This is a genomic window from Rhizobium sp. BK602, from assembly GCF_014195095.1.
Lineage (GTDB): Bacteria > Pseudomonadota > Alphaproteobacteria > Rhizobiales > Rhizobiaceae > Rhizobium.
This window is the reverse complement of the sequence record NZ_JACIBC010000008.1, coordinates 1-111,125: the sequence shown is the minus strand read 5'-3', so window position 1 is coordinate 111,125 and position 111,125 is coordinate 1. Positions and strand designations below refer to the sequence as shown.

116 protein-coding genes and 1 tRNA gene (1 of these 117 running past the window's edge) are annotated in these 111,125 nt (G+C 62.6%); 55 read left to right on the top strand and 62 right to left on the bottom strand.

Features of this window, described 5'->3' with window-relative positions; all coding sequences use genetic code 11:
• Positions 1-30: the 5' end (the start) of a hypothetical protein gene (locus FHX11_RS23955; RefSeq protein WP_184361926.1), read on the bottom strand. The gene continues 669 nt to the left of window position 1, outside the view; the window shows 30 of its 699 coding nt (coding positions 1-30); it begins with the start codon at positions 28-30; the stop codon falls past the left edge of the window.
• 128 nt (positions 31-158) lie between these two features.
• Between FHX11_RS23955 and FHX11_RS23950 the strand changes: the two genes are divergently transcribed.
• Together FHX11_RS23950 and FHX11_RS23945 are read left to right on the top strand one after the other, a co-directional pair.
• Positions 159-1,013 (top strand): SDR family NAD(P)-dependent oxidoreductase, encoded by an 855-nt coding sequence (locus FHX11_RS23950; protein ID WP_184361923.1) that lies wholly within the window; start codon positions 159-161, stop codon positions 1,011-1,013.
• Positions 1,014-1,075: 62 nt separating this feature from the next.
• Positions 1,076-1,717: a LysE family translocator gene (locus FHX11_RS23945; protein ID WP_184361920.1), complete on the top strand. Its 642-nt coding sequence runs from the start codon at positions 1,076-1,078 to the stop codon at positions 1,715-1,717.
• On the opposite strand, the gene FHX11_RS23940 is transcribed toward FHX11_RS23945, so the two are convergent.
• The 5 genes from FHX11_RS23940 to FHX11_RS23920 all read right to left on the bottom strand — a co-directional run bounded on the left by FHX11_RS23940 (position 1,701) and on the right by FHX11_RS23920 (position 5,285).
• Entirely contained in the window at positions 1,701-2,123 is a 423-nt protein-coding gene (locus FHX11_RS23940; RefSeq protein ID WP_184361917.1) for a hypothetical protein, read from the bottom strand. The two genes, FHX11_RS23945 and FHX11_RS23940, sit on opposite strands and share 17 nt — an antisense overlap.
• Positions 2,124-2,128: 5 nt before the next feature.
• Positions 2,129-3,364 carry a 23S rRNA (adenine(2503)-C(2))-methyltransferase RlmN gene (rlmN, locus tag FHX11_RS23935; RefSeq protein WP_184361915.1) on the bottom strand — a complete coding sequence of 412 codons (1,236 nt, stop codon included), beginning with the start codon at positions 3,362-3,364 and terminating at the stop codon, positions 2,129-2,131.
• A 264-nt stretch (positions 3,365-3,628) separates the two neighbouring features.
• A complete protein-coding gene (locus FHX11_RS23930) occupies positions 3,629-4,189 on the bottom strand; it encodes an invasion associated locus B family protein (RefSeq protein WP_184361912.1) in 561 nt (186 codons plus the stop codon).
• 335 nt (positions 4,190-4,524) lie between these two features.
• Positions 4,525-4,914 (bottom strand): YkvA family protein, encoded by a 390-nt coding sequence (locus FHX11_RS23925; RefSeq protein WP_184361909.1) that lies wholly within the window; start codon positions 4,912-4,914, stop codon positions 4,525-4,527.
• A gap of 65 nt (positions 4,915-4,979) precedes the next feature.
• Entirely contained in the window at positions 4,980-5,285 is a 306-nt protein-coding gene (locus FHX11_RS23920) for a 4a-hydroxytetrahydrobiopterin dehydratase (RefSeq protein WP_184361906.1), read from the bottom strand.
• Between the two features lie 35 nt (positions 5,286-5,320).
• On the opposite strand from FHX11_RS23920, the gene FHX11_RS23915 reads away from it, so the two are divergent.
• Positions 5,321-5,803 (top strand): low molecular weight protein-tyrosine-phosphatase, encoded by a 483-nt coding sequence (locus tag FHX11_RS23915; RefSeq protein WP_184361902.1) that lies wholly within the window; start codon positions 5,321-5,323, stop codon positions 5,801-5,803.
• On the opposite strand, the gene thpR is transcribed toward FHX11_RS23915, so the two are convergent.
• Positions 5,734-6,330, bottom strand: coding sequence for an RNA 2',3'-cyclic phosphodiesterase (thpR, locus tag FHX11_RS23910; protein WP_184361899.1), 597 nt, complete (start codon positions 6,328-6,330; stop codon positions 5,734-5,736). The two genes, FHX11_RS23915 and thpR, sit on opposite strands and share 70 nt — an antisense overlap.
• A 68-nt stretch (positions 6,331-6,398) precedes the next feature.
• Positions 6,399-7,049: an arylesterase gene (locus tag FHX11_RS23905; RefSeq protein ID WP_184361896.1), complete on the bottom strand. Its 651-nt coding sequence runs from the start codon at positions 7,047-7,049 to the stop codon at positions 6,399-6,401.
• 73 nt (positions 7,050-7,122) lie between these two features.
• Between FHX11_RS23905 and FHX11_RS23900 the strand changes: the two genes are divergently transcribed.
• The 5 genes from FHX11_RS23900 to FHX11_RS23880 all read left to right on the top strand — a co-directional run bounded on the left by FHX11_RS23900 (position 7,123) and on the right by FHX11_RS23880 (position 12,859).
• Positions 7,123-7,833 (top strand): ABC transporter ATP-binding protein, encoded by a 711-nt coding sequence (locus tag FHX11_RS23900; RefSeq protein WP_184361893.1) that lies wholly within the window; start codon positions 7,123-7,125, stop codon positions 7,831-7,833.
• Positions 7,830-10,376 carry an ABC transporter permease gene (locus tag FHX11_RS23895; RefSeq protein WP_184361889.1) on the top strand — a complete coding sequence of 849 codons (2,547 nt, stop codon included), beginning with the start codon at positions 7,830-7,832 and terminating at the stop codon, positions 10,374-10,376. Before FHX11_RS23900 ends, FHX11_RS23895 begins: the two co-directional genes overlap by 4 nt.
• A gap of 194 nt (positions 10,377-10,570) precedes the next feature.
• A complete protein-coding gene (locus FHX11_RS23890; protein ID WP_184361886.1) occupies positions 10,571-11,314 on the top strand; it encodes a Bax inhibitor-1/YccA family protein in 744 nt (247 codons plus the stop codon).
• Positions 11,315-11,449: 135 nt separating this feature from the next.
• The gene (locus tag FHX11_RS23885) at positions 11,450-12,007 is read left to right on the top strand and encodes a GNAT family N-acetyltransferase (RefSeq protein ID WP_184361883.1); all 558 of its coding nucleotides are present in this window, start codon (positions 11,450-11,452) and stop codon (positions 12,005-12,007) included.
• Positions 12,008-12,247: 240 nt separating this feature from the next.
• Complete coding sequence (locus FHX11_RS23880) at positions 12,248-12,859, top strand: outer membrane protein (protein ID WP_184361880.1); 612 nt, start codon at positions 12,248-12,250, stop codon at positions 12,857-12,859.
• A 183-nt stretch (positions 12,860-13,042) separates the two neighbouring features.
• Here FHX11_RS23880 and FHX11_RS23875 read toward each other — a convergent pair whose 3' ends face one another.
• From FHX11_RS23875 to acnA, 3 genes are all read right to left on the bottom strand, one after another.
• Positions 13,043-13,444: a DUF2794 domain-containing protein gene (locus tag FHX11_RS23875; RefSeq protein ID WP_184361878.1), complete on the bottom strand. Its 402-nt coding sequence runs from the start codon at positions 13,442-13,444 to the stop codon at positions 13,043-13,045.
• A 357-nt stretch (positions 13,445-13,801) separates the two neighbouring features.
• Entirely contained in the window at positions 13,802-14,545 is a 744-nt protein-coding gene (locus FHX11_RS23870) for a thioredoxin family protein (RefSeq protein ID WP_184361875.1), read from the bottom strand.
• A 262-nt stretch (positions 14,546-14,807) separates the two neighbouring features.
• A complete protein-coding gene (acnA, locus tag FHX11_RS23865; RefSeq protein WP_184361872.1) occupies positions 14,808-17,498 on the bottom strand; it encodes an aconitate hydratase AcnA in 2,691 nt (896 codons plus the stop codon).
• A 262-nt stretch (positions 17,499-17,760) separates the two neighbouring features.
• Here acnA and ccmA point away from each other — a divergent pair, with 262 nt between their 5' ends.
• Genes ccmA through FHX11_RS23840 form a run of 5 tightly spaced genes read left to right on the top strand, consistent with a single transcriptional unit; the run spans position 17,761 to position 20,681 of the window.
• Positions 17,761-18,408 carry a heme ABC exporter ATP-binding protein CcmA gene (ccmA, locus tag FHX11_RS23860; protein ID WP_184361869.1) on the top strand — a complete coding sequence of 216 codons (648 nt, stop codon included), beginning with the start codon at positions 17,761-17,763 and terminating at the stop codon, positions 18,406-18,408.
• Positions 18,409-18,413: 5 nt separating this feature from the next.
• Complete coding sequence (ccmB, locus tag FHX11_RS23855) at positions 18,414-19,079, top strand: heme exporter protein CcmB (protein WP_184361866.1); 666 nt, start codon at positions 18,414-18,416, stop codon at positions 19,077-19,079.
• A 57-nt stretch (positions 19,080-19,136) separates the two neighbouring features.
• The gene (locus FHX11_RS23850) at positions 19,137-19,898 is read left to right on the top strand and encodes a heme ABC transporter permease (protein ID WP_184361863.1); all 762 of its coding nucleotides are present in this window, start codon (positions 19,137-19,139) and stop codon (positions 19,896-19,898) included.
• A 1-nt stretch (position 19,899) separates the two neighbouring features.
• Positions 19,900-20,073, top strand: a complete 174-nt coding sequence (ccmD, locus tag FHX11_RS23845; RefSeq protein WP_184361860.1) for a heme exporter protein CcmD — start codon at positions 19,900-19,902, stop codon at positions 20,071-20,073.
• Positions 20,070-20,681 carry a DsbE family thiol:disulfide interchange protein gene (locus FHX11_RS23840; RefSeq protein ID WP_184361857.1) on the top strand — a complete coding sequence of 204 codons (612 nt, stop codon included), beginning with the start codon at positions 20,070-20,072 and terminating at the stop codon, positions 20,679-20,681. Before ccmD ends, FHX11_RS23840 begins: the two co-directional genes overlap by 4 nt.
• A 35-nt stretch (positions 20,682-20,716) precedes the next feature.
• On the opposite strand, the gene FHX11_RS23835 is transcribed toward FHX11_RS23840, so the two are convergent.
• The 6 genes from FHX11_RS23835 to dapF all read right to left on the bottom strand — a co-directional run bounded on the left by FHX11_RS23835 (position 20,717) and on the right by dapF (position 26,234).
• Positions 20,717-21,112: a hypothetical protein gene (locus FHX11_RS23835; RefSeq protein WP_184361854.1), complete on the bottom strand. Its 396-nt coding sequence runs from the start codon at positions 21,110-21,112 to the stop codon at positions 20,717-20,719.
• A gap of 124 nt (positions 21,113-21,236) precedes the next feature.
• On the bottom strand, positions 21,237-21,827 hold the full coding sequence (locus FHX11_RS23830) for a DUF2585 domain-containing protein (RefSeq protein WP_184361851.1): 591 nt from the start codon (positions 21,825-21,827) through the stop codon (positions 21,237-21,239).
• Complete coding sequence (locus tag FHX11_RS23825; protein ID WP_184361848.1) at positions 21,827-22,543, bottom strand: septation protein A; 717 nt, start codon at positions 22,541-22,543, stop codon at positions 21,827-21,829. Before FHX11_RS23825 ends, FHX11_RS23830 begins: the two co-directional genes overlap by 1 nt.
• Positions 22,540-24,042, bottom strand: coding sequence for a signal recognition particle-docking protein FtsY (ftsY, locus tag FHX11_RS23820; RefSeq protein ID WP_184361845.1), 1,503 nt, complete (start codon positions 24,040-24,042; stop codon positions 22,540-22,542). Before ftsY ends, FHX11_RS23825 begins: the two co-directional genes overlap by 4 nt.
• A 15-nt stretch (positions 24,043-24,057) precedes the next feature.
• The gene (gene mtaB / locus FHX11_RS23815) at positions 24,058-25,332 is read right to left on the bottom strand and encodes a tRNA (N(6)-L-threonylcarbamoyladenosine(37)-C(2))-methylthiotransferase MtaB (protein ID WP_184361843.1); all 1,275 of its coding nucleotides are present in this window, start codon (positions 25,330-25,332) and stop codon (positions 24,058-24,060) included.
• Positions 25,329-26,234: a diaminopimelate epimerase gene (gene dapF, locus FHX11_RS23810; protein ID WP_184361841.1), complete on the bottom strand. Its 906-nt coding sequence runs from the start codon at positions 26,232-26,234 to the stop codon at positions 25,329-25,331. The genes mtaB and dapF overlap by 4 nt, the downstream gene beginning before the upstream one ends.
• A gap of 462 nt (positions 26,235-26,696) precedes the next feature.
• Here dapF and FHX11_RS23805 point away from each other — a divergent pair, with 462 nt between their 5' ends.
• Positions 26,697-27,140, top strand: coding sequence for an SRPBCC family protein (locus FHX11_RS23805; RefSeq protein WP_184361839.1), 444 nt, complete (start codon positions 26,697-26,699; stop codon positions 27,138-27,140).
• Positions 27,141-27,212: 72 nt separating this feature from the next.
• On the opposite strand, the gene FHX11_RS23800 is transcribed toward FHX11_RS23805, so the two are convergent.
• A complete protein-coding gene (locus tag FHX11_RS23800; RefSeq protein WP_184361837.1) occupies positions 27,213-28,241 on the bottom strand; it encodes an MBL fold metallo-hydrolase in 1,029 nt (342 codons plus the stop codon).
• Positions 28,238-29,227 (bottom strand): hypothetical protein, encoded by a 990-nt coding sequence (locus FHX11_RS23795; protein ID WP_184361835.1) that lies wholly within the window; start codon positions 29,225-29,227, stop codon positions 28,238-28,240. The genes FHX11_RS23800 and FHX11_RS23795 overlap by 4 nt, the downstream gene beginning before the upstream one ends.
• Positions 29,228-29,606: 379 nt before the next feature.
• Here FHX11_RS23795 and ffh point away from each other — a divergent pair, with 379 nt between their 5' ends.
• The 5 genes from ffh to trmD all read left to right on the top strand — a co-directional run bounded on the left by ffh (position 29,607) and on the right by trmD (position 33,408).
• On the top strand, positions 29,607-31,175 hold the full coding sequence (ffh, locus tag FHX11_RS23790) for a signal recognition particle protein (RefSeq protein WP_184361833.1): 1,569 nt from the start codon (positions 29,607-29,609) through the stop codon (positions 31,173-31,175).
• Between the two features lie 18 nt (positions 31,176-31,193).
• Positions 31,194-31,496: a chorismate mutase gene (locus FHX11_RS23785; protein WP_184361831.1), complete on the top strand. Its 303-nt coding sequence runs from the start codon at positions 31,194-31,196 to the stop codon at positions 31,494-31,496.
• Positions 31,497-31,622: 126 nt separating this feature from the next.
• Positions 31,623-31,982 carry a 30S ribosomal protein S16 gene (gene rpsP / locus FHX11_RS23780; protein WP_015341477.1) on the top strand — a complete coding sequence of 120 codons (360 nt, stop codon included), beginning with the start codon at positions 31,623-31,625 and terminating at the stop codon, positions 31,980-31,982.
• Positions 31,983-32,109: 127 nt separating this feature from the next.
• The gene (gene rimM, locus FHX11_RS23775) at positions 32,110-32,691 is read left to right on the top strand and encodes a ribosome maturation factor RimM (RefSeq protein ID WP_184361829.1); all 582 of its coding nucleotides are present in this window, start codon (positions 32,110-32,112) and stop codon (positions 32,689-32,691) included.
• Positions 32,692-32,715: 24 nt separating this feature from the next.
• Entirely contained in the window at positions 32,716-33,408 is a 693-nt protein-coding gene (gene trmD, locus FHX11_RS23770) for a tRNA (guanosine(37)-N1)-methyltransferase TrmD (RefSeq protein ID WP_184361826.1), read from the top strand.
• A gap of 260 nt (positions 33,409-33,668) precedes the next feature.
• Here trmD and FHX11_RS23765 read toward each other — a convergent pair whose 3' ends face one another.
• On the bottom strand, positions 33,669-34,259 hold the full coding sequence (locus FHX11_RS23765) for a sugar O-acetyltransferase (RefSeq protein ID WP_184361823.1): 591 nt from the start codon (positions 34,257-34,259) through the stop codon (positions 33,669-33,671).
• Positions 34,260-34,397: 138 nt separating this feature from the next.
• Between FHX11_RS23765 and FHX11_RS23760 the strand changes: the two genes are divergently transcribed.
• The 6 genes from FHX11_RS23760 (at position 34,398) to leuC (ending at position 39,687) form a co-directional block, all read left to right on the top strand.
• Entirely contained in the window at positions 34,398-35,270 is an 873-nt protein-coding gene (locus FHX11_RS23760; RefSeq protein WP_184361820.1) for an ornithine carbamoyltransferase, read from the top strand.
• A 280-nt stretch (positions 35,271-35,550) separates the two neighbouring features.
• Positions 35,551-36,093: a 50S ribosomal protein L19 gene (gene rplS / locus FHX11_RS23755; protein WP_184361816.1), complete on the top strand. Its 543-nt coding sequence runs from the start codon at positions 35,551-35,553 to the stop codon at positions 36,091-36,093.
• A 213-nt stretch (positions 36,094-36,306) separates the two neighbouring features.
• Positions 36,307-37,104, top strand: coding sequence for a basic amino acid ABC transporter substrate-binding protein (locus FHX11_RS23750; RefSeq protein WP_184361813.1), 798 nt, complete (start codon positions 36,307-36,309; stop codon positions 37,102-37,104).
• Between the two features lie 34 nt (positions 37,105-37,138).
• Positions 37,139-38,014 carry an amino acid ABC transporter permease gene (locus FHX11_RS23745; RefSeq protein WP_184361810.1) on the top strand — a complete coding sequence of 292 codons (876 nt, stop codon included), beginning with the start codon at positions 37,139-37,141 and terminating at the stop codon, positions 38,012-38,014.
• A gap of 63 nt (positions 38,015-38,077) precedes the next feature.
• Positions 38,078-38,206, top strand: a complete 129-nt coding sequence (locus FHX11_RS30085) for a hypothetical protein (RefSeq protein WP_281411635.1) — start codon at positions 38,078-38,080, stop codon at positions 38,204-38,206.
• Between the two features lie 71 nt (positions 38,207-38,277).
• Positions 38,278-39,687 carry a 3-isopropylmalate dehydratase large subunit gene (leuC, locus tag FHX11_RS23740; protein ID WP_184361806.1) on the top strand — a complete coding sequence of 470 codons (1,410 nt, stop codon included), beginning with the start codon at positions 38,278-38,280 and terminating at the stop codon, positions 39,685-39,687.
• 262 nt (positions 39,688-39,949) lie between these two features.
• Here leuC and FHX11_RS23735 read toward each other — a convergent pair whose 3' ends face one another.
• Positions 39,950-40,849, bottom strand: a complete 900-nt coding sequence (locus FHX11_RS23735; RefSeq protein WP_184361803.1) for an EamA family transporter — start codon at positions 40,847-40,849, stop codon at positions 39,950-39,952.
• 82 nt (positions 40,850-40,931) lie between these two features.
• On the opposite strand from FHX11_RS23735, the gene FHX11_RS23730 reads away from it, so the two are divergent.
• Positions 40,932-41,459, top strand: coding sequence for a MarR family transcriptional regulator (locus FHX11_RS23730; RefSeq protein WP_184361800.1), 528 nt, complete (start codon positions 40,932-40,934; stop codon positions 41,457-41,459).
• Here the strand turns inward: FHX11_RS23730 and FHX11_RS23725 are convergent.
• The 3 genes from FHX11_RS23725 to FHX11_RS23715 form a co-directional block, all read right to left on the bottom strand.
• Positions 41,433-42,641, bottom strand: coding sequence for an acyltransferase (locus FHX11_RS23725; RefSeq protein WP_184361797.1), 1,209 nt, complete (start codon positions 42,639-42,641; stop codon positions 41,433-41,435). The genes FHX11_RS23730 and FHX11_RS23725 overlap by 27 nt on opposite strands.
• Before the next feature lie 200 nt (positions 42,642-42,841).
• Positions 42,842-43,672: an aldo/keto reductase gene (locus FHX11_RS23720; protein ID WP_184361794.1), complete on the bottom strand. Its 831-nt coding sequence runs from the start codon at positions 43,670-43,672 to the stop codon at positions 42,842-42,844.
• A 149-nt stretch (positions 43,673-43,821) separates the two neighbouring features.
• Positions 43,822-44,370 carry a L,D-transpeptidase family protein gene (locus FHX11_RS23715; protein ID WP_184361792.1) on the bottom strand — a complete coding sequence of 183 codons (549 nt, stop codon included), beginning with the start codon at positions 44,368-44,370 and terminating at the stop codon, positions 43,822-43,824.
• 148 nt (positions 44,371-44,518) lie between these two features.
• Here FHX11_RS23715 and FHX11_RS23710 point away from each other — a divergent pair, with 148 nt between their 5' ends.
• Positions 44,519-45,202 carry a response regulator transcription factor gene (locus tag FHX11_RS23710; protein WP_184361790.1) on the top strand — a complete coding sequence of 228 codons (684 nt, stop codon included), beginning with the start codon at positions 44,519-44,521 and terminating at the stop codon, positions 45,200-45,202.
• Positions 45,203-45,211: 9 nt separating this feature from the next.
• On the top strand, positions 45,212-45,667 hold the full coding sequence (locus FHX11_RS23705) for a cyclic nucleotide-binding domain-containing protein (RefSeq protein ID WP_184361788.1): 456 nt from the start codon (positions 45,212-45,214) through the stop codon (positions 45,665-45,667).
• Positions 45,668-45,745: 78 nt separating this feature from the next.
• Here the strand turns inward: FHX11_RS23705 and FHX11_RS23700 are convergent, their stop codons facing one another.
• From FHX11_RS23700 to tesB, 6 genes are all read right to left on the bottom strand, one after another.
• Complete coding sequence (locus FHX11_RS23700) at positions 45,746-46,549, bottom strand: exodeoxyribonuclease III (RefSeq protein ID WP_184361786.1); 804 nt, start codon at positions 46,547-46,549, stop codon at positions 45,746-45,748.
• 105 nt (positions 46,550-46,654) lie between these two features.
• Complete coding sequence (locus FHX11_RS23695; RefSeq protein ID WP_184361784.1) at positions 46,655-47,323, bottom strand: outer membrane lipoprotein carrier protein LolA; 669 nt, start codon at positions 47,321-47,323, stop codon at positions 46,655-46,657.
• Between the two features lie 137 nt (positions 47,324-47,460).
• Positions 47,461-50,139 carry a DNA translocase FtsK gene (locus FHX11_RS23690; protein WP_184361782.1) on the bottom strand — a complete coding sequence of 893 codons (2,679 nt, stop codon included), beginning with the start codon at positions 50,137-50,139 and terminating at the stop codon, positions 47,461-47,463.
• Positions 50,140-50,417: 278 nt separating this feature from the next.
• Entirely contained in the window at positions 50,418-51,767 is a 1,350-nt protein-coding gene (locus FHX11_RS23685; protein ID WP_184361780.1) for an ammonium transporter, read from the bottom strand.
• Between the two features lie 28 nt (positions 51,768-51,795).
• Positions 51,796-52,146 (bottom strand): P-II family nitrogen regulator, encoded by a 351-nt coding sequence (locus FHX11_RS23680; protein WP_184361778.1) that lies wholly within the window; start codon positions 52,144-52,146, stop codon positions 51,796-51,798.
• 214 nt (positions 52,147-52,360) lie between these two features.
• Positions 52,361-53,245, bottom strand: coding sequence for an acyl-CoA thioesterase II (gene tesB, locus FHX11_RS23675; RefSeq protein WP_184361769.1), 885 nt, complete (start codon positions 53,243-53,245; stop codon positions 52,361-52,363).
• An 83-nt stretch (positions 53,246-53,328) separates the two neighbouring features.
• Between tesB and FHX11_RS23670 the strand changes: the two genes are divergently transcribed.
• Complete coding sequence (locus FHX11_RS23670; protein WP_184361766.1) at positions 53,329-54,543, top strand: ubiquinone biosynthesis hydroxylase; 1,215 nt, start codon at positions 53,329-53,331, stop codon at positions 54,541-54,543.
• A gap of 27 nt (positions 54,544-54,570) precedes the next feature.
• Here FHX11_RS23670 and FHX11_RS23665 read toward each other — a convergent pair whose 3' ends face one another.
• The 4 genes from FHX11_RS23665 to FHX11_RS23650 form a co-directional block, all read right to left on the bottom strand.
• Positions 54,571-54,759, bottom strand: coding sequence for a Trm112 family protein (locus tag FHX11_RS23665; protein WP_113468027.1), 189 nt, complete (start codon positions 54,757-54,759; stop codon positions 54,571-54,573).
• Positions 54,760-54,769: 10 nt separating this feature from the next.
• Positions 54,770-55,429 carry an LON peptidase substrate-binding domain-containing protein gene (locus FHX11_RS23660; RefSeq protein WP_184361762.1) on the bottom strand — a complete coding sequence of 220 codons (660 nt, stop codon included), beginning with the start codon at positions 55,427-55,429 and terminating at the stop codon, positions 54,770-54,772.
• 330 nt (positions 55,430-55,759) lie between these two features.
• Positions 55,760-56,737 carry a thioredoxin gene (gene trxA, locus FHX11_RS23655; protein WP_184361759.1) on the bottom strand — a complete coding sequence of 326 codons (978 nt, stop codon included), beginning with the start codon at positions 56,735-56,737 and terminating at the stop codon, positions 55,760-55,762.
• Between the two features lie 157 nt (positions 56,738-56,894).
• On the bottom strand, positions 56,895-57,404 hold the full coding sequence (locus tag FHX11_RS23650) for a prolyl-tRNA synthetase associated domain-containing protein (protein ID WP_184361756.1): 510 nt from the start codon (positions 57,402-57,404) through the stop codon (positions 56,895-56,897).
• A 243-nt stretch (positions 57,405-57,647) separates the two neighbouring features.
• Between FHX11_RS23650 and FHX11_RS23645 the strand changes: the two genes are divergently transcribed.
• A tRNA-Gly gene (locus tag FHX11_RS23645) sits at positions 57,648-57,722 on the top strand.
• Between the two features lie 211 nt (positions 57,723-57,933).
• On the opposite strand, the gene FHX11_RS23640 is transcribed toward FHX11_RS23645, so the two are convergent.
• Positions 57,934-58,443, bottom strand: coding sequence for a hypothetical protein (locus FHX11_RS23640; protein ID WP_246781132.1), 510 nt, complete (start codon positions 58,441-58,443; stop codon positions 57,934-57,936).
• Positions 58,444-58,664: 221 nt separating this feature from the next.
• On the opposite strand from FHX11_RS23640, the gene FHX11_RS23635 reads away from it, so the two are divergent.
• Genes FHX11_RS23635 through FHX11_RS23620 form a run of 4 tightly spaced genes read left to right on the top strand, consistent with a single transcriptional unit; the run spans position 58,665 to position 62,232 of the window.
• Complete coding sequence (locus tag FHX11_RS23635; protein WP_184361753.1) at positions 58,665-59,579, top strand: metal ABC transporter substrate-binding protein; 915 nt, start codon at positions 58,665-58,667, stop codon at positions 59,577-59,579.
• A 58-nt stretch (positions 59,580-59,637) separates the two neighbouring features.
• On the top strand, positions 59,638-60,549 hold the full coding sequence (locus FHX11_RS23630; RefSeq protein ID WP_184361750.1) for a manganese/iron ABC transporter ATP-binding protein: 912 nt from the start codon (positions 59,638-59,640) through the stop codon (positions 60,547-60,549).
• A complete protein-coding gene (locus FHX11_RS23625; RefSeq protein ID WP_184361747.1) occupies positions 60,533-61,390 on the top strand; it encodes a metal ABC transporter permease in 858 nt (285 codons plus the stop codon). The genes FHX11_RS23630 and FHX11_RS23625 overlap by 17 nt, the downstream gene beginning before the upstream one ends.
• Positions 61,387-62,232, top strand: a complete 846-nt coding sequence (locus tag FHX11_RS23620; protein WP_184361744.1) for a metal ABC transporter permease — start codon at positions 61,387-61,389, stop codon at positions 62,230-62,232. Before FHX11_RS23625 ends, FHX11_RS23620 begins: the two co-directional genes overlap by 4 nt.
• Before the next feature lie 141 nt (positions 62,233-62,373).
• Here the strand turns inward: FHX11_RS23620 and FHX11_RS23615 are convergent, their stop codons facing one another.
• From FHX11_RS23615 to FHX11_RS23600, 4 genes are all read right to left on the bottom strand, one after another.
• Entirely contained in the window at positions 62,374-62,817 is a 444-nt protein-coding gene (locus FHX11_RS23615) for a Fur family transcriptional regulator (RefSeq protein WP_184361741.1), read from the bottom strand.
• A 160-nt stretch (positions 62,818-62,977) separates the two neighbouring features.
• Positions 62,978-63,577, bottom strand: a complete 600-nt coding sequence (locus FHX11_RS23610; RefSeq protein ID WP_184362369.1) for a HupE/UreJ family protein — start codon at positions 63,575-63,577, stop codon at positions 62,978-62,980.
• Positions 63,578-63,699: 122 nt separating this feature from the next.
• On the bottom strand, positions 63,700-64,803 hold the full coding sequence (locus FHX11_RS23605; RefSeq protein WP_184361738.1) for an alpha/beta fold hydrolase: 1,104 nt from the start codon (positions 64,801-64,803) through the stop codon (positions 63,700-63,702).
• A 245-nt stretch (positions 64,804-65,048) separates the two neighbouring features.
• Complete coding sequence (locus FHX11_RS23600) at positions 65,049-66,476, bottom strand: aldehyde dehydrogenase family protein (RefSeq protein ID WP_184361734.1); 1,428 nt, start codon at positions 66,474-66,476, stop codon at positions 65,049-65,051.
• A 265-nt stretch (positions 66,477-66,741) separates the two neighbouring features.
• Here FHX11_RS23600 and FHX11_RS23595 point away from each other — a divergent pair, with 265 nt between their 5' ends.
• On the top strand, positions 66,742-67,380 hold the full coding sequence (locus FHX11_RS23595; protein ID WP_184361731.1) for a DUF1007 family protein: 639 nt from the start codon (positions 66,742-66,744) through the stop codon (positions 67,378-67,380).
• 149 nt (positions 67,381-67,529) lie between these two features.
• A complete protein-coding gene (locus FHX11_RS23590; protein WP_348649730.1) occupies positions 67,530-68,378 on the top strand; it encodes a MipA/OmpV family protein in 849 nt (282 codons plus the stop codon).
• Here the strand turns inward: FHX11_RS23590 and FHX11_RS23585 are convergent.
• The 15 genes from FHX11_RS23585 to FHX11_RS23515 form a co-directional block, all read right to left on the bottom strand.
• Positions 68,319-69,653, bottom strand: coding sequence for a cyclopropane-fatty-acyl-phospholipid synthase family protein (locus tag FHX11_RS23585; protein ID WP_184362366.1), 1,335 nt, complete (start codon positions 69,651-69,653; stop codon positions 68,319-68,321). The two genes, FHX11_RS23590 and FHX11_RS23585, sit on opposite strands and share 60 nt — an antisense overlap.
• A complete protein-coding gene (locus tag FHX11_RS23580) occupies positions 69,653-70,081 on the bottom strand; it encodes an EamA family transporter (protein ID WP_184361727.1) in 429 nt (142 codons plus the stop codon). The genes FHX11_RS23585 and FHX11_RS23580 overlap by 1 nt, the downstream gene beginning before the upstream one ends.
• Positions 70,078-71,238, bottom strand: coding sequence for a peptidogalycan biosysnthesis protein (locus FHX11_RS23575; protein ID WP_184361724.1), 1,161 nt, complete (start codon positions 71,236-71,238; stop codon positions 70,078-70,080). The genes FHX11_RS23580 and FHX11_RS23575 overlap by 4 nt, the downstream gene beginning before the upstream one ends.
• A complete protein-coding gene (locus FHX11_RS23570; protein WP_184361722.1) occupies positions 71,219-72,034 on the bottom strand; it encodes an alpha/beta fold hydrolase in 816 nt (271 codons plus the stop codon). The genes FHX11_RS23575 and FHX11_RS23570 overlap by 20 nt, the downstream gene beginning before the upstream one ends.
• Positions 72,024-72,911, bottom strand: coding sequence for a fatty acid desaturase (locus FHX11_RS23565; protein ID WP_184361719.1), 888 nt, complete (start codon positions 72,909-72,911; stop codon positions 72,024-72,026). The genes FHX11_RS23570 and FHX11_RS23565 overlap by 11 nt, the downstream gene beginning before the upstream one ends.
• On the bottom strand, positions 72,908-73,261 hold the full coding sequence (locus FHX11_RS23560; protein WP_184361716.1) for an EamA family transporter: 354 nt from the start codon (positions 73,259-73,261) through the stop codon (positions 72,908-72,910). Before FHX11_RS23560 ends, FHX11_RS23565 begins: the two co-directional genes overlap by 4 nt.
• On the bottom strand, positions 73,258-74,211 hold the full coding sequence (locus tag FHX11_RS23555; protein ID WP_184361713.1) for an arginase family protein: 954 nt from the start codon (positions 74,209-74,211) through the stop codon (positions 73,258-73,260). Before FHX11_RS23555 ends, FHX11_RS23560 begins: the two co-directional genes overlap by 4 nt.
• Before the next feature lie 4 nt (positions 74,212-74,215).
• Entirely contained in the window at positions 74,216-75,637 is a 1,422-nt protein-coding gene (locus tag FHX11_RS23550) for an aminotransferase class III-fold pyridoxal phosphate-dependent enzyme (protein WP_184361710.1), read from the bottom strand.
• Between the two features lie 15 nt (positions 75,638-75,652).
• Positions 75,653-76,336, bottom strand: a complete 684-nt coding sequence (locus FHX11_RS23545) for an MtnX-like HAD-IB family phosphatase (protein WP_184361707.1) — start codon at positions 76,334-76,336, stop codon at positions 75,653-75,655.
• Between the two features lie 100 nt (positions 76,337-76,436).
• The gene (locus tag FHX11_RS23540) at positions 76,437-77,816 is read right to left on the bottom strand and encodes a HAMP domain-containing sensor histidine kinase (protein ID WP_184361702.1); all 1,380 of its coding nucleotides are present in this window, start codon (positions 77,814-77,816) and stop codon (positions 76,437-76,439) included.
• Positions 77,813-78,469: a response regulator transcription factor gene (locus FHX11_RS23535; RefSeq protein WP_184361700.1), complete on the bottom strand. Its 657-nt coding sequence runs from the start codon at positions 78,467-78,469 to the stop codon at positions 77,813-77,815. Before FHX11_RS23535 ends, FHX11_RS23540 begins: the two co-directional genes overlap by 4 nt.
• Positions 78,470-78,559: 90 nt before the next feature.
• Positions 78,560-79,366 carry an amidohydrolase family protein gene (locus tag FHX11_RS23530; RefSeq protein WP_246781131.1) on the bottom strand — a complete coding sequence of 269 codons (807 nt, stop codon included), beginning with the start codon at positions 79,364-79,366 and terminating at the stop codon, positions 78,560-78,562.
• A gap of 122 nt (positions 79,367-79,488) precedes the next feature.
• Positions 79,489-80,736, bottom strand: coding sequence for an MFS transporter (locus tag FHX11_RS23525; protein ID WP_184361694.1), 1,248 nt, complete (start codon positions 80,734-80,736; stop codon positions 79,489-79,491).
• A gap of 59 nt (positions 80,737-80,795) precedes the next feature.
• Entirely contained in the window at positions 80,796-81,521 is a 726-nt protein-coding gene (locus tag FHX11_RS23520) for a GntR family transcriptional regulator (RefSeq protein WP_184361691.1), read from the bottom strand.
• A 138-nt stretch (positions 81,522-81,659) separates the two neighbouring features.
• Complete coding sequence (locus FHX11_RS23515; protein ID WP_210292570.1) at positions 81,660-83,081, bottom strand: PLP-dependent aminotransferase family protein; 1,422 nt, start codon at positions 83,079-83,081, stop codon at positions 81,660-81,662.
• A 107-nt stretch (positions 83,082-83,188) separates the two neighbouring features.
• On the opposite strand from FHX11_RS23515, the gene FHX11_RS23510 reads away from it, so the two are divergent.
• The 4 genes from FHX11_RS23510 (at position 83,189) to FHX11_RS23495 (ending at position 86,640) form a co-directional block, all read left to right on the top strand.
• Entirely contained in the window at positions 83,189-84,052 is an 864-nt protein-coding gene (locus FHX11_RS23510; RefSeq protein ID WP_184361685.1) for a DMT family transporter, read from the top strand.
• 90 nt (positions 84,053-84,142) lie between these two features.
• Complete coding sequence (locus FHX11_RS23505; RefSeq protein WP_184361681.1) at positions 84,143-84,607, top strand: nuclear transport factor 2 family protein; 465 nt, start codon at positions 84,143-84,145, stop codon at positions 84,605-84,607.
• Positions 84,608-84,615: 8 nt separating this feature from the next.
• A complete protein-coding gene (locus FHX11_RS23500) occupies positions 84,616-85,185 on the top strand; it encodes a TetR/AcrR family transcriptional regulator (protein WP_184361678.1) in 570 nt (189 codons plus the stop codon).
• Between the two features lie 129 nt (positions 85,186-85,314).
• On the top strand, positions 85,315-86,640 hold the full coding sequence (locus FHX11_RS23495; RefSeq protein WP_184361675.1) for a glucoamylase family protein: 1,326 nt from the start codon (positions 85,315-85,317) through the stop codon (positions 86,638-86,640).
• Positions 86,641-86,667: 27 nt separating this feature from the next.
• On the opposite strand, the gene FHX11_RS23490 is transcribed toward FHX11_RS23495, so the two are convergent.
• Positions 86,668-88,203: an aldehyde dehydrogenase family protein gene (locus FHX11_RS23490; RefSeq protein WP_184361672.1), complete on the bottom strand. Its 1,536-nt coding sequence runs from the start codon at positions 88,201-88,203 to the stop codon at positions 86,668-86,670.
• A gap of 36 nt (positions 88,204-88,239) precedes the next feature.
• Positions 88,240-89,523, bottom strand: a complete 1,284-nt coding sequence (locus tag FHX11_RS23485) for an FAD-binding oxidoreductase (RefSeq protein ID WP_184361669.1) — start codon at positions 89,521-89,523, stop codon at positions 88,240-88,242.
• A gap of 178 nt (positions 89,524-89,701) precedes the next feature.
• Between FHX11_RS23485 and FHX11_RS23480 the strand changes: the two genes are divergently transcribed.
• Complete coding sequence (locus FHX11_RS23480) at positions 89,702-89,938, top strand: Lrp/AsnC ligand binding domain-containing protein (protein ID WP_034522129.1); 237 nt, start codon at positions 89,702-89,704, stop codon at positions 89,936-89,938.
• 318 nt (positions 89,939-90,256) lie between these two features.
• Positions 90,257-91,459: a glycosyltransferase family 4 protein gene (locus FHX11_RS23475; RefSeq protein WP_184361665.1), complete on the top strand. Its 1,203-nt coding sequence runs from the start codon at positions 90,257-90,259 to the stop codon at positions 91,457-91,459.
• Here the strand turns inward: FHX11_RS23475 and FHX11_RS23470 are convergent.
• Positions 91,426-92,280 (bottom strand): glycosyltransferase, encoded by an 855-nt coding sequence (locus FHX11_RS23470; RefSeq protein ID WP_184361662.1) that lies wholly within the window; start codon positions 92,278-92,280, stop codon positions 91,426-91,428. The two genes, FHX11_RS23475 and FHX11_RS23470, sit on opposite strands and share 34 nt — an antisense overlap.
• A 189-nt stretch (positions 92,281-92,469) precedes the next feature.
• Between FHX11_RS23470 and FHX11_RS23465 the strand changes: the two genes are divergently transcribed.
• The 4 genes from FHX11_RS23465 to FHX11_RS23450 all read left to right on the top strand — a co-directional run bounded on the left by FHX11_RS23465 (position 92,470) and on the right by FHX11_RS23450 (position 97,951).
• On the top strand, positions 92,470-93,990 hold the full coding sequence (locus FHX11_RS23465) for a polysaccharide biosynthesis C-terminal domain-containing protein (protein WP_246781130.1): 1,521 nt from the start codon (positions 92,470-92,472) through the stop codon (positions 93,988-93,990).
• An 11-nt stretch (positions 93,991-94,001) separates the two neighbouring features.
• The gene (locus FHX11_RS23460) at positions 94,002-95,792 is read left to right on the top strand and encodes an alpha/beta fold hydrolase (protein WP_184361659.1); all 1,791 of its coding nucleotides are present in this window, start codon (positions 94,002-94,004) and stop codon (positions 95,790-95,792) included.
• Positions 95,793-95,877: 85 nt separating this feature from the next.
• Positions 95,878-96,546 carry a response regulator gene (locus tag FHX11_RS23455; RefSeq protein WP_184361656.1) on the top strand — a complete coding sequence of 223 codons (669 nt, stop codon included), beginning with the start codon at positions 95,878-95,880 and terminating at the stop codon, positions 96,544-96,546.
• Positions 96,536-97,951, top strand: a complete 1,416-nt coding sequence (locus FHX11_RS23450) for a sensor histidine kinase (protein ID WP_184361654.1) — start codon at positions 96,536-96,538, stop codon at positions 97,949-97,951. Before FHX11_RS23455 ends, FHX11_RS23450 begins: the two co-directional genes overlap by 11 nt.
• A 39-nt stretch (positions 97,952-97,990) precedes the next feature.
• Here FHX11_RS23450 and FHX11_RS23445 read toward each other — a convergent pair whose 3' ends face one another.
• The 4 genes from FHX11_RS23445 to FHX11_RS23430 form a co-directional block, all read right to left on the bottom strand.
• Positions 97,991-98,704, bottom strand: coding sequence for a DNA helicase (locus tag FHX11_RS23445; RefSeq protein WP_184361651.1), 714 nt, complete (start codon positions 98,702-98,704; stop codon positions 97,991-97,993).
• A gap of 292 nt (positions 98,705-98,996) precedes the next feature.
• A complete protein-coding gene (locus FHX11_RS23440) occupies positions 98,997-99,878 on the bottom strand; it encodes an ABC transporter permease (RefSeq protein ID WP_184361648.1) in 882 nt (293 codons plus the stop codon).
• Between the two features lie 13 nt (positions 99,879-99,891).
• On the bottom strand, positions 99,892-100,710 hold the full coding sequence (locus tag FHX11_RS23435; protein ID WP_184361645.1) for an ABC transporter ATP-binding protein: 819 nt from the start codon (positions 100,708-100,710) through the stop codon (positions 99,892-99,894).
• Positions 100,711-100,819: 109 nt separating this feature from the next.
• Entirely contained in the window at positions 100,820-101,833 is a 1,014-nt protein-coding gene (locus FHX11_RS23430; protein WP_184361642.1) for an ABC transporter substrate-binding protein, read from the bottom strand.
• A gap of 267 nt (positions 101,834-102,100) precedes the next feature.
• Between FHX11_RS23430 and FHX11_RS23425 the strand changes: the two genes are divergently transcribed.
• From FHX11_RS23425 to FHX11_RS23395, 7 genes are all read left to right on the top strand, one after another.
• Positions 102,101-102,406, top strand: coding sequence for a hypothetical protein (locus FHX11_RS23425; RefSeq protein ID WP_184361639.1), 306 nt, complete (start codon positions 102,101-102,103; stop codon positions 102,404-102,406).
• Positions 102,407-102,602: 196 nt separating this feature from the next.
• Positions 102,603-103,061 carry a helix-turn-helix transcriptional regulator gene (locus FHX11_RS23420; RefSeq protein WP_184361636.1) on the top strand — a complete coding sequence of 153 codons (459 nt, stop codon included), beginning with the start codon at positions 102,603-102,605 and terminating at the stop codon, positions 103,059-103,061.
• Between the two features lie 351 nt (positions 103,062-103,412).
• A complete protein-coding gene (locus tag FHX11_RS23415; RefSeq protein ID WP_184361634.1) occupies positions 103,413-105,362 on the top strand; it encodes a DNA-binding protein in 1,950 nt (649 codons plus the stop codon).
• A gap of 29 nt (positions 105,363-105,391) precedes the next feature.
• Positions 105,392-105,664, top strand: coding sequence for a hypothetical protein (locus FHX11_RS23410; protein WP_184361631.1), 273 nt, complete (start codon positions 105,392-105,394; stop codon positions 105,662-105,664).
• 85 nt (positions 105,665-105,749) lie between these two features.
• The gene (locus FHX11_RS23405) at positions 105,750-106,937 is read left to right on the top strand and encodes a YcaO-like family protein (RefSeq protein WP_184361628.1); all 1,188 of its coding nucleotides are present in this window, start codon (positions 105,750-105,752) and stop codon (positions 106,935-106,937) included.
• Positions 106,934-107,659: a TfuA-like protein gene (locus tag FHX11_RS23400; RefSeq protein ID WP_184361623.1), complete on the top strand. Its 726-nt coding sequence runs from the start codon at positions 106,934-106,936 to the stop codon at positions 107,657-107,659. The genes FHX11_RS23405 and FHX11_RS23400 overlap by 4 nt, the downstream gene beginning before the upstream one ends.
• 132 nt (positions 107,660-107,791) lie before the next feature.
• Entirely contained in the window at positions 107,792-108,034 is a 243-nt protein-coding gene (locus FHX11_RS23395; RefSeq protein WP_184361620.1) for a hypothetical protein, read from the top strand.
• A gap of 136 nt (positions 108,035-108,170) precedes the next feature.
• Here the strand turns inward: FHX11_RS23395 and FHX11_RS23390 are convergent, their stop codons facing one another.
• A complete protein-coding gene (locus tag FHX11_RS23390) occupies positions 108,171-108,860 on the bottom strand; it encodes a TetR/AcrR family transcriptional regulator (RefSeq protein WP_184361616.1) in 690 nt (229 codons plus the stop codon).
• Between the two features lie 104 nt (positions 108,861-108,964).
• Here FHX11_RS23390 and FHX11_RS23385 point away from each other — a divergent pair, with 104 nt between their 5' ends.
• Both FHX11_RS23385 and FHX11_RS23380 read left to right on the top strand, forming a co-directional pair.
• Positions 108,965-110,257 (top strand): efflux RND transporter periplasmic adaptor subunit, encoded by a 1,293-nt coding sequence (locus FHX11_RS23385; protein WP_348649732.1) that lies wholly within the window; start codon positions 108,965-108,967, stop codon positions 110,255-110,257.
• A gap of 8 nt (positions 110,258-110,265) precedes the next feature.
• The coding region (locus FHX11_RS23380) for an efflux RND transporter permease subunit (RefSeq protein WP_184361613.1) at positions 110,266-111,125 on the top strand (860 nt) is incomplete at its 3' end.

The following is a 111,125-nucleotide window of genomic DNA, read 5'->3' as shown; positions in this document are numbered from 1 at the left end:
CACATCAGTATAGATGCCGTCAGTAGGCAATGAAAGCTGTCGATATGCGTGTCATTGGTGTTGCAATCAGCTGTCATGAGATGGATTTCGATTTGACACATCAAATTGAGCGATCATATCTGCCAATATCCGAACAATGCCCGGGGAGGACCCTGCTCGTGACCGATATTCAAGCCATTTTCAAGACATCCAATGTTGCCGTCATCACCGGCGGTGCCTCCGGCATCGGCCTTGCCGCGGCCAAATATTTCGCCTCGCTCGGCATGAGCGTCGCCATTGCCGATCTCGGTGGCGAGCGCCTGGCCGATGCGCGTGCCGAACTCGAGGCGATCGCCGGGGAGGCCCATGTCATGGCCGTCGAAACCGACGTCGCGCAGAAGGAGGCGCTCGAAGCGCTGGAGCGCGCCGTCCTGCAGCGTTTCGGCCGGGTGCACGTCTTGATGAACAATGCCGGCATCGGCCCGGAAACCTCGATCTTCAGCCCGCAGGCCGGTTGGGACGCCATTCTCGGCGTCAATCTCCTGGGCGTCATCAACGGCACCCGGGTCTTCGGACCGGCAATGCTGGCACATGGCGAGCCGGGCCTGATCATCAATACCGGCTCGAAGCAGGGCATCACCACGCCGCCCGGCAACCCGGCCTACAATGTCTCCAAGGCCGGCGTGAAGGTCTTTACCGAAGCCTTGCAGCATGAGCTGCGCAACACCGAGGGCGCGAAGATCTCCGCGCATCTGCTCATCCCCGGCTTCGTCTTCACGGGGCTCACCAAGGGCGACCGCCGGGAAAAGCCGGCCGGCGCCTGGACGGCGGAGCAGACGGTCGAGTTCATGGTGGAAAGCCTGACGCGCGGCGATTTCTACATTCTCTGCCCGGACAACGACGTGGCCCGGCCGACCGACGAGCGCCGCATGCTCTGGGCCGCCGGCGACATCGTCGAAAACCGCCCGCCGCTATCGCGCTGGCATCCGGACTATGCCGACAAGTTCAAGGCCTTCCTCGAACGGAAGGACTGATTTGCAAACAGCCGAAAGCCGGATAGAAGACGCTGATCTCCCATCCGGCTTTCGGTGCTTCAATGGACTTCATACCCAGCCTGTCGACCCTCCTCGCCTTTTCCGCCGCGACCCTGCTTCTCGCGATGACCCCCGGCCCGGACATGACGCTTTCGATCAGCCGCGCCCTGGCGCAGGGAAAAAGGGCGGCGCTCTTCGTGGTCCTCGGCACCACCCTCGGCGTCGTCGTCCACACCTGCCTGGTGGCCTTCGGCATCTCGGCGCTGATCACGGCCTCGCCCGTCGCCTTCACCATCCTGAAGACCGGCGGCGCGGCCTATCTGCTGTGGCTGGCGATCCAGGCGATCCGCTTCGGTTCCAGCCTGTCGGTCAAGAAAATGGATGAGGTCAAGGGAACGCCGCTTGCCAACATCTCCAACGGCTTCTGGGTCAATCTGCTGAACCCGAAGGTCATCATCTTCTTCATGACCTTCCTGCCGCAGTTCGTCACGGCGGGCGACCCGGCCGTCACACACAAGCTGCTGTTCCTGGGATTCTTCTTCATCCTTGTCGGCATGCCGGTGAATATGCTCGTCGTGCTTGCCGCCGACGGCCTGTCGTCCTGGCTGCAAAACAATCGCCGCGTCCTTCGCGGCCTCGACTATACCTTCGCCGGCGTGTTTTCGATCTTCGCGGCGAAGATTTTCCTCACCCAGGCTCGTTGAGCGCGCCTCCGGCAAAGCGGCCGGCGATCCACCAGTAGACCGTGGCGCTGGCGGCGCCAAGGAAGGCAAAACAGACGAAAATGGTGATCAGGTTGAGGGTCTGCGGTCGCTCCACGCCGCCCGAGATCAACACGGACGCCACTGCCGACAGCAGGGCACCGTAGATCGCATAGCCGTACCAACGGCGCATGCCGCGCCACTCGAAAATCGCAATGACGGCGAGCGACGGCAGGACGCTGACGATCATCGCAAGCTTGGTCAGGGCGATGGTGAGCGCGAACAGCTCCGGAGCGGCGGTTCCCGGCATCGTCCAGGCGGCGACGCAGGCAAGAACGAAACCCATCGCCACGCAAGCGCCGACATAGCCCCACAGGAGCCTGAGCGGCCTGCGTAAACCAAGCAGCATCAATCTCAATCCTCGCCGTGATTGGCGATCATCATGGCCTCGAAGGCCAGCCGCTCGGTCTTGCGCATGCGCTCGGATTCCGACTTCAGCTGACCGCAGGCGGCGAGAATGTCGCGGCCACGCGGCGTGCGGATCGGCGAGGCATAGCCGGCCGAATTGATGAAATCGGCGAATTTCTCGATCTGCTCCCAGTCCGAACACTGATAGTTCGTGCCGGGCCAGGGATTGAAGGGGATGAGGTTGATCTTGGCCGGAACGCCCTTCAGGAGCTGGATCAGGCCCTTGGCGTCCTCCAGACTGTCGTTGACGCCCTTCAGCATCACATATTCGAAGGTGATGCGCCGGGCGTTCGACAGGCCGGGATAGGCGCGGCAGGCGTCCATCAGTTCCTTCAGCGGATATTTCTTGTTGATCGGCACCAGCATGTCGCGCAGGTCGTCGCGCACCGCATGCAGCGAGATCGCCAGCATGACGCCGATCTCGTCACCGGTGCGGTAGATTTCCGGCACGACGCCGGAAGTTGAAAGGGTGATACGCCGCTTGGAAAGCGACAAGCCGTCGCCGTCGGAGGCGATCAGCAACGCCGTCTTGACGCTGTCGAAATTATAGAGCGGCTCGCCCATGCCCATCATGACGATATTGCTGACCTTGCGTCCCTCAGCCGGCATGATCGTGCCCTGCGGCGCTTCGCGATCCGGAAAATCGCCGAGCCGATCGCGCGCCAGGAGCAGCTGCGACAGGATCTCCTCCGCCGTCAGATTGCGCACCAGGCGCTGCGTGCCGGTGTGACAGAAGGAACAGGTGAGCGAACAGCCGACCTGGCTGGAAATGCAGAGCGTGCCGCGGCCCTCTTCTGGAATATAGACGGCCTCGATCTCGACGGGCCGGCCGGCGCCGCGCGGCGGAAAGCGCAGCAGCCACTTGCGCGTGCCGTCGTTGGAGACCTGCTCCTCGACGATCTCCGGACGCGCGATGGTGAAATGCGTCTTCAGCATTTCGCGCATGTCCTTGGAGACATTCGCCATGGCGTCGAAATCGGAGACGCCGCGCACATAGATCCAGTTCCAGAGCTGGCTGACGCGCATCTTGATCTGCTTGTCGGCCACACCCTTTTCCTTGAGCGCCGCGCCCATCTCCTCGCGCGTCAAGCCGATCAGCGACGGTTTCGGCGAAAACTCCACAGGCTGCGACACGGGCATCGGCTTCAGCTTGGACGGGGTCATGACATCGATGGCGGACATAGGATCATTCCAACGGTTGATATCAGCGATGCCGCAAAAGCTAACAAAGCTGCGGATGCGGGCAAGGCGCGAAAATCAGAAGGTTCATCTAGGTGCGGGCAAGAAACTTGCAAAACACACCGCTTGTTGGCGCGGCCTTTAGCATTAATTTCAGTCCGCGTCATCCCTCTTGAAACGGCAAAGGCCAGCCACCCGGGCCGGCCTTGGCATTTCGGTTTCGATGGAACCCGCAATCACTTTGGCGTGATCGCGATATCATCGATCTTATTTGCAGTTTTCGATCTGCTTCAGGGCGGCGGTGACGCCCTTCAGGGAGTAGGTATAGGTCGTGCCGGTGCCCCGCTTCGAGGTCGCCGTGACCTTCAGCGAATGGCCGGACTTGAGCGCTGCGACCAGCGCCGGTTCCTGCGCGGCGTTCTCGACCCAGGCGGCCTTGTCCTTGGTAAACAATACGAAGGTCTTGTTGTCGATGACGACGTCGACCTTGGAATTCTCCTTGAGCGGATAGCCCATCATCGCCTGCGGCTCGTAGGAGATATTCTGGCCCGGGCGCTGCGAAACGATGAAGAAGTTGTCGCCGTGGTCAATGCCCGAAGCCGGCAGCTTGGTCGTCGGCACGGAAAGAACATAGCAAACCTTGCCCGCGCCGGACTGATAGGAGTAGGCGCCCCATGCGTCGAATTGCTGGATGCGCGTCGGAGCTCCGGGGGCTGCCGCCTGCGCCTGTGGCTGTGCGGGCGCCTGCTTCTTGTTGGTTTGCGCGGATGCAATGCCGGTGCCGGCCAGAACGAGCGAGAGGGCGATTGCGAAGCTTTTTACAAACATGGTTTCCTGCCGATTTCTTGCGGTCCAGAGCTCGAGGCGATTTGAGAACGCACGCCTGCCTATGCTCATGAGCTGCCCTATTTTGACTTTATTCAGGTTACCAAACCGTCAACGGGGTCATGACAACCCCCGGTCTGTGCCATTTCAATCCGAGTGCCGTGCCCGGCCTGAAATGCATCAGGAGGAATTGGAAAACCCAGATGGCGGAATACCATCCTACGGATCGATTTAAGACAGAAAGATTCAGGCAAGAATTTGACCTCTCTAAAATCAGAGAGGCCTCATAAGGGCCTGGAAAGCCGGCAGGATTCCCGGCACCGCCGGGCGGGCACCCATCAGGCGGTCTTGACCGCCTCGGGCTCGTTGGCCAGAGCCCGGTCGGCGGCATCGTAATGCTCCTGGCGGATATGGCCCTTGATCATGCTGAAGGCGAGCGTCAGGACGGCAACGTCATCCGAAAAGCCGATGACCGCGAAAAAATCGGGGATAATGTCGACCGGCATGACGAAATAGCCGAGCGCGGCCAAAAGTACACCGCGAACGCGGGTCGGCGTCTGCGGATCGAGCGCGCAGTAGAAGGCCGCGACGACATCGCGGGAAAACGGAATATGGCGGGCAGCCTTGCGCAGGGTCGGCCAGAACTTGCTGCGTACCGACTTCTCCTGCCGCTCTTGGGTCTCTTCGTCACCAGGCATCAGGATTTCCCCATACTTGATGTCATCCATTCCATTCATCCTATCGAGGTCCTTTTCGCGGACCGGGTAAACATATGGTGATCGCTCCCGCCGATTCAATCGGCCCGCCGCGCCGCGGCCTTCTCCATCGCCTTGGCGAGCTTGATGTCATGATCCGTCAGGCCGCCGGCGTCATGCGTCGTCAGCTTCACATCCACCCGCGAATAGACATTGAACCATTCGGGATGATGATTGAACTTCTCCGCCGCCAAAGCCGCTTCTGTCATGAACCCGAAGGCCTCGACGAAGTTGCGGAATTTGAAGCTCTTCGAAATCGACAGATGATCGGCCGACAGCGTCCAGCCGCCGAGGCCGGCCAGGGTTTCCTCGATTGCCGCCGGTTCCAGCTTTTCGTATTTCATGGCAAGATCACTCCTCTCAATCGCTGAAAGATATCATGAACCATCTCAGGATTCTTTTCGTTTGCGCTGGCAATATCTGCCGCTCCCCGCTTGCCGAGGGTATTTTCAGACATTTGGTCAATGAAGCCGGCCGCGGCCCCGAATTCCAGATCGATTCGGCCGGCACCGGCGGCTGGCACCAGGGCGAAAGGCCGGACCGCCGCTCGATCGCCACGGCGGCTGGCCACGGCGTCGACATTTCCGGGCAGCGCGCGCGCCGTATCGAACCCGCCGACTTCGACCGCTTCGATCTGATCCTGGCAATGGATCAAGACAATTTGAAGAATTTGCGCAAGGCGGCGCCCGACGAAGCGCTCGGCAGGCTACACCTCTTCAATACCTTTGCGCTGGACCGGGGCACGGATATCCCCGACCCCTATTATGGCGGCCACGAGGATTTCGAAGCCGTCTACACCATGCTCTTGACCGGCTGCAACGCGCTGCTGCCAAGGCTGGGAAGAGAACTGCGAGCCTCGTGAAGCGGGAAGACCTCTTCGGTGAGGTAAGGGCCGCCACCGACCGATTCGCGTGACGACAGCAGCACGAAGCGGCCGACCGTGAACGGCGCGGTATAGAAGTTGCCGCGGCCCGAGAGATAATGCACGACATCGTCGACGCGCGAGGATTTCAGCCGGGCAAGCGTCACATGCGGCGTGAATTTGCGGGGATCGGGCGGCAGGCCGATACGCTGGCAGATACGTTCGATCTCGCCTTGCAGCGCGTACATATCGGGCGTCTGCGTGACGCCAGCCCAGACCGAATGCGGCTTCTTGGAGCCGAAGGAGCCGATGCCTTCCAGCCGGAGCTGGAATTCCGGCCTGTCGATCCGGTCCAGGCGGTCGACGATCTCATCGGCGGTGCGGCCATCGACATCGCCGATGAAGCGCAGCGTGATGTGATAATTTTCGACGTCGATCCACCTGGCTCCGGGAAGACCACCGCGTAACAACGAAAGGCTCATGGCCGCGTTGCGCGGAATTTCGAGGGCGGTAAAAAGTCTCGGCATAACGAGCACTCCCCGAATCTCTTGCAGGTATGAGCAGGGAATCACGCAATTGCAGTCGGTGCAAGCATCTATTTCGCAGCTGCGGCAATCATCCCAATGAAACTGGCGGCTGCCGGCTCGAAATTCCGCACCATGACATCGACGCCCGTGGAGTTCGGATGCATGCCGTCGGCCAGCTGCAGATCGGCATGGGTCGCCACCCCATCGAGAAAAAACGGATAGAGCTGGAGCTGGTATTTGCCGGCCAGCCGCTGGTAGATCGGATTGAACTTGGCCGCATAATCCGCCCCCATGTTCGGCGGCGCGATCATGCCGGCGAGCAGGACCGGAATCTTGCGCTCCTTCAGCCTGACGATGATGGCCTCCAGGTTCTTTTCCGTCTCTTCCGGCGGAATGCCGCGCAAGGCGTCGTTGGCGCCGAGTTCGAGGATGACGCCATCGGTCCCATCCGGCACCGACCAGTCGATCCGGGCCAGTCCGCCGGAGGTGGTGTCGCCGGACACCCCGGCATCGGCGATGGCAATATCCAGTCCCTTCGCCTTCAGCGCCGCCTGCAGCTTGGCCGGAAATCCGTCGCCGGGCGGCAGCTGGTAGCCCGCCATCAGGCTGTCGCCCAGACCGACCAGCTGGATGGTCCGCGCCTCGGCGGCGCTCGCCGCGCCCAACAAAAGACCGAAAGCAATGACAGCGAAGTGAAACGCGGCAGCTTTAAAACGCATGATCTATTCCCTAAATTCGCTCAGCGGGCCAAATCGCGCCCGCTATGATCTCAGATATATAGGGCGTCCCGCATTGGCAAAAACCATCATCGAGCTGAAGAAGGCGGATTTGACGCTCGGCAACGCCGCCGCCTCGGTCCATGTGCTGAAGGGCATCGATCTCACGATCGCCGAAGGCGAGTCCGTCGGCATCGTCGGCCCTTCCGGCTCCGGCAAGTCGACGCTGCTGATGGTGCTGGCCGGCCTTGAAAAACTCGATAGCGGCGAACTTCTGATCCGCGATACGCCGCTCCATAGCCTGAGCGAAGACCGCGTCGCCGATTTCCGCGGCCGCAATATCGGCATCGTCTTCCAGTCCTTTCATCTCATCGCCAACATGACCGCACTGGAAAACGTTGCCGTGCCGCTGGAACTTGCCAATGTCCGCGACGCCTTCGACATCGCCCGGCGGGAGCTGCAGGCCGTCGGCCTCGGCGAGCGGCTCAACCATTATCCCGGCCAGCTTTCGGGCGGCGAGCAGCAGCGCGTCGCGATCGCCCGCGCGCTCGCCCCATCGCCGGCCCTGCTGATCGCCGACGAACCCACGGGCAATCTCGACACCGACACCGGTCGGCAGATCGCCGATCTCCTGTTCGCCCAGCAGGCCGAGCGCGGCACGACCATGCTGCTCGTCACCCATGACCCGGCACTGGCCACCCGCTGCTCCCGCCAGATCCATGTCCGCTCCGGCGAGATCGAGGGCGACAGCGCCCGGGCGCGGATCAATCAGGCGGCCATGGCATGACGGCGGCGGGCGCGCGCCTCAGGCTCGCCTTCCGCCTGGCGCTACGCGAATTGCGCGGCGGCCTTGGCGGTTTCTATATTTTCCTCGCCTGCATCGCGCTCGGCACCGGCGCGATCGCCGCCGTCAATTCCGTCTCGCGCTCGATCACGGATGCGATCTCGACCCAGGGCCAGTCACTGCTGGCCGCCGATGTCCGCTTCGAACTCAACAATCGCGAGGCGACGCCACAGGAGCTGGCCTATCTCGAAAGCCTCGGCCAGCTCTCCCGATCCACCGGCCTGCGCTCCATGTCGCGCCTGCCCGACGGCTCCGACCAGGCGCTGGTGCAGGTCAAGGCGGTCGACGGCGCCTATCCGCTCTACGGCACCTTCGAGGCCGAGCCCGACCAGCCGCTCTCGACACTGCTCGCCGAGCGCAACGGCGCCTATGGCGCCGTGGTTGCACCGCTGCTGCTCGACCGGCTGAACCTCAAGATCGGCAGCGAACTGCTGCTCGGCAATACGAAACTCCGGATCACCGGCACGGTGAAGACCGAGCCGGACGCGGTCTCGGAAGGATTCGGCTTTGCCCCCCGCCTGCTCACCAGCCGCGACGCGCTGATCGCCTCGGGGCTGATCACCACCGGCAGCCTGGTCGAGCATGCCTACAAGATCCGCATGGCCGACCCCGCAAGCGGTCTTCGCGACATCGCCGCCCGCGCCAATGCCGCCTTCCCGCAGGCCGGCTGGTCGGTGCAGACCAGCAACCGCGCCGCACCGGCGCTCGCCGACAACATCACCCGCTTCTCGCAATTCCTGACCCTGGTTGGCCTCACCGCCCTCATCGTCGGCGGCGTCGGCGTCGCCAATGCCGTGCGCGCCTTCCTCGACGCCAAGCGCACCACCATCGCTACCTTCAAATGCCTCGGCGCGCCGGCTTCCGTCGTGGTGATGATCTATCTGATCCAGATCGGCCTGATCGCGCTTGCCGGCGTCGCCATCGGCCTGGTGCTCGGCGCCATAGCGCCCTTGATCGCCTCCCAGTTCATGGCCGAGTTCCTGCCGATCTCGACCGCCCCCCGGCTCTATCCCGGCCCTCTGATGCTGGCGGCCCTGTTTGGCCTGCTGACGACGCTCGCCTTCGCCATCCCGCCGCTCGGCCATGCCCGCGAGGTGCCGGCGACAGCGCTGTTCCGCGAGCAGGGTTTCGAGGCGCGCCGCCTGCCGGCCTGGCCCTATCTGCTTGCCGCCGGCCTGCTGATGGCGGCGCTCGCCGCACTTGCCATCGTCACTGCCTATGACCGCCGCATCGCCATCGTCTTCATCGTCTCGATCGCCGGCGCCTTCATCGTGCTGCGCGCTGTCGCCGCTTTGCTGTCATGGCTTGCCCGCCGCAGTCCGCGCGTCAATTCGCCGGCGCTACGGCTGGCGATCGGCAACATCCACCGGCCGGGCGCATTGACCGCCTCCGTCGTCCTGTCGCTCGGCCTCGGCCTGGCGCTTCTGGTGACGCTGACGCTGATCGACAGCAACATGCGCCGGGAACTGACGGGACGCATGAGCGAACAGGCGCCGAACTTCTTCTTCATCGATATTCAGGGCTCGGAACTCGACGGCTTCCGCAAGCTCGTGCAAAGCCAGACCCCCGAGGGCAAGCTTGTCGAGGTGCCGATGCTGCGCGGCCGTATCACCGCCTTGAACGGCGAGGACGTCGCCAAGATCAAGGTGCCTCCGGCCGGCCAATGGGTGCTGCGCGGCGACCGCGGCATCACCTATGCCGAGACGCTGCCGGAAAACGCGGCGCTGACGGAGGGACAATGGTGGGACAAGGACTATAGCGGCCAGCCTCTGGTCTCCTTCTCCGACGAGGAAGGCAAGGAACTCGGCCTGAAACTCGGCGATAGCGTCACCGTCAACGTGCTCGGACACAACATCACCGCCAAGATCGCCAGCTTCCGCAAGGTGCAATGGCAGTCGCTGTCGATCAATTTCGTGATGATCTTCTCTCCTAACACCTTCAAGGGCGCGCCGCATGCCTGGCTCGCGACCCTGACCGAGCCTTCCGCCACATCGGCACAGGAAGCCGCGATCCTCAGAGCCGTGACCAATACCTATCCGACGATCACCAGCATCCGCGTCAAGGATGCCCTCGACATGGTCAATACGCTCGTGGGGCAGCTTGCCACCGCCATCCGCGCGGCCGCCTCGGTCGCGCTCATCGCCTCCGTGCTCGTGCTCGCCGGCGCGCTGGCGGCGGGCAACCGCGCCCGCACGCATGACGCGGTGGTGCTGAAGACGCTCGGGGCGACGCGGGCCATGCTGATCCGCGCCTTCAGCTACGAATATCTGATGCTGGGCGCGGCCACGGCCGTCTTCGCGCTGATCGCCGGCTCGGTGGCCGCCTGGTACGTCGTCAGCCGCATCATGCGCCTGCCATCGAGCTTCATGCCGGATGTCGCCGTTTCGACGCTTGTCATCGCCCTGCTGCTGACGGTCGGCATCGGACTGATCGGCACTTGGCGCATCCTCGGGCAGAAGGCCGCACCCGTTCTGCGCGAGCTTTGACGCTGGCTCGCGCAGATCATTCGCCGCCAAAACAGCCCGATATTACACCGATTTAACCCCGCCACGAGCCCTAGGCCCTTGTGTGCGGGCCTTGAAAGCCTCATATTCTGCACAGGCATGCTGGAGCTCCGCAGCGGCGCCTGGGACCGGAAGGCCCGACACCGTATACATATCGGAGCTTGAAAGAGGAAAACATGGCTGACTTTCGCAATTACCAAAACCGGACGCCGCAAGCAGGCGCGCAGACCGGTGCGATGATAGACGAGGGCCTTCGAGCCTACATGCTCAAGGTCTACAACCTGATGGCGCTGGGTCTGGCGATCACGGGTGTTGCCGCCTATCTCTCCTTCTCGCTCGCTTTCGCGAACGGACAGATCACGGCCTTCGGCCAGGCGATCTATCTGAGCCCGCTGAAGTGGGTGGTCATCTTCGCCCCGCTGGCGATGGTGTTCTTCCTGAGCTTCAGGATCAACCGCATGAGCGTGGCCGCCGCGACGACGACCTTCTGGGTCTACGCCGCGCTGGTGGGCCTGTCGCTGTCGTCGATCTTCATCATCTACACCGGCCAGAGCGTCGTGCAGACCTTCTTCGTGACCGCCGCCTCCTTCGGCGCGCTGTCGCTCTACGGCTACACGACCAAGCGTGACCTGTCGGCGATGGGCTCGTTCCTGATGATGGGTCTCTTCGGCCTGATCATCGCGGCGCTCGTGAACATCTTCCTGGCGTCGTCCGCCCTGCAGTTCGCCATCTCGGTGATCGGCGTGCTGGTCTTCGCGGGCCTGACCGCCTGGGATACGCAGCGGATCAAGGACATGTACTATGAAGCCGACGATGTGGCCGTAGCCGGCCGCAAGGCCATCATGGGCGCCCTGTCGCTCTACCTGGACTTCATCAACCTGTTCATGTTCCTGCTGCAATTCATGGGCAATCGCCGATAATCGCAGCCGGACGAGCCAAGCTTTGGAAAGGCGGCTTCGGCCGCCTTTTCTATTTGCCTGACGGCGCGGCGTGGGATTTTATACCGCCGCTCCACACTTTTCCTGGAATTACCCTAGATCAGGCAACAGAGATCAATGCCCTTCCACCTTCGCAAGACCGTCCCGGCCGATCTTCCCCGCATCACCGCCATCTATCGCGACGCCGTCTTGCACAGCACGGCAAGCTACGAGATCACCCCGCCGGGCGAAGAGGAGATGGCAAGCCGCTTCCAGGCGATCCGCGACAGGAACTATCCCTACATCACCGCCGAGGATGAGAACGGCACGCTGCTCGGCTACGCCTATGCTTCCGCCTTCCGCCCACGGCCGGCCTATCGCTGGATGGTCGAGGATTCGATCTATCTCGCCGAGGAGGCGCGCGGACGCGGCCTCGGCCGGCTGCTGCTGTCCAATCTCGTGCAGGAATGCGAGGCGCTCGGCTTCCGCCAGATGATCGCCGTCATCGGCGGCGCGACGCCCGCCTCCATCGCCCTGCACCGGTCCATAGGTTTTGCGGAGATCGGCCTGCTGAAAGGCGCCGGCTACAAGCATGGGCGCTGGCTGGACACGATGCTGATGCAAAAGACCCTCGGCGACGGCACGGACACCGACCCGGATCTGGCTGCCTATCCGGGAAGCCTGTTCAGCGCCTGACACGGCCTCGATATTCCGCCTGGAAAAGCTGAAAAGACCGGCGGAAACCTCGCCCGCCCGCGCCCGCAACATTTCTGAACATTAAAACAGCCATCGCAACATTCGATGCGCTAGTTTGCGGCGACAACCTCCACGCAACCACCTGTTTCCATCCGCGTATCGGCGTTCATTCACCTCGCATCGAGACCCGCGCACGCCTGGGCTTCGGGCGAGCGTCCATGGATTACAAAGGAAATTTATATGAGACATTTGCTCATTCCCGCCTTGCTTGCCCTGACCTCGACCTCCGCCCTTGCCGCCGATCTGACCGAGGCACCGGCCGCCGCTCCGACCTTCACCTGGTCCGGTCCCTATTTCGGCATTCACGGCGGCGGCTCGATCACCAGCGGCGACTTCAAATTCAGCCGCGGCAGCCAATCCGAGGACTTCAAGGGCGGGCTGCTCGGCAATTTCTTCGGCTACAATTATCAACTCGACAATGTCGTCGTCGGCGTGGACGGCAATGTCGACTATAATTGGAATGACAAAGCCGTCGCCAATGCCTCGAGCGTCGGCACCGACTGGTCCGGTGCGGTTCGCGCCAGGGTCGGCTATGCCTTCGACAATCTGCTGATCTACGGCGCGGGCGGATGGGCCGCGGCGCGCGGCTTCGCCGAAGTGCCCGGCTCCGGCGACGGCAAGGTGATCTTCAACGGTTGGACGGCCGGCGCCGGCGCCGACTATGCGCTCACCAGCAGCATCTTCGCCCGCGCGGAATACCGCTACAGCGACTATGGCAGCAAGGAACTGCAGGGCGTGAAGAGCGACCTCACCGAGCAGACGATCAATCTGGGCGTCGGCCTGAAATTCTAGAGCAATTCCAGGAAAAGTGCGTAGCGGTTTTCCGTCCGGAATTGCGTAAAAACAAAAGGATAGAGCGTTTTCGCGATTCGAAGAAAAGCGGAAATGCTCTAGGTTCGGATCAGGAAGCGACCATATCCCATCGAAGCCCCGCTCGTCGGCGGGGCTTTTCATTGGCGCAGACTGCGAGAGAAATCAGGTCTCGACCAGCTTCAATTGCTTGTCGAAGACCTTCAGCACCTGGCTCAGCTCATGACCGCGCTTCAGGATCATGCCGTTGGTGTTGACCACGGAGAAGGCCCCCTGCTTGGCGGCAAGCTTCGGGTTCTTCTCGATACGGAACAGCGGCATTTCACCGGAACGCTTGAAGACGGAGAAGACGGCCTTGTCCTTGAGATGGTCGATGGCATAGTCGCGCCACTCGCCCTCCCCGACCATGCGGCCATAGATCCACAGGATCGCATCCAGCTCCCTTCGATGGAAGGTCACCGGCAGCGGGTCCTTGCTTTGTTTGTATTCCCTGAGATCGACGACGACGGAAGAAGTGGTGTCGACGGAGCGGCTTTCGCCGTGTCGCAAATCCGGCTGATCAGTCATCAATCCCCCAGGGGCTGTACCATGACAAGTAGGTGACAGTTTGCCTCAGACGCGCCAAATTGCAAGACGGGCCGTCGCTCACAATTTTTTGCAGGGGAGCAAGCATCTCGGCACTGCCGCATTTCAGTCAAAACGACGCCCCATTTGGCGGAACTATAGGCTGCGGTTTGGCGCCGCCGCGCCAAACGGCCCGGCCGGGGCGCATCGACCGAACCCCAGCCCCGAATGCGTCCTTGCCGGGCACTCCCCCTTTTTGGCACCAGCCAAAATAGGGACCTTTTTTCGCAGCAAAAATAGAGATTCGGCGCCAGCCAAAATAGAGAGCTTTCCGTCCACCCGTCAGTGAGAAAAGGCCGATCAGCCGTCCGAGCCGATCGTCAGTACCGTCGCACCGATGATGGCGGCGGGATCTCCCGAGGGCGTGGAGGATTGCAGCAGAACCGCCAGGCCACGCCGGCCGGCCTTGTCCAGGACATTCGCCGGCAGCACGACATTCATTTCCTTGCCGTCCCACATGCCGACGGTCTCGACATCGGAAACCGCATGCAGATAGGCGATCTGCTGGCCGTTGTTTTCGCCGCCCTTCGGGGAGACGAGCTGTTCCTTGTCGAAATAGGCGACGACCACATTGGCCTTCCCCTGGCCGGAGCCGATCTTGATCTCCAGCTCGTCGCCCTTCATCGCCGCGTTTACCGCGACCGTCAGTCCCTTGCCCTGATGCTGGAAGTCATCGAGCTTGACGTTGATGCCATTGAGGTCCGCGCCGCTGATATGGTCCCGGCCGTTGATGATCGCCTGCGGCGTGTAGACCCCGCTGCGGCCCATCGTCCGCGCATAGGCATATTGGCGGGCCGTATTGTCCTTGGACGCCATCGTGTCGTTCCAGCCGAGATAGTTCCAGTAGTCGACATGATAGGCGAGCGCGACGACATCGCCCTGGCCGATCAGCTTGCGGAACGCGGCGTCGGCCGGCGGACAGGACGCGCATCCTTGAGAGGTGAAGAGCTCGACGACGCCCTTGATCTTGGCAAGCTCCTGCGCATGCAGCGAACTCGTGAGCGCGATGCCTGCCAGAAGTGGAACCAAAAATCGAAGGCGCATTCCCTATACCTCTTTCTCACGCGCTGGAGGCCAAAGCCGACGCATGACCCTGAAATCGCCTGCCGCTTTCCAGGGTATCCGTAAAGCTCTCATCAAGCCTGATAAATCTGAAACAAGAGATAATAGCTAAGCGCGATGACTAAAAGTCACGAAGGGGTGAGAGGAGGCGCTGAGGCGGCCGCACCGAACACATCAGCGTGAAAAACAAGACGCCGCCGGAAAGGTTTTCCCCGGCGGCGTGCAAGAATGGCTTTAATGCCTATTAGGCGGCGAGATCGCGCAGAACGGTCTGCAGGATGCCGCCATTGTTGACGTAGACGACCTCATCCAGCGTATCGATGCGGCAGATGATCGGAATGTCGCGGACCGTGCCGTCGCCGTAGGTGACCTTGGCGATCTTGCGCTCGCGCGGCTTGATGTCAGCCAGGCCTTCGATGGTGACGAGCTCATCACCCTTCAGGCCGAGGCTGGCCCAGGTGGTGCCATCCTCGAAGACGAAGGGGATGACGCCCATGCCGACCAGGTTCGAGCGGTGGATGCGCTCGAAGGACTGGGCGATCACGGCGCGCACGCCGAGCAGGTTCGTGCCCTTGGCAGCCCAGTCGCGAGATGAACCGTTGCCGTATTCGACGCCGGCGAAGATGACGAGCGGAACGCCCTCGGCCTTGTACTGCATGGCCGCATCGTAGATCGAGGTCTCTTCCTTGGACGGGTAATGGATGGTGTAGCCACCTTCCTTGCCGTTCGGGCCGAGCATGTGATTGCGGATGCGGATGTTGGCGAAGGTGCCGCGCATCATAACTTCATGGTTGCCGCGGCGCGTGCCGTACTGGTTGAAGTCGGCAACGCCGACGCCATGGCCGATGAGGTAGGAACCGGCCGGCGAGGCAGCCTTGATCGAACCGGCCGGAGAAATGTGGTCGGTGGTGATCTTGTCGCCGAAGAGGCCGAGAACGCGGGCACCCTTGATGTCGGAGATGCCGGCGCCGGTCTTGCCCATGCCAACGAAATAGGGCGGGTTCTGCACATAGGTCGAGTTGTCGTCCCAGGCATAGGTCTGGCCGGGGGGAACCTGCACGGCCTGCCAGTTGGCGTCGCCCTTGAAGACGTCGGCATACTTGCTCTCATAGAGCTCGCGGGTGACGTACTTCTGGATGAACTCCTGCACTTCGTGCGAGGTCGGCCAGATGTCCTTCAGATAGACCGGCTTGCCGTTCTGGTCTTCGCCGATCGGCTCCTTCGTCAGATCGAGCTGTACGGAGCCGGCGAGCGCATAGGCGACGACGAGCGGCGGCGAAGCCAGGTAGTTCGCCTGGACGTCCGGCGAGATACGGCCTTCGAAGTTACGGTTGCCGGAGAGGACGCCCGATACGATCAGGCCCTTGTCGTTGATCGTCTTCGAGATCGGCGCCGGCAGCGGGCCGGAATTGCCGATGCAGGTGGTGCAGCCGAAACCGACCAGATTGAAGCCGAGCTTGTCGAGATCGGTCTGCAGGCCGGACTTGGCGAGATATTCGCCGACGACCTGAGATCCCGGTGCCAGCGAGGTCTTGACCCAGGGCTTGGTCTTCAGGCCCTTGGCAACGGCATTGCGGGCGAGAAGGCCGGCCGCGATCAGCACCGACGGGTTCGAGGTGTTGGTGCAGGAGGTGATGGCGGCGATCGCCACGTCACCATGGCCAAGATCGAAATCCGTGCCTTCGACGGCGTAGCGGTTCGAAAGCTGGCCGGGCTTCTTGTATTCGGTTTCGAGCGAGGTGGCGAAACCGGAGGCGATGTTTTCCAGCGCGATGCGGCCTTCCGGACGCTTCGGACCGGCCATCGACGGCACGACGTCGCCGAGATCGAGTTCCAGCGTGTCGGTGAAGACGAGGTCGGAGCCGTCGCCTTCGCGCCACATGCCCTGAGCCTTGGAATAGGCTTCGACCAGCGCGATGCGGTCCTTGGTGCGGCCGGACATGTTGAGGTAGTTCAGCGTTTCCTTGTCGACCGGGAAGAAGCCGCAGGTCGCGCCGTATTCCGGACCCATGTTGCCGATGGTGGCGCGGTCGGCGAGCGGCAGCGCGTCGAGGCCAGGGCCGAAGAATTCGACGAACTTGGAGACGACGCCCTTCTTACGCAGCATCTGAACGACGGTCAAAACGAGGTCGGTCGCGGTAACGCCTTCCTTGAGCTTGCCGGTGAGCTTGAAGCCGATGACCTCAGGCAGCAGCATGGAGACCGGCTGGCCGAGCATGGCGGCTTCAGCTTCGATACCGCCGACGCCCCAGCCGAGAACGCCGAGACCGTTGATCATGGTCGTATGCGAATCGGTGCCGACGCAGGTGTCGGGATAGGCGATCGTCTCGCCGTCCTCTTCCTTCGTCCAGACGGTCTGGCCGAGATATTCGAGGTTCACCTGATGACAGATGCCGGTGCCGGGGGGAACGACGCGGAAGTTCTTAAAGGCCTGCTGGCCCCATTTCAGGAAGCGGTAACGCTCGCCGTTGCGCTCATATTCCAGCTCGACGTTCTTGGCGAAAGCCTGCGGCGTGCCGAATTCGTCGACGATGACCGAGTGGTCGATAACGAGGTCGACGGGAACGAGCGGATTGATCTTTTCCGGATCGCCGCCGAGCGACACCATCGCGTCGCGCATGGCGGCAAGGTCGACAACGGCGGGAACGCCGGTGAAGTCCTGCATCAGCACGCGCGCCGGGCGATAGGCGATCTCATTCTCGACGGTGCCCTTGTTGACGAGCCATTCGGCGACGGCAAGGATGTGTTCCTTGGTGACCGACTGACCGTCTTCGAAGCGCAGCAGGTTTTCCAGAAGCACCTTCATCGAATAGGGCAGCTTGGAAACGCCGGGCAGACCATTGGCCTCGGCCTTCGGTAGGCTGAAATAGACATAGTCTTTTCCGCCGACGTTCAGCGTGGAACGACAATTGAAACTGTCAAGAGATTTAGACACGAGAAACCCCGTTTCTGATAGCCAACACAGTCGTGCGAACGCCTATGCACTTTATGCACATCAGGATGCGGGTACGGCCATTTCCGCTGTCCGCACGTAAGGCAAAACACCTTATGTTCGGCGCAAGGATGAAATTCACGCCGACCGCTGGCGTGGTTGCCGGTCTTATAGATAATTTCGTAAAGACTTGCCAGAGTGGCCAAGCGCAAAATTCGAGATTTTTTTCGCAGTGCGACAACGAAAACGGGGAAAGCCTGAGCCGATGCATCTAAGCGCTGAAAACCTGGCCGCCAGGCGGGGCGAGGACCTGATTTTCGCAAATGTTTCCTTTGACTTGGCAGACGGCGGCGCACTGATCCTGACTGGCCGCAACGGCTCCGGAAAATCAACGCTTCTGCGCGTCGTCGCCGGCCTGCTGCGGCCCGAAAAAGGCCGCCTCGTCCTCATCGATTCGAAGGGAGATCCGGATCGCCTGCCGGGGGAAGCCAGCCACTATCTTGGCCATCGCAACGCCATGAAATCCGAACTGACGGTTGCGGAGAACCTGACCTTCTGGAAGAGCTTCCTCGGCGACATCGAGGGCGGTGCCGGTCTTGCGATCGAGGAGGCGGTGGAGGCCGTCGGCCTTGCCGGCATCGCCCACCTCCCCTTCGGCTATCTCTCCGCCGGCCAGCAGCGCCGCATGGCCTTCGCCAAGCTCCTGGTCGCCCATCGCCCGATCTGGATTCTCGACGAACCCACCGCGGCGCTGGATGCGGCGGCGGACCGGCTGCTTGCGGATCTCATCACGGCCCATCAGAAGAGTAGCGGCATCGTGCTTGCGGCCACGCACCAGCCGCTGGGGTTGGAGAATGCGCAGGAAATGCGGATGACGGGGTTTGCCGGGGTGAGTGAGGGAGTTTGGGGATGATGGGAATGGCGTTTGGCACCCTCTTTCTCCGCGACCTGAAACTTTCGGTGCGCGCCGGCGGCGGCGCGATGATCGGCATTCTCTTCTTTCTGACCGTCGTCGCCGTCATTCCCTTCGGCGTCGGCCCCGACCTGAAGCTCCTGTCGCGCATCGGTCCGGCCATCGTCTGGATCGGCGCGCTGCTGGCCTCGCTGCTCGGTCTCGACCGGCTGTTCCAGGCCGAACGCGACGATGGCTCCCTCGACCTGCTGACCATGCAGGAAACGCCGCTGGTGCTGACGGTGCTGACCAAATGTGCCGCGCATTGGGTGGCGACCGGCCTGCCTCTCGTCATCGCCTCGCCGCTGCTCGGTCTTTTCATGAACATGAACGAGACGGCGATCGGCGCGACGGCGCTGACCCTCCTCGTCGGCACGCCGGCGATCACCTTCATCGGCGCGGTGGGCGCCGCCGCTGCCGTCGCCTTGCCGCGCGGCGGCTTGCTGGTGTCGATCCTGGTGCTGCCGCTCACCATCCCGGTGCTGATCTTCGGCGTCAGCGCTACCTATGCCGCCGTCGAGGGACCGCAGCCCTTCCTGCCGCCCTTCCTGATCCTGACGGCACTCACTTTGTTCTTCGCCGTGCTCGGTCCGGCAGCAGCCGCACTTGCCCTGCGCCACACGACGGATTGATCGCATGAGACACGACGCTCGATTGCCGGAACTATCATATCGGGTTAAACAGACCGCATGAGCGATATCAGCCCTGCCATCAGCCGATTTTCCGACCTCGCCAACCCCACCCGGTTCCTGGCGCTGGCGGCGTGTCTCATCCCCTGGCTCGCGGCAATCACCGCCCTCCTCTTCGCGATCGGCCTCTATCTGTCGTTTTCGACGGAGGGCGACTACCAGCAGGGCGATACCGTCCGCATCATGTATATCCATGTGCCGGCCGCCTGGCTGTCGATGATGTGCTACACGATCATGAGCCTATCGGCGATCGGTACGCTGGTCTGGCGCCATCCGCTGGCCGATGTCTCGGCCAAGGCCGCAGCCCCTCTCGGCGCCGCCTTCACCCTGATCGCGCTGGTCACCGGCTCGCTCTGGGGCAAGCCGATGTGGGGCACCTATTGGGTGTGGGACGCCCGGCTGACCTCGGTCTTCATCCTGTTCCTGATGTATCTCGGCCTGATCGCGCTCAACCGCGCCATGGATGATCCGTCCAGGGCTGCCCGCGTCAGCGCGGTGCTGATCCTCGTCGGCTTCATCAATATCCCGATCATCAAATTCTCGGTGGACTGGTGGAACACGCTGCATCAGCCGGCGAGCGTGATGCGCATGGGCGGCCCGGCCATCGATGCGGAATTCCTCTGGCCGCTCTTCATCATGGCGCTCGCCTTCACGCTGCTGTTCTTCACATTGCATCTGATGGCGATCCGCAACGAAATCTGGCGCCGGCGCATTGCCGCGCAGCGCCGCCTCGCCGCGCGCATGGCCGCCCGGGAGGAATGAGATGACACATCCCTTCTACGTCTTCGGCTCCTACGGCTTTGCCGCCGCCATCATCCTCGGCGCCGTCGCCTGGACATGGATCGACGGCCATCTGCGCCGCCGGGAAATGGCAGCGCTCGAAGCCGCCGGCATCCGCCGCCGGTCGCATCGTACCCCGGAAGGCAGCAAGCCGTGAGCATCGACACCGGCAAGAACGGCGGGCCGAAATCGGGCGGCACCGCGCGCTATCTGCTGGCGCTGATCCCGCTGATCGTCTTCGCCTGCATCGCGCTTGCCGTCGGCAAGGTCATGTACGACCAGGAAGTCCACGGCACCGACATCTCCGCCATTCCCTCAGCCCTGATCGGCACCAAGGCGCCGGCACTGGCGCTGGCGCCGCTCGAAGGCTCCAATCTGCCGGCCCTGACCGACGCCGCCATCAAAGGCAAGCTGACGCTCGTCAACGTCTTCGCCTCCTGGTGCATCCCCTGCCGGGACGAGCATCCCGTCCTCAAGCAACTGGCCGAGGACGGCCGACTGAACATCGTTGCCATCAATTACAAGGACAAGAGCGAAAACGCCCTGCGCTTCCTCGGCGAGCTCGGCAATCCCTACAAGGCCATCGGCATCGACCCCGACGGCTCGTCCGCCATCGACTGGGGCGTCTACGGCATTCCCGAATCCTACCTCGTCGCCCCCGACGGCACGATCCTTTACAAGCAGGTCGGCCCGTTCACACCAACGAGCCTGAAAGAAGGGCTCTATCCGGCCATCGCGAAGGCGCAGGGAAAGCCGGCGTCCTAGACCCAGCTTCTTTCGGCATCCACGTGACGAAAACGCTATTTGGGCTCACACGGGAAATTCAATCCGGCAAATGTGCTCATGGCTTCCTCCGCCGGAACATCCTTGAGTGTCGGGTTGCGACCGAGAAAGCCACAGAGCATGTCGCTAATCCTTGCGGCATCGATAGAAGCCGGGATACACATATCGACACCGACGGACTCGCCAAAATACGCCCAGTTCGTCATAGCTCTGGCGTTGGGAATCGACTCGGCAATCCCGCGACGGGCAACGAGATCATCACGATTCCATTTATCGAGCCAGCCGGTAACGTAACCGGAGACAAATTGCCGGGAGCCGGCGCAATCGGCCAGCAATCGGCCGGTATCGGAAAAACCTGTCGGCGATTTGGATGCGATCACGGCTAGAAGAGTTACAACTGCGATACTCGACATCTGCCCCCGCAAAATCTCAGCGTCACAGCGACCTGCCGTGGCTCAATATCCGCGAGTGTAGATGCAATTTTATGGCGATTTTTGGCAGCGAAGCAGAGTGGGTGCCGTCAAATTCTGAGATCCGTTAAATCCCACCCTGCCAGGTCTTGATCGCCTCGACCGGCCAGACCAGCATGATGACGTTCAGCGTGAGATTATCGCGGATCAAGTAGCCGGTGAGCAGCTCGAAGAAGATGGCGATGGCCACCGTCACCAGCACCGGCGCCCGCCAGGCGAACAGGAAGCCGACGACCATGAACACCGCGTCCATCGCCGAATTCAGGATGCTGTCGCCGACATAGTCGAGCGAGATCGTCGCCGAACGATAGCGGTCGATGATGATGGGAGAATTCTCCAGGAGCTCCCAGCCGGATTCGATCAGCATGGCAACGAAGAGACGCATGGAGAGCGGCTTGCGGCGCATGATCAGATGCGTCAGCCCGAAGAACAGGAAGCCATGGATGATATGCGACGGCGTGTACCAGTCGGCGATATGCTGCGAGTTGCCGCTGGAATTCACCACCGGCTCGAAGAGCTTGACATAGCCGCAGGTGCAGATCGGCACCCGGCCCATCATATATTCGGCAATGATCTGGACGAGCAGAACCACGGCGCAGGCGATGAACCAGAAGCTCTGCCGCTGGTAACGGTTTTCAGTGTCGGAAAGAGTGGCCATTATTCGGTTTCCGCCGGCGGTTCGATCGTGTGCTTCATGATCAGCGGCATCTGCGACAGGGTGAAAAGGATGGTGATCGGCATCGTCCCCCAGACCTTGAAGTTGACCCAGAGATTATCGGCGGCCTTGACGTCGGGCAGGTAGTACCAGTTCGCACCGCGCCAGACGACTTCGTTGAGCACGGCAAGAACGAAGAAGAACAGCCCCCAGCGCAGCGTCAGCTTGCGCCAGCCCTCGGCATCAAGCTGAAAGGCGGCATTGAAAACATAGCCCAGCAAGGATTTTCCAAAGAACAACCCACCGAGCAGGACAAAACCGAACAGCGCGTTGACGATGGTCGGCTTCATCTTGATGAAGGTTTCGTTCTGCAGGTAGATGCCGAGCGCGCCGAAGACCAACACGACGATGCCGGAGACGAAGGGCATCAGCGGCAGATGACCGAGCATGACCTTGGAGACGACGAGCGAGATCACCGTCGCCGCCATAAACAGGCCGGTGGCGACGAACAGCGGACCGCCGAGTTCGGACAGCGCCGGAAAATGCTGCACCAGCCATTCGCCGCGCAGATTGCCGAAGAAGAACACCAGCAAGGGGCCTAGTTCCAGCACCAGCTTCAAAAGCGGATGATGCTTGTCGGCGGCGCTGGGGGTGAGATCGCTGTCGCTGGTCGTCATCGCGGCACTTTCACTATCGTCGAATTTTCGTCTGTCGTTCATTGGCTGTTTCCGGGGCTGATCCCGGCGATGGCCTCGGCGAAATCCTCGGCCTCGAACGGCTCCAGATCGTCTACACCTTCGCCGACGCCGATGAAATAGACCGGCAGCTTATGCTTGGCCGAGATGGCAACGAGGATGCCGCCGCGCGCGGTCCCGTCGAGCTTGGTCATGATCAGGCCGTTGACGCCGGCGACATTGCGGAAGATTTCCACCTGGTTCAAGGCGTTCTGGCCGGTCGTCGCATCGAGCGTCTGCAGCACGGTATGCGGCGCATCCGGATCGAGCTTGCCGAGCACGCGCACGATCTTTTCCAGCTCCGCCATCAGCTCCGCCTTGTTCTGTAACCGGCCGGCGGTGTCGATGATCAGCACGTCGCTCTTGCTGGCCTTGGCCTGCTGGAAGGCATCATAGGCAAGACCGGCCGCATCGGCGCCGAGCTTGGTGCCGATGAATTCCGACTTGGTCCGGTCGGCCCAGATTTTCAGCTGCTCGATGGCGGCGGCGCGGAACGTATCGCCGGCGGCGACCATGACCTTCAGCCCAGCACCCGACAGCTTCGCCGCCAGCTTGCCGATGGTCGTCGTCTTGCCGGTGCCGTTGACGCCGACCACGAGGATGACATGCGGCTTGTGGCTGAGATCGAGCTGCAGCGGCTTGGCGACCGGCTTCAAGACCTTGGCGATTTCCTGCGCCATGATGCGGCTGACATCCTCGCCCGTCACATCCTTGCCGTAGCGCTCCGAAGCGAGCGTATCCGTGACGCGCATCGCCGTCTCGACGCCAAGGTCGGCCTGGATCAGCAGATCCTCCAGATCCTGCAGCGTCTGGTCGTCGAGCTTGCGCTTGGTGAAGAGCGCGGTGATCTGGCCGGTGAGCTGCGACGAGGTGCGCGCCAGGCCGGCGCGCAGGCGCTGGAACCAGGAGAGCTTCTGCTTGGGAGCTTCGGGAGCGGGCGCTGGTGCGGAGGTGGAGAAGCCCTTGGGGAGGATGGGAGCTTCGGCGCTTTCCGACGAGAGTTCCGAGTCTGTCGGAGTTTCGATGATTTCCGACGAGAATTCCGAGCGAGTCGAGGCTTCGTCACCCCCCTCTGTCCTGTCGGACATCTCCCCCACAAGGGGGGAGATCGGTTCGATCGTGGTCTCTTCCGGGGTTACATCAATTTCAGTGCTCGCAGCTTGCTGCTGCTCAGCAATCTCGCTCTCGCCAGCATCGTCTAAGACAACAGGCTCATTCGAAGCGGCTGTGTCTACCGACTCGTCAGCCTTTTGCTCTTGCTCAGGCGGTGCGGCACTCTCCCACAGATCTTCCCCCTTGGGGGGGAGATGTCCCGAAGGGACAGAGGAGGGCTCGATAGGTTCGGCAACCTCAGACGTCGCCGGAAGATCCACCACAGCCTCTTCAGACGCCGAAACGACATCCACAACCTCTTCCGGCGCTTTCTCTTCCGCCGGCTTTTCACGGCCGAAGGTGAAGACTTTTTTGATGAAACTGAGCGCCATAAGAATTCCGTGGGGTCAGGCCGCGTCGGCGGCCGTAAGTTGCATGTCGAGATGCTTGCCATTGTGGCCGGTGATCGCCACCTGCACAAGGTCGCGCGGGCGAAGGCCGGGGGCGGCGACAAGCGTGAAGTTTTCCGTATGCGCCAGGCCGTTGTTCTCGACAAGCAGCCATTGCCGCGTGCCGACCATCCTGTCCAGATGGGACCGGTGCAGCCTTTGTCCAGCCTCGCGCAGGCGGGCGGCGCGGTCCTTGATCAGGGCGCGGTCGAGCTGCGGCATCCGGGCGGCCGGCGTGCCGGGGCGCGGACTGTAAGGAAAAACGTGCAGATGCGCGATGCCGGCGTCTTCCGCCAGGCCGACGGCATTGGCGAACATCTCTTCCGTCTCAGTCGGGAAGCCGGCGATCATATCGGCGCCGAAACTCGTCTCAGGGCGCAGGCGGCGCACATCCTCGATGAAGCGCATGGCGTCGGCGCGCGAATGCCGCCGCTTCATCCGCTTGAGGATCATGTCGTCGCCATGCTGCAAAGAGAGATGCAGATGCGGCATGAAGCGCGGCTCGTCGACGATGAGGTCCATCAAATGCTGATCCGCTTCGATGCTATCAATCGAGGACAGCCGCAGCCGGCGGATTTCGGGAATCTGCTTCAGGAGCGTCTTGGCGAGCAGGCCGAGCGTCGGTGCCCCCGGCAGATCGGCGCCATAGCTCGTGGCATCGACGCCGGTCAGCACGATTTCGCGATAGCCGCTTTCGACCAAGTTACGGGCCTGATCGACGACGGCGCCCATCGGCACCGAGCGCGAATTGCCGCGGCCATAGGGAATGATGCAGAAGGTGCAGCGATGATCGCAGCCGTTCTGCACCTGGATGAAGGCGCGCACATGGCCGTCGATATGCTTGATCATCTGCGGCGCCGTCGCCCGCACGCTCATAATGTCGTTGACGCGCAGCTTCTCTTCCGCCGAAACGCCGAAATCCGGCAGTGAACGATAGGACGCGCTGGTCAACTTCTCCTCGTTGCCAAGCACGGCATCGACTTCGGCCATTTCGGCAAAGGTCTGCTTCTCGGTCTGCGCCGCGCAGCCGGTGACGATGATGCGAGCATGCGGATTGTCGCGCCGCGCCCGACGGATCGCCTGTCGCGCCTGACGCACGGCCTCGCCGGTGACAGCGCAGGTATTGACCAGTATGGCGTTGTTGAGCCCGGCCTTCTCCGCCTCGGCCCTCATCACTTCGGATTCATAGGTATTGAGACGACAGCCGAAGGTAATGACCTCGACCCCGCTCACCGCGCCTGAGCCCCCTGCTCCGGATCACGCGAGAAGCTGCCCGTCACCGGATCGACCGTGCCGGACCATTCCCATTCCGCCGGCCCGGTCATGACGACATGGTCATCACCCTCCCGCCATTCGATGGTGAGCCTGCCAGGAGCGGGCGCCGAGGCGACGTCGATCGTCACCTTGCGGCCGGTGCGGCCAGTGCGGGCGGCGCTGACGGCGGCCGAGCAGGCGGCCGAACCGCAGGCAAGCGTCAGGCCAGCACCGCGCTCCCAGGTGCGGGTGCGCAGCGAGGTCGGCGACAACACCTGCGCCAGCGTGATGTTGGCACGCTCGGGAAACATCGGGTGGTTTTCGAGCAGCGGGCCGAAACGATCGAGGTCGAAGGACATCGGGTCCTTGTCCACCCAGAAAATCGCATGCGGATTGCCCATCGACATGGCCGAAGGCGAATGCAGAACGGGATTGTCGATCGGTCCGATCTGCAGCTCGATGCGGCTGGTATCGGCAAACTCCTCGGCAAGCGGGATCTTGTCCCAGTCAAAGACGGGCGTGCCCATATCGACGGAAATCGTGCCGTCTTCATGCTCTCTGGCGTTCAGGATACCGGCAACGGTCTGGAAAATGAACACCTTCCTGCCGGTTTCGGCCGCCAGTGCCTGCACGACGCAGCGTGTACCATTACCGCAGGCCTGCGCCTTCGTGCCGTCGCAGTTCAGGATATCGATCCAGGCATCGGTGCCCTGAGCCTTCGGATCATGAATCGCCATGATCTGGTCGAACTGCGTTTCCGGATCGGCATTGAGCGCGATCGCGGCAGCAGCCGTCACCACATCCTTGCGGCCGCGCATGTCGACAACCAGGATCTTGTTGCCAAGCCCGTTCATCCGCGCAAATTCGACCGTGTTGCTCATGATGCCATGTCCGTCCGTGTTTTCGAGCTGTATATGGCGGAAATGCGGGGGAATTACCAGTGGGACATGAAGGACGGTATCTTCACAGGTTGGCGCCGTTCATCCGGGCCGCCTCGATCCTTCGAGGCTGCGCTCTTCGCGCTCCTCACCTCAGGACGAGGCGGAGTTACCTCACGCCGCGCCCATAATGTCTAAAGCAAAAGTAAATTTTAGAAATGCGAGGCAGCCCGAAAGATCAACTTTCACGTGGAGAAGGCCTAAAAGATCAGGCCTCATGGTGAGGAGGCCTGCAAGGCCGTCTCGAACCACGAGGGCGGGTGGCCCGTTCTCATAACCACAGCTCAAATCCCGCCGAGAAGCCTTGACGGAACTTACTCTGAAAAAAATCATTCCCAATGTCGGATTATCAAAAGCTGCGACGTCCTAGGCTCGTCCATTCCATCAACCATAGGGATCACGACCATGCCGAATACCATACGCCTGCACCGCGTCCTGGCGACCAGCCCGGAAAAGATCTATCGCGCATTCATCGAGGCGGACGCGCTCGCCAAGTGGCTGCCGCCGAACGGCTTTACCTGCACCGTGCATCATCTCGAGCCGGCAGTCGGCGGCACGTTCAAGATGTCCTTCCGCAACTTCACCACCAGCCAAAGCCATTCCTTCGGCGGTGAATTCCGCGAGCTTATCCCCGGCGAGCTGGTGCGCTACACCGACAAGTTCGACGACCCGAACCTGCCGGGCGAAATGGAAGTGACCGTGACCTTGAAGAAGGTGCTGGTCGGAACCGAGGTGAACATCACGCAGGCGGGCGTCCCCGACGTCATCCCGCCGGAAGCCTGCTATCTCGGCTGGCAGGAATCGCTGCGCAATCTGGCAAAGCTCGTCGAGCCTGAGATCAAGGAGTAAGGCGCGGCACGCAGCGAGGCTTCGGGACACTCCTTCTCCCCCGCGAGGAGAAGGAGTATTGGGCGCAAACGCTCAGGCAATCGGCACGACCGGTACGTCGAAGACTTCCCCTGCCCTGAGCGGCCGGAACCGGTCCGGCTCAACGCCTTGCGCCTTCAAGGCCGCGTCCAGCGCCCGGACCGGCGCGTCGATCCCCTCGTCGGTGAGCTGGAACGTCGCGAAATGATGGCCGGCGACATAGGCGGCATTGCAGAGCGTCATGCCCCGCACCGCCTCTTGCGGATTCTGATGCTGCCCTTTCATGAACCAGCGCGGCTCGTAGGCACCGAAAGGCAGGATGGCCAGGCGGAAGCCGCCATGCTTTTCGCGGGCCGCCTCGTAATTGACGCCGCCATGGAAGCCGGTATCGCCGACATGGTAGATCTTGCCCGCCGGCGTGGCAATGACGAAGGCGGCCCAGAGCGCCATGCTGCGGTCGCCCATGCCCCGCGCCGACCAATGATGACAGGGTTCGGCATCGATGCGCACCTTGGCATTGACGGCGAGATGGTCGCCCCAATCCATGGTGGAGATCGTCGCGCGGGGTATGACGCGCCTGATGATGGCGTCGTTGCCGAGCGGCGTGACGATATGGGGCGCATGCGCCTCCTGCAGCCGCTTCAGGGTAGCGAGATCGAGATGGTCGTAATGATTGTGCGAGACCAGCACGAGGTCGATTGGCGGCAGATCTTCGAAGCGAATACCGGGCGGCACGACGCGTTTCGGCCCGGCGAAGGTGAAAGGACTGGCGCGCTCCGACCAGACGGGATCGGTCAAGATGTTCAGCCCCTCTATCTGGATCAGCATCGAGGCATGGCCGACCATGGTTACCCGCAGCCGGTCACCGAAGACATGCCTGTCGGGCTTGGCCGGCGGGAAGGCGCTGACGACCGGATCGGGCCAGCGCACCCGCCCGCCGCCGAACAGCCATCTCAGCAGGTCGAGCAGGCCACCGGGCTCGACACCCTCCGGGTTGAAAAACCGCAACCCGTCGAAATGATCGGAAACGGGACCTTGATAATAGGGATTCCGCCTTCTGCCGGAGCCGGATGCCTCTGTCATTGCCTGCCGGCTCCCTGCGCCACCGTATCCCCAATGAACGGAAAACCGGCCTTTACCAGCCATTCGCCACTCTCCTGCGCCGCCAATTCGCCTTCGATCGCGACATTGGCCGGCATGGCGAAGAGCTGCGGCGTGAAGAAGCTGGTGTCCCAGAGCGGCGCGCCGGCGAGTGGCGGCGAGAGAAAGACGACCTGCGTGCCATCGATACGCTCGATATCGTCCACCGAAGCTTCGCCGGAGATTGCCGCCTGAATGCCGGGCTTCCCTGTCGGCGTGCCATAGGACCACCAGGCCTCGTCCGTCCCCTCCTCGACCAGCGTCACGCAGCGCGCCATGTCGACGATGAACCGGTTGGGTTCACGCCCGCCCGGCAGGCTCTCGCCAAAGGCGGCCTGGATGAGCGTGAACAGATGGAAGCCGTTGACGATATTCTCATAGCGCAGCCGGAAGCCCCGTCCGCTCGGCAGATGCAGGACAACCAGCCCGCCGCTGCGGCTGAGAAGCATCTGGCGCACCCAGGCGGCCGCCGGCGTATGATCCTGCAGGTCGAGAAGCTGCGCCATCAAGCCCGCATTCTCCCGCGCCAGCGTTCGCTCTTCCGGCATCATGGCGAGATGCGAGACGACCGACTGACCCAGCAGCTGGAAAGCCTCCAGCAATTGCTGCTGCCGCGGGCTGAGGGACTTTTTGCCGGAAAAGCCGCGATGGATCTGCGGCAGCCAAGCAAGAAAAAGCTCCCACACCGCCGGACCGCTGCGTTCGACCGCACCGCCCTTTTCGACGACGGTGCCGAGCATGTTGGCAAGGATCGCCGCCCCCGGCGGCGGCAGGCTGCGCAATTCGCGCGCCGCCCGCGATACGATCTTCGGCTGCGCCTTGGCGCCGGCATAGAAGGCTTGCGCTGCCTCGTTGAAGCGCGCATCGACACGGCCGCCGCCATAGACTCGGCAGGCGATCAGGAGATTGGTCAGGGCTGCATCATTCATTCGGGTCTGTCTCGAGGGAATCATGGGGTCACGGCGGGTATCGCAACAATAGCCGACTGCGCCGACGGCGACATCATATTCGCCGCCAGGATCGATCGCGGCGGCCGGCTGTGGCATTTCTGCCCTTTCGCTTGACTTTCCCGGCCATTTCCTGTTTATCCCGGCTCATCTGCGACGAGCACAAGCCTCCGAGCCACCGACCGGGACCCGTTTTGGTATAAAGAGATCCCGGAGGTCAACACCCGACAGCGCGATGCGCCCTCGGGTGCTTTTTGGCTTTGCGTCTTGTTTTCGTCATGGAAAAGCACGACGTTTTCGGGCGAGGAACCGCGCTGGCTGCGCAGAACCAAATCTCCGAGCGATCGATAAGGAAGAAGCGATGTTTGAAAACCTCCAGGACCGTCTTGGTTCCATTCTGAATGGACTGACAGGCCGCGGCGCGCTTTCGGAAGCCGATGTTTCCGCAGCGCTGCGCGAGGTTCGCCGTGCGCTTCTGGAAGCCGACGTAGCGCTGGATGTCGTGCGCGCCTTTACCGATCGCGTCCGCGAAAAGGCTGTCGGCGCCGAGATCCTGAAGTCGATCAAGCCCGGCCAGATGGTCGTCAAGATCGTCCATGACGAGCTGATCGAGATGCTCGGCGGCGAAGGCGTCGGCATCGACCTCAACGCGCCGGCCCCGGTCGTCGTTATGATGGTCGGTCTGCAGGGCTCCGGCAAGACGACCACGACCGCCAAGATCGCCAGCCGCTTGACGAGCCGCGACCGCAAGAAGGTCCTGATGGCCTCGCTCGACACGCGCCGTCCGGCAGCACAGGAGCAGTTGCGCCAACTCGGCGTACAGACCGGTGTCGACACGCTTCCCGTCATCGCCGGCCAGTCGCCGACCGATATCGCCGCCCGCGCCGTGCAGGCCGCCAAGCTCGGCGGCCATGACGTCGTCATCCTCGACACCGCCGGCCGCACGCATATCGACGAGCCGCTCATGGTCGAGATGGCGGATATCAAGAAGAAATCGAATCCGCATGAAATCCTGCTGGTCGCCGATAGCTTGACCGGTCAGGACGCCGTCAATCTCGCCCGCAATTTCGACGAGCGCGTCGGGATCACCGGCCTGGTGCTGACCCGCATGGACGGCGACGGCCGCGGCGGTGCCGCCCTTTCGATGCGCGCCGTCACCGGCAAGCCGATCAAGCTGATCGGCGTCGGCGAAAAGATGGGCGAGCTGGAGGAGTTTCATCCCCGCCGTATCGCCGACCGCATCCTCGGCATGGGCGACATCGTCTCGCTGGTCGAAAAGGCAGCCGAGAATATCGACGCCGAGAAGGCGGCCGCCATGGCCGCCAAGATGGCCAAGGGCAAGTTCGATCTGAACGACCTCGCCGATCAGCTCGGCCAGATGCAGAAGATGGGCGGCATGGGCGGCATCATGGGCCTGATGCCCGGCATGGCCGGCATGAAGGACAAGATGGCGGCCGCCGGCCTCGACGACCGCCTGTTCAAGCGTCAGCTCGCCATCATCTCCTCGATGACCAAGGCCGAGCGTGCCAATCCCGACCTCCTGAAGCATTCCCGCAAGAAGCGCATCGCCGCCGGCTCCGGCACCGACGCCGCCGACATCAACAAGCTTCTGAAGATGCACCGCCAGATGGCGGACATGATGAAGATGATGGGCGGCAAGGGCAAAGGCGGCATGATGAAGCAGCTGATGGGCGGCCTTGCCGGCAAGATGGGCCTCGGGGGTATGGGCGGGGGTATGCCCGACCTGTCGAACATCGATCCCAAGCAGCTCGAAGCCCTGCAGAAGCAGGCCGAAGCCGCCGGCCTCGGCCGTCCCGGCGGCCTGCCGGGCCTGGGTGGCGGCGGTGGATTGCCCGGCCTCGGTGGCGCCAAGCTGCCGGGCCTCGGTGGTGGTTTCCCGGGATTGCCCGGTTTGCCGAAGAAGAAGTGAGAAGGATCGTTGACCCCCATGATTGATCCAGACGTCAAGGCCCAATTGGGCAAGTACCGCCAGTCGATCGACAATATCGATGCCGCACTGGTGCATATGCTGGCCGAACGCTTCCGCTGCACCAAGGAAGTGGGCGTGCTGAAAGCCAAATACGATCTGCCGCCGGCCGACCCGGCGCGCGAGGAATTTCAGATCGAGCGCCTGCGCCGCCTGGCAAAGGACGCTCACCTGGACCCGGATTTCGCCGAGAAGTTCCTGAACTTCGTCATCACGGAAGTCATCCGGCATCATGAACAGATCGCTGCGGATCTCAAAGGGTAACCCCCGGCCGCATGATTCCGAAAGACGCAGGACGCTTTCGACAGGGATCACGCGGCACGAGAAAAGCAGCGCGACGTAACCATACCGCACAACGAAGCGGTCAAGAAAAGCCTAAGGAGAATGAACATGGCACTGAAAATTCGTCTCGCCCGCGGTGGCTCCAAGAAGCGCCCGTATTACCACGTCGTCGTCGCCGACGCTCGCTCGCCGCGCGACGGCCGTTTCCTGGAGACCCTCGGCTCCTGGAACCCGATGCTCGCCAAGGACGACGCCAAGCGCGTTGAACTCAAGGCCGAGCGCATCAAGCACTGGCTCGACCACGGCGCACAGCCGACCGACCGCGTTCTGCGCTTCCTGAACGAAGCTGGCATTGCAACGCGCGAAGCCAAGAACAACCCGGAAAAGGCAAAGCCGGGCAAGAAGGCTCAGGAGCGCGCTGCCGAAAAGGCACAGAAGGCTGCTGACGCCGCTGCTGCCAGCGAATAATCGGCCGGCAACGGTCACTCGAAAAACGGGCGGCATGGCGACATGCCGCCCGTTTTTCATTTCCCATTCGCGGCGGTTCACCTTATGAGAGAACGCGATCGACCCTCCGGCATTCGGCAACGAGACCATGACGAAACTTGAAAATCCGGTATTGATGGCGACCATCGGCAGCGCGCAGGGCTTGAGAGGCGAAGTACGGGCACGCGCCTTTACGTCCGATCCCACCGCGCTCGGCGATTACGGAAACCTGCACAGCCTGGACGGGCGCACCTTCGAGGTGCTGGAAATCCGCGAAGCCAAGAATATGGTCGTCGTGCGCTTCCGCGGCATCAACGACCGCAATGCCGCCGAGGCGCTGAACGGGCTGGAACTCTATATCGAGCGCGATAACCTGCCCGACGACGAGCTGGAGGACGACGAGTTCTTCTATGCCGATCTCGAGGGCCTCGAAGCGGTGGACGACAAGGGCACGGGCTACGGCACCGTCAGCGGTATCTACGATTTCGGCGCGGGCGACCTTCTCGAACTGAAGGGGCCGGGCAAGCGTCCCGTGCTGATCCCCTTCTCCGAAGCCGCCGTGCTCGAAATCGACCTCGAAGGCGGCAAGATCCTGATCGATCCGCTGGCCGCCGGGCTGATCGACAGTCCCGACGACCTGATCGGCAAGCCACAGAGGCCGGAAAAGCCGCAGGGCAAGACGAAGAAGTGACCATCCTTTGGAAGCGATAGCGCCATGAGTTTCCGCGCGACCATCCTGACGCTCTATCCCGAGATGTTTCCCGGCCATCTCGGCGCGTCGCTTGCCGGCAAGGCCATGGAGCGCGGGCAATGGTCGCTGGATACCGTACAGATCCGCGATTTCGCCACCGACAGGCACCGCACCGTCGACGATACGCCGGCCGGCGGCGGCGCCGGCATGGTGCTGAAGCCGGATGTGCTGGCTCGCGCCATCGACCATGCCTCCGAAAACGACAATCGGCCGCGCCTGCTGATGAGCCCGCGCGGCAAGCCGCTAACGCAGAAGCGCGTGCGCGAACTCGCCGCCGGCGACGGCGTCATCATCGTCTGCGGCCGCTTCGAAGGCGTCGACCAGCGGGTGATCGACGGCCGCGACCTCGAAGAGGTCTCGATCGGCGACTATATCCTGTCGGGCGGCGAGCCGGCGGCGCTGATCCTGCTCGACGCCATCGTCCGCATCCTGCCCGGCGTCATGGGCAACGACCTTTCCGGCCTGCACGAAAGCTTCGAGGGCGGCCTGCTGGAACACCCGCACTATACCCGCCCTCAGGTCTGGGAAGACCGCGAAATCCCCGCCGTCCTCACCTCCGGCAACCACGGCGCCATCGCCAAGTGGCAAAGGCAGGAGGCGGAAAAGCTGACGAAGGAGCGGCGGCCGGATCTGCTGGAGAAGCCCGTTCGAGAATAGCGAGGAAAAAAGGATGGACGAGGCAACGCGAACCATGATCGTTCTGGATACCGGCGCCTCTCGCCTCCAGTTGCGCGCCGGAGCCCTAATCCGCTGCAACGGACATAGTCTCATCCATCGCTCGGTCGCCTCGCCCGCTCGGGAACCTGCTTGAAACGATGCCCGCAGGCATGAGTCATATCGTACATCGAGACTGAGATTATCCCGAGATCAGAACAGGCAGGAGCTGATCTTCGCCAGAGGCGACATTCCAGAGGCTTTCAGGGCTGGAAACCCGTCTTGTCCTTGTCGGTGATGTCCCTGATCGCCCTGCAGGGCACGCCGGCGGCGATCACCCCCGCGGGGATATCTCTCGTCACGACGCTGCCCGAACCGATGACCGCGCCGTCGCCTATGGTCACGCCCTGGTTGATGTGAACGCCGGCGCCAACCCATACCCGATTGCCGATCCTGACGGGCTTTGCATAGCAGCCCCCGGCAGCGCGTTCGGAAGCGTCGATGGCATGGTTGGAGGTGTAGATGCCCACGCGAGGTCCAAACAGGACGTCATCGCCAATCTCGATGCCGCCGCCGTCCAGCATCACGCAGTCGAAATTGGCATAGAAATTATGGCCGATGACGATGTTCCGGCCGAATTCGCAACGGAATGTCGGCTCCAAATGAACGCTCTTGCCAATAGCTCCCAACAGCTTGCGCAGGATGCTTTCCCGTTCGGCCGACGGTTTTCCGAAACTGGCATTGTAATCGTTGGTCAGAAAAACCGCTTCCTCGCGCGCCTTGATCAATTCCGGCGTCAGGTCATTGTACATCCTGCCCGAGCGGATGATTTCGAGCTGATCAGCGAGCGTCATGGCAATCCCTGCGCAATCTCTGGAAATTGCCTGCCTATCAGACCCGCATGAACCACCCATGAACACGTGACCTCTTGCGGGCCGGCCTTTTTCAGATGCTAATGGCGGCATGGACATGTCTCACTACGCGGAGCGACGATGCCTGGCAGAACCGGAAAAAGCTTTCTCGAATTCCACGACCTGCCTTCGGACATCATCCTTTCCCTGCTCGATCGCGCCGGCATCCTGGCCGGCGCCTGGGCCGATCGCCGCATGCCGCAGAGCCTGCGGGGCACGCGGGTTGCGCTGATCGCCGATGATGGCGGCTGGCGGAACACCACGGCGTTCGATCTCGGCATACAGGCGATGGGCGGCATCTGCGTGCAGGCTCCGGTCAGCTTCAACGCCCGCGAGGAGACCGCCGATCTCGCCGGCTATCTCGAAAACTGGTTCGACATTCTGATCGTCCGCACGAAGCTGCTGTCGGCGCTGCGCCAACTCGCGGCAAGCACGCAAACGCCCGTCGTTAATGCCCGCACCAAGGCAAACCATCCCTGCGAAACCCTGGGCGATCTTGCCTATATCAGGAGCCGCAAAGGCCGCGTCGACGGCCTCAGGATCGTCGGCGTCGCGCCGGATGCCAATATCCTGCGCTCATGGGTCGAGGCTTCGCTCGCCCTGCCGGTCAAGGTGACGCAGGTCTATCCGCAACAATGGCACGTCAAGGACCGCGATCTTCTGAACGCGAATTTCAGCACGAGCACCGACCTGGAGGCATTGCTGGAGGCTGACGTGATCGTCACGGATTCATGGCCGGGCGAGGCGCTGCCGGCCGAATTGTCGGACTACCGCATCTCCGGCGCCCTTCTCGACCGATGCCGTCCCGACGCGATCTTCCTGCCCTGTCCGCCGGTGGCCAGGGGCCAGGAGGTCACGGCGGACGCGATGACCCATCCGGTCTGCCAAAGCAAGGCGGCCAAGGCTTTTCTGCTGCACGCGCAGAATGCGCTGCTGGAATGGATTGTCGCGTAAGGTTTTGCTATCGGTTTATCCACCGAAGCCTTTGTCTTGAGCCGGAAACGCCAAAAAGCGGCCTCCAGCGCGGGAAATTCCGCAGCCAAGGGGTGACAAAGCCGCGGCAATAGGGTATGTGCGCGCCCGGCATGGGAAATTTCCCATCAACCACCAAAGAAAAGCAGACGTATCCGCCCCTGCCGTAACAGGCATATATCGCGCGGCGAGACCTTCGGGTCCGACCAAGGATAGATCGTTCGGGCGCTCTGGCTGTTGAAGCAACAACGAGGTTGATACTATGAACATCATTCAGCAGTTGGAAGCCGAACAGGCTGCCAAGATCGAAGCCAAGCGCACCCTTCCCGCGTTTTCCGCCGGCGACACCCTTCGCGTCAACGTGAAGGTCACCGAAGGCAACCGTACCCGCGTTCAGGCCTATGAAGGCGTCTGCATCGCCCGTTCCGGCGGCGGCCTGCAGGAAAACTTCACGGTCCGCAAGATCTCTTACGGCGAAGGCGTCGAGCGCGTATTCCCGGTCTACTCGCCGCTGATCGAAAGCGTCGAAGTCGTTCGCCGCGGCAAGGTCCGCCGCGCCAAGCTCTACTACCTGCGCGACCTGCGCGGCAAGGCTGCCCGTATCGTCGAGAACACCGGCACCCGCGCCCGCAAGCTCAACGATGCCGAGCGTCAGGCTCTCGCCGACGAGAAGGCACGCATCGAAGCCGAGAAGGTTGCAGCCGCCCAGGCTCTCGCAGCCGAGAAGGCAGCAGCCGAAGCCGCGGAAGCAAAGGCAGCCGCCGAAGCCGCTGCTGCAGCAGCAGCCGAGCCGGCGGCAGAATAAGCTTCGCTTTCCATTTATATGGACATCAAAGGCGGCCTTCGGGCCGCCTTTTTGTTACGACCGACTTCAAGCTGGCAAGAAAGCAGGAAATTTCCCGCAATCCTCCCGCTTTGGAGCGGCATTTCTGTTTTTATGATTGTCGCCATGGCAATAGCCTTGCCATCGGCTTTTCAAGTATGACATTTTTCCATCGCGCTATTCTGGGAGATTTCCATGGCATTCCGTCGTTCCTTCCTTCTCGGCCTCACGGCCCTCGTGCTTGCCCCTTTTTCCTCCTTCGCCGCCGATCTGCCTGATCTCAAGGGCAAGACCGTCGTCGTCGTCACCGAGAATGCCTATCCGCCGCTGCAATTCGTCGATCCGAAATCCGGCAAGGCGATCGGCTGGGAATATGACGCGATGAACGAGATCGCCAAGCGGCTGAACTTCAAGGTCGAGTACCAGAACACCAGCTGGGACGCGATGATCCAGGCCGTCTCCGAAGGCCAGTACAACATCGGCATGACCGGCATCACCATCAAGGAAGACCGCAAGCAGAAGGTCGATTTCTCCGACCCCTACATGCGCTCCGAGCAGTTCATGCTGGTGCGCGGCGACGAGAAGCGCTTCACCGACGCCAAGAGCTTTGCCGCTCTCAAGGAAGGCCTGATCGGCGCTCAGCCGGGCACGACGCCCTTCTACACCGCCGTCTACGAAGTGCTTGACGGCAACGAGCAGAACCCGCGCATCAAGACCTTCGAGACCTTCGGCGCCACTGTGCAGGCGTTGAAAACCGGCGACGTCGATCTGGTGCTGACCGACGGCACCGCCGGCAAGGGCTATGTCGATGCCTCCAACGGCGGCCTGAAGCTGATCGGCGGCCCGCTCGGCTCCGAGGATTTCGGCTTCATCTTCACCAAGGGCTCCGATCTCGTCGCCCCGGTCAACGCCGCCATCGCCAGCCTGAAGGCCGACGGCACGCTCGACGCGCTGAACAAGAAGTGGTTCCTCGACTACAAGATGGGCCAGTGAGCCGCATGCAGCCTGAAACCGGAAGTCCGCTCTGATGGCCGGACATGCATCGAGCGGGCCTCACGGCAAGCAGGACTTTCCTTGGTGGCTGGTCGCGCTTGCCGTTCTCGGCCTTGTCGCCTCCATCGCCATCGCCGCCGACGGGCTTTATAGCGATATTTTCAAATTGCTGATCAACGGCATCGGCGTCACGATCTTCGTGACGCTGGTCGCCTTTGCGCTCGCCATGCTGTTTGGCCTCGGTCTCGCCTTGCTCGGCCTGTCGGACTTCCTCGTGCTGCGGCAGATCGCGCGCCTCTACATCGAAATCGTGCGCGGCATTCCGATGCTGGTGCTTTTGGCCTACATTGCCTTCGTCGGCACGCCGGCCTTCGTGGCGATTTACAATCTGGTCGTTTCCCCGCTGATTTCCGCTGGCTGGATGAGCCCGCTTGTGGTGCGCGACGTGCCGTTCATCTGGCGCACCATCTTCGCGCTGACGATCGGCTACTCTTCCTTCATCGCCGAAATCTTCCGCGCCGGCATCCAGGCCGTCGACCAGGGCCAGATCGAGGCGGCGAAGGCGCTCGGCCTCACCCGCTTCCAGCGCTTCCGGCTCGTCGTCTTCCCGCAGGCGATCCGTGTCATCCTGCCGCCGCTGTCCAATGACTTCATCGCCATGGTGAAGGATAGCTCGCTGGTCTCCGTGCTCGGCGTCGCCGATATCTCCCAGCTCGCCAAGCTCTATTACTCCGCCAATTTCCGCTATTTCGAGACGCTGTCGATCCTCGCCTTCATCTACCTGCTGCTGACCGTCGGACTTTCGCTGCTGCTGCGGCAGCTCGAGAGCTTCATGCGCCGGCGGTCCGGCGCCGATCGCTCCGCCTTCCGCCGCCTCGGAGCCGGCCAGCCGCCCGGCGCGCAGGTGTAGCGCCCGCCGCCGGACATCAACCCTTCGTCGCCATTGCCGAAGGTTTTGAAAATTGATATGAGCATGCGCATGATAAAGATCATGAGCAAGGACGGGCGTTATGTCGCCGCTTTCGTGCTGCAGGACCATAAGCGCCTGCCGGCACGTTTCTTTGCGATGATTTCGGGTGCGCTCAACAGCCGACTTCGCTGATCACTCCCGAGGCCGGCGGTCCTGATCCGTCACCCCCTGTTTCGACAATGCCAATTATGGATTTCACAGCCATGAGCGCTCCACGCACACTGTACGACAAAATCTGGGATGACCATCTCGTCGACGCCCAAGACGATGGCACCTGTCTTCTCTACATCGACCGTCACCTCGTTCATGAAGTGACGTCGCCGCAGGCCTTCGAAGGCCTGCGCATGACCGGCCGCAAGGTGCGCGCGCCGGAAAAGACGCTCGCCGTCGTCGACCATAACGTCCCGACCTCGGCGGATCGCCATCTCGGCATCAAGAACGAGGAAAGCCGCATCCAGGTCGAGGCGCTCGCCAAGAACGCCGCCGAATTCGGCGTCGAATACTACTCCGAGAACGACAAACGCCAGGGCGTCGTCCACATCATCGGCCCCGAGCAGGGCTTCACCCTGCCCGGCATGACCATCGTCTGCGGCGACAGCCACACCTCGACCCACGGCGCCTTCGGTTCGCTGGCCCACGGCATCGGCACCTCCGAAGTGGAACATGTTCTGGCGACCCAGACGCTGATCCAGAAGAAGGCGAAGAACATGCTGGTGCAGGTCGACGGCCAGCTGCCGGCCGGCATCACCGCCAAGGACATCATCCTCGCCATCATCGGCGAAATCGGCACCGCCGGCGGCACCGGCTATGTCATCGAATATGCCGGCGAAGCCATCCGCTCGCTGTCGATGGAAGGCCGCATGACCATCTGCAACATGTCGATCGAAGGCGGCGCCCGCGCCGGCCTGATCGCACCGGACGAGATCACCTTCGAATATATCAAGGGCAAGCCGCGCGCGCCGAAGGGCGAAGCGCTGGAACAGGCGATCGCCTACTGGAAGACGCTGAAGTCGGATGAAGGCGCGCATTACGACCGCATCGTCACGCTCGACGCCAGCAACCTGCCGCCGATCGTTTCCTGGGGCTCCTCGCCGGAAGACGTCGTCTCCGTTCAGGGCATCGTGCCGAACCCGGACGAAATTCAGGACGAGACCAAGCGCGCTTCCAAGTGGCGTGCGCTCGACTATATGGGCCTGAAGCCGGGCATGCCGATGACCGAGATCAACATTGACCGCGTCTTCATCGGCTCCTGCACCAACGGCCGCATCGAGGACCTGCGCGCCGTCGCCAAGGTCGTCGAAGGCAAGAAGGTCGCATCCACCGTCAACGCCATGATTGTTCCGGGCTCCGGCCTCGTGAAGGAACAGGCGGAAGCCGAAGGCCTCGACAAGATCTTCAAGGCCGCCGGTTTCGACTGGCGTGAGCCTGGTTGTTCCATGTGCCTCGCCATGAACGACGACCGCCTGAAGCCGGGCGAACGCTGCGCCTCCACCTCGAACCGCAACTTCGAAGGCCGCCAGGGCTTCAAGGGCCGCACCCATCTGGTCTCGCCCGCCATGGCCGGCGCCGCCGCGATCGCCGGCCACTTCGTCGACATCCGCGACTGGAACTGATCGGCTTGAACGCATGAATGACAAAGGGCGGCTCCGAGGCCGCCCTTTTTGTTTGTAAGTAGGACGATGGCATAGGAAATGACGTTGCCGCCTGGAAAACCCTTCTCCCCTCGGGGGTCCGAAGGACGGGTTGAGACCCGTGGCTCAACCCCGGTCAGGTGCCCCCTTCGACAAGCTCAGGAGGCGGATGAGGGGGCGAGGAGTGGAACGACGAGCACCTTGAGCGTCAGCGAAAGATCACTTTCTCGTGGGGAGAGCCCCCTCATCCGCCTGTCGGCACCTTCTCCCCGAGGGGAGAAGGAATTTGCGATGACGGAGCCTGCTGCACCCACTGGCTGAGCCAGACGCTGCCGAGCACGATAACCATGCCGAAGATCTGTATCGGGCTCAGCTGCTGACCGAGCACCGCCCAACCCAGGATCACCGCGGTCATCGGGCTCAAGAAGCCGAGCGGCGAGATGACCGCGGGCTCCAGGCGCGACAGGCCGCGAAACCAGAGAATATAGGTGAGCGCCGCGCCGATCAGCCCGAGATAGGCAAAGCCGAGAAGATTGGCGCCGGTCAAAGCGGGAAGCGGCGGCTCCAGCAGCAGCGCGACGGGCAACAGCAGCAAGCCGCCGGCCGTCAATTGCCATGCGGTAAAGGCAAGCGGCGAGACGGGCGGCCGCCAGCGGCGGCTGAGCACGACACCGGCCGCCATCGAGAAAGCCCCGCCGATGCCGGCCGCGACGCCGACCGGATCGAGCCCTGCCTGCGGCGTCAGAATGAGAAGCGCGACGCCGGCAATGCCGGCGATCGCCGCGACAATGGAAAGGCCACGGATCGGTGAGCCCAGCAGGAAACGCGCCAGCACGATGACGATCAGCGGCTGGATCGCGCCGACGGTCGCCGCCACCCCGCCCGGTAGCCGATAGGCCGAGATGAACAGCAGCCACCAGAAGACCGAGAAATTCAGTGCGCCGAGCACAAGCGACTTCAGCCACCAGATGCCATGCGGCAGCCGCCTGACGATGGCGAGCAGCAGCAGCCCGGCGGGCAAGGCGCGCAGCATCGCGACCGTCAGCGGATAGCCGGCCGGCAGCAGCTCGGTCGTCACCAGATAGGTGCTGCCCCAGATCGCCGGCGCGATAGCGGTCACCAACAGATCGAAATTGCGATTCATGGTCATGGTCTCGAATTTATCTTGACCTCAAGATAATATGAAATGTCTTGACGTCAAGATAATTCCATGGCGATGTCTCGGCATGGATCGCATCGACAAGATTCTCGCCCAGTGGAACCGGGAGCGCCCCGACCTAGACACCTCCCCGATGGGGCTGATCGGCCGGATCAGGAACCTCGCTCTCCATCTCAGCCGCGAGATGGACAAGACCTTCGCACGTTTCGGATTGAACAACGCCACCTTCGACGTGCTGGCGACCCTGCGCCGCTCCGGACCGCCCTATGCCCTCTCCCCCAGCGATCTGCTGGCCACGATGATGGTGACATCGGGCACCATGACCAACCGCATCGACCAACTGGAAAAATCCGGCATGGTCGCCCGCAGCACCAATCCCGAGGATGGCCGCAGCTTCCTGGTATCGCTGACGGATAAAGGCTACGCGCTGATCGACGCCGCCGTCACCGCCCATGTCGAGACGCAGACGCAACTGGTATCGGCACTCACGCAAGAGGACCGGGCTATGCTGGATGGGCTGCTTGGAAAATATCTGACCGGCTTCGAGACCGATGCACCGAAAAAAAATTCAGCCGTCGACATCTCCGGTGGGTAGTTCAGGCACGGAGCTGCGAACGGGCCTTGGCCCCTTCGTAATCCGCTTCACCATCGCCAAAAGATGTGCGGAAAGGCGGATGAAAACGAAGTTCACGAGCGCAACCCATCTTGTGTCGAAGATCAGCATGGGGAGGGCGGCGGCGAAACTCGCCAGCAGCGTGATTGCTCCCGCGACCGCGACGGAAACCGTGTATGATTCCGTCCATCCATACACAGCCTTGAAGCCGTAGGACGAAACCGAAGCGATCACCAGAAAATGAACCAGATACAAGGGAAAGGAAAAACGCCCCAATAGCCGGCCGAACGTGCCGGATAGGCATTGCGCCAATCCCGGGAAATAGATCAGGCAAGCGATCAGCCCCAGCGATCCGACTATCTGCCAATGCTGCTCGACGGAGCCGAGCAGAACAGCCGAACACGAAGCGATGGCCATGCCGATCCAGGCATTGGATGACGATCTCGGCCCGGTTGAAGCGAAAATAAGCGCCAGATAGGTGCCAGCCACGAACGGCAGCAGATCATTGTAGAGCTTCCAGACGAGAAATGCCGACCCGATCGCGAGGATATGACGCATGACGGGCGATCGGCGCATGGCCAGCCCGCACAAAAGAAAGACGAGTAGACTGCCGTAATATTCCAGCGGCATCGTCCAGAGATTCGAATTGTACCAAAAGTGATCGGGCAATAGGAAGACGAGCACGAACTGCTCGAACATCGACGCTATCGTCGGCTCGAATCCTCGCGGAAAATGGGCATTTCCAAACGTCCGGAGCCATTCCGAACCGGTTATCGCCGCCGCTTGCTCATTGTAATTCCAATGGAGGAGAAGGACCACGAAGCCGCCGACGATCGAAATAGCCGCCGGCCCCATCAATCGCGGCAGACGCTTGATTGCCGATAGCAGCAAGGCGCCATGATCGGGCCGTTGATAGAATTTCAACGTCAAAACGAAGCCGGAAAGCACGAAAAAGAAGATTACGGCGGATTCGCCGCGCATGATCCAGGCGATGGGTGTCCCCGCCAATCCCCTGGGATAGGCGTCCTTGACCGACGGAAGGAATGCCAGACAGAAATGATGGAAAAGCACGATCAGGGACGCGATGCCGCGCATCGCTTCCAGAGATATGATCTTCTGCGACGCCGCAGCACTGGCGGAAATCGCATCGTTCCCGATGCGCATGGTGCAAAAGCCTCAATTCTGAATGGTGAATTTGCACACTCAACAGAGCATAAACAAGTTAACGTTGCATACTCAATCGCAATACTACCGATCAGGCAAAAGGTAAACACCGGACGCTTCTCGGAAACTAGAAATGGCGAAGGGCCTGGAGCGCAAACGCCAGGCCCCTCGGATGAGATGAAAACGAGCCTATCGCCCGCTCAGAACGTCGCCGTCAGCGGGTCGGGGCCGATGCGGCCGCCAGCCGAATCGAGCTTGGCGATCTCGGCCAGATCCTCGGCATCGAGCGTGAAGTCGAAAACCTTGAAATTCTCCTCGATGCGGCTCGGGGTCACCGATTTCGGGATGACGATCAGGCCATTGTCGATGTGCCAGCGGATGATCACCTGCGCCGGCGTACGGCCATGCTTGGCGGCGACCTTGCCGATCACGGCATTGCCGAGCAGCTTGCCCTGGCCGAGCGGGCTCCAGGACTCAGTCTTGATGCCGAGCTTGTCGTGCACCTCGCGCAGCGCCTTCTGCTGGAAGGTCGGATGCAGCTCGATCTGGTTCAGCACCGGCGTCACGCCGGTTTCGCCGATGATGCGGTCGAGATGCTCCTTGGCGAAGTTGGACACGCCAATCGAGTGGGCGCGACCCTCTTCCTTGAGGCGCAGGAACGCCTTCCAGGTATCGACATAGCGGCCGCGGCGCGGCGCCGGCCAATGGATGAGATAGAGGTCGACATAGTCAGTGCCGAGCCGCTTCAGGCTGGCGTCGAAGGCCTTCAGGGTCGAATCGAAGCCCTGGGCTTCGTTCCAGAGCTTGGTGGTGAGGAAGATATCCTTGCGGGCGACGCCCGACTGACGGATGCCTTCGCCGACACCGTCTTCATTCTCATAGATGGCGGCGGTATCGACATGGCGATAGCCGGCCTTCAATGCCGCGCTGACGGCGAGCGGCGCTACGTTTTCCGGCGTCTGCCAGACGCCGAGGCCGACCTGCGGAATGGAACGGCCGTCGTTGAAAGTGATTGTCGGTTGAGTGGTCACGATAGTCTCCAAATGACTGGAAAGTGGATGGAGTAAAGGCGTGAATTGAACCCGGACGGAGGTCCCGGCTTTCCCCGCGCATGGCAGCCGCCGCGCCGGTCGAAATCTATATAGGTCGGTTGCGCGCGATTATCACCCCGGCAGATCGATCAGAGAACGCGAACGGTCATCCCTTTCCTGAGGACCGGAAGGATCCGCCGCATGTCCGCGAGGCTGACGGCGACGCAGCCGGCGGTCGGCTGATAACCGGGCTTGATCAGATGGAAGAAGATGGCCGAGCCACGATGACGCCGGCGCGAGCTTATGTTCCAGTCGAGCACGAGGCAAACGTCGTAAAGGCCGTCGGATCGGCGCATCTCCTCGTGGCTCGGCTTGAACGGCGCCCTGACGAGCCGGTTGTAATTGGCATTCTCCGGCTGGTCGCACCACAACATCTCCTTGCGGATGCGCCGCATCGGCAGAGGGGTGCGCAGGAGGCGGACATGGTCGCCGCGCGTGAAGCCGTAAAGTAGCGTCATGGCGGCAATCGGCGTCGCTCCATCCCCCTCGCGCTTCCGCGCGCTGCGCCCGGATCGCCCGATCGCCGCCGGCACCGTCAGCGGCCCGATCCGCACCAGCGCCCGCGTCAACCTGCCCGGCGCCGGACGCACGACGATTGTGGAAGCGGCCCGCCTACCGCCTACCCTTGTCTTTTCCATTTTCCTCACATGTTTTTGCTTTGCGTGTGATTTCATTTGAAATCATAGCAGTTTCAATTGGACGACCAAGCCTGAGCCGCCTCGCGACTTGCTAAAAACGCAATTTGGCGTAGGACTTAGGGGGCAATAGAACAAGGACCGGAACGGCATGACCGCACGCACCATTCTGCTGGTGGATGATGATAACGACCTGCGCGAAATGCTGGTCGAGCAATTGTCGCTTTACGAGGAATTCACGGTTCTGCAGGAAGTGAACGCCGGCAAGGGCGTGCAGACCGCGCGCGCTACGCCCGTGGACCTGCTGATCATGGATGTCGGCCTGCCCGACATGGATGGCCGCGAAGCCGTGAAGCTCTTGCGCAAGAACGGTTTCAAGCCGCCGATCATCATGCTCACCGGCCATGACACCGATTCCGATACCATCCTTGGCCTCGAAGCCGGCGCCAACGACTACGTCACCAAGCCGTTCCGCTTTGCCGTGCTGCTCGCCCGCATCCGCGCGCAGCTGCGCCAGCACGAGCAGAGCGAGGACGCGACCTTCACCGTCGGCCGCTATCTCTTCAAGCCGAGCCAGAAGCTCCTGACCACCGAAGACGGCCAGAAGATCCGCCTGACGGAGAAGGAAGCGGCGATCATCCGCTATCTCTATCGCGCCGACCAGAAGGTCGTCACCCGCGATATCCTGCTCGAAGAGGTCTGGGGTTACAATTCCGGCGTCACCACCCATACGCTTGAAACCCATGTCTACCGCCTGCGCCAGAAGATCGAGCGCGATCCTTCCAATGCCGAGATCCTGGTAACGGAAAACGGCGGCTACAAGATCATTCCGTAGGCGATCGACATGGCGCTCAACGACGATATCCGCCTGCTGTCGCAACTGCCGCTGTTCCACGGCATGGGCGAAGAGCCGTTGCGGCTGATCGCCTTCGGCGCCGACCGTCGCCATGTCGCACCGGGCCAGACCCTGTTCCGGGAAAAATCGCCGGCCGAATGCGCCTACGTCATCGCTCACGGCAGCTTCGAACTCAGCACCGTCGATGCCGCCGGGCACTCGAATGTCGAGGCCACGGTGCAGGCCGGCACCATGCTGTCCGAGCTGGCGCTGGTAACGCTGGTGGAGCGTAAATATACCGCCGTGGCGCTGGAAGAGTCCGATGTCATGCGCATCACGCGGGCGCTGTTCCACCGGCTGATCGAGGAATATCCCGATGCCGGTCTGCTGATCCAGAATCGCATTCGCGAGAATTTTGCAGCGCTCGCCCGACAGGCAGCGGCACTGCTTGGGCGTTTCTCCTGAGCATCCGCCTTGGTGACCCCGAGGGTCGGCCCAACGGTTCCCCAGGCTGGCGCCAGCTCTTGAAATGACCCGAATGGCTCAGAGATTGAAATACGCGACCACCGGCACATGGTCGGACGGGCGATCCCAGCCGCGTGCGGCCTTCAGGATATCGATACGCTGCAAGAGCGGACCGAGATCGGAGGACGACCAGATGTGGTCGAGGCGGCGGCCGCGATCAGCCGCTTCCCAATCCTTGGCGCGATAGCTCCACCACGTATAGAGCTTCTCGTTCTCCGGCACATGCTGGCGCATCAGGTCGAGCCAGGCACCGCGCTTCATGACCTCGAGCAGCCCCTCGGTCTCGACCGGCGTATGGCTGACGATCTTCAAGAGCTGCTTGTGCGACCAGACGTCATGCTCCAGCGGCGCGATGTTGAGATCGCCGACGAGGATGGCGGAGGTGTTCTGCTCGGCATTGGCATGCAGATGCTTCATCTCCTCGATGAAATCGAGCTTGTGGCCGAACTTCGGATTGATCGCCCGGTCCGGCTCGTCGCCGCCGGCCGGCACGTAGAAATTATGCAGCCGGATGCGCCGGCCGCCGCGCTCGAAGATCGCCGAGATATGCCGGCTGTCACCGACATTGCAGTAATCCTGCCGGTGATCCTCGGTCAGGGGAAAGCGCGAGGCGATGGCGACGCCGTGATAGCCCTTCTGGCCATGGATGATGATATGCTCGTAGCCGAGCGCCCTCAGCGGCGCATGCGGAAAGAGTTCGTTCGGAACCTTGGTCTCCTGCAGGCAGAGGATGTCGGGCCTGGCCTGCATCACGAATTGCTCGACGATCGGCATGCGCAGCCGCACCGAGTTGATGTTCCAAGTCGCGATCGAAAAACCCATGCGCCGAGCCCTTATCCTCTAATTCGGATAAGGCTTTAGACCGGCTTCGAGCGAAAGGGAAGGATCATTCGACGCTTCCCCCGCCGCAAAGAATGGAGACGACGATCAGCGCGTATAGTCGATACGGAAGACGCTGTCGTCGAAGGCGACATTGGTCTTTACATTGTTGATGATGACATCCGTGGTCTTTCCTTGCGGATCGATCACCGTCCACTGGCGCAGGTCGTAGCTCTTGGAATCGAAGATCATCGTGATCGTGGAATCGCCGAAGACGGTGCGGTTGCCGAGCGTGATCCTGGTCAGATCCGGCTGCGAATCCACCTCGCGCACCATATCGGCCGACAGATCGATCTTGTTGGCGAGCAGCAGGCTCAGCGGCGTCTTCGACAGCTGATACATGTTCTTCGTCCGCGTCTGGTCGTTGATGACCTGGACGTTGTTGCCATCGCAGATGACGCGCATGCGGGACGGCGGATCGTAGTTGAAGCGCATCTTGCCCGGACGCTGGATGAAGAAGGCGCCGCTCATCTGGTCGCCGCGCGGCCCGATCTGCAGGAAACCTCCCTTCATCGTCTTAATGGACGAGAAATGGTCGGCGATGGCCTGGGCGATGTCGGGGTTGAGCGTGGCTGCAGTTGCCTGTGCTTGGGCCTGAGCCTGCGCAAAGGCCGAAACCGGCAGGGCGCCAGCCGCACCGACCGCGACCACGGCGCCGAGGAAATGCCGGCGGCTCAGGGAAAGTCGGCTGGACGGCTGCGCATCGAACTTTGTCATCGAATTCTCCTTCATGCTTTGTCCATGGCGCGCAAAATCGGCGTCTTCATGGCGCAACGGCCCATGTCCGGTTGTGGGCCGCGATCAAATGTCCCTGAGCATAGCCGGGATAGACGAGGCGAAAAGGGCCTGTGACCTCAGCGGTCCAGAATATCCGCCTTGGTGGGAACGAGAATCTCGCGTTTGCCGGCATGGTTGGCCGGGCCGATCACGCCCTCCTCTTCCATGCGCTCGATCAGCGAGGCGGCACGGTTGTAGCCGATGCCGAGACGGCGCTGGATGTAGGAGGTCGAGGCCTTGCCGTCGCTCAGAACGACAGCAACCGCCTGATCGTAGGGGTCTTCCGAATCGGCAAGATTGGCTGTGCCCGCCGGGCCATGACCGTCGTCATCCTCGTCATCGTCGGCAGTGATCGCGTCGAGATATTGCGGTGCGCCCTGCGTCTTCAGATAGGAGACGATGTCCTCCACCTCGCCGTCGGAGACGAACGGACCGTGGACGCGCTGGATGCGCCCGCCGCCGGCCATGTAGAGCATGTCGCCCATGCCGAGCAGCTGTTCGGCGCCCTGCTCGCCGAGGATGGTGCGGCTGTCGATTTTCGACGTCACCTGGAAGGAGATACGCGTCGGGAAATTCGCCTTGATCGTGCCGGTGATGACGTCGACCGACGGACGCTGGGTCGCCATGATCACATGGATGCCGGCGGCGCGCGCCATCTGCGCCAGGCGCTGCACCGCGCCTTCGATATCCTTGCCGGCCACCATCATCAGGTCGGCCATTTCGTCGATGATGACGACGATATATGGCATCGGCTTCAGGTCGAACTCTTCCGTCTCGTAGATCGCCTCGCCGGTCTGGCGGTCGAAACCGGTCTGGACGGTGCGGCTGATCGCTTCCCCCTTGGCGACGGCCTGCTCGACGCGGGTGTTGAAGCCATCGATGTTGCGCACGCCGATCTTCGACATCTTCTTGTAGCGCTCTTCCATCTCGCGCACGGTCCATTTCAGCGCGACGACGGCCTTCTTCGGATCGGTGACAACAGGAGAGAGCAGATGCGGGATGCCGTCATAGACGGAAAGTTCCAGCATCTTTGGGTCGATCATGATCAGCCGGCACTGCTCCGGCGTCATCCGGTAGAGCAGCGACAGGATCATCGTGTTGATGGCAACCGATTTACCGGAACCAGTAGTACCGGCGACCAGCAGATGCGGCATCTTGGCAAGATCGGCGATGACAGGCTCGCCGCCGATCGTCTTGCCGAGCGCCATGGCGAGCTTGGCCTTGGAGCTTTCGAAATCGCGGCTGGCGACGAGCTCGCGCAGATAGACGGTTTCGCGCGTCGAATTCGGCAGTTCGATGCCGATGGCATTGCGGCCGGGAACGACGGCGACGCGGGCAGCGATCGCGCTCATCGAGCGGGCGATATCATCGGCGAGGCCGATAACGCGCGAGGATTTGATTCCGGGCGCCGGCTCCAGCTCATATAGCGTCACCACCGGACCGGGACGGACATGGATGATTTCGCCCTTGACGCCGAAATCCTCCAGCACGCCTTCGAGCATGCGGGCATTCTGTTCCAGCGCGTCCGAAGACAGCGTTGCGTCGCGCACGATCGCCTTCGGCTCGGCGAGCAGGTGTACGGCCGGGAGTTGGAAGCCGTAGGAACGGATGAAGGATGTCTGCGCCTCGCGTTCGGCGCGGGCGCCCGGCTTCGGCCGCGGCGCGGCGGGAACGACGCGCGGGCCGGCCATTCCGGCAGGCGTTTTCGGCGACGCGGCGCTGATCGGCCATTCATCGTCCTCATCGTCAGGCAGGATGCCGGCCGGACGCGGCGGCTCGCGCTCGTAGGAGAGATCGTCGTCCTCATCCTCGTCGTCACCCATGCTGATCGACGGCGGGGATACCACGCGGCGCGGCGCGGCGCCGTCGAGGGACGGCTCGACCCGCTCGCCGCGGACGACCGGCGCCTTGGCGCGTACCGGCTCGTTCAGCGTGCCGAATTCGTCATCGTTGAAATCGTAGGGCGCGTCGAAGGCGTGGTCGCGGCGCTTGCGCGGACCCATGCCGAACAGACGGCGCGCGCGGGCCTGCGCATTGTACCAGATATGCATAACCGCACCGAAGGCCAGGAAATTGCCAAGGAAGCCGCCGCGGTCGTCATCCTCCTCATCGTCGCCGACGCTGCGGGCGCGGCTGCGCGTATCCTCGTATTCGTCCTCATCCTCCTCGTCTTCCGGAAGGCTGCGGCCGACCAGACCGGCGGCGAACAGCATCAGCCAGGCGGCCGGGACCGCCAGGATAGAGCCGAGCACGGTCGCGAAGACGCCGCTCGGATAGGTGCCGATGAAGAGGGCGGGAAAGCGTAGGAGGATATCGCCGATGACGCCGCCGATACCGTTGGGGATCGGCCAGGTCGGCGGCGCGGGGAAGCAGGCGATCGAACCGGCGGCAACGATGGAACCGCCCGCCCAGGCGCCGAGACGTGCCGGCACGCGATGCAGCCGGCGGTTTGAAATCAGCGCGAGGGCCCAGGCGACGACCGGCAGCAGCGCGACCACCGAGGCAAGGCCGAGCGCCTGCATCATGATGTCGGCAAAGGCGGCGCCCGCATAGCCCAATATGTTCGTCGGGGCGTTGCCCGTGGCATAGGAATAGCTGGGATCCATGACATTCCAGGTCGCCAGTGCGGCGACCGCGAGCGCCAGCAGCAACAGCAGCGCGACGCCGCCGAGGCCCCTCACCTGTCGCCAAACCACGCCCGAAAGCGAAAGACGACCGGAGGGACCGCCCAACGCCGCCGAATTGCTTCTGCCCATATTATCCAGCCCGTTCGTTGTCGAAAGCACGCGCGAATCGGCCTCATGCCCACTCACGGAGTGCGTCAGCTCCAGCTAATCAGAGGAGGGTTAATGTCATGTTAACCATGCCGTCGGCGCCGGGCCTATCGACGAATTTAGGGCCGCAGACCTCGGTCACGGCAATAAAAAAGGCCCGAACCAAGGTTCGGGCCAAGAGCGGCTTATTTTTGTTGAAACAGGCCGCGACGGGATGTTCAGCGGCGCCGGGACGCTGTCCGGGCGCCGCAAGCTCGATATTAGGAGTTGTGGTAAGCGGCTTCGCCGTGAGACGCGAGGTCGAGGCCTTCGCGCTCGGCTTCCGGTGCCACACGCAAGCCGATGATGATGTCGACGACCTTGTAGAGGATGGCGGAGCCGATGCCGCACCACAGGATCGTGGTGATGACGGCGGTGAGCTGAACCGTGAGCTGGCTGCTCATGGTGACGCCTTCCGCATAGCCGACGCCGCCGAGCGATGCGCTGGCGAAAACGCCGGTCGCCAGAGCGCCGAAGATGCCGCCGATGCAATGGACGCCGAAGACGTCTGCCGTATCGTCATAGCCGAACTTGTTCTTCACGACCGAGACGAAGAAGTAGCACAGCGGCGAGACGATCAGACCCATGACGATCGCGCCCATCGGGCCGGCGATACCGGCGGCAGGCGTGATGGCGACGAGGCCGGCGACCATGCCCGAAGCGCCGCCGAGCATGGAGGCCTTGCCGCGGGTGAAGGTTTCGACCAGCGACCAGGAGATGATGGCGGCCGCGGTTGCGATGAAGGTGTTGACGGTTGCGAGCATCGCGCCGCCCGAAGCTTCGAGGTTCGAACCGGCATTGAAGCCGAACCAGCCGACCCAGAGCATCGAGGCGCCGACCATGGTCAGCGTCATGGAATGCGGAGCCATCATGTCCTTGCCGAAGCCGACGCGCTTGCCGACGAGGATGGCGCCGACAATGCCCGCGATACCGGCATTGATGTGAACGACGGTGCCGCCTGCGAAGTCAAGCGCGCCCATCTTGAAGAGGAAGCCGTTCGAATCCCAGACCATGTGCGCGATCGGGAAATAGACGAAGGTCGCCCACAGCGCGCAGAACAGGACGGCAGCACCGAACTTGATGCGCTCGGCAAACGCGCCGATGATCAGAGCCGGCGTGATGGCCGCGAAGGTCATCTGGAACAGCATGAAGATGAATTCCGGAATGACGACGCCCTTGGAGAAGGTTGCCGCCGTCGTCGCCGTGGTGACGCCGGCGAGGAACATCTTGGCCGTGCCGCCCCAATAGGGGCTGGTGCCGCCGCCGAAGGCGAAGGAATAGCCGTAGAGCACCCAGAGGAGCATGACGACCGCACCGATCATGGTGCACTGCATCAGCACCGAAAGCATGTTCTTCGAGCGCACGAGGCCGCCGTAGAAGAGGGCAAGACCCGGCACCAGCATGAAGAGGACGAGAATGGTGGAGATGAACATGAAGGCGGTATCGCCCTTGTTCGGAACCGGTTCGGCGGCTGCGGTGGCATCCTGCGCGAAGGCGATCGCCGGCGCGAGCATGGCCGCAGAAAGCGTACCCACCCGTGCCAGAGTGGAGGAAAGCTTGGAAAACGTCATTGCAAATAACTCCCTGATCAGCCGTGTCTTACAGCGCTTCTGAATCGGTTTCGCCCGTACGGATGCGCACGGCATGGTCAATGGAAAAGACGAAGATCTTGCCATCGCCGATCTGGCCGGTCTTGGCGGCGGATGCGATGGCCTCGACGGCCTTGTCGACGATTTCGGTGGCGACAGCGACTTCGATCTTCAGCTTCGGCAGGAAGCTTACGGCATATTCCGTGCCACGATAGATTTCGGTGTGCCCCTTCTGGCGCCCGTAACCCTTCACTTCGGTCACAGTCAGGCCCTGGATGCCGACAGCCGTGAGGGCCTCACGGACCTCATCGAGCTTGAACGGCTTGATAATGGCCATCACAATTTTCATCTGGTTTCCCATCCTTTGTTTACCCTCGGCGCGGAGCCGACTCTCCTTGCCGCTGACGAATGTTTCAGCAGCGACTGCCGGTATACATTCAAAGGACGTGCCAGATTCGTGACACATTTATAACTTATTGAAATTTAACGATTTTACCAAAAACACCTAATAAAGCGGCAGTTCGCGGCGCAGTCACCGCATAAATATAGTGCAAATTTAAAAAAATGCACTTTATTTAATCATTTGCCTTTTTACGAATCAAACCCTCCTGCGCCACCGACGCAATCAGGACACCGGAACGCGTAAAAAGACTGCCGCGAGTGAAGCCGCGCGCGCCCGAGGCGCTTGGGCTGTCCTGGGTATAGAGCAACCAGTCGTCGAGCTTGCACGGGCGATGAAACCACATAGCATGGTCGAGGCTCGCGACTTGCAGGCGCGGATCGAAGACCGACGTTCCATGCACATGCAATGCCGCATCGAGCAAGGTCATGTCCGAGAGATAGGCAAGCACCGCGTTCTGATAGAGCCGGTCGTCCGGCACCGGCCCGGTCAGGCGCACCCATATATCCTGCCGCTGGCTGGGCCGCGAACGGGAGAAATAGTCCTCGATGGAGACGGGCCGGATTTCGATCGCCCGCTTGCGCTCCCAATAGCGGCGCACGCTCTCGGGCGCATTGGCGATAAAGCGCTCCTTGATCTGCTGCTCGTCCATCAGTTCTTCCGGCATCGGCACGCTGGGCATCTCGCTCTGATGTTCGAAACCGGGCTCGTCGACCTGGAAGGAGGCGGTCAATGCGAAGATCGCCTTGCCATGCTGGATCGCCAGCACGCGCCGCGTGTTGAAGCTGGAGCCGTCCCGCAGCCGGTCGACCTGATAGAGGATCGGGACGGAGGGATCGCCCGGCAGCATGAAATAGGCGTGCAGGGAATGGGCGAACCGATCCTCGGCCACCGTCCGCTGTGCCGCCATCAGCGCCTGGCCGATGACCTGCCCGCCGAAGACGCGCTGCCAGCCGACCTGCGGACTATTGCCGCGAAACAGGTTCATCTCGATCGTTTCCAGATTGAGCGTCGCGAGCACGACTTCCATGGCGGTCTGCTTCTCGTTCTCTCGCGACATTTTGAATGAACTCCGACGGTAGGAACCATGAATGGGATGTTCTATATAGAACAGGAAGTGACAGTAGGACACAGGGAAGCGCTATGTTGGACATGCTGGTAGTGGGTGGCGGTTATGTGGGTCTGGCCGCCGCGGTCGCCGTCAAGCAGGCGGCCCCGCATCTCCAGGTCATGGTCGTCGAAGCCGCCCCGGTGACCGCCTGGAAGAAGGATACACGGGCCTCCGCGATCATCGCCGCCGCCTCCAAGATGCTGGAGGTCTTCGGTGTCTGGGACGAGATCAAGCCGGAGGCCGAGCCGATCACCCGCATGATCGTCACTGATTCGCGCACCAGCGATCCCGTCCGCCCGGTCTTCCTGACCTTCGACGGCGAAGTGGCCGAAGGCCAGCCCTTCGCCCATATGGTACCGAATGTGGCCATGGTCGGTGCCTTGCGCGGCGCCTGCAAGCGCCTGGGCATCACGATCCGCCACGGCGTCAGCGCCACCGACTTCAAGACGGAAGACGCAAGCGTCACGCTGACGCTCTCCGACGGCAGCGTGCTGGAAACGCGGCTGCTGGTCGCCTGCGACGGCGTGCGCTCGAAGCTGCGCGACATGGCCGGCATCAAGACCGTGAACTGGGATTATGGCCAGTCCGGTATCGTCGTGACCGTCGAGCACGAGCGCCCGCACGAGGGCTGCGCCGAGGAACATTTCCTGCCCTCCGGCCCCTTCGCCATCCTGCCGCTGAAGAACAACCGCTCCTCGCTCGTCTGGACCGAGCGCACCCCCGACGCCGACCGGCTGGTGGCGGCCGACGAGCTGGTGTTCGAGGAGGAACTGGAGCGCCGTTTCGGCCACAAGCTCGGGGCCTTGCGCGCGCTCGGCGATCGCCGCGCCTTCCCGCTCGGCCTGACGCTTGCCCGCGCCTTCGTCGCGCCGCGCTTCGCGCTCGCCGGCGATGCCGCCCACGGCATTCATCCGATCTCGGGCCAGGGCCTCAATCTCGGCTTCAAGGACGTCGCGGCGCTGGCCGAAACCATTGTTGAAGCCGACCGGCTCGGCCTCGATATCGGCTCGATCAATATTCTCGAGCGCTACCAGACCTGGCGCCGCTTCGACACCTTCCGCATGGGGGTGACCACCGATGTGCTGAACCGGCTGTTTTCCAACGACATCGCGCCGGTCCGCGTCGCCCGCGACTTCGGCCTCGGCCTCGTCGACCGGCTGCCGAAACTGAAATCCTTCTTCATCGGCCAGGCCGCCGGCACGGCCGCCAGGGACAATCCGCGGCTACTGGCGGGCGAGGCGATCTGAGTTCGCCCAGCCTCCCGGAAATGGCGCTCAATCCTCGATGCGGCGCGCTTCCGAGATCAGCATGATCGGAATGCCGTCACGGATCGGATAGGCGAGCCGCGCCTTTTCCGACACCAGCTCGTTCTTCTCCCGATCGTAGCTCAACCGCCCCTTGGTGAGGGGGCAGACGAGCAGGTCGAGCAGCTTCGGGTCCACCTTGCTGACGGTCACGTCCATTCGGCCCCTCCTACTGCAGCACGGAATCAGTGTCGCCGAAGCGGGCGAGCACGATCTCGATGATGGCGATGAAGGTTTCCGCCCTGGTCTTCAGATCGGGCGCCTCCAGCAGCGCCTGCTTCTCGGCGGGCTCGAAGGGCGCCATCATCGCCAGCGAATTCACCAGCGTCATGTTGCTGGCGCGCTCGACGCTGTCCCAGTCCGCCTCCAGCTTGTTGGCATCCAGATAGGCCCGGAAGGCCGACAGCAGCGCGGAACGGTCGACGCTCTCCTCCTCGTCGCGCGACTTCAGATCGGAAAAGAACGGCGCGATGCGGAAGCTGCGATAGGGCTGATGGCCGGTGATCTCCTCCATCAGCCGGAAGCGGCAAATGCCGGTGAGCGCGGTGATGTAGCGGCCGTCGCCGGTCTCGGTGAAGGAGGTGATGCGTCCGAGGCAGCCGACACGCACCAGATTGGGCGTCTCGGGCGATTCGCCGAGCGCCGGCTGCACCATGCCGACCAGCCGGTTGCCGGCGATGGCGGCGTCGAACATCGAGAGATAGCGCGGCTCGAAAATATTCAGCGGCAATTGTCCGGTGGGCAGCAGCAAGGCGCCCGACAAAGGAAAAACGGCCACCGTTTCAGGCAGATCGCCCGGCTTCAGATATCTGGCATTGCCCACTTGCATGTTTCCCGTCCCGCTACATCACTGTGCCGCGCATCCCATGGAATGCGCAGGAACGATACTCGGCGACCATGGTTCCGTCACAGACCGCGCCAAAGGACAGTGTGGTCCCATCATTCTAAAATACAAGGGCATTCCTGGCAAAAGGCCAGCGCTGCCGGCTTGCATTCGATCGGGGCACCCGCGAGACGCCGGTGGATGGAAAATCCACCGGCTCCTGCGCTGGCCGGACCTTAGAGCATGTCCGCTTTTCTTCGAATCGCGAAAACGCTCTATCCCTTTGTTTCTACACAATTCCGGACGGAAAACCGCTATGCGTTTCCCGGAATTGCCCTAGGAAAACAGGATCGAGGACAGCTTGCGCCGCGCGGCGATCGTCGCCGGATCCTTGGGGCCCCAGACTTCGAAGAACTCCAAGAGTTGACGGCGCGCGCCGTCGTCGTCGAAGGCGCGGTCGCGGCGCATGATCGTCAGCAGATGCTCGGCCGCCTCGTTGCGCTTGCCCTCGACATTGCGGATCTTGGCAAGCTTGACCCGCTGCTCGTGATTGTCGGGATTGCCGGCCAGTTCCTGCTCGATGGCAACGGGATCGCCGAGCTTGCGCGCCTCCTCGATCTGGTCGAGTTTCTTCACCACGGCCTGGATGCCGGCATCGTTGGCGAGCGTCTCCGGCAGATCGGTCAGCGCCTCGCGCGCCCGCTGGCTCTGGCCGGCAGCGATCATGCATTCGGCCATGCCGGCAAGCGCCTTGGCATTTTCCGGGTCGGCCTGCAGCACCGCGCCGAACAATTCGGCGGCGCCATTGACGTCGCCGCCCGCGAGAAGACCGTTCGCCTCCTCCAGCACCGCCGCGATCTCGGCCGCCGGATCACCCGCGCCGCCGGCCGGACCGCCGAGACGATCGATGAACTGGCGAACCTGGCTTTCCGGCACCGCGCCCATGAAACCGTCGGCCGGGCGGCCGTCGACGAAGGCGATGACCGCCGGGATCGACTGGATGCCGAGCTGGCCGGCAACCGAGGGATGGTCGTCGATGTTCATCTTGACCAGCTTGACGCGGCCCTTGGCTTCGGTGACGACCTTTTCCAGGACGGGCGTCAGCTGCTTGCACGGGCCGCACCAGGGCGCCCAGAAATCCACCAGCACCGGCTGATTGCGCGATTCCTCGATAACGTCCTTGGCAAAGTTCGCCGTCGTGGTGTCCTTGATCGGCGACGCGCCGCCCGCGGCCGCCGGCGCGGCGCCGAAAGACGCGGAGCCCGACATCTGGCCGCCGAAGGACGCGTTATAAGGATTGTTCGAACCGCTCATGAGTGTCTCCCGCCTGCCGGCATTCTGGACCTATAAGGCATGATACCAAGAGCAACATGGGAAGCTCCCGGACAAAATCACGCTGAATGAAAGTGCCAAAGCGTGAGGACGCCGACTATACGTCATCTCGCTCTCGTCGTAGCGCTAAAATCGTATGTCAGGCCGTTACTTTCAAGACTACCGGCGTGTGACCCGTCGCCTCCATGAAGCGCAGCAGATCGCCGCTGGCGATCGATGTCGTCGCGTCGTTCGACAGGGGATGGCAATTGACGATGTCATGCGCCATCAGCTCGGCATCGAGAATGAAGGTGACGTTCTTGCCGGTATCGTTGATCGCGCCGAAGGCCGTCACCGACCCCGGAATGACGCCGAGATATTCCATCAGCTTTTCCGGCTTGCCGAAGGAGACCTTGCTGGCCGCGCCGATCAGCGTATGCACCGTCTTCAGGTCGACGGCGGCATTCTCCTCGACGGTCAGCAGGAAGAAATTGTCCTTCTTGTCCTTCACGAAGAGATTCTTCGTATGCCCGCCCGGAATCTCGTCGCGCAGCGACACCGATTCGGCGACGGTGAAGACCGGTGCATGGTCCTTGGTGCTATGGGCGATGCCAAGTCCATCCAGGAAGCGGAAAAGATCGTCGCGGGTTTTGGGGCTGTTCTCGGTCATGGCGTCTCGCAATGAAAAATAACGGCCTCCTGATACGTCGCCCGCCGGCCCTTTGCAATCTTCGAGACGAAAAAGCCCGGAATTTCAGGGCTTTCCGGCGATCAAAACGAAAAACCCAAATTTTTCTTCGCGAAGTCGTCATTTCCCTGTTGCATTTGAAAATCGGTTAGGCCATATAGCGCCCGTCGCCGCAAGACGACGCCCAGCGGTCCAACACACTACCCCGGATCGCGACGGGAATGAGCGGGTGTAGCTCAGGGGTAGAGCACAACCTTGCCAAGGTTGGGGTCGAGGGTTCGAATCCCTTCGCCCGCTCCAGTTTCTCTAATGTCCGACGGAAGACATGGGTGATAATCTCGCCCCGAACGGCTTGTCGATGTCGTTGCCTGGCTGTTTCGCAGCTATCAGCGCCGGTGGCGACCGATTCCGGATCACGAGAAAAGATCGTTTTCCCGCTTCCGAAGACCGCCTTTCGCTGGCTACCTCTCTGACAAGGAGTCCGGGTCTCCACAAAGGCGCTATTCAAAGATCACTCCCGATCGGGTGCATCAGCTTCGGCGCGTTCCGACTTATAGTCGGCGGATTCTACCTTTGCATCCTCCAGCCAAGCCTCGAAATTCTGGTAGGCGAGATTATCCCACGGGGTTTTTGACGGCTTGGCATAATCAAGGATTCGCACTCGCGGGTCACCGTCGACATCGCTGCCGTCAAAGAGGGCCAAGGTGACATAGCCATCATTATGGAGACCGGTCTTGTCGGCGATGATGGCAAAGGGGATCAAGGGAGACTGCCTGTAACGCTGCAGAACGGCACCATAATAATTGAGGGACCTGGCCATATCCGCGGCCAAAAACTCCCACGGCGTGATGTCGGGCCACCTCCCGCTTGCCGCAAGCTCCAGATAGCTCCGAGGGAAACGGAAGCCTTTCGGTAAAACTGGTAGGTCAAACAAGAATGCGCTCATGCCGGGATACCCGCCTTTTCTGATCTGCTCGTCCGAACCAGAGAAGGCGATGATCCGACGGCTGGCGCTCGACAATCTCAAGCCGCCACACCGAGCCCCCCCTTCAATTGCCGTAGGCCATCGGCTGAACGAGACGACGCCCGTCCTGGGGCCAATCCCGGCAGGCCCATGCATCCCGCCCAATCCGCAACAACATCCGTGCCCGTTTTACAATTGCAATTCATTCTCACTTGCAAATCTGATGACACTTCCATAAAGATGCAATTGCAATTCATTCTCAATAGCAGGAGAATTCGATGGTCGATCGGGTAAGGCGGTGGGTTCTGGCTGGCGTGACGAGCGTGGCGCTTGCCGCCCTGTCGGCGGCGATGCCGGCGGTGGCGCAGGAAAAGTTCAAGGCGGTGACGACCTTCACGGTTATCGCCGATATCGCCAGGAACGTCGCCGGCGATGCCGCCGTCGTCGAATCGATCACCAAGCCGGGCGCGGAAATCCACAATTACCAGCCGACGCCGGGCGACATCCAGCGTGCCCAGGGCGCCCAGCTCGTCCTGTCGAACGGCCTCAACCTCGAACTCTGGTTCGAGAAATTCCTTCGCAATCTGAAGGATGTGCCCAACGTCGTCGTGTCCGAGCATGTCGAGCCGATGGGCATCGGCGAAGGGCCCTACAAGGGCAAGCCCAACCCGCATGCCTGGATGTCGCCGGCGGCAGCACTCGTCTATGTCGACAATATCCGCGATGCCTTCGCCAAATACGATCCGGCCAATGCGGAGACCTACAGGGCCAATGCCGCAGCATATAAGGACAGGATCAAAGCCGTCATCGACCCGATCCGGGCTGAACTCGCCGCCGTGCCGCAGGACAAGCGCTGGCTGGTGTCGAGCGAAGGCGCCTTTTCCTATCTCGCCCGCGATTTCGGCCTCAAGGAACTCTATCTCTGGCCGATCAATGCCGATCAGCAGGGCACGCCGCAGCAGGTTCGCAAGGTGATCGATGCCGTGCGCAAGAACGGCATCATGGTGGTCTTCTCCGAAAGCACGATCTCCTCGGCGCCCGCCGAACAGGTGGCGCGTGAGACCGGGGCTAAATATGGCGGCGTTCTCTATGTCGATTCGCTGAGCGAGGCCGATGGCCCGGTCCCGACCTATCTCGACCTCTTGAAGGTGACCTCCGATACCATCGCCAAGGGACTGGCCTCCCCGTCGTGAACCGGAAGCCGTGAGACAGAAGAATAGTGGCAATCCCCAAGCCAAGGAGAACGGTTGCATGAATGCCCATACCGCCAGGCAGAGCCATGCCTCTCCCCTTTCCGGAGAGACCGGGATTTCCGTCGATGGCGTCACGGTGGTCTATCGCAACGGCCATGTGGCCCTGAAGGATGCCCATTTTCGGATACCCACCGGCGCGATCGCCGCGCTGGTCGGTGTCAATGGTTCCGGCAAATCGACCCTGTTCAAGTCGATCATGGGTTTCCTGCACCTCGCCAAGGGCGAGATCCGCGTGCTTGGCCTGCCGGTCCGCGAGGTGCTGCGCCGCAATCTCGTCGCCTATGTGCCGCAGGCCGAGGATGTCGACTGGAACTTTCCGGTTCTGGTCGAGGACGTCGTCATGATGGGCCGCTACGGCCATATGGGCATGATGCGCCTCCCCCGCGCCGCCGACCGCGAGGCGGTGTCGGCGGCCCTTGCCCGCGTCGGCATGGACGAGTTCCGCAAGCGCCAGATCGGCGAGCTTTCCGGAGGGCAGAGGAAACGTGTCTTTCTGGCGAGAGCGCTTGCCCAGGATGCCCGCGTCATCCTGCTCGACGAGCCCTTCACCGGTGTCGATATCCAGACCGAGGACAGGATCATCGCGCTTCTGCGCGAACTGCGCGACGAGGGCCGCGTCATGCTGGTCTCGACCCATAATCTCGGCAGCGTGCCGGATTTCTGCGACCACACGGTCCTGATCAAGGGCACGGTGCTCGCCCATGGCCCCACCGCCGCAACCTTCACACAGGCCAACCTCGAAAGAGCCTTCGGCGGCGTGCTGCGCCATTTCGTTGTGCATGCCGCCCCGGACGCAGAGCCGGCATCCGCGCCGACGGCCGGCGATCATACCTCCCATCGTGTCAAAGGCAGCCCGCCGATGCGCCGGGAGAATGCGATGGAAGCGGGGATCGATGGCACTTCTTCTTGAGCCCTTCGGCTATGGCTACATGCAGAACGCCATGTGGGTCTCCGCCCTCGTCGGCGGCGTCTGCGCCTTTCTCTCCTGCTATCTGATGCTGAAGGGCTGGTCGCTGATCGGCGATGCGCTCTCGCATTCGATCGTGCCCGGCGTCGCCGGCGCCTATATGCTCGGCCTGCCCTTCTCGCTCGGCGCCTTCTTTTCCGGCGGGCTTGCCGCCGCGGCCATGGTCTTCCTCAACCAGCGCACCCGGCTCAGGGAGGATGCCATCATCGGGCTGATCTTCTCCGCCTTCTTCGGGCTCGGCCTGTTCATGGTCTCGCTGTCGCCGACCTCGGTCAACATCCAGACCATCGTGCTCGGCAACATCCTCGCCATCACGCCGGGAGACACGCTCCAGCTTGCCCTCATCGGCTTTGTCTCCCTCGCCATCCTGCTCGTCAAATGGAAGGACCTGATGGTCGCCTTCTTCGACGAGAGCCACGCGCGCTCGATCGGCCTCAATCCGGCGGCGCTGAAGATCATGTTCTTCACGCTTCTGTCGGCCTCGACGGTGGCCGCGCTCCAGACGGTCGGCGCCTTCCTCGTCATCTGCATGGTCGTGACCCCCGGCGCGACGGCCTATCTGCTGACCGACCGCTTTCCGCGGCTGCTTGGGATCGCCGTCGCCATCGGCGCGATCACCAGCTTCACCGGTGCCTATGCCAGCTATTTCCTCGACGGCGCGACCGGTGGCATCATCGTCGTGCTGCAGACCGCGATCTTCCTGATCGCCTTCCTGTTCGCACCCAGACACGGCCTGATCGCGATGCGCCGGCAAGGTAGGCGGGCGCTGGAGGCGGGATCATGAGCCTCGTCGAGACGCTGCTGTCGCCCTTCCAGTTCGAATTCATGGTGAATGCGCTCATCATCTCGGCGCTGCTGGCGGTGCCGATGGCGCTGCTCTCCTGCTTCCTGGTGCTCAAGGGCTGGTCGCTGATGGGCGACGCCATTTCGCACGCCGTTTTTCCCGGCGTGGTCATCGCCTATATCGTCGGCATTCCCTATGCGATCGGCGCTTTCGTAGCCGGCATGATCTGCGCCGTCGCCACCGGCTTCCTGACGGAGAACAGCCGCATCAAGCAGGATACCGTCATGGGTATCGTCTTTTCCGGCATGTTCGGCCTCGGTCTCGTGCTCTACGTCAAAATCCAGTCGGACGTGCATCTCGATCACATCCTCTTCGGCGACATGCTCGGCGTGTCATGGGGCGACATCGCCCAGACCTCGCTGATCGCCGCCCTCACCGCCGGCGTCATCGCCGTCAAATGGAAGGATTTCCTGCTGCATGCCTTCGATCCCGCCCAGGCGCGGGCCGTCGGCCTGCGCGTCGGCCTCCTGCATTACGGGCTGCTCTGCCTCATCTCGCTCACCATCGTCGGCGCGCTGCAGGCGGTCGGCATCATCCTGTCCATCGCCATGCTGATCGCGCCCGGCGCCATCGCCTTGCTGCTGGCGCGCCGTTTCGCCGCCATGCTGGCTATGTCGGTGCTGATTGCCGTTACCGGCTCGTTGCTGGGCGTCTATCTGTCCTTCTTCATCGACAGCGCGCCTGCCCCGACCATCGTCCTGCTGCTCTCCATCGCCTTCATCCTCGCCTTCCTGCATGCGAGCCGCAGGACGGCAAGAGCCGAGACCGGGGATGCGATGTGAAGCGTGGCGTCGGAGACATCCCGTCCGCTTCGGCCATATCTAGGGCGGTTCATCGCCTCATGGAATCGTTGAACCGCTCTATGCCTTTGTTTTTACGCAATTCCGCACGGAAAACCGCTATGCACTTTTCCTGGAATTGCTCTAGCGCCGCGACCCCTTGGCCTGATCCTTCAGTGGCCTGACATAGATCTCGAGCTTATGGCTGACGATTTCGAAACCGCGGGAGCGGGCGATCTCCTCCTGCAGGCGCTCGATCTCGTCCGAGCGGAATTCGATCACCTCTCCGGTATCGACATTGATCAGGTGGTCGTGATGCTCGTGGGCGGCGGTCTCGTAGCGTGCCCGGCCATCCGAAAAGGTATGACGCTCGAGGGCGCCCTTCTCCTGCAGCATGCTCAGCGTGCGGTAGACGGTGGCAATGGCGATGCCCGGATCGATGCGGCTGACACGGCGATGCAGCTCGACCGCGTCGGGATGATCGCTCGAATTCAGCAAGACCTCCATGATGATCTTGCGCGGCTTCGTCAACCTTAGCCCATGCTCCTTGCACAATTGGGCGATGTCGATCGCTGCGGGAGGACTCATGTGATTTTGTCCGTCATTGCACCTATGTCGGCGCGCCCCCGTCAGCGCCAAATGATTGGCGACGCTTAGCTTGTTTGCGACGCAATAGCAATAATGCCCGCCTGGCGCTCAGCCCGGCGGGCACCGCATCTTCGCACTGGAATCGAGCCACGGCCGCCGTTCAGAGCAGGCCGCTCAGCAGCCCGACGCCCGCCATGACAACCACGCCGCCGACCGACCGGGCGACGACCTGCCCGCCATGAGCGCCCGCCTTGCCGATCAGCAGACTGGCGGCGATGCCGGCAACATGCAGCAGGGCCGTCGCCAGCATGAAACCCGCCGCATAGGCAAGACCGCCGGCGTCGTCGGGCATCTCGGCACCATGGGCGTGACCATGAAAGACGGCAAACAGCCCGACAAGACCCATCGCGACCGCCACAGGCGCCTTCACGCCGAGAGCGACGACAGCGCCCAGCACGACGACCGACAGGGCGATCCCCGTTTCGACGAAAGGCACGGGAACACCCATCACGCCGAGCGCACCGCCGAATGCCATGACCAGCACGAAAGTCGCGGGCACGAGCCAGAGGGCGCGGCCGCCGAGCTGGGCAGCGAAGACGCCGACCATCACCATGGCCAGGATATGGTCGAGGTCGGAAATCGGATGCCCGAAACCATGGATGAATCCGCTGGTTTCACCGGCACCCGTATGGGCGAAAGCCAGCGACGGAATGGAAGCGAGCGCAACCACCACGGCACCGAATTTGACGGTTCTTGAAATCATCATCTGTCCCCTTCTGCGTAACGTCGATACGACAATCGCACAGAGGAAAGTATGACAAAACATCAAAAAGCGATTACTGCGTCATTTGACGTAGGCGCTCGCTTGCTTTCCCAAAACCGTTAATTCGGATTGACGACATGGCTTGCCAGGCGGAAGGGGCTGGACAGCGTCGCGCCGATCGCATCGAAGACGAAAGCGCCGGCCTTGCCGACCGTATTGCCGTTTTCATTGGCGGCGGCGTCGAAATTCGGATGCAATGCGGCCAGGGCGACGAAGCGGTCGTGATTGGCCGGATCGGACGCCTTGAGGGAGGAGATGTCGATCAACCGGACACCGGCCTTGACGGCCGCCTGGCGGACGACATCGTCCCGGACGTCGAGCGCGCCGATGCGCGGCACGCCGGCCCCCAGGAACGTCGATGCCTCGAGCGCGCGGTCGTCCCGCGACACCAGGATCGTCAGCGGAGGCGACATCTTGCCGATGACGTTGAGCTGCGAGATGAACACGTCGGCATCGATATCCGGCGCGGCCATGACGACGGTCAGCTTGGCCAGAACGTCGTCCCGGCCCTCCAGCTTCAATTGCCTCAGCACCTCGGCGGTCAGCCATCCGCCCATGCTGTGGGCGAAGACCATGATCTCGCCCTGCTTGCGGTCCCTGGCCAGATCCACCAGCAGCTGCGTCAGATTGTCCCGGGAAAACGTCGCCGAATCCTTGTCGGCGACATAGCCGGTCAAAGCCGCCTGCGACGGCCACGCGAACAGGATCGGCACGGCCGGAAGCTTGGAATCCGTCCTCAGCTGGGCGAGACGAAACAAGGATTCCTGGAAATTGTAGTTATAGCCATGAACGAAGACGACGACACGACGGCCTTCGCCCTTCTCGGGCAATTCCTTGAGGAAACTCTCGCGATTGAGGACAGCCTGGCCGACGACGGTGAAGTCCTTCTTGGGGTCCGGTTTCCGGGACGGCCATTCGATCTTGCCGGCCTCATGCGTCGGAGGAATGGAAATCGTGAAGCGGGCATAATTCGTCGATATCGAGCGGCCGTTGGTGAAAATATTCTCCGAAGGATCTTTTCTCGTCCGGGTCGTGGCCGAATAGACCGTGATCGTGTTGGCCGTCACGGGCGCTTGCGAGATGGTTTGCAATACGTCCGGCCCAGGGCGGCTCGCGCATGATGCCAGCATCGCCATGATCAGAAACAGGCTAATTTTCTTCATTCCTGGCCTCTATGCCCCATGGCCGTCAGCGAGAACGCAACGGACCGCATCGACACTCGTCGCCGATTTCCAACACAAATTGATGAAGCCGCCAAGATCATAAGTCGCTCGCCGATCGGGAAGCCTCCCGCCAAATCACACATGACACCCTTGGGCCGCGTTGATCGCAGCCCATGGCCAGCGATGTCTTTACCCGCCATTGTGTCCATTTGTGGAGGAAGCCGGCGAATGCGCCGAAAAGCACCTCAGTCTTCGCCGTAGCCGACGACACCCTTGATTTCGGTGAATTCATGCAGGCCGAACTTGCCGTATTCGCGGCCATTGCCGGATTGCTTGTAGCCGCCGAAGGGCGCCATCCCGTCCCAGGCCGAGCTGTTCAGACGAACCGTGCCCGCCCGCAGCCGCCGGGCAAGCGCCCGCGCCTCCTGCGGCTCGCCCTGGATATAGGCGGCAAGGCCGTAAGGCGTGTCGTTGGCGATCGCCACGGCCTCGTCCTCGGTCTCGTAGCCGATGATCGACAGCACCGGCCCGAAGATCTCCTCGCGGGCGATGGTCATGGAGTTGACGACACGCGAAAACACCGTCGGGCGCACATAATAGCCGGCATTGAGATGCGAGGGCCGCCCGAGGCCGCCCGCCACGAGCTGAGCTCCCTCCTCGATCCCCTTGGCGATCAGTCCCTGGATCTTTTCGAACTGCGCGGCGCTGACCACCGGGCCGAGCTGGGTGCGCGGATCGGCCGGAGGGCCGACGACCACCGATGCCGCCTCGCGCGCGGCGATCGCGCCCGCCTCGTCGATGCGCTCGGCCGGCACCAGCATGCGCGTCGGCGCATTGCAGGACTGGCCGGAATTGTTGAAGCAGCGGCGCACGCCGGCGGCGACGGCGGCTTCGAGATCGGCGCTGCGCAGCACGATATTGGGCGACTTGCCGCCAAGTTCCTGATGGACGCGCTTGACCGTGGGGGCAGCGGCCTGCGCAACCGCGATGCCGGCCCGCGTCGAGCCGGTGAAAGACACCATGTCGACATCCGGGTGGCTCGCCAGCACGGCGCCGACGGTCGGGCCATCGCCCTGCACCAGATTGAACACGCCCTTCGGGACACCCGCCTCGTCCATGACCTCGGCGAAAAGAATGGCGTTGAACGGTGCGATCTCGGAGGGTTTCAAAACCATGGTGCAGCCTGCCGCCAGCGCCGGCGCTACCTTGCAGGCGATCTGGTTCATCGGCCAGTTCCACGGTGTGATCATGCCGACGACGCCGACCGGCTCGTGCACGATCCGCGTCGAGCCCTGCATATAATCGAACTGGAAAGCCTCGAAGGCCTCGATCGTCTTTTCGAAATGGGTGACGCCGATGCCAGCCTGATCCGTCCGCGCCATGGCGAGCGGCGCACCCATCTCGCGGGAAATCACCTCGCCAATCTCGTCGTTGCGGCGCCGCAGGATCTCCAGAATGCGCTTCAGCAGCGCCAGGCGTTCGTCGCGCGTCGTCGTCGAAAACGTCTCGAAGGCGGCGCGTGCCGCCCTGATGGCCTTCTCGGCATCGGCGGGAGAGCCCAAGGCGATGGTTCCGATCGGCTGTTCGGTCGCCGGATCGATGACCTCGAGCGTGCGCAACACCTCGGGTTCGACCCATTTTCCGTCGATATAGAATCTATGGGCGTTTTCCATGCCTGTCTCCATCGCTTGGCCATCGCGCAGTCTTGACGTCGCATAACAGAATAGCGCCTGCATCCCAACGCCGCTGCCGCAGATTGTCCGCCATCGGCAGAAGATTCCATGGTTTGCGGAGGGCGCGGCGCATTGTTCTCTTAAAGACCGCAGCAAGGCCGCCGGCGGTTGCCTCGGGGTCTCAAATCAGTCTCAATTGACGTTCAGGTCTTGGCATCGAACCCTTGGCCGCCCCACCGCCGACAGAACCACGGTAAAGCCTCGCATGAAACGACGAACGACCCTGTTGATCGCGATGCTGTCGCTTCTGCCCGTGCCCGCCTTTGCCCATCCCCACATCTTCATCGATGCGAAATTCGAGGTCGTCGCCGCGCCCGACGGGTCGATCGGCGAGCTGCGCAACGTATGGAGCTTCGACGAGGTGTTTTCCTCCTCGGTCCTCATGGATTTCGGCAAGGGCGACAACCAGACGCTGAGCGCGAGCGAACTCAAGGCGGTCGGCAAGACGGTCAGGGATTCGCTGGCGCAGTATGATTACTATACGAATGTCACCAGCAACGGCAAAGCGGTGCCGATGGCCAAGCCCGAGGCGATCCAGGCCGACTACAAGAACGGTTCGCTGACCCTGACCTTTTCGCTGAAGCCCGAGCAGAAGACCTTCCTCAAGGGAACAACGGTCTTCGGGATCTATGACAAGACGCTCTACACGGCGGTCGATTTCGCCACCGACGACGATATGAGCCTCTCCGGCGCGGCTGGCCGCTGCAAGCGCAAGGTCGTGCGGCCCAATCCCAAGGAAGTCATGGCGGAGAACCAGGCGGCGCTGACCAGCATGTTCTTCAGCGATCCCAAGGGCACGGACTACTCGCTGCTCGTCGCGACCCGGCTCGAAGTGCAATGTTGATCCCATCCGAAATATCGGGCAATGCCAGCGCCGCGAAAAAACCATAGCACCGCCTTTGGCGCCGATTTTTTCAGGTTCATGAAATGTTGCGCCGCTATGGTCGCCCGTACCTTCGGAATCGCGGCACCCAGGGATCGGATGTTGTCAAAGTGTTAGGCGTCAAGACATCTTCCTCCGCCCGGCTGTTGGCCTCGACCGGGATCGGCCTGCTGACCATATGCGCGATCGGCGCCTTTCCCACATCATCCATGGCGCAGGAGACCACGGATTCTCCGTCCAAGACCTGGGTGGTGACGCTCGGCGCCACGGTCGAATACGGCCCCACCTACGAGGGATCGAGACATTATTCCTTCAGCGCCTTGCCGTCTTTCGACTTTCATCGTTTCGGCGAAGCCCCTGAATACAGCGCTCCCGACGACAATTTCGACTATACGCTCCTCGACCTCGGCCACCTCGAAATCGGTCCCGTGGTCGGCCTGCGGGACGACCGGCTGGATCTCAACAATCTGCATCTGCAGAGCGAGCGCAAGGTGCGCTGGAATTTCGATGCCGGCGGCTTCGCGCAATATTGGCTGATGGAAAACCGGCTGCGGCTACGGACGGAAGTGCGCCAGTCGCTCTGGGGCGGCGACGGCCTCGTCGCCGATCTCGCGCTCGACTGGTTTCAGCCTATCGGCGACAAATTGGTCCTCTCCGCCGGGCCGCGCCTGTCGCTGGCGAACTCCACCTATATGCGCAGCAATTTCGGCATCTCGGCCGCCCGCGCCGCGAAAAACGGCCATGTCAGTGCCTTCGACGCCGGCGGCGGCCTGAAATCGGTCGGTTTCACGGTGGCGGCGACCTATACGATATCGCCTCAGTGGAGCGTGCAGGTCTACGAGAAATATAACCGCCTGGTAGGCGACGCCGCCGACAGTCCGATCACCGCGCAGTTCGGCTCAGCCAACCAGAATATTATCGGCTTTACCCTCAGCAGAAGCTTCGACATCGACTTTTGAGGCCTGCAGCGTTTCGTTTTCGGCGATGTAGTTGCGCGTCAGCGGAGTGACATCGTTGCGCTTGGTGATCTGGATCTGGAAGACGACGAGGTCCTCGTAGCGGAAGGCAGCCTCCGCGGTCGAAAGATAATAGTCCCACATGCGGCAGAAGCGCTCGCTATAGAGCGTAGCCGCATCGGCCCAGCGCGCCGTGAAACGCTCGCGCCAGCTGGCGAGCGTCTGGGCATAATGCAGGCGCAGCACCTCGATATCGGTGATCGTCAGGCCGGCCGCCTCGATTTCCGGCACGATTTCCGAAAGGGCGGGAATATAGCCGCCGGGGAAGATATATTTGTCGAGCCAGGGCGTGGTGAAGCCGGGCGTCGCCGAACAGCCGATGGTGTGCAGCACCATGACGCCGTCATCCTCCAGCAGCGCGGCGCATTTGCGGAAGAAGGTCCGGTAGGATGCAAGACCGACATGCTCGAACATTCCGACGGAGACGATCCTGTCGAAGCGGCCGGTCAGGTTGCGATAGTCCTGAAGCGCGAATTGCACCTCCGCCTGCGTGCCGCCGATGCCGGCCGGCACCCGTTGGCTGGCATAGGCATGCTGCTCTTCCGACAGGGTGACGCCGAGGACGTAGCCGCCGGGCGTCTGTTCGGCCAGATGCAGCGCCAGCCCGCCCCAGCCGCAGCCGATGTCGAGAATGCTGTTGTCCGGCTCGATCAGCAGCTTGGCGGCGAGGTGCCGCTTCTTGGCCGATTGCGCCTCTTCCAGCGATTGGCCGGGATGCTCGAAATAGGCGCAGGAATATTGCCGGTCCGCGTCGAGGAACAGGGCGTAGAGCCGCCCGTCGAGATCGTAGTGATGCGCGACATTGGCCTTGGAACGTCCCGGCAGATTGCGATGGCGGAAGATCCGCAGCCGGGTGCGGACATGGTCGATGAGACGGGCGATCAGCGGATGCGTACGGTTCTGCGCCTCCCGCAGCATCATCGCCACGAACGCATAGAGCGTGCCCTTTTCCACCAGGAAACGACCGTCCATATAGAGCTCGCCGAGCCGCAGATCGGCATCGATCAGGAAGGCCCATTGCGCCCGCGCGTCGGCGAAGCGCACATGCACGGGCTCGCCGCTGCCGTCGCCGAAGGTCAGCACGCGGCCGGCCGCCGTCGTCACGGTCAGCGCGCCGCGCGTCACGATATGCGTCAGCGCCCGCCGCAAGATCCGGTCGGCGAGACCGGGCTGCGCATGTTCATCCCGAGACGAATCCTGAAACTGCAATCTGGACATCATCGATCCTTACCGCCGCCGCCTTGCAGCGAACCGCGCTCCCTGTCCCAGCCGTCATTGTCCGCCGCCTCGCCGGAGGCGCCGGCGATCATCCAGACGCCGGCAAGAATAAGGCCGCTGCCGATCACCTGCAGTGCGACGACCGGCTCGCCGAAGACGAACCAGCCGGTAGCAATGATCAGGACATAGCTGATGCCGGACAGCGGAAAGGCCCGGCTGAGATCGAGCTCGGACAGCACGCTCATCCAGATGAAGAAACAGGCGACCTCGACGGCGATCGCCGCCAGAATCCAATGCGATGTCAGCGCCTGGCGAAGCCAGCCAAAGCCCGTCGCATCGCTCAGTTGCGCGGCGCCATGCTTGATGAAGAACTGGAACAGCGTGTTCAACAGCGGCACGGCCAGCCATGACAGGCGCATCGACATCATGAGCCCACCTCGTCCGTTGAAAACAGGGGGGAGACCAGACGCAGGATCTTTTGCAGCACCGGATTGCGGTGGCGGAAGAACATCGCATTGGCGGTAAGCCGGCTGCCGAGCCGCAGCTTGTTCTCATAATAGGCCTGGCCGCTCTGATAGCGCCGGATGCCGTTGGACAGGCAATAGCGCAGATTGGTGAACCAGCTCAGGAAATAAAGATTATAGGGACGCCCTCGCTCACCATCCATGCAGAAGAACTTGTCGATGGCGACGCCTCCGCCGACGCTCTTGTCATGCACGATGAGATTGGCGGCAAGCAGCCGGTCCCCGACGAAATAGAGTGCGCAGAAGGAACGGCCGCGCATATGGGAGAGGATGCCTTCGAAATAGGCCGGCGTCAGCTCCTCGAACTGCCATTCGCTGCGATTGCGCGTATCGTGATAAAGCGCCATGACCTCGGGCAGGAGATCGCCGAAATCGGTTCTGATCTCCAGCCGGACATCGGCAAAGGATTTCAGCTTGCGACGCATGTCCTTGCGGGTGCCGGAGGACAGCCGGGCCAGATACTCGTCGATCGTCTTGAAATCGATGTCCATCCAGGCGGTCGGCAGGCCGCTGATCATGGCATAGCCGCGCGCCGCCAGCCGGTCGCCGAACTCGGCCGAGACCGGAGCCGGAATATCCTTGAGGCCCATCAGCGCGCAATCTTCCGTCGCAGCCAGCTCCTCGAAGAAGGACAGCAATTCGCAAAACAGTATGTCGCGACGGCCGGGCGCCACATCCGGATGAAAGCCGATGAGGCCGGTTTCCGTGCAGGGCGAGCCGAGGCAGGCAAGGCGCAGCGTCAGGAAATCTGGGAAACGCCGCCGCAGGCCGCGCACGGCCCGGCGAAGCCGGCCGTCCTCCAGGGTCGTGTCCAGGGCATAACGGCAGAGAAACGCCGGCATGACGGCACTCACCCGTCCATCCTCGGCGATGGTGATATAGCGCCATTCGAACCCCTCGATGCCGGCCTCCTCGATGGCGAGCAGACAATCGTAATCCTCGACCTGATCGCAAAAGCAGGCATTCCAGGCGTCGCGACCGATGGCGCGGATGCTGAAATGCACCTCGGCGACCGGATCGCCTGCCGGCTCCGGCAAGGGTCTAGGCAAGGGTTTCAGCATGGCTTGCCTCGAAGAAATCGGCGGTGAAATCCGCCACCTGCCGATGCTGACGGTCGACATGGATCATGTGGTAGCTGTCCTTGATCCACCGCAGTTCGTGCGGGCCGCCGATATGATCGGAAATGTAGCGCGCATGCCGCGGATTGCTGAGATCGTCGTCCTCGGCATGCAGGATCAGCGTCGGCGTCCGCATCTGCGGCAGCCTGCCCCTCAACGCCTTGCCCAGCCGATGCATTTCGACCAGCCCCCTGCCGGGAAATTTTTCCAGAATGCCTTCTCCGGCCATGCCCCCGACCAGCCGGCGCATGCGCTCGTCCTTGATCCCGAGGGATGCGGTTTCGCGGAAGCTTAGCCGGTCAAGAAAGGGAATGCGCGACAGCCAGCCGATCTGCGAGGACAGCAGCGGATAGTAGAAGGGAACATCCCAGCCGTCATAGTGAAAGCAGGGGGAGTAGATGGCGACGGCCTGGATCGTCTCCGGCCGCGTCTCGGCTGCCAGCATCGACAGCTTGCCGCCGACGCAGATGCCGGCCGCAAAGACCTCCTGCGTCCTGCCCGCCAGGACTTCCGCCGCCTGCACGACGCTCTCCAGCCAGTCCTCCCAGCGCGAGCGCCGCAGCGTGCCCTCGTCCACCCCATGACCGGCCAGAAGCGGCGCATGGACGCTATAGCCCTTGCGGTTGAGATGGCGGGCGACCAGCTTCATCTCGGCCGGCGCGCCGGTCAGTCCGTGCACCAGCAGGATACCCTTGCCATTGGTGCCCTCCATGAAGAAGCTCAAGCCATCAGCCTTCATGGGAAAGCTCCGCTTCCCGGTCTTCCTTGGCCCGGTTTTCCTTGGCCATGAAGCCGAGCGCGTGGCAGGTGCTGATCACATGCGTGCCGGCCTTTTCCTGTTCTTCCTTGATCTGCTCGTGCAGGGTCGGCAGTTTCGTCCAATGGGTCTTCGGACGATAATGGTGCTCGGCGTGATAGCCGTTGCCGAACCACAGCCAGTTGTAGAACGGCTTATGGCTGGAAACACCCCAGGCGATCGGCTCGTCCGGATCGCCATGCAGGTGCTCGTAATAGCCGTTCAGCGACGACAGGCAATTGCCGAGATAATAGAAGGGCAGGAAGAACAGCACGGCCTTCCAGTCGTAGACCAGCGCCAGCAAGGCGAGGCCGAGGAAGGAGAACAGCTCGAACCGGCCCCATTTGGCATCGAAGGGACGCCGGCGCGCGATCGCCTCGTGGATATCGCCGAGGCTGTCGCGGAAGAAGCTCAGGAACGTATAGGACCAGACATTCTCCGGCTCGCCGTTGCGGCCGTGGCGGTAGATCGACAGCAGATCGATCGTCTCGCCCTTCTCGTCCGGCCGGTCGCTGTTGCCGGAATGATGGCGCATATGCACCCAGTGATAATAGGTCTGCGAAAAGCCGATCGCGACCGATTCCAGCAGGCTGAAGGCATAGTTCATCCAGCGCGGCTTGAAATAGGGTGTGTGGATGAAATTATGCGAGATGCTGTTGATGTTCCATGAGATCGACACGGCATAGAGGCCGCCGAGGATCGCCGAGAGCCACAAGGGCCGGCTCTCGAAACCGGCGATCAGATAGATGTCGAAGGCGAGATGTGCCACGGCGGCCAGGACCGGCGCCAGATCCCATCGGGTGTGAGCGAAGATTTTCATAGTCCGGTTACTCCCACGCAGGCCACGCCGGCCGTCACCAGGAACACGCCCGTCGCGTGGCGGAGATTGATGTTTTCCTTGAAGATCGCGGCCCCGGCCAGGACGATGACGACATAGCTCAGCGCCATCAGCGGAAAGGCGAGCGACAGGGGAACCCGTTCGAGCACGGCGGTCCAGGCCAAGAGCTCCACTGCCCAGAACAGGACGCCGAGCCATGTGACCGGCCTTGCCAGCGCCAGACGCAAGGCGCCCTGCTGCGCCGCCTGCTTGAAACAGACCTCGCGCGCCGTTTCCGCAAGCACGCAGAAGAGGATCAGGCCCAGCATGGGCCATGTCAGGCTGCCGCTCATGCCATGTACTCCGACAAGACTTCGAGCAGCGCGTGGTTGGCGGCGCTGTTGATGTTTCTCGCCACCTCGGGCCTCGGCCGGCTTCGCGGCTGGTCGATCAATATCTCGGCCTTCTTCATGAGCCGGGTGCGAAGATCGCCGGCGAAGCTCGGCGCGGAATAGTCGCCGATGACGTCGGCGCCGATGATGCGGTGGCGGTTGCCGATCTCGCTGATCAAGGACAAGAGGTAGGGCAGCCGCATGCGGCCCTGGTCCCAGTTGGTGACGGCATCGTCAGCGGCGAGCACGTCCTTGTCGATCGTCAGGTAGACGGCCTCGGTCTGAATCCGGCTCAGCATCCGGTCGATGAAATTCTCCTCGCCGATCCCGGCGATGGATTTCCAGTGCAGGGCGCCCTTGTCCTGACGGTGGCTGGGACCATTGCCGTAGTCGGCAAGCACCCGGCTCGGCGGATGCTCGTAAGGGTAAAGCTCCAGTCGCCCCTCGCCGAGCCAATGCAGGTTGGCACCCTTGCGCTCGGGACTGCGAAGATCGTGGCTGCAAACGCCGATGGTGATCACCTTCTGGATATTGGCGTTGGCTAGCGCGCTGTTGATCCAGGAGCCGCAATGCATGCCGCCATCGAAGGTGACCCAGTCCGGATGGTTGTCGAAATGGATGAGCGTCGCGGCGGCGGCATGCCGTTCCAGCGCCGCGTCGAGCAGCAGCGCCGTCACATGATGGAAGTCGCCCGAGCCCATGAAGCAGAGCTGCGGCTCCTTGCCCGCCATGGGCATGGTCCGGGCGATGTTCCGGCCGAGTTCGGCAAGCGCCTTTTGCTTGCTCCAGAGCCGGATCGTATTGCCGGCCCGCTTGTCGGAATATTGGCACGCGCCCGCAAACCTGCAGGCGCGCAGAAAGTCCGGCTGCAACTCCAACGCATCGTCGAAATGGAGGAGAAGAAGCCGCACCGTCTCACCTCCGGGCCGCACGTGTCAGGAGCTGGTCGAGGAGAGCGAGCGCTAGGTCGATCTCCTCGCGGGTGATCAGCAGGTTCGGCGCGAAGGTGATGACGTTCTTGTGGTAGCCGCCGACGTCGAGAACCAAGCCGTACATCTTGGCGCCGATCTGGATATCGCCTTTCATGCCCTCGTCGCAGAGCCAGTCCATCGTCGCCTTGTCCGGCGTGTAGCTGTCGTCCTTGCAGATTTCCATGCGCAGGGCCAAGCCCAGCCCGTCGACCTCGCCGACGATGGCGTGGCGCTTCTGCAGCTGCTTCAGCCCGTCGAGGAAATAGGCGCCCTTGGCCATGATGGCGGCACCGAAATCCTCCCCTTCCAGCATCTTCATCGTTTCGAGAGCCACGGCCGTCCCCATCGGGTTGCTGGCGAATGTCGAATGCGTAGACCCCGGCGGGAAGATCGTTGGATTGATCATCTCTTCCTTCGCCCAGACGCCGGACAACGGATTGAGGCCGTTGGTGATCGCCTTGCCGAAGACCAGTGCATCGGGCGAGACGCCGAAATGCTCGATCGACCAGAGCTTGCCGGTGCGGTAGACGCCCATCTGGATCTCGTCGACGACCATCAGGATGCCGTACTGATCCAGCACCTTCTTGAGCTCGACGAAGAAGTTCATCGGCGGGATGACATAGCCGCCGGTGCCCTGGATCGGCTCGACATAGAAGGCGGCATATTCGGCCTTGCCGGCCTTGGGGTCCCAGACGCCGTTATATTCGCTCTCGAACAGGCGGGCGAATTTCTGGACGCAATGATGCCCGTATTCCTCCTTCGACATGCCCTTCGGACCGCGGAAGTGATAGGGAAACTCGATGAACTGCGCACGATCGCCGAAATGGCCGTAGCGGCGGCGGTAGCGATAGCTGGAGGTGATGGCGGAGGCGCCAAGCGTGCGGCCGTGATAGCCGCCCTCGAAGGCGAACATCAGGCTCTTGCCGCCGGTGTAGTTGCGCACCAGCTTCAGCGAATCCTCGACAGCCTGCGAACCGCCGACGTTGAAATGAACGCGCCCCTTGTGCCCGAACTTGCGCTCGGCATCCTGGGCGATCATCGCCGCAAGCTCGACCTTCTCGCGATGCAGATATTGCGAGGCGACCTGCGGCAGCCGGTCGAGCTGGCGATGCGCGGCGGCATTCAGGCGCTCGTTGCGATAGCCGAAGTTGACGGCCGAATACCACATCTGCAGATCCAGAAATGGCGTGCCGGCCCGGTCGTAGACGAAGGAGCCTTCGCACTCCTCGAAGAATTTCGGCTGGGCCGTGTAGTGTACGGTATCGCCATGCGAGCAATAGCTCTCCTCGAGAAGGCGCAGTTCCGCCTCCGTGCGAACGGGCGACTGCGTCTCGTCACTGAAGGCTTCGATTACGTTGGTTTTCATTCATGCCTCACGGGTTCATGCGGTCTTGGAATGCAGCAATGCGCGCGGTTGGCGCGTCATGCCGGGAAGGATGGACTTCATCTTGGGAAGCAGGTCGGAGAAATCCTCGAAGCCGATGAAGGGGATGCCGCGATCGCTGCAGTAATCGGCGAGCTTGGCCTTGGCGAAAACGAGGTCGACCGTATCGGCGACACAGAAATCGCTTCGCCCATCGCCGACGTAGATCCTGAGCTCGTCGCTCGCGACAACCCGGCATTTGCAGACGCCAGAACCGGACATGCAGCCGGCTGCCGTGGGCGAGGGAAGCAGAGAATAGGACACGCGGTTCTGGGCGAAGCGATGGGTAAGCACGTTGGCGACGACGGGCAGATCGCGGATGCCGTGACGCGCCAGAATATGGCGGATGAAATGGTCGACCCCATCGCTGACGATCGTCACCGGCAGGCGGTTGCCACGGCAATAGGACAGGAAATCCGCAAAACCGGGATCGACGCGCACGGTATCGAGAAGAGCCTCCAGGTCCTGGCGGCTCGCCTCCACGAGGGCGATCTGCCGGCGCATGCATTCGCCCGAGCCGATCAGCCCCTGTTTCCACAACCGCTCAATGTCTTCCCATTCGGAACCGGCGAAACGGGACAACACCATATCCGTCGCGTCTTCGATGGAGATCGTTCCATCAAAATCGCAAAACACCTGCATGACACGCCCTTTCGCTGATCCTTGAGTTGCGTTTAGCAACCCTGGATGAGACCGGCATGAGCGGAGAATGATCTGAAAATGAAAACGGCAACGCCGTTGGTTATTCCTGCCGGGGCAACCGCAGGTCGACGCGCAGGCCCGTTCCCCAGACCGGCGTCGAAAGCTCTATCGTGGCGGCAAGGCGATCGGCCGTGTCGGCAACGATCGCCAGGCCAAGACCACTGCCTTCGGTATGCAGCGTGTCGAGCCGGTAGAAGCGCTGGAAGACAGCCTCGCGCTCATCGAGGGGAATGCCCGGTCCACTGTCGCTGATCGATAGCCGCCAGAATTCCCCTTCCGGCATGACGGCAACTTCGATCCGGCCGGCCGCCGGCGTATATTTGATGGCATTGTCCATCAGGTTGCTGATCATCAGGCGCAGCAGCGACTCGTCCGTCTCGATCTGCGCCGCCTCGTCGCCTTCCAGCATGACATCGAGTTTGCGGCTGGTGATGATGTTGCCGAACTCGGCCAGCACCGACGCCACAAGATGATAGAGCGGCACGGGAGTAGGGTTCAGCGGATGATGGCTGACCCTGGCAAGCTTCAGCAACTGCTCGATCAGATGCGTGGCGCGATTGTTGCTTGCCACCAGATCGGCGATGATCGCCTGCCGTTCCTGCTCGCTGTCGCTGTTGTGAAGCATCTGCAGCAGCAGCTTCACGCTGGCCTGCGGCGTCCGCAGCTGATGCGCCGCCAGATCGGAGAAACGGCGCTCGAGCGTCAGCGAATGGCCGAGCTTGGCGAGAAGCTGATTGATCGAGCGGCCGAGCGGCAGGAGGTCCCTCGGCAGGGCTTCGACCGGAATGGCGGAGAGATCGTCGGGAGACCGGGTGCGGATCTGGCGCACCAATCCGTGAATTGTCCGCAGGCCGCTGTTGATGCCGAGCCAGATGAGGAAGCCGATGACCGGCACCAGCACCAGCAGCGGGAAAAACAGATTGAGCACGATATTGGAAACCAGCGTCTCGCGAAGGGCGATCTTCTCGCCCACCTCCATCACGATCGTCGAATTCGGTATCGGCAGCGAATAGACGCGCCACTCCTCGCCGCGATAGGTCAGCGTGGTGAAGCCGACCCTCTGCTGCGGCACGTCGGAGAGGAACGCCGTGCTGCTGTAGAAGCGGATATTGCCGTCGTCCCAGGCGCGGAACATATGCGCATCGGCATAATCGTCGGCGTCCTCGTTAAAGGCGAGCTGGTTGTCCATGTTGAAATCGATGTCGTCGATCTGCCTCGGGGCGCGATCGGGCTCCCGCTCCAGCGGCCGGCGCAGCAGGCCCCAGATGATGTTCGCATCGTTGATGAGCTGGGCATCGTAGATATTGTCGATTTCGCGCGTCGCGCTGCTGAAGGCGAAGGCGCCGATCACCACGATCGTCACCACCACGACCGGGGCGATCCTGAGGAAAAGCTTGCGGGTGAGCGTGGAGTTGTTCATCGCTCGATCATGTAGCCGACGCCGCGGATCGACTTGATGAAATCGCTGCCGAGCTTCTTGCGCAGATTGTAGATCGTCACTTCGATCGTGTTGCTCTCCACTGCGCTGTCGGCATCGTAGAGCGCATATTCGATATCGTTCTTGGTCACGTAGCGGCCGCTGCGCTCCATCAGGAGCTTCAGCAGGTGGAATTCCTTGGCCGTGGTGTGTACCTGCGCATCGGCCCGGCGCACCACCATCGCCGACGGATCGATCTCGACATCGGCGCAGCGGATCAAGCTTTCGGTACGCCCGTCGCGGCGGCGGATCAACGCCCTGAGACGAGCGAGCAGCTCGTCGAGATCGAAGGGCTTCACCAGATAGTCGTCTGCCCCCTCGTCCAATCCCTCGACCTTCTGACGCACCGCGTCGAGCGCGGTCAGCAGCAGCACCGGCACCGAATTGCCCCGCTGGCGTATGCCCCGCAACACCTCCATGCCGCTCAGCCGCGGCAGGTTGATGTCAAGGACGACGGCGGCGAAATCCGAGTGCCGGGCAGCCTCCAGTCCGGACTCACCATCGCGCATCCAGTCGACACCATAGGCATGCTTCTCCAGGGCCTTCTTCAGGGATGACCCGAGAATATTGTCGTCTTCAACAAGCAGAACACGCACGATCGATCTCGCTTCGCCGGTGATTGTATTGCCCATGTGAGCCGCAATTGAAGCGGCCTTGTGGCAAGGCCGTCGAGCTCGCTCAACGGCTTAATACCTGAACAGGGCCTGCGAAGCAGCAAGAATTCGGCTCTCCTCGATGTCGTCGGCCACCAGTTCACGGAGGAAAGCACGGTTGCCGGCATAGGTCTGGCTGCTCTCATGCTGGGTATGCGGCCAGTCGCTGCCCCACATGAGGCGATCCAGCCCAACCGCATCGCGCAAGAGGGGATAGGCCAATCTGGCGAAGGCTTTCCCGTCGGATCCGTTGCGATAGGGCGCGGACAGCTTGACATAGAGCCGTCCGGAGGAGCCGAGCTGCAACAAGGAGCGGAAGCCTGGATCGGCAATCCCCAGACGTGGATCGGGCAGGCCAAAATGGTCGACGACCACGTTGACGCCATTTTCCACCAATTCGCGCGCAAGCGGTGCAAGATCGGTGGCGTTGCGCTGGATCTCAATCTGCCAGCCGAGTGCCTTCAACTTCGCCAGCAGATCCGGCCATTCCCCGGTCGAAAAATCCGGCAATGCCTGCCCGACGAGATTGAGGCGAATACCGGCCACGCCGGCCTTGTCATAAGCGACAAGTTGCTCAAACGGGATGTCGGGATCGATCACCGCAATGCCGCGCAGCTGGCCACCTGCCGTCTCCAGGCAGTCGAGCAGATAGGAATTGTCCGTTCCGAGAAAACTCGGCTGCACCAGCACGCCATGCGTCAGTCCGTTTTCGTCCAGCTGCCGGAGATAGGTATCCAGCGGCGCGTCATAGTCTGGCGCGTAGCGTCTGCCGGCCGCGAGCCTCAGATTACGGTCGAAGACATGCGCGTGGGCGTCGATTCGTAAGGCGGTTAGGGTCATGATGTCGACCGCCGTGCCTCCCGGAAACATGGAGACCATGAAACCGGGGCCATCGAGAAGCAAACGGCAGCGGCGGCCGGACTTTCAATCATGCTGGTATCTCGCGACATTCAAGGGCAAGTCTAGGATTGCGTCTTGGAGGTGGGTTGTTCAAATACCTTGCCGCGCGTTTCCGGAAGCATGAAGACCGCGACCAGCACCAGAGAATAGGCAAAGGCTGCATCGATGCCAATGGCCGGGCCAAGCCCGATCCGGTCGCTCAGGAACCCGACGAGCAGCGGAAAGCCGGCGGATACGATCCGGCCGAAATTATAGCAGAAGCCCACGCCGGTCCCACGGATGCCGGCAGGATAAAGCTCGCTGAACAGCGCCGCCATGCTTGCCGGAATGCCGGCCGAGAAAAAGCCGAGCGGAAAGCCCAGAAACAGCATCTGCCAGTTCGACAGCGGCGCGAAGATGTAGATCAGTACGGTCGCCGCGCAAGCGCCGGCGAAAAGGGTCACATTTGCGCGCCGGCCGAGCCGGTCGCTGAGCATGCCGCTGACGATGCAGCCGCAAAAGAAGGCAACGATGATCACGGCAAGATAGGCACTGGAGCCAAGCACAGAAAGCTGGCGAACCTCACGGAGGTAGGTCGGCAGGAACGTCGTCAATGCCGCATAGCCTCCATGCGCCCCCGTGCCGAACAGCGCGCCGATCAGGGTGAAACGCAGCACGTCCGGATGAAAGATGCCCGCGACCGTCTGCAGGAACGGCGGCTCATCGGCCTTGGCCGTTGCCTTCCGTGGCTCCGGGATGCCGCGGCGAAGGAAGATGATCAAAAGCGCCGGCAGCAGCCCGAGCGCAAAGAGCAGGCGCCATGCGATCTCATACTCGACAAAGGTGAAGACGATGGCGGACAATAGGACCGCCACGCCCCAGCCGACCGCCCAGGCGCTCTGCACCGCGGCAAGCGCCCTGCCGCGATTTTCCGGCCGGATGATTTCGGCCATCAGCACGGCGCCGCAGGCCCACTCCGCCCCGAAGCCAAGCCCCTGGATCGCCTTCAGCACCAGGAGCTGGTTATAGGTGGTGACAAAGGCGCAGGCGAAGGTGGCCAGCGCGAAGGTCGCCACCGTGATCTGCAGCGCCTTGACCCGGCCGAAACGGTCGCCGAGCGCTCCGCCGAACCAGCCGCCGATGGCACCGAAAAAGAGAGTGATCGAACTGAGAAGACCGGCATCGGCTTTGGTTATCTCGAAAGCGACGATCAGCGCCGGGATCGCCAGGCTGAACATCTGAACGTCGAGCGCGTCGAGGCCCCATCCCCCGAAACTCGCCCAGAACGTCTTGCGCTCGACCGGCGAGCATTCCTTGTACCAATTGGACATTATTCTCCTCCCCGCGCCTTGTTCCGGCGCGCCAGTTCATTTTCCTAGGATGTTGCGGATCAACGTATGTCGACGTGATAGCGGAAGCGGTCGGCGGGACCGCGTGAACGCCGCCACTCAATGGGCCGTCGCTCCAGGTCGAAAGCAATACGCTCGATGACGACGAGAGGAGATCCAGGCTCCAGCCCCAGGAGGCGAGCGTGAAGCGGCGATGCGATTTCGACGGTCAGCGTCTCCTCCGCCGAAACGACCACCTGCTCGCAGCGTTCCTCATAGAGCGGATAAAGAAGATCGCCGAATTCGGAGGTATCGATGGTCAGCAACGGCTCGAACCGCGATCTCTCCAACCAGATCTCCTCCGCCAATAGCGGCGTGCCTCCAATGAGGCGAAGGCGCGACAGGGAGATGACGGCATCCCCCTCCCGCAGGCGCAGCGCCGAGGCGACAGCCGAGGGCGCGGCAGCGCTTTCGCGCCGAAGAATGCGGCTCTCGGGCACGCGGCGCTCTCCACTCTCCGACTGGAAGCGGAAAAAGCGGAACAGCGACGAATTGAAACGCGCGCGCCGCACATAGGTGCCGCGCCCCTGATGGCGCTCGACAACACCATCGGCAACGAGCTGGTCGATCGCCTTGCGTACGGTGCCGACGGCGACGCCATAGGTCGCCGAAAGCTCGGCCTCGGACGGGATCGGCTCGCCGGGGCGCCATTCCTGGCGATTGATCCTTGCAGCGAGATCATCGCGCAGGCGCTGGTAGCGGGGAAGTCTATCATCAGCTAAGGTCATACAGTCATATATATGACTAGATAACCAGTTGTCAATTGACCGAAACAGGCTGATGAAATGGACGGAAATCCCCGCAGTTCTGCACATTCGGCAGCATGACCGCTCCGCTCATCGGCGAACCAATGCAGGCAATGGAGATTAGCCACGCCCGCGCAAATTCCGCATCGCGGTCTCCAGCGCGGCAAAGATCCGGGTATCTGTCGATTGCGCGACATTGAAGCGCAGGAAGCTACCGGCACTGTCCATCTGGCTGAAGGCATTGCCGGGCGCGAGGATGATGCCTTCGGCGAAACAGGCGCGGGCGACGGCGACCGCCTCGATGCCTTCCGGCAGCCGGCACCAGAGGAACATGCCCGCCTGCGGCTTCAGCCATGGCACGATGCCGAGCGCCTCCAGGCGCGGGATGGTCTCGCCCATCGTCTTGGCGAGCCGCGCCCGCAATCCCTCCATGTGCTTGCGGTAACCGCCGTCCTTCAAAGCCGAAAACAGGATCTCAGGCGCGAGCTGGCTACCGCTGAAATTGGTGGCGACCTTCAGGTCGACAAGGCCGTCGATCCAGTCCGGCCGCGCGGCGATGAAGCCGCAGCGCACCGAGGCCGACAGGGTCTTGGAGAAGCTGCCGATATGGATGACCCGGTCGAGCCCGTCATAGGCCGCAAGCCGGGGCGCGGGCATCTGCTCGAAATCGGCGAAGATATCGTCCTCGACGATGATCAGGTCCGAGGCATCCGCCAGCTTCAGCAGGCGATGCGCCGTCACCGGCGACAGGGTCGCGCCTGTGGGATTGTGAATGGCGGAATTGGTGATGTAGAGGCGCGGCCTATGCCTTTCCAGCGCCTGGCCGAAGAGCTCGATGTCCGGTCCGCTCGGCGTATACGGCACGCCGACGATATTGGCCCGGTGCGCCCGCAACAGGGCGAGAAAATTGAAATAGCAGGGATCGTCGACCAGTACGGTATCGCCGGGCTCGATCAGGAATCGGCAGATCAGGTCGATCGCCTGGGTGCCGGATTCCATCAGTACGATCTGGTCCGGCGACGCGGCAATGCCGTGCTCGCCCATGCGCCGCGCCAGAAGCTGGCGCAGCGGCGGCAGGCCGAGCTGCGTGCCGTAATTGGCAAACACGCCGCCGCCGGCGGTGCGCGCCAGCGTCCGCATCGCGCGCCGCAGCGCCGCCTCCGGCATCCAGGAGGGCGGCAGCCAGCCGCAGCCGGGTTTCAGCACATCGTCGCCCGCCTCCAGCGATTGTCGCGAAATCCGCAGCGGATCGACATCGCCCTCCAGCCTGGGACCGATATCGGACAGCGACAGCGGCGCGAGCGGCCCGCAGACATAGAAGCCCGAGCCCGGCCGCGCGCGGATCACGCCCTCGGCCGCCAGCCGCTCATAGGCTTCGACGACGGTCGAGACGGAGACCTGCATGGTCTTGGCGAAACTGCGCACCGACGGCAGCCGCGCGCCCGGCGCCAGGCTACGCGCGGCGATGCGATCGGCAATCGCCGCCATCACGCCTTCGATGCGCGTCCCGCTCTTTTCGCCAGCCATCAGCAGATCGCCCATCCGTACCGCCCCATAGACCATAACAGTTCATATGAATTGTACTGCACCGTCTCTGGCTTGACCAGCCGACTTCGCCGATATCGCCTCTGAAAATCAGGAGTATGCGTATGAACAAGACGACGAGCGGCTGGATCTATGGGCTGGCGGGCGTGCTGATCTTCAGTGGATCGCTGCCGGCGACGCGCGTGGCGGTGATGGATTTCGATCCGGTTTTCCTGACGGTCGCCCGCGCGGCCATCGCCGGCGTGTTGGCGCTATGCCTGCTGTTTGCCTTCCGGGAGAAACGGCCGGTCAGGGGCGATATCGTTTCCCTCATCATCGTTGCGCTCGGCTGTGTCGTCGGCTTTCCGCTCCTGACGGCGCTGGCGCTGAGGCATGTCACATCGGCCCACTCGATCGTCTTCATCGGCTTGCTGCCGCTTGCCACCGCCATATTCGGCGTGTTGCGCGGCGGCGAGCGGCCGAGGCTGGCCTTCTGGGTCTTTTCCGCCGCCGGCAGCGCCATCGTCTGCAGCTATGCGCTGGCTCAGGGCATCTCCGCCTCACCGGCCGGCGATCTGCTGATGCTGGCGGCCATCCTTGTCTGTGGGCTGGGCTACGCCGAAGGCGCCGTGCTGTCGCGCCGGCTGGGCGGCTGGCAGGTGATCTCCTGGGCACTGGTTCTCTCCCTGCCGGCCATGATCGCCCTCAGCTTCGCCACCATGCCGCAAACCATCGGCGGCATCGGGGAACCGGCCTGGATCGGCCTCGTCTACGTCTCGCTCTTCAGCATGCTGATCGGCTTCATCTTCTGGTATCGCGGGCTGGCGCAAGGCGGCATCGCCGCCGTCGGGCAATTGCAGCTGCTGCAGCCCTTCTTCGGCCTGGCGCTCGCCGCCACGCTGCTGAAGGAGAATGTCAGCTGGTCCATGTTCGCGGTCACCCTGGGCGTCGTCGCCTGCGTGATGGGCGCGAAGAAATTCGCGCGATAGACCATGCCTCAAGCGGCGTATAATATGATCTTGCTATTCTAAACCGATCGGTCTATATGATTTCAATCAGTCTAGACTGGGAGGAAAAATATGACCGGCCCGCTCATCCCGCCATTCACCCGCGAAACCGCCATCGCCAAGGTGCGCATGGCCGAGGACGGCTGGAACAGCCGTGATCCGGAACGTGTTTCCAAGGTCTACACGCAAGACAGCCAGTGGCGGAACCGCGCCGAATTCCCGCGCGGCCGTGAGGAAATCGTCGCGTTCCTCACCCGCAAATGGGCGAGAGAGCTCGACTACCGGCTGATCAAGGAGCTCTGGGCCTTCGAGGGCAACCGCATCGCCGTCCGCTTCGCCTATGAATGGCACGATGACAGCGGCCACTGGTTTCGCTCCTACGGCAACGAGAATTGGGAGTTCGACGCCGACGGCCTGATGCAGCGCCGCTTCGCCTCGATCAACGACATGCCGATCAAGGAAGAGGATCGGAAATTCCACTGGCCGCTCGGCCGCCGGCCCGACGATCATCCCGGCCTCTCCGATCTCGGCCTCTGAGACCGCTCATGACGCGCACCATCTTCGAAAAGGCCGACGCCGTTGCCCTCGTCGCCGAAGTGTTCCGCGACCTCGGTTACGAGGGCGCGTCGATGAGCAGCATCACGGCGCGCACCAAGCTGTCGAAGGGCAGCCTCTATCACTTCTTCCCCGGCGGCAAGGAGGAGATGGCGGCCGAGATTCTCGCCAATATCGATGCCTGGTTCGTCACGCAAATGTTCCGGCCGCTCGAGGAGGACGAACCGCGCGCCGCCACCGCCCGGATGTGGGAAGCCACGAATGCCTATTTCCGCTCCGGCCGTCGCATCTGCCTCATCGGCGCCTTCGCGCTCGATGAAACGCGGGACCGTTTTGCGAGCGCGATCCGCGGCTATTTTCACCGTTGGATCAAGGCCCTCGCCGGCGCATTGAGGAGGGCTGGCATCGCCGCCGCGGAGGCACAGGCGCTGGCGGAAGAGACGGTCATCGGCATCCAGGGCGCCTTGATGCTCACAAGAGCGCTCGGCGATGACGGGATTTTCGGGCGGACGCTGGAGCGGTTGCGGGAGCAAATGGCGGAGAAGCTCGAAGGCAAATGAAATCGCCAACGCCCTCCCACTTTTAAACAATCGTCCACAAAAGCGTGGCAGCATTAATCATCTTTGATTTGCAACTGTCCAAGCTCCTGTGCTCAGCAGAAAACGGGAGCGCCGAGGAGATGGATAGAGATGCTGCAGCAGACCCACGATACCGACGATGCGCTGATCGACCGCTTGCAACGGTCGGCTTTCGACTATTTCATGCTGCACACCAATCCGGAAAACGGGCTGGTGGCGGATACTTCGATCAAGACGAGCCATTGCAGCATCGCCGCCGTCGGCTTTGCGCTGTCGAGCTATCCGGTCGCCGTCGAGCGCGGCTGGATCAGCCGCGCGGACGCGGCGAAGCGCGTGCTGGCCGCGCTCGATTTCTTCGCCGATAGCCAGCAGGGCGAAGAGCGCGGCGCCACCGGCCATCGCGGCTTCTACTATCACTTCCTCTACATGGAGACCGGCAACCGCGCCTGGAACAGCGAGCTGTCGACCATCGACACCGGCCTCCTGCTGATCGGCGTCCTGACGGCAGCCGCCTATTTCAATGGTGCCAGCCAGGCCGAAAAGGATATCCGCAAGCAGGCGAAATTCCTCTACGAGCGCTGCGACTGGCATTGGGCCTTGAACAAGGGCCAGACGATCAGCATGGGCTGGAAGCCGAGCAGCGGTTTCTTGCGCTGGCGCTATCAGGGCTATGACGAGGCGATCATCCTCTATGTGCTGGCGCTCGCCTCCCCCACCCATGCCATCCCGTCCTCCAGTTACGATGCCTTTACCTCGACCTACACATGGATGATGTTCAAGGACGCGCCCTATCTCTATGCCGGACCGTTGTTCATCCACCTCTTCTCGCATGCCTGGATCGATTTCCGCGGCATCAACGACCGCCACATGGCCGACAAGGGCACGGATTATTTCAGCAACACCCAGACGGCCATCGCCGTCCAGCGCGACTATACCGAGCGCAATCCCAATCATTTCACCGGCTATACGAAGGACATCTGGGGACTTTCGGCCTGCGACGGACCGAACCCGACCGGCACCAAGCACAGCCGGCGGCACGCCCCGAAGGTGCTTGGCTATGCCGCGCGCGGCGCCCCCCTCGGCCCTGATGACGGCACGATCGCGCCCTGGGGGCCGCTCTCCTGCCTGCCCTTCGACCGCAAGGCCGCGCTCGACGGCACCAAGGCGCTGCTTGCTACCTATCCCAACCTGCTGCTGGACGGCCGCTTCCCCGGCGGCTTCAACCCGAGCGTCAAAGGCCCCGGCCCGGAAGGCTGGGTCGACGACCGCTCGGTCGCCATCGACCAGGGCCTGCTTGTCATGATGATCGAGAACGAGCGCACCGGCCTGATCTGGAACCTGATGCGGCAATCGCCGATCCTGCGCCGCGGCCTCGAACGCGCTGGCTTCACCGGCGGCTGGCTGGACGAGAAACAGGCAAAGCCCGCGATCGCCTGATCGCGGGATTGCCGAAGCTCATCGCCGTCAGGCGACATCGAATTTCACGCCCTGTGCCAGCGGCAGGGTGCGGCCGTAATTGATGGTATTGGTCGCCCGGCGCATATAGGCCTTCCAGGCATCCGATCCGGATTCGCGGCCGCCGCCCGTCTCCTTCTCGCCGCCGAAAGCACCGCCGATCTCGGCGCCAGAGGGACCGAGATTGACGTTGGCGATGCCGCAATCCGAGCCCCGCGCCGAAACGAAGGTCTCGGCCTCGCGCATGTCGTTGGTGAAGATCGACGACGACAGGCCCTGCGGCACGGCATTGTGCAGCGCCAGCACCGCGTCGAAATCGCTGTATTTCATGACATAGAGGATCGGCGCGAAGGTCTCGTGCTCGACCGGGCCGATCTGCGCGGGCATCTCGACCAGCGCCGGACGGACATAGAAGGCATCGGCCAAACCCTGTTCGACGCGCTCGCCGCCGGTGATCGTACCACCGACCGATTTCGCCTCGCCGAGCGCCGCCTGCATCCTGTTGAAGGCTTGGGCGTCGATCAGTGGACCGACGAGCGTGCCGGCCTCCAGCGGATTGCCGATGGTGACGGAGCCGTAGGCCTTTTGCAGGCGCGGTACCAGCTGGTCATAGACGCTATCATGCACGAAGAGGCGGCGCAGCGTCGTGCAGCGCTGGCCGGCGGTACCCATGGCGGAAAAGGCGACACCCCTGAGCGTCAGGTCGAGGTCGGCGGTCGGGCAGACGATGGCGGCATTGTTGCCGCCGAGTTCCAGAATGGCGCGGGCGAAACGGCCGGCCAGGCGCGGGCCGACCGCGCGGCCCATGGCCGTCGAGCCGGTGGCGGAGACCAGCGGCACCTTCGGATGATCGACCAGGATCTCGCCGAGATCGCGGCCGCCGATGATCAGGGTCGACAGATTCGTGGGCGCCTCGCCACCCTCGGCGACGTAACGCTTCAGCGCCTTTTCGAATAGCGCCTGCGTGGCCAGCGCCGTCAGCGGCGTCTTCTCCGAAGGCTTCCAGATGGTGGAATTGCCGCACACGATCGCCAGCGCCGCATTCCACGACCAGACGGCGACCGGGAAATTGAAGGCAGAAATGATGCCGATCGCCCCCAGCGGATGCCAGGTCTCCATCATCCGGTGTTCCGAGCGTTCGGTGGCGATGGTCAGGCCGTAAAGCTGGCGGGAAAGGCCAACGGCGAAATCGCAGATGTCGATCATCTCCTGCACTTCGCCAAGCCCTTCGGAGGTGATTTTGCCGACCTCGATGGAAACCAGGCGGCCAAGCGCCGCCTTGCCGGCCCGCAGCTCCTCGCCGAGCAGACGGATCAGCTCGCCGCGCTTCGGGGCCGGCACGTTGCGCCAGGCGAGAAACGCTTCATGTGCCTTGTCGATTGCAGCCTTCGCTTCGGCAGGTGAATGCTCCCTCAGCCGACCGATCTCGGCCCCGGTCACCGGCGAGGTGACGGCAAGCGTTCCGCCCGTATAGCGATCGGCGGCAACGCCGAGTTCACCGAGGATTGCTTTGACCTCGGTGGCGAGATCGAGTGTGGCGGCCATGTCGCTTACCCCTTCTTTCAGTGATCCGAAGCCCGGCTAGACTCTCGCATCGACGAAATGCGCGGCCTGGGCGCCGGCTTCGTACCATACTTCCTTCAGCGCACGAAGGCCGGGCTCCTGAGGATCGGTGAGCGGCAGCGGCAGATCGGCTTCCGAAAGCCGGCCGAGGATGTGATCCGCAAGCGTCTTGCCGAAGACCGTGCCCGGCGCGATGCCGCGACCATTATAGCCGGAAAAGCCGATGACGTTCGGCGCGAAGCGGTGAAAGCGCGGCAGGGCATTTTCCGTCATGCCGATCTTGCCGTACCACTCGCATTCGAACGGCACATCGCCGAGCTGCGGGAACAGCTTGTGAAGCGTCCGCCGTGCCCAATTCCTGTGGATGGCATAACCGGTATTGCGCAATGCGCCGACGCTGCCGATGACCAGGCGCCCGGCCTGATCCATGCGGAAGGACGACAGGACCTCCTTCGTATCCCAGGCGCCCTCGCGGCCCGGCAGTACGGATTTACGGAGATTGTCGCCGAGCGGTACGGTGGCGAAATTGAAATAGGGCAAATGCACCTGTTCGTTGCGCACCTGCTCCCACGGGCCGGTGCTGTAGGCATCGGTGGCGACGATGATCCAGTCGGCACTTACCTTGCCGCCGTCCGTCCGGACAACCCAGCGTCCGCCGGCCTTTTCGGTTTCCGTCACCCGGCTGCCGGTATGAATCGTCACACCCGCCTTGACCGCGGCATGGGCCAACCCGCGCGCATAGGCAAGCGGCTGCAGCGTGCCGGCGCGCATATCCAGCAGGGCGCCGGCATAGGCTGACGTGCCGACCCGCCGCGCCGTCTCGTCGGCGTCGAGGACAGAAACGGGAGCGCCGCGCTTGCTCCATTGGCGGGCGCGCTCCTCGATTTCCTTCAATCCGCTGGCACCGACCGCGCAATGCAGCGTGCCGTTGCGCTCCAGCTCGCAGGCGATGGCGTGCTTCTCGATCAGGGACATCACCAGTTTCGGCGCCCCGCCCAGCATCTCCAGCAGCCGTTCGCCATGCACGGGGCCGAGCTCACCGGGCAGATCGTCCGGCATGACCCACATGCCGGCATTGATCAGGCCGACATTGCGCCCCGCGCCGCCGAAGCCGATCTCATTGGCCTCCAGCAGCACGACCCTGGTGCCCGCTTCCGCCAGATGCAGCGCCGAGGAAAGACCGGCATAGCCGCCACCGACGATGACGACATCGGCCGAAACTTCACCCGCCAGCGGCACGGTTGCGGGTGGCGGCGGGGCGGTTTTCTCCCAAAGGCCGTGGGAGCGGGGGTCGTTCAGCATGGAATAGGTCCGGTTATCGAGAGGAATCGAGCCAATCTAGCGCCACCTTTCAACTTGCGGAAGCGATAAGAGCGACATGTGGTGGATAGAGAAAAACTTGCATGGCGATCCCGCTTTCGACCATTATAGAGCGATGCACCGGCCGGCTCCGCCGCCGAAACAGAATCAGGATCGTCCCATGAAGCCCATTTTCGTTCAGCTCCAATGCGCCCCCGGCAAGACCTACGAGGTCGCCGACGCCATCTACCAGACGGAGCTGGTTTCGGAACTCTATTCCACCAGCGGCGACTACGACCTGCTGCTGAAGGTCTACATCAAGGATGAGCAGGACATCGGCAAGTTCATCAACGACAACATCGCCAACATCCCCGGCATCGTCCGCTCGCTGACGACGCTGACCTTCAGGGCGTTTTGAGAGATCCGGCCGACGAGACAGGCATCGCCTTCGATATAGAACTCCTCGGCATGGCCCCTCACCCTAGCCCTCTCCCCGCAAGCGGGGCGAGGGCTAGGGTGAGGGGCCGGGCACAAGATTTCCGCATCACAAGACCCACCCGACCAGCCGACTGTCCGTCCCGATATTAACCCTCTTGCCCGAAACCGCTTGGCTTTTCGGCCGCGATTAAGCTCTTTTTAACCGTCCGTTGCGCAGCCTCGCATGCTGATCGAGGGATGGCGCCTGCGTGCGCCCGAGTGCTGCGATTTACGCAGCCCAAGGATCGAGGGCGGATCGATGACATCGGTGGTTTCCGATATTCAGACACAGAAGCCGGGCGGGCCGCTGATCGTGCACGTCGTGCGTCAGTTCCTGCCGAACAAGGGCGGGCTGGAGGATGTGGTCGCCAATCTCTGCCGGCAGCTGACCGGCCGCGGTTATCGCGTCCGCGTCATCACCTGCGACAGCCTGTTCTCCGATCCCGCCCGGAAACTGGCGGCGAACGAGACCATCGACGGCATCGAGATCGTCCGCATCCCCTGGTCCGGCTCGAGCCGCTATCCGCTGGCGCCGCAGGTGTTCCGGCATATCGCCGATGCCGACCTGATCCATGTTCATGCCGTCGATTTCTTCTTCGACGCACTCGCCTGGGGCAAGCTGTTTCACGGCCGCCCGATGGTCGCCACCACCCATGGCGGCTTCTTCCACACGCCGAAATACGCCGCCATCAAGAAGGTCTGGTTCAAGACGCTGACGCGGCTTTCGGCGCTCGCCTATGCCGATCTCGTCTGCTGCAGCCGCTCGGACGAGCGACTGTTCTCCGGCATTGCCGGCCGCCGCGCCCGCCTGATCGAGAACGGCGCCGATGTCGGCAAATTCGCCAATTGCGCCGCCCTCGAGGCCCGCCGCCGCATCGTCACCATCGGCCGCTTCTCGGTCAACAAGCGGCTCGACCGCATGCTCGACGTGATGAAGGTTTTGGCCGGACGCGATGCCGACTGGCATCTCGACGTGATCGGCGCCGTCTCCGATCTCGATCAGGCGACGTTGGAAAAAGAGATCGCCGCCCGCGATCTCGGCCGCCATGTGTCGCTGCATGTCTCGATCGACAATGCCGCCATCCGCAATATCGTCGCCCGAGCCTCGTTGTTTGCGTCCGCTTCGGAATATGAGGGCTTCGGCCTCGTCGCGATCGAGGCGATGAGCGCCGGCCTTTTGCCGGTGCTGCATACCAACGATGCCTACAAGGCGCTCGCCGAGACCCATCCGCGGCTGATCCTATCGGATTTCGCCGATCCGCAAGCCGCGGCCGATGCCCTGACCGTCGCTTTCGAGCGCCTTGAGGCCGACGATCTCAGCCTGCGGGAAGAGCTGCTGCGCGATGCCCGCGCCTATGCGTGGGAAGAGGTGGCGCAGCGCTATATGGACGTCTACGCCGAAGCCATGACCCCCAGGGGCAGGCAGCATCAGCCCCTGCGCCAGCGCGGCCAGGTGGCATAGCCTTCCAGAATGCCGATCAGCCAGGCATGCTTGCAGCGCGCCTGATCGGGATTGAATCGCACCAGCGCCAATAGCCAGCCGGCAATGGGCCGGCAGAGACGATAGCCGACATAGAGAAACGGAAAATCCTGCTTGCGCATCAGGGCGCCGAAGCCGCGGCCGTATTTGCGCGCCCGCTCGACCTGCCGAGGCCCATGGTCGCCGGTGACCTGGTCGTGATGGACGACGAGATCCGGAAAGAAGGTCAGCCGCTTGCCGGCCGCCAGCGCACGCAGCAGAAAATCCGCCTCCTCGCCGCTCTGGAACGGCGAGTCCGCCCCGACGCCGAGATTTTCGTCGAAGCCGCCTATGTCGGCCAGCGCGGCGCGACGCACGAAGATGCTGTTGGAATTGCCGCATCGCAGATAGTTCCAGCGCGTGACCGGCATCGAACCCGATCCGGTCGGGCTGAGCGACACCCGATCTTGCGCATCGAAGGTGCGGCCGGTGACGATGGAAAGCTCCGGATGCGCGACAAACAGCCGCACGGCCGTCTCGATCGTATCGGGCCTGTACCAGCAATCATCGTCGGGAAAACCGATATAGTCGCCATTGGCGGCGGCCATTCCATTGTTGCGCGCCCGCGAAAGTCCCTTGGCCGAACGAATATGCCGAATGGTCAGGCTGGTCGAAAACTGCTCGATCAGGCTCACGAGCCTGTCGTCCCCGTTCTGGTCGACCAGGATCACCTCGAAATCCCCGAGCCGCTGACGGGTCAGCGACAGGAACAGCCGCTCCAGCTGATCGAAGCGATCGATCGTACAGACGACCAGGCTGAACAACGAGAACCCTCCGGGGGAAGCGGGCACGCAGCCAATATCAGCGGGATTGAATATTAGCCAAAGTAGAAACGAAACTTACAATAGGAATAAACCGTAAATATTAAGGCATATGAAATAGAGCAGGCGTTATTTGCATGAAGATGCGGATCTTTGCAGTCAATGTCCGCGAGTTGGGAAACGGTAGTCTTCATGACGATGACGAAGAGCATCATGGCGAACTCGGCATTGAACGCGGCGGCGGGACTGACGCTGCTCGCGACCGGTTTTGTCTCCTCGATCATCGCCGCCCGCCTGCTCGGCCCCGAGGCCAACGGCATCATCGCTTTCTCGCTCTGGCTGACGATGACGGGCGCTCTGATCGCCGAACTCGGCACCGGCGTCACGCTGCTGCGCATCCTGCCGCAATTGAAGGTGCAGGGCTATTCGGCCGAGGAACGGCGCGGCTTCGCCGCCTATCTCGTGCTGCCGACGATCCTGTCGACCTTCGCCCTGCTTGCCGGCTATCTCGCCTATTACCGGGAAGTCGAACAGCTGCACTGGGCTGGCGGCACATCCGCCATCATCACCATTACCGGCATTTTCTTCGTTCTCCAGTCGCTCGGCGCCTACAGCAAGAATTTTCTGATCGGCGAGCAGGAGCTTGGCGCCTTCTTCCGCATGACGCTGGTCAGCTCGGCGCTGCAGCTCGGCGCCGTGCTCCTTGGCGCGGTCTTCTTCGGCGTCAGCGGCGCATTGGCCGGCTATGCGCTCGGCCAGCTGCCGATGTTCTTCTCGACGCTGAAGATCGCTACCGCGCGCCGCAACAGCTGCGGTGTCAGCCGCAGCTATCTCGTCAATTCCTCGCTCATCCTGTCGATCGAGCTGATCAACAGCTCGATCTTCCTCAACCGCATCGAGCTCTTGTTCCTGCAGCATTACTGGGGCATCGAGGCGGTCGGCTTCTATGCCGTCGGCCTGTCGCTCGCCAATCTCGCGCTGCAGCTTCCCGTGCAATTGAGCGGCAGCCTGCTGCCCTATTATTCCGAGCAGATGCATGCGCAAGCCTCCGACAGGCTGCCGATCCGCGTCTTCGAGGGCGTGGCACGCAGCATCTCCTACATCACCCTGCCGATGAGTTTCGGCCTCGCGGCGATCGCACCCGAGCTGGTGATCGCCATCTTCGGCAAGCCCTTCGGCCCGAGCGGCGGCACGGTGGCATTGCTGGCGCTGACGGCGGCGCCCTATGTCTTCATGCAGATCTGCACGCAATATCTCTATTCCATCGGCCGCATTCGCCAGCGCACCGTCATCGGTGCCATCGCTAGCGCCGTCATGATCTTCGGCTGCCTGGTCACCGTGCCTTTCTATGGCGGCGAAGGGGCGGCACTGGTGCGGCTGCTGGCCTTTACCGTCATGTGCCTGCTGATGGTGCGCCACATGGAGTTTGAAGGCTCGATGCGCGGCATGTTCATCAACCTCGCCAAGGTGACGACGGCCGCCGTGCTCTGCGCCGCCGCGGCCTATGGCTTCATTCATGTCCTGCCGGGCACGCCGGGCCTTGCCGGCGCTATCATCGCCGGTGTCCTGGTCTATGGCCTGACGCTCAGGCTGCTGAATGCCGTGCCGCCGGAGGATATCGCCGTATTGCAAAGGATCGCGACGCGCCTGCCGCGACGGGTGCATCCGATTGCCATTCATGCACTGGCGCTGCTGACACCGCACCGAACGTGAGGAGAATGCCCATGGCTGGTTGGGGAGCCGCCGAATACGAAGAGACATCCAGGGAGATCACGGCCGCCGCCATGCCGGTGACCTTCGCCGGCACCGTCGGCCTGTTCATGCCCGCCGCCGCGCCGGCAAGCGCGACGGCCGTCTTGTTCCTCAGCCCCTGGGGCTTCGAGGAAATGTGCACGCGCAAATTCTGGCGCATCCTGGCGGAAGACTTCGCCAAGGCCGGCATTGCCAGCCTGCGCTTCGACTATGCCGGCACCGGCGATGCGCTGGACATTGCCGATCCCGGCGAAGGGCTGACGCCCTGGGAAGATACGGCGCTCGCCGCCGCCGCCATGCTGCGCTGCCTCTCCGGCTGCGAACGGCTGGTTCTCGTAAGCCAGGGCCTCGGAAGCGCCGTCGCCCTCCAGGTCGCCGAGCGCCTGCGGCCTGTCGACGGCATCGCCCTGCTCGCACCGACGATCTCCGGCCGCGCCTATCTGCGCGAACTCACCGTGTGGTCGAAGATGATCGACGAGGGCATGGGCCTTGCGGATGGGCAATACCAGACCGACGGGATCGCGATCGCCAGCCTGCGGATGCCCGACGGCATTGCTGCCGCCGTCCGCAAACTCAACCTGATGGCGCTTGCCGATGTCGGCGCGCCGAACTGCCTTGTCCTGACCCGGCCCGGCCGGCCGGGCGATGCCGACTTCGCTGCGCATCTGCGCACCCTCGGCCCTCATGTCGAGCACGCCATCTATGAAGGCTACGACGCGCTGGTGTCGAACCCGACCGTCGCCGCCATGCCGCTCGAGACCGGTCACGGCATTCTGCAATGGCTGCAATCGATCGCCGCGAAACCCGCCACGGCATCGCGCAAAATTCTCCGCGCCCCTCGCGCCGATGCACTGGAGGGCGACGACTTTAGCGAAACGCCCCTGCGCTTCGGGCAAGGAGATCGCCTGTTCGGCATTCTCTGCGAACCGATCGGCGCGCGAAAGGGTGCAACGGCGCTGCTGCTCACCACGGCCTATGACCGCCATGCCGGATGGGGCCGCATGTCGGTCAGCATGGCGCGGTCGCTCGCCCGCGACGGCATCGCCTCGCTGCGCTTCGACACGGCCAATGTCGCCGACAGCCCGCCGCGCCCGGACGCTCCCGACCAGGTGCTCTATTCGCGCGACCAGCATCTGGACGTCGGCGCCGCCCTCGATCTGCTGGAATCCCGAAAGCTGCTGCCCGCCTTCGCCGTCGGCCGCTGCAGTGGCGGCTATCTTGCCTTTCAGACGGCCCTTCACGACGACCGCTGCCATGGTCTGATCACCGTCAATCCCTACGCCTTCGTCTGGGACGAAGCCCTGTCCGTCGACGAGGCCCTGCGCTTCGTGCCGCGATCGCTCGAGACCTATGGCCAGAAATTCCTGCAGCTGGAAACGCTGAAGCGGCTCTATGATGGTCAGATCGATGCCCGCAGCGCGGCGCGCAATATCGTCACGGCGCTGGCACGGCGTGCCGTGCGGCTGGGCCGCCCGCTGCTCGGCACCCTTCCCTTCTTCGCCGGTGAGCACGAGATCGTGATGAACGGCTTCCGTGCGCTCTCCAAACGCAATGTCGACCAGACGCTGATCTACAGCGCCCATGACATCGGCCTCGATCATTTCCGCGAACATTTCGGCGAGGACGGCACCGGCCTGGCGGCCATTCCCGGCACCCGCCTCGTCATCATCCCCGATGCCGATCACAATCTGACGCCACCACATGCGCGCGAAGCCTATTTGCGGGAAGTGCGGGAGATGGGATTGCGGCTCGGCGGGCGATAAAACCCGTGGCGCCCTCTGAGTATATCGAAGAGGCCGAACAGCCCAAAACACTCGCAATATCCAGCACTTGCTGTATAGTCGCGCCATGAGGCTCCTGATCGTCGAAGACAATCGCGAATTGGCGTCCTGGCTCGGCAAGGCGCTGCGTCAGGCGCAATATGCCGTCGACATCGCCTATGACGGCGAGGATGCCGAACATATGCTCAAAGTGGCGGGCTACGCCGTCGTCATTCTCGATCTCTCCCTGCCGAAAATCGACGGATTGACGCTGTTGAAGCGGCTGCGCCAGGCCGGCAACAAGGTGCCGGTCATCATCCTGACGGCCAATGCCAGCCTGGATGGTCGCATCACCGGGCTGGACAGCGGCGCCGACGACTATCTCGCCAAACCCTTCGAAATCGCCGAGCTGGAAGCACGCATCCGCGCCGCTGTCCGCCGCGGCCATGATCGCGCCGCGCCGGAGATCGCCGTCGGCGACCTGCTGTTCGATGGCGGCACGCGGCAGTTCTTCCTGGCCGGCGAAATGCTGGCGCTGACGCCGCGCGAACATGCCGTGCTCGAGCATCTCGTCATGAAGGCCGGCACCACCGTCACCAAGACGGCGCTGTCGGAAAGCGTCTTCGGCTTCGACGACCTCGCCGACACCAGCGCCATCGAAATCTACGTGCACCGCGTCCGCAAGAAACTCGAAGGCAGCGCCGTGCAGATCGCCACGCTACGCGGCCTCGGTTATCTGCTCCGCCATGCGCAATGACGAGAGCCTCCCCCCGCAAGGACGCCTTCGAGGCGCGATAGCGCGGCTGACCTCAAGCCTGCGGGCGCAGCTCTTCGCCTGGGTGGTGCTGACGCTGATCGGCGCGATCTGCATCAATCTCTATCTCAGCTTCCGCTCGGCCGACATCACCGCCGATCTCATCACCGACCATACGCTGCTCGCCTCGGCCCGGGTGATCGCCGAGGCCGTGCACGTCGATCCCGGCGGCACCGTGCAGGTCGACATCCCGCCCGCCGCCCTGGAAATGTTCGACACCGGCTATGGCGACCGCGTCTTCTACCAGGTTGTGACAGCCTGGGGGAATCTCATCGCCGGCTATCCGGGCCTGCCGCAGCCAAGGCGGCAGCAGGTCGGCGAGGATGCGGTCTTTCGCAGCGATTACGTGCGGCTGATGCTGCTCAACCACCCGATCGTCGGACTCGGCGAGGACAGCACGATCTCCGTCACTGTCGCCGTCACCCACAACAGCCAATACGCCATGCGCCGCCGGCTGTGGCTGTCCGATTTCGCCAAGCAGCTCGGGCTGGTGCTGATCGCCGGACTGGTGACCATCGTCGGCCTGCAGCGCGGCCTTGCGCCCGTGCTGCGGCTGCGCGACGCCGTGCGCGAACGAGGCCGCCAGCGTCTCGACCCGCTGGAGCCCGATATGGTGCAGAGCGAATTGCGGCCGCTGGTCCACGCCCTCAACGACCACATGGAGCGCGTGCAGAACCAGATGGCGGCGCAGCGCCGCTTCGTCTCCAACGCCGCCCATCAGCTACGCACGCCGCTTGCCTTGATCTCGACGCAGGCAAGCGTGGCGGCGCGCGAGAACGACAATGCCAGGCGCGACGAGGCGCTGCAGGCGCTGCGTTCCAGCACGCGGCAGGTAACGCGGCTGGCAAGCCAGCTCCTCACCCTGTCACGGGCCGAACCCGGCAGCCGCCGGCCGCGCAACGACACGATCGATCTCGTCGCCACCGCCCGGCGCGTCCTGGAGACGCTGGCTGAGGAGGCGCTGCGGCACGACATCGATCTCGGGCTGGAAGCCGGCGATGCGCCCGTGCATGTCGAGGGCGACGGCTTGATGCTGCGCGAAATGCTGGTCAACCTCGTCGACAATGCCCTGCGCTATACGCCCGCGGGCGGCCGGGTCACGGTCGGCGTCGGGCGCAACGGCGACGATGCCCTGCTGTGGGTGGAGGATAGTGGTCCCGGCATTCCGGAGGCCGAGCGCGCCCAGGTCTTCGAGCGCTTCTACCGCATCATCGGCACGGAGCCGGAGGGCAGCGGCCTCGGGCTCGCCATCGTCCGCGAAGTCGTCGACGGCGCCGGCGGCTCGGTCACGCTCGGCGACGCGGCCGAGGGCGGCCTACTGGTCACCGTGAAACTGCCGGCGGTCTGATCGTTTTCAAACCGCCGGCAATCGCGATGAGGCGGACCGTTATCCCGCCGCCCGAAGCTGGACTTCGCCCCTGTTCAGGAAGAATGTCTTGTCGAACAGGGTCAGATCCAGCGGATTCGGCAAGCGGACATCCGCAAGATCCGGATAGGCTTTCGCCGATGTTTCGTAGGATCGGTCGATCTGGGAGATGAAGATCATGATCAGCCCTTTCTCGCGCGCGAAGGCTTTCAATGCCCGGACCTGAGCCATCAATTCCGGTTTCTGCCTGTCCTGGTCGAGGATCTGCAGATAGTCGACGACGACAAGCGTTCCCCCGGGCGCCGATGCCAGCCTCTCGATAATATAGTCGGCGCTGATCGCGTCGGAGGTATCGAACGCGAACAGACCCTTGAAATGTTCGAAGGTCGCGCCGATCGCCTCGAAGCGGCTCTGAATATCCCTTTCGGTATATTCCAGCGTGAAGAAGATGCCGCGATTGCCGGCTTTCATGGCTTCGACGGCGAGCCTGAGGCTCATCAGGGTCTTGCCGTGGCGCGGACGGGCGCCAAGAAGCACCAGGTCGCCAAGATTGAGCCGCGAAAATATCTCGCCGGCAGGGGTGATCTCCTCGGTCCGCGTCGCCAACAGGCTCCAGCCGCGGAAGCCCTCCTCGGCGGCTATGCGATCAAGTGCCTGATGCAGCGGGATGTTCTGCGCACGCGACATCAGCCGCGCCTTGCGCTTCAGTCGATAAAGTGGGGCGGAAAGCCTCATGTCAAAAACCTCCTATTGCGAGCTGCGATCGCAATCCCTCCTTATGCTTGGCGCCCGAACAGTCGGTTCGATGATCGATGAGCCCTGCATGAACGATACTTTCCCGACGGAGGGGGGAGGCATGGGCCTTGCCGGAGATGGAACATAGACTGATTCTCGCCCGGCGGAAATCGGCACTCGCCGGCATCGTCTCCATTCGCGTCCGCAAGGCGTCGACGCCGGGCTTCGAAACGCAAAAGGCCGGGCGAAACGCCCGGCCTTGGCCTTGGGAGGCGCCGGAAAACCGGCTGGCTTATTGCACGTCCATGCTCTGCTGCGGACGCCAGCGGGTGATGCGGTTTTCGACCAGCGTCATCACATATTCGGCGCCGAGCGTGACCACCATCACCAGGATGATCGCGGCATAGAGGCCGGCGGCGTCGTAAGTGCCCTTGGCGATCGAGATCAGGTAACCGATACCGGCCAGCGAACCGACGAACTCGCCGACGATGGCGCCGATGATCGCGAAGGAGAAGGAGATGTGCAGGCTTGCGAAAATCCAGCTCATCGCCGACGGCAGGATGACGTTGCGGGTGACCTGCCAGTTCGAAGCCCCGAGGATGCGGGCATTGGCGATCATGTTGCGGTCGGCCTCGCGCACGCCCTGGAAGGCGTTGGCGAACACGACGAAGAACACCATGATGAAGGCGAGCGCCACCTTGGACGGCAGGCCGAGACCCATGATCATCACGAAGATCGGCGCGAGAACGACGCGCGGGATCGAGTTGATCGCCTTGATGTAGATCGACAGGATGTCGGAAGCGAGCTTGTTGCGGCCGAGCGCGACGCCGACGAGAACGCCGGTGACCGAGCCGATGACGAAGCCGATCAGCGCTTCTTCCATCGTGACGCCGAGATGGTACCAGAGCGAGCCGCTCTCGGTGCCCTCGGTGATCCATTCATAGAGCCTGTAACCGATGCCGGTCGGGCTGGAATAGAAGAACGGGTCGATCCAGTGCAGGTCCGAGGCAAGCTGCCAGAGACCGAGGATGGCGACCAGGATGGCCACCTGCCAGAACAACACGACATACTTGCGCCGCGAGATCGCCTTCAAGGCCGCCGCTTCGATTTCCGCATCCGAGGTGCCGGCGCGGAAGATCGGAGCATTGCCTGCTTCGAGAGCTGTGTTTGCCATGATCAATCCTCCCTTATGCCGCTTCCGCGGCACGGCGATAGCTGGTTTCGACCTCTTCGCGCAGGTCGTCCCAGATCGTCTTGCAATAATCGATGAAGTTCTGCTCGTAACGGATCTCCGAGACGACGCGCGGGCGCGGCAGGTCGATCGTGTAGACCGATTTCACCGTCGCGGGGCCGGCGGTCAGCACATAGACCTTGTCGGCCAAGGCGACAGCTTCTTCGAGATCGTGCGTGACGAAGACCACCGAAGCCTGGCGCTCGGCCCACAGCTTCAGGAGCTCTTCATGCATGACCGTGCGGGTCTGCACGTCGAGCGCCGAGAAGGGCTCGTCCATCAAGAGGATTTCCGGCTCGTTGATGAAGGTCTGCGCCAGCGAGACGCGCTTGCGCATGCCGCCCGAGAGCTGGTGCGGATAGTGATGCAGGAACTTCGAAAGGCCGACGCGGGCAAGCCAGTCCTTGGCGCTCTTTTCCGCCTCGGCCTTCGACTTGCCACGGAACAGCGGGCCGGACATGACGTTGTCGATGACGTTCTTCCAGGGGAAGAGCGCATCCGTCTGGAAGGCGAAGCCGACGCGCGGATCGATGCCGCTGACCGGACCGCCCATCAGGCGGACCTCGCCGGCGCTCGGCTTGGCGAGGCCGGTGACGAGATTGAGGGTCGTCGACTTGCCGCAGCCGGTCGGGCCGACGACGGCGACGAATTCGCCGCGCTCGACGGTCATGTTGAATTCGCGCAGTGCGGTCAGCGACTTGCCGGTCGGCGATACGAAACGGCGGCTGACATTGATGAGCTCGATCGCCGGTGTGCGGCGTTCATCCTGTTGCATGGTGCTGATCCTGACGCGTGCCTTCGGGGCGTGCACGCAAAGCCCAGTGAACTGCAAAGTCTCTTGAACGGCCGCTTCCGGAACCCGCCGGAAGCGGCGCTACGATTGCTTACTTGACGTTCTTGACGAATTCCGTCGTGTAGGTCTTCGACAGGTCGATCGTCTTACCCTTGACGTTCTTGGAGAACTCGGAGAGCACGGCGAGAACGGTCTTCGGACCATCTTCCGGCATCACGCCATCCGGCGTGAACATTTCCTTGCCGGCGTCGAGAGCCTTGATGTAGCCGTCCTTGTCGCCGACGTAGAAATCCTTCGGCATCTTGTCGGCGATCTCGGCGCCCGAATGGGTATTGATGAAGCGCAGCGTCTTGACGAAGGCGTTCGCCAGCTTCTGCACCTCTTCCTTATGGGCGTCGACCCAGGCCGCGTCCATATAGAGCGAGGCTGCCGGATAGGTGCCGCCGAGCGCGTCCTCGGTGCCCTTGACGGTGCGCAGATCGACGAGAATCTTGGCTTCGCCAGTTTTCATGAGGCGGGAGATCGTCGGCTCGGTGGTCATGCCCACCTGGATGGCGTCCTGCTGCATGGCGGCGATGAAGGTCTGGCCGGCGCCGACCGGAACCGGCGTGACGTCAGCCGGCGACAGGCCGGCCTTCGATGCCATGTAGAGCGTCAGGAAGTTGGTGGACGAGCCGAGGCCGGTGACGCCGGCGCGCTTGCCCTTCAGGTCGGCGAAGGACTTGATGTCCGGATATTTGGCCGAGACCAGCTCCACTTCGCCCGGAGCGCGGCTGAACTGCACCACGGACTTGATGAACTTGCCCTTGGCCTGCAGGTCGACACAATGGTCGTAGAAGCCGACGACACCCTGGACGGCACCGGCCAACAGCTGGTTTTCGGCGTCGACGCCGGCGGATTCGTTCAGAAGCTCGACGTCGAGGCCTTCATCCTTGAAGTAGCCGAGGGATTCGGCGAGCTTGGCCGGCAGATAGATCTGCTTTTCGTAGCCGCCCACCATGATCGAGATCTTGTCGGCGGCATGCGCCGCAGACGCGCCGAGGGATGCGGCCGTCATGACGAGGGAAAGGGCTACGGTATGAAAAAACGTGCGCGATGAACGCATGAATGTCTCCTCCTGTTCGGATGCCTGCGTCACATGATCGTCGCACGGCATATGCTTCCTCCACGAAGCTGAGCAAGCCTAGCGCGGCCAACCTTTCAGTCAGCTTTCAATGAAAAATCCCGCCGGGCGGCAGTGCCGATTTTGTTTTCCGCGCCACCGCGACCAACGCTCCGCCGAAGATTCATCACACGTCATATCCTTGATACCCTTGGCGAAACGTTCTTGGCGCCTATCTAAGACAGCCATCGCCGTGAATCGGGACGAACCATGAAAGCAATAGCTGCAGCCCTTCTTCTTCTGACGACGGTCGTCGGCCCGGCTCAGGCTATTTCCCATTACGATTCGCTTGGACGCAGCTGCGCATCCGTCCAGGAGATCGTTTCGAGGGAGCGGGCGGTGCTGCTGCGTTATCCCTCGAAAAACAGGAATTTAACCCTTTATGACCGTTATGTGTCCGGCAACGGCCAGTGCGGCACTGGCCAGTATGCAGCGCGCACAAGCATTCCGACCAAGGATAATCCAACATGCCCCGTCTACAACTGCAGATCGTCTTCCGTCTTCAACCCTCACTGACGCAAGCCTTCTTTTCTGCCGTTTGCCGCGGCGCGATATCGAGGAAAGAGGCCGCCACCAAGAACTTTTAGTTGAATTTCGCCAGCATTTAATACACACTGAGCGGGCAGACATGGGGACATGTTCCTTGCCTCCTCCCCGGGCATCTGTAGGTGGCGTCCGCTGGGTCCCCCGTTCAAAATGAGGAGATTTCACAGTGAGTGCAAAAGTACCAAATCCGATTGACGCCTATGTCGGCTCGCGCGTGAGAATGCGCAGGCTCATGCTCGGCATGAGCCAGGAGCGGCTTGCCGATCAAATCGGCGTGACTTTCCAGCAGGTGCAGAAATACGAGAAGGGCACCAATCGCATCGGCGCCAGCCGGCTGCAGGCGATCGCCAGCGTTCTGGCGGTTCCGGTCGCCTTCTTCTTCCAGCAGGACAATTCGCAGCCGTTGACGACGGAAGGCCTCGGCGCGATCAATGGCCTCGAAGACCTTTCCGACTTCCTGACCTCCAAGGAAGGATTGAGCCTCAACAAGGCTTTCATGAAGATCAATGATCCCGGCATCCGCCAGTCCGTGCTGACGCTCGTCAAATCGCTGGCCAGCACCGCCGAGCCGGTCATCGTGCATGCCACGTCGGCGGCAGAAGTTTCCGTCAGTCTGCGGAACTGACCGCGATGCCTCGTCCGACCCGCACGGGCGAGGCGCGAACACGATCGCGTGAGAAGATTGTTCCCCAAGTCCGTCGATCGCAACGACCGCAACCGTGAAAGCCCCCCGGAACGCCATCCGCCCCACGGATAAGGTTCGTTCCGGCTCATATCTGAGACGACCCAGGCTGCTTGCGGATTTTTCCACCCGCAAGCAGGACACGCAGGTGATTGCCATGAAATTGCAGTCATCGTAATGTAGGGTACCAGATCGGAATGACACCCTGCCGTCACCAACGATAACGGTGATTGCAAGCGACACGGATACGGCGATCGCCATGCCCGTGACGCTGCCGGGTGCAGTTGGGGAAGCATGGATTTCAAGCTGCTGACATTTGGAGACCTGCGTCTTGTCGACGGAACGGGTTCGACCGTGCCTTTTCCGGAAAAGGGCTTGCTGTCGATCTGCTATCTGCTGACCAATGCCTCGCCGCAGAAATCCCGTGCCGAGCTTGCGGAATTTCTCTGGGGCGACATACCGCTGGACAAGGCGCTCGCCAACCTGCGGCAAACATTGTCGCGCGTCAAAAGCCGGCAGGACGAACTCGGCACCGAGCTGCTGCTGATCGGGCCGGCGGCGGTGAGCGTGAAGATCGGGGCCTTTGCCAGCGACCTCTCGCTCGTCAACACCGTCTCGCAAACCGATCCGCACGCGGCACTGGAAGAATTGCTGCAACTCGGCCGCTGGGATTTTCTCGCCCGCACCGAGGTCATCGGCGGCCTTGCGCGCATGTGGCTGCGCACGCAACGCGACCAATTCCGGACGCGAATGCTGACGACGCTGCGCGCTGCCGTCGCCGCCATGGACGAGAAGGACGACGCGACCGTCGTCAAGGAAGCCGCGCTGCGCCTGTTCGAAGCCTATCCCGAGGACGAGGCGGTCTATCAGCTCCTCGGGCAGACCTATGCCGGCGAACCCCAGCTCGAAAGCGCCCGCAATATTTTCGAAAACCGCCGGAAATATCGCTGGGGCGAACTGCCCGTCGATCCCGATCCGCAGACGCTCGGCGTCGCGCGGCGACTATTCGAACGCCAGCGCGGCGTCGAGCCTCAACCCCGGCAGGAGACAAGACCACGCGTCGATATCGTTCCGCCGACATTGCGCGGCCCTCCAAGGCTCACGCTGCTGCCGCCGGTCAACCTGGCGCGAAACCACCAGACGGCCGTCTTTCTCGCCTCGGCGCTGCTGGAGGACATTACGGTCGGGCTTTGCGTGCTGAAGACCGTGACGATGGTGGCGCACTATACGGCGGAAAGGATCGCGCTCGACCTTGATCGCAGCACGATGTTGGAACGACACGACATCAACTATGTGCTGGACACCAGGCTCAGTTTCGACGGCAATGTCTATTGGCTCTTTGCGCAACTGGTCTATGCCGGAAATGACGAAGTCATCTGGGCCGAGCGCTTCAGCATGGAGGCGGGGGACCTTCCCCGCCAACATCGCGAAATCGCACAACGCATCGTCGCGTCCATCGCCGGCTACATCGAACGCAACGAGTTCTCCCGTGATTATTTCGAGCGCAATCCGGAAGCCTATCACCAGTATCTGCTCGGCCAGCGCCACCTGAAACATCTCGACCTGCCGGACATTCGCAGGGCTCGCAAGGCGTTCCAGGCAGCCTTGAAGGAAAATCCTTATTTCTCGCCGGCCCTGAGCGGCGTGGCGCGAACCTATCATCTCGAATGGCTGGTGACGGCGCGGGGCGACGCCAAATTGCTGAATCTGGCGGCGGAAGAAGCCGGAAAAGCAATTGCCACCGGTCAGGAGATCGCAAGCGGATACCATCAATTCGGTGTTGTCAAACTGTACCAGGGAGCCTTTGACGAAAGCGTCGAAGCCTTCAAGCTCGCCGAGACCATCAGCCCGCATCATGCCGACCTGATCGTCGATTATGCCGATACATTGCAGCATGCCTCGAAACCAGCCGAGGCTCTCGAAAAGGTCGAGCAGGCCATCAAGCTCAATCCGCTGAGCCCGGATCTCTATTTCTGGACCGCCGCCGGAGCCAGCTATTCGCTCGAACGCTACGAAGAGGCCAATGCCTATATCGAGCGCATGGCTGACCCCTCGCAGGCAGCCCGGCTCGCGGCAGCCAGCGCCGCCATGGCAGGCAACATGCGCAAAGCCAAATCACTGGTGCGTAAAGTCAAAGAAATATATCCCGATTTTGATATTGATACTTGGCTCTCTATTGTTCCCGTTCGGGAACAATGGCAAAAAGATCATTACCGAGAGGGACTGCGACGCGCAGGTTTTTGAGCAATACATGTATCCATGGAGATTTGAGCATGGCAAATTTCGTCGTAATAGGCATTGCGGGTGATACGCAACTTTACCTGGCCGATCTGAGCGCGGGCACCATTTCTCCGCTCGCTCCGCAACCGGGCAGCGCCCTCTCCACCATCGATCAGTTGCGCAATGCCGGCGCGACGATCACCAGAGGGGTCAATCTGGCCGTCACCGTCGGCAGCGCGGCCGATGCCGCTAGCGGCCGGTTCGATGAGACTCCCGCCAGCACGCGATTCGATGAAGGCGCGGCAAGCGGCAGGTTTGACAATTGACGCCAACCCGGTGAGCGAGGCACCGACGATGAAGGCCCCCCTGGCCGAATTCCTTGGCAGGCATTCGAGCTGGGAGGAGCCTTTGATGCGGCCTCGCTATTCGGACCGTGTTTGCTCCCCCGAGGAGACGTTTCGGCGGATCGAGCCCCATCTTGCAGCTCAAGGCATAACCCGCCTTGGCCGACTGACCGGGCTCGACAAGATTGGTATTCCCGTCTGGCAGGCAATCAGCCCGAATGCCCGCTCGATCGTCATCAACAATGGCAAGGGTATCACCGATCTCGACGCCAAGGTTTCTGCGGCAATGGAAGCGCTGGAGCGCAATATTGCTTGCGCGCCCGCCGTGCCGACCATGACCGTCAGCCGCCGGCAAATGACAGCCGAGGGGCGTTGCACCGATCCCTTGCCCGCGCTCATCGCGCAGGGGCAACGGGATATCGATGACGATGAGGAGATCGCCTGGGCCGAAGGCTATGATCTTCTCACCGGCAAGCCGGCCTGGGTTCCCCTTGCTGCCGTGACGCTTGATCGCACCATTCGCAACCCGCGCTTCTGGCAATCCTCGGACGGGCTTGCCTCCGGCAACAATCTCACCGAGGCCCTGCTACATGGCCTGCTCGAACGCATCGAACGCGATGCCGAGATCCTCTGGGACATCGCCGAACCGGGATTGCGCATGGGCGCCTGCATCGATCCCGCCTCCTTCGCCGATCCGGTGCTGGACGGGTTGATCGCCAAGATCACCTCCGCGGACCTGACGCTGCAGCTCTTCGATATCACCAGCGATATCGGCATACCGGTCTTCGTCGCCCTCCTTGGGCCAGGCGAGATCGCCAACGCAAAACATGTGCGCTATCTCGACGTTACCCTCGGCAGCGGCGCGCATCCGTCGCCGGTGCGGGCAGCGATCCGCGCCGTAACCGAGGCGGCGCAATCGCGGCTGACCTTCATCAGCGGCGCCCGCGACGATATCCGGCCCGAGACCTTCACTCGCCAATTGCCCGACAGCATTCGCCGCTGCTTCGACGCCACGCCGAACATCACCAACAGACCCAAACCGGTCCTGCCGCAAGGCGCCGAGGCCTTGTTGCACCTGACGATCGGCCGCCTGCGCCAGGCGGGCATCGTCTCGGCCATCGCATTGCCGCTCGCCGACCCCTCTCTTCCTTTCGCGGTTGCCAAGCTCGTGGTGCCGCAGCTCGAAAATCCCGCCGGGGAGCGCAAGCGCCGCTTCGGCTATCGCGCCATCTCGAAAACCTTGCAACTGCTATGAAGATCCTGTTCGTCGGCCCCACGCTTCCCGACGCCGCCGAGATCGCCGATCCCGGCATCACGCTTCGCGGGCCGGCGCAGAAGGGCGATATCGTCAAGGCGCTGGAGGACGGCGCCAATGCCATCGGCCTGATCGACGGCTTCTTCGAAAATGTCGCGCCGGTCTGGCACAAGGAAATCCTGTTCGCCCTGTCGCAGGGTGTCCGCGTCTATGGTGCCGCCAGTATGGGCGCCCTGCGCGCCGCCGAATGCGCCGCCTTCGGCATGACTGGCATCGGCCGCATCTTCGAAGCCTATGTTTCCGGGGCGCTTGCCGACGATGCCGCCGTCGCGCAGATCCATGCCCCCGCCGAACTCGGATACCGCCCGCTCAGCGAGCCGTTGGTCAATATCGAGGCGACCTTGCAGGCCTTGGCCGAGACCGGCGCTATCGACGAGGCCGAGCGTGCGGCGTTGCAGGCATCCGCCGAGACCATGTATTTCAAGTCGCTCTCCTACGCTTCGATAACGAAGACCGCCGCTCTGCCGGACCCGGCCCGCCGGCCGGCGATTGCCGCCCTCCTGCGCGCCCACGCCGTCAACCAGAAGCGGATCGACGCGCTTCAGCTGCTGGACGTGCTCGCCGCCTGCCCCGACGCACGGCAAGAGGCCCCGCACGACTGGATCTTCCAGGCCAACAGCCTGTGGCGCTCGGCCTTTCACCGCCTTGAAATTGCGCCGTAAACACGCTGCACAATCTCTCCTCGTGTCACGCAGTATGTCACGCGCCAATGCCGCAGACATGCGGTAGTGTCTGCTCATGTTCCTGGCGCTGAGTTTGAGTACGCCCGGAACAGGGGGCAAAAGGGGCAAGACATGAACGCAATACTTCCTATCGAAACGGCCAATCAGGATTCCGACTCTCTGAAAGAGCTGGCATCCATCGCACGACTGATCACCTACGCGCGTCAGAGCGCCAAGGGCCTGAATGCCGAATTCCCGGTCTGGTGCCTGGATCTCGCACTCGGCGCCGTGCTGCAGGAAATGTACGCAAACGGCCTGCAGACACCGCTCTTTGGCGAGGGGACGGACAAGGCGAGCATAGCCGTCGCGCACTAGGCGCTACAGGCTGCTTTTTCAACCACGGGGGCGGGGCATGCCGGCATGGTCGAAAACCGTGCCGGCATTTGTCCTTGCGGCAAGCGAGACCGGGCTTGAAACGCCGCAGCGCAATTTCAGGAAACGCTGAGCCGCTCTAGCGCGGCCGCACGCCTTTCAGAAAGATCGCGATGCATTGCCGCAAATGCCGCAGGCGGGTCTCGCGGTCCGGCCAGTCGCTTACCCTGCCGGGAAGCGTGATCATCGCACCGAAGATCATGTTCATCAGCATGCGCGCGCCGCTTTCCGCATCGGCGATATCGATCAACCCTTGCCTCTGCTGCAGGCTTAGCCAATCGGCCAGCATCTGGCGCGACTGCTCGGCGCCGCAGGTGCGCAACAGCGCCGCTATCTCTGGAAATTGCTGGGCCTCGCGCAAGGCAAGATGAATGAAGGCCTCGCGGTCGCGTTCCGCCGCCTCGTCGATGTCGATCATGAAGATCTGCTCGAGCACCTCGTCGAGCGGCAGGTTTTCCTGCGGATCGCGCGGCAATGCCAGCATCGAGGCGCGGTGCTCGCCGATGATGGCCATGAAGAGGTCCGCCTTGCTCGCAAACAACCGGTAAAGGGTCTGCTTCGAAATCCGGCAGCGCGCCGCGACCTGATCCATGGTGGTGCCGCCATAGCCGAATTCGTGAAAGGTCGCGCGCGCGGCGGCGATGATCCCGGCACGCCGCGCATCGTCGCTGACCGTCTTCGGGCGGCCACGCGCACGGCGGCCGGCGACCTGATCCGTGCTCCCTACCCCAGCCCCAGCCCCAGCCCCAGCCTCAGTCTGCAGTTGCATCTTGACCTTAACAGCCGAATGAGATTGACATTTAGCACGACGCTAATATTTTCGTACTAGCCGGTACTGTAAATAAGACAATAGGAAATAGCAACGTGGGAAAGATCGTCTCTTCTACCCCTGCATCCGCACGTACAGCGCGAATCACGCGTTTTCCGTCCAACCGGATCTCGCTCCTCGCCGCGGGGATCGCTGCCACGGTGCTGCTGGCCGGCTGCAACGAGCAGAAGTCGGCTCAAACGAACGTCCCGGCCGTCAAGACCGAGGTCAGCGCCATGACGCTGCATCCGCAATCGGTGGCGATCACCGCCGAACTGCCCGGCCGCACCAGTGCCTATCTGGTCGCGGAAGTGCGCCCGCAAGTCGGCGGCATCATTCGCAGCCGCAATTTCAAGGAAGGCAGCGAGGTCAAGGCCGGCGACGTGCTCTACGAAATCGATCCGGCCTCCTATCAGGCATCCTACGACAGCGCCGTTGCCGCCTTGCAGAAGGCGCAGGGCGCGGTGCCGAGCGCGCAATCGAAGGTCGATCGCTATAAGAGCCTCACCGCCCAGGACGCCGTCAGCAAGCAGAATCTCGACGATGCGCTGTCCACTCTGGCGCAGGCCAATGCCGATGTCGCCTCCGCCAAGGCATCGCTGGAAACGGCGCGCATCAATCTCGATTATACCAAGATGCGCGCGCCGATCGGCGGCCGTGTCGACGCCTCGGCGGTGACGGTCGGTGCGCTGGTCACCGCCGACCAGACGACGGCGCTGACCACCATCCGCCAGCTCGATCCGATCAATGTCGATGTCACGCAGTCGAGCACCAACCTGCTCGAATTCCGCCGTGCCATCGCGGAGGGACGGCTGAAGACCAGTGGCGACAATGTCTCCGTGCACCTGACGCTGGAAGACGGCACCCAGTACAAGCAAACCGGTAGGCTCGAATTCGCCGAAGCCGCGGTCGCGGAAACCGTCGGCACCATCACCGTGCGCGCCGTCTTCCCCAATCCGGACCGATTGCTTCTGCCCGGCATGTATGTGCGGGCGACGATCCAGGAAGGCGTTGCCGAAAACAGCTTCCTGGTGCCGCAGCGGGCGGTGACGCGCAACACCAAGGGCGAGCCGACGGCCTTCTTCGTCAATGCCGACGGCAAGGTTCAGCAGCGAGTGCTGAAAGTACAGCGCAGCATCGGCAATAGCTGGCTGGTCAATAGTGGCCTGACCGATGGAGACAGGGTCGTGGTCGAAGGCGTACAGCGCGTGCGCGACGGCCAGGATGTCAACGCCACCGCCGTCACCATCGACGACGCGACCGGTGAGGTGAAGCAGGCAGCGGGCGACGGCAAGCCGGCCGAGCAGGCCGGCCTGGAAAAGACCGATACAAAAGCCGCTTCCGGCACCCAGAAGTGAGGTAAGCGATGTCTCGTTTTTTCATCGACCGGCCGATCTTTGCCTGGGTCATCGCCATCGTCATCATGCTGGCCGGCGCCTTGTCGATCCTGACGCTGTCGATCTCGCAATATCCGCAGATCGCCCCGACCACGGTGAGCATCAACGCGACCTATCCCGGCGCTGATGCCGCGACCGTCGAAAACTCGGTGACCAAGGTCATCGAGCAGGGCATGACCGGCATCGACAATCTCGACTACATGACGTCGACCTCGACCTCGACCGGCCAGGCTTCGATCTCGCTGACCTTCACCAACAAGGCCGATTCCGACGTCGCGCAGATGCAGGTGCAGAACAAGCTGCAGCTTGTAACCGCGCAGCTGCCGCAAACGGTGCAGTCGACGGGCATCACCGTTTCCAAGTCGACCTCGAACTTCCTGATGGTCGTGGGCTTCGTTTCCACCGATGGCAAGCTGAACTCCAACGATCTCGCCGACTATGTTGCCAGCACGCTGAACGACACGCTGAAGCGCATCGAAGGCGTCGGCAACACCCAGATCTTCGGCTCGGGCTATGCCATGCGCATCTGGGTCGATCCCGACAAGCTCGCCAAATACCAGTTGATGGTCAACGACGTCACCACGGCGATCGAGTCTCAGAACTCGCAGGTCTCGGCCGGTCAGCTCGGCGCGCTGCCGCAGCGCAAGGGCCAGCAGCTCAACGCGACGGTCACCGCCAAGAGCCGGCTGCAGACGCCCGAGCAGTTCAACAACATCATCCTGAAAAGCCAGTCCGACGGTTCGCTGGTGCGCCTCAACGATGTCGCCACCGTCGAGCTCGGCGCGGAGAGCTATACCACGTCGAGCACCTATAATGGCCATCCCTCGGC

What these genes read in the sequence shown, in the direction of transcription:
- FHX11_RS23945 (WP_184361920.1), top strand. Translation starts at nt 1,076, where the DNA reads ATGGACTTCATACCCAGCCTGTCGACCCTCCTCGCCTTTTCCGCCGCG.
- FHX11_RS23940 (WP_184361917.1), bottom strand. Translation starts at nt 2,123, where the DNA reads ATGCTGCTTGGTTTACGCAGGCCGCTCAGGCTCCTGTGGGGCTATGTC.
- rlmN (WP_184361915.1), bottom strand. Translation starts at nt 3,364, where the DNA reads ATGTCCGCCATCGATGTCATGACCCCGTCCAAGCTGAAGCCGATGCCC.
- FHX11_RS23930 (WP_184361912.1), bottom strand. Translation starts at nt 4,189, where the DNA reads ATGTTTGTAAAAAGCTTCGCAATCGCCCTCTCGCTCGTTCTGGCCGGC.
- FHX11_RS23925 (WP_184361909.1), bottom strand. Translation starts at nt 4,914, where the DNA reads ATGGATGACATCAAGTATGGGGAAATCCTGATGCCTGGTGACGAAGAG.
- FHX11_RS23920 (WP_184361906.1), bottom strand. Translation starts at nt 5,285, where the DNA reads ATGAAATACGAAAAGCTGGAACCGGCGGCAATCGAGGAAACCCTGGCC.
- FHX11_RS23915 (WP_184361902.1), top strand. Translation starts at nt 5,321, where the DNA reads ATGAACCATCTCAGGATTCTTTTCGTTTGCGCTGGCAATATCTGCCGC.
- thpR (WP_184361899.1), bottom strand. Translation starts at nt 6,330, where the DNA reads ATGCCGAGACTTTTTACCGCCCTCGAAATTCCGCGCAACGCGGCCATG.
- FHX11_RS23905 (WP_184361896.1), bottom strand. Translation starts at nt 7,049, where the DNA reads ATGCGTTTTAAAGCTGCCGCGTTTCACTTCGCTGTCATTGCTTTCGGT.
- FHX11_RS23895 (WP_184361889.1), top strand. Translation starts at nt 7,830, where the DNA reads ATGACGGCGGCGGGCGCGCGCCTCAGGCTCGCCTTCCGCCTGGCGCTA.
- FHX11_RS23890 (WP_184361886.1), top strand. Translation starts at nt 10,571, where the DNA reads ATGGCTGACTTTCGCAATTACCAAAACCGGACGCCGCAAGCAGGCGCG.
- FHX11_RS23885 (WP_184361883.1), top strand. Translation starts at nt 11,450, where the DNA reads ATGCCCTTCCACCTTCGCAAGACCGTCCCGGCCGATCTTCCCCGCATC.
- FHX11_RS23880 (WP_184361880.1), top strand. Translation starts at nt 12,248, where the DNA reads ATGAGACATTTGCTCATTCCCGCCTTGCTTGCCCTGACCTCGACCTCC.
- FHX11_RS23875 (WP_184361878.1), bottom strand. Translation starts at nt 13,444, where the DNA reads ATGACTGATCAGCCGGATTTGCGACACGGCGAAAGCCGCTCCGTCGAC.
- FHX11_RS23870 (WP_184361875.1), bottom strand. Translation starts at nt 14,545, where the DNA reads ATGCGCCTTCGATTTTTGGTTCCACTTCTGGCAGGCATCGCGCTCACG.
- ccmA (WP_184361869.1), top strand. Translation starts at nt 17,761, where the DNA reads ATGCATCTAAGCGCTGAAAACCTGGCCGCCAGGCGGGGCGAGGACCTG.
- ccmB (WP_184361866.1), top strand. Translation starts at nt 18,414, where the DNA reads ATGGCGTTTGGCACCCTCTTTCTCCGCGACCTGAAACTTTCGGTGCGC.
- FHX11_RS23850 (WP_184361863.1), top strand. Translation starts at nt 19,137, where the DNA reads ATGAGCGATATCAGCCCTGCCATCAGCCGATTTTCCGACCTCGCCAAC.
- ccmD (WP_184361860.1), top strand. Translation starts at nt 19,900, where the DNA reads ATGACACATCCCTTCTACGTCTTCGGCTCCTACGGCTTTGCCGCCGCC.
- FHX11_RS23835 (WP_184361854.1), bottom strand. Translation starts at nt 21,112, where the DNA reads ATGTCGAGTATCGCAGTTGTAACTCTTCTAGCCGTGATCGCATCCAAA.
- FHX11_RS23830 (WP_184361851.1), bottom strand. Translation starts at nt 21,827, where the DNA reads ATGGCCACTCTTTCCGACACTGAAAACCGTTACCAGCGGCAGAGCTTC.
- FHX11_RS23825 (WP_184361848.1), bottom strand. Translation starts at nt 22,543, where the DNA reads ATGAACGACAGACGAAAATTCGACGATAGTGAAAGTGCCGCGATGACG.
- ftsY (WP_184361845.1), bottom strand. Translation starts at nt 24,042, where the DNA reads ATGGCGCTCAGTTTCATCAAAAAAGTCTTCACCTTCGGCCGTGAAAAG.
- dapF (WP_184361841.1), bottom strand. Translation starts at nt 26,234, where the DNA reads ATGAGCAACACGGTCGAATTTGCGCGGATGAACGGGCTTGGCAACAAG.
- FHX11_RS23805 (WP_184361839.1), top strand. Translation starts at nt 26,697, where the DNA reads ATGCCGAATACCATACGCCTGCACCGCGTCCTGGCGACCAGCCCGGAA.
- FHX11_RS23800 (WP_184361837.1), bottom strand. Translation starts at nt 28,241, where the DNA reads ATGACAGAGGCATCCGGCTCCGGCAGAAGGCGGAATCCCTATTATCAA.
- FHX11_RS23795 (WP_184361835.1), bottom strand. Translation starts at nt 29,227, where the DNA reads ATGAATGATGCAGCCCTGACCAATCTCCTGATCGCCTGCCGAGTCTAT.
- ffh (WP_184361833.1), top strand. Translation starts at nt 29,607, where the DNA reads ATGTTTGAAAACCTCCAGGACCGTCTTGGTTCCATTCTGAATGGACTG.
- FHX11_RS23785 (WP_184361831.1), top strand. Translation starts at nt 31,194, where the DNA reads ATGATTGATCCAGACGTCAAGGCCCAATTGGGCAAGTACCGCCAGTCG.
- rpsP (WP_015341477.1), top strand. Translation starts at nt 31,623, where the DNA reads ATGGCACTGAAAATTCGTCTCGCCCGCGGTGGCTCCAAGAAGCGCCCG.
- rimM (WP_184361829.1), top strand. Translation starts at nt 32,110, where the DNA reads ATGACGAAACTTGAAAATCCGGTATTGATGGCGACCATCGGCAGCGCG.
- trmD (WP_184361826.1), top strand. Translation starts at nt 32,716, where the DNA reads ATGAGTTTCCGCGCGACCATCCTGACGCTCTATCCCGAGATGTTTCCC.
- FHX11_RS23765 (WP_184361823.1), bottom strand. Translation starts at nt 34,259, where the DNA reads ATGACGCTCGCTGATCAGCTCGAAATCATCCGCTCGGGCAGGATGTAC.
- FHX11_RS23760 (WP_184361820.1), top strand. Translation starts at nt 34,398, where the DNA reads ATGCCTGGCAGAACCGGAAAAAGCTTTCTCGAATTCCACGACCTGCCT.
- rplS (WP_184361816.1), top strand. Translation starts at nt 35,551, where the DNA reads ATGAACATCATTCAGCAGTTGGAAGCCGAACAGGCTGCCAAGATCGAA.
- FHX11_RS23750 (WP_184361813.1), top strand. Translation starts at nt 36,307, where the DNA reads ATGGCATTCCGTCGTTCCTTCCTTCTCGGCCTCACGGCCCTCGTGCTT.
- FHX11_RS23745 (WP_184361810.1), top strand. Translation starts at nt 37,139, where the DNA reads ATGGCCGGACATGCATCGAGCGGGCCTCACGGCAAGCAGGACTTTCCT.
- FHX11_RS30085 (WP_281411635.1), top strand. Translation starts at nt 38,078, where the DNA reads ATGCGCATGATAAAGATCATGAGCAAGGACGGGCGTTATGTCGCCGCT.
- leuC (WP_184361806.1), top strand. Translation starts at nt 38,278, where the DNA reads ATGAGCGCTCCACGCACACTGTACGACAAAATCTGGGATGACCATCTC.
- FHX11_RS23735 (WP_184361803.1), bottom strand. Translation starts at nt 40,849, where the DNA reads ATGAATCGCAATTTCGATCTGTTGGTGACCGCTATCGCGCCGGCGATC.
- FHX11_RS23730 (WP_184361800.1), top strand. Translation starts at nt 40,932, where the DNA reads ATGGATCGCATCGACAAGATTCTCGCCCAGTGGAACCGGGAGCGCCCC.
- FHX11_RS23725 (WP_184361797.1), bottom strand. Translation starts at nt 42,641, where the DNA reads ATGCGCATCGGGAACGATGCGATTTCCGCCAGTGCTGCGGCGTCGCAG.
- FHX11_RS23715 (WP_184361792.1), bottom strand. Translation starts at nt 44,370, where the DNA reads ATGGAAAAGACAAGGGTAGGCGGTAGGCGGGCCGCTTCCACAATCGTC.
- FHX11_RS23710 (WP_184361790.1), top strand. Translation starts at nt 44,519, where the DNA reads ATGACCGCACGCACCATTCTGCTGGTGGATGATGATAACGACCTGCGC.
- FHX11_RS23705 (WP_184361788.1), top strand. Translation starts at nt 45,212, where the DNA reads ATGGCGCTCAACGACGATATCCGCCTGCTGTCGCAACTGCCGCTGTTC.
- FHX11_RS23700 (WP_184361786.1), bottom strand. Translation starts at nt 46,549, where the DNA reads ATGGGTTTTTCGATCGCGACTTGGAACATCAACTCGGTGCGGCTGCGC.
- FHX11_RS23695 (WP_184361784.1), bottom strand. Translation starts at nt 47,323, where the DNA reads ATGACAAAGTTCGATGCGCAGCCGTCCAGCCGACTTTCCCTGAGCCGC.
- FHX11_RS23690 (WP_184361782.1), bottom strand. Translation starts at nt 50,139, where the DNA reads ATGGGCAGAAGCAATTCGGCGGCGTTGGGCGGTCCCTCCGGTCGTCTT.
- FHX11_RS23685 (WP_184361780.1), bottom strand. Translation starts at nt 51,767, where the DNA reads ATGACGTTTTCCAAGCTTTCCTCCACTCTGGCACGGGTGGGTACGCTT.
- FHX11_RS23680 (WP_184361778.1), bottom strand. Translation starts at nt 52,146, where the DNA reads ATGGGAAACCAGATGAAAATTGTGATGGCCATTATCAAGCCGTTCAAG.
- tesB (WP_184361769.1), bottom strand. Translation starts at nt 53,245, where the DNA reads ATGTCGCGAGAGAACGAGAAGCAGACCGCCATGGAAGTCGTGCTCGCG.
- FHX11_RS23670 (WP_184361766.1), top strand. Translation starts at nt 53,329, where the DNA reads ATGTTGGACATGCTGGTAGTGGGTGGCGGTTATGTGGGTCTGGCCGCC.
- FHX11_RS23665 (WP_113468027.1), bottom strand. Translation starts at nt 54,759, where the DNA reads ATGGACGTGACCGTCAGCAAGGTGGACCCGAAGCTGCTCGACCTGCTC.
- FHX11_RS23660 (WP_184361762.1), bottom strand. Translation starts at nt 55,429, where the DNA reads ATGCAAGTGGGCAATGCCAGATATCTGAAGCCGGGCGATCTGCCTGAA.
- trxA (WP_184361759.1), bottom strand. Translation starts at nt 56,737, where the DNA reads ATGAGCGGTTCGAACAATCCTTATAACGCGTCCTTCGGCGGCCAGATG.
- FHX11_RS23650 (WP_184361756.1), bottom strand. Translation starts at nt 57,404, where the DNA reads ATGACCGAGAACAGCCCCAAAACCCGCGACGATCTTTTCCGCTTCCTG.
- FHX11_RS23635 (WP_184361753.1), top strand. Translation starts at nt 58,665, where the DNA reads ATGGTCGATCGGGTAAGGCGGTGGGTTCTGGCTGGCGTGACGAGCGTG.
- FHX11_RS23630 (WP_184361750.1), top strand. Translation starts at nt 59,638, where the DNA reads ATGAATGCCCATACCGCCAGGCAGAGCCATGCCTCTCCCCTTTCCGGA.
- FHX11_RS23625 (WP_184361747.1), top strand. Translation starts at nt 60,533, where the DNA reads ATGGCACTTCTTCTTGAGCCCTTCGGCTATGGCTACATGCAGAACGCC.
- FHX11_RS23620 (WP_184361744.1), top strand. Translation starts at nt 61,387, where the DNA reads ATGAGCCTCGTCGAGACGCTGCTGTCGCCCTTCCAGTTCGAATTCATG.
- FHX11_RS23615 (WP_184361741.1), bottom strand. Translation starts at nt 62,817, where the DNA reads ATGAGTCCTCCCGCAGCGATCGACATCGCCCAATTGTGCAAGGAGCAT.
- FHX11_RS23605 (WP_184361738.1), bottom strand. Translation starts at nt 64,803, where the DNA reads ATGAAGAAAATTAGCCTGTTTCTGATCATGGCGATGCTGGCATCATGC.
- FHX11_RS23600 (WP_184361734.1), bottom strand. Translation starts at nt 66,476, where the DNA reads ATGGAAAACGCCCATAGATTCTATATCGACGGAAAATGGGTCGAACCC.
- FHX11_RS23595 (WP_184361731.1), top strand. Translation starts at nt 66,742, where the DNA reads ATGAAACGACGAACGACCCTGTTGATCGCGATGCTGTCGCTTCTGCCC.
- FHX11_RS23585 (WP_184362366.1), bottom strand. Translation starts at nt 69,653, where the DNA reads ATGTCCAGATTGCAGTTTCAGGATTCGTCTCGGGATGAACATGCGCAG.
- FHX11_RS23580 (WP_184361727.1), bottom strand. Translation starts at nt 70,081, where the DNA reads ATGATGTCGATGCGCCTGTCATGGCTGGCCGTGCCGCTGTTGAACACG.
- FHX11_RS23575 (WP_184361724.1), bottom strand. Translation starts at nt 71,238, where the DNA reads ATGCTGAAACCCTTGCCTAGACCCTTGCCGGAGCCGGCAGGCGATCCG.
- FHX11_RS23570 (WP_184361722.1), bottom strand. Translation starts at nt 72,034, where the DNA reads ATGAAGGCTGATGGCTTGAGCTTCTTCATGGAGGGCACCAATGGCAAG.
- FHX11_RS23565 (WP_184361719.1), bottom strand. Translation starts at nt 72,911, where the DNA reads ATGAAAATCTTCGCTCACACCCGATGGGATCTGGCGCCGGTCCTGGCC.
- FHX11_RS23560 (WP_184361716.1), bottom strand. Translation starts at nt 73,261, where the DNA reads ATGAGCGGCAGCCTGACATGGCCCATGCTGGGCCTGATCCTCTTCTGC.
- FHX11_RS23550 (WP_184361710.1), bottom strand. Translation starts at nt 75,637, where the DNA reads ATGAAAACCAACGTAATCGAAGCCTTCAGTGACGAGACGCAGTCGCCC.
- FHX11_RS23545 (WP_184361707.1), bottom strand. Translation starts at nt 76,336, where the DNA reads ATGCAGGTGTTTTGCGATTTTGATGGAACGATCTCCATCGAAGACGCG.
- FHX11_RS23540 (WP_184361702.1), bottom strand. Translation starts at nt 77,816, where the DNA reads ATGAACAACTCCACGCTCACCCGCAAGCTTTTCCTCAGGATCGCCCCG.
- FHX11_RS23530 (WP_246781131.1), bottom strand. Translation starts at nt 79,366, where the DNA reads ATGACCCTAACCGCCTTACGAATCGACGCCCACGCGCATGTCTTCGAC.
- FHX11_RS23525 (WP_184361694.1), bottom strand. Translation starts at nt 80,736, where the DNA reads ATGTCCAATTGGTACAAGGAATGCTCGCCGGTCGAGCGCAAGACGTTC.
- FHX11_RS23520 (WP_184361691.1), bottom strand. Translation starts at nt 81,521, where the DNA reads ATGACCTTAGCTGATGATAGACTTCCCCGCTACCAGCGCCTGCGCGAT.
- FHX11_RS23515 (WP_210292570.1), bottom strand. Translation starts at nt 83,081, where the DNA reads ATGGGCGATCTGCTGATGGCTGGCGAAAAGAGCGGGACGCGCATCGAA.
- FHX11_RS23510 (WP_184361685.1), top strand. Translation starts at nt 83,189, where the DNA reads ATGAACAAGACGACGAGCGGCTGGATCTATGGGCTGGCGGGCGTGCTG.
- FHX11_RS23505 (WP_184361681.1), top strand. Translation starts at nt 84,143, where the DNA reads ATGACCGGCCCGCTCATCCCGCCATTCACCCGCGAAACCGCCATCGCC.
- FHX11_RS23500 (WP_184361678.1), top strand. Translation starts at nt 84,616, where the DNA reads ATGACGCGCACCATCTTCGAAAAGGCCGACGCCGTTGCCCTCGTCGCC.
- FHX11_RS23495 (WP_184361675.1), top strand. Translation starts at nt 85,315, where the DNA reads ATGCTGCAGCAGACCCACGATACCGACGATGCGCTGATCGACCGCTTG.
- FHX11_RS23490 (WP_184361672.1), bottom strand. Translation starts at nt 88,203, where the DNA reads ATGGCCGCCACACTCGATCTCGCCACCGAGGTCAAAGCAATCCTCGGT.
- FHX11_RS23485 (WP_184361669.1), bottom strand. Translation starts at nt 89,523, where the DNA reads ATGCTGAACGACCCCCGCTCCCACGGCCTTTGGGAGAAAACCGCCCCG.
- FHX11_RS23480 (WP_034522129.1), top strand. Translation starts at nt 89,702, where the DNA reads ATGAAGCCCATTTTCGTTCAGCTCCAATGCGCCCCCGGCAAGACCTAC.
- FHX11_RS23475 (WP_184361665.1), top strand. Translation starts at nt 90,257, where the DNA reads ATGACATCGGTGGTTTCCGATATTCAGACACAGAAGCCGGGCGGGCCG.
- FHX11_RS23465 (WP_246781130.1), top strand. Translation starts at nt 92,470, where the DNA reads ATGACGATGACGAAGAGCATCATGGCGAACTCGGCATTGAACGCGGCG.
- FHX11_RS23460 (WP_184361659.1), top strand. Translation starts at nt 94,002, where the DNA reads ATGGCTGGTTGGGGAGCCGCCGAATACGAAGAGACATCCAGGGAGATC.
- FHX11_RS23455 (WP_184361656.1), top strand. Translation starts at nt 95,878, where the DNA reads ATGAGGCTCCTGATCGTCGAAGACAATCGCGAATTGGCGTCCTGGCTC.
- FHX11_RS23450 (WP_184361654.1), top strand. Translation starts at nt 96,536, where the DNA reads ATGCGCAATGACGAGAGCCTCCCCCCGCAAGGACGCCTTCGAGGCGCG.
- FHX11_RS23445 (WP_184361651.1), bottom strand. Translation starts at nt 98,704, where the DNA reads ATGAGGCTTTCCGCCCCACTTTATCGACTGAAGCGCAAGGCGCGGCTG.
- FHX11_RS23440 (WP_184361648.1), bottom strand. Translation starts at nt 99,878, where the DNA reads ATGGCAAACACAGCTCTCGAAGCAGGCAATGCTCCGATCTTCCGCGCC.
- FHX11_RS23435 (WP_184361645.1), bottom strand. Translation starts at nt 100,710, where the DNA reads ATGCAACAGGATGAACGCCGCACACCGGCGATCGAGCTCATCAATGTC.
- FHX11_RS23430 (WP_184361642.1), bottom strand. Translation starts at nt 101,833, where the DNA reads ATGCGTTCATCGCGCACGTTTTTTCATACCGTAGCCCTTTCCCTCGTC.
- FHX11_RS23425 (WP_184361639.1), top strand. Translation starts at nt 102,101, where the DNA reads ATGAAAGCAATAGCTGCAGCCCTTCTTCTTCTGACGACGGTCGTCGGC.
- FHX11_RS23415 (WP_184361634.1), top strand. Translation starts at nt 103,413, where the DNA reads ATGGATTTCAAGCTGCTGACATTTGGAGACCTGCGTCTTGTCGACGGA.
- FHX11_RS23410 (WP_184361631.1), top strand. Translation starts at nt 105,392, where the DNA reads ATGGCAAATTTCGTCGTAATAGGCATTGCGGGTGATACGCAACTTTAC.
- FHX11_RS23405 (WP_184361628.1), top strand. Translation starts at nt 105,750, where the DNA reads ATGCGGCCTCGCTATTCGGACCGTGTTTGCTCCCCCGAGGAGACGTTT.
- FHX11_RS23400 (WP_184361623.1), top strand. Translation starts at nt 106,934, where the DNA reads ATGAAGATCCTGTTCGTCGGCCCCACGCTTCCCGACGCCGCCGAGATC.
- FHX11_RS23395 (WP_184361620.1), top strand. Translation starts at nt 107,792, where the DNA reads ATGAACGCAATACTTCCTATCGAAACGGCCAATCAGGATTCCGACTCT.
- FHX11_RS23390 (WP_184361616.1), bottom strand. Translation starts at nt 108,860, where the DNA reads ATGCAACTGCAGACTGAGGCTGGGGCTGGGGCTGGGGCTGGGGTAGGG.